The following is a 115,343-nucleotide window of genomic DNA, read 5'->3' as shown; positions in this document are numbered from 1 at the left end:
ACCTGGTCATCTGGGACAACACCGGAATCCTGCACCGCGCCCAGCCATACACGGCCGCGTCCCGCCGCCTGATGCACCGAACCACCCTCGTCGGCGAGGAAGCCGTGGCCTGACAGCTCGGCGCAGCAGTCACCGACACAGGCGTCACCGACTGAAGGGAACCACGCGCAGATGACCGCGGCACCCAGCGACAGCCTGGCCGGCAAGGTCGCCATCGTCACCGGCGGCGGATCGGGCATCGGGCGCGGCTGCGCGCTGCGCCTGGCCGCCGACGGTGCCAAGATCGGCGTCTTCGATCTGGACCCCGGCAACGCCAAGGCGGTCGCCGACGAGATCGCCGCCGCTGGCGGCGAGGCGCACCCCGTCACCGTCGATGTGACCAGCCGCGAGCAGATCGACGCCGGCGTCGCGGAGATCAAGTCGCTGTACGGCCCCGCCACGATCCTGGTGACGTCGGCCGGCCGAGAGGGCTTCCGCCGGTTCCTCGACATCACCGCCGACCAGTGGAACGCGCTGGTGAACGTGAACCTCACCGGCACGTTCCACAGCTGCCAGGCCGTGGTCCCCGACATGATCGAGGCGCACTGGGGCCGGATCGTGACCATCTCGTCGTCCAGCGCCCAGGGCGGCCAGCCGCTCATGACGCACTACTCGGCGTCCAAGGGCGGCGTCATCACCTTCACCAAGTCGCTGGCCCTGGAGCTCGGCGAGTTCGGCATCACCGTGAACACGATCCCGCCCGGCTTCATCATCACCCCGATGACCGAGCGGAACGCCGCCAAGGGTCGCCTCGGTCCCGGTGGCCTCGACGCCGTCGTCGCTCGCACCCCGGTGCGCCGCGGCGGCCAGTCCGAGGACATCGCCGCTGCCTGCTCCTTCCTCTGCCGCGACGAGGCCAGCTACGTCACCGGCCAGATCATCGGCGTCAACGGCGGCCGCAACACCACCTCCACCGTCTTCTAACCCGAGGCCGGCGAAATCGTCCGAAGCCGGCTGCTCGCCTCGGCCGGAGCCGGCTTCGGACGAGGTCTGGAAGGTGTGGATGACGCCGGACGGCGTCCCACCTCGACGCATTCCAGGGTGACCACGCGGCGGCCGCGTTCCGGCCGGACGGCAGAGTCCTCGCGCTGTCCAATGCGCGCCAGGTGGTCCGGCGCCAGCCCGGCTCGCGCCGTTATGCGGCAACGACAATCTTGCCGTTGGCGTGATGTTGCAGCATGTGCGTGACGGCGCTCGCCGCCTGGTCGAGTGGGTAGATCTTGTCGATGACCACCCTGATCTTGCCGGATTCGAGGAGCTGGAGGAGTGCGTCGAGATTTTCGTGATTCACGGCAGGGGTCACCAGTCTTACATTGATGGAACCCAATCCCCGCAGAACTGCCCGCGCCGTCCTGGGCAGGCCAGCGAGCAGGCCGCCGGTGTACCCGATGCTGTTCGGGATGAGAACTCCTCCGGGTGCCAGCAGGCGCGCGAGTGCTTTCGACGGATGGTTCAGCACATTGTCGAGGATGACGTCGAATAGCTGTTGGCTCTGGGTGACGTCCTCGGTCGTGTAGTCGATGAGGTGGTCTGCCCCAAGCGACCGGACCAGTTCGACGTTGCGGGAACCGCATACGCCGGTTACGTTCGCGCCCAACACCTTGGCTATCTGGACCGCCATGGTTCCGACGCCGCCCGAGGCGCCGTTGATCAGAACGCGCGTGCCAGCACCGACCTGTGCCATGTCTCGGATGGCGACCAGGGCGGCGAGCCCGGTCGTGACCGACGCCGCGGCGTCGGTGAACGCGAGTCCGGCTGGTTTCCTGACGAGTTGGGCCGCTGGCGCGACCACATACTCGGCAAAGGCGCCGGCCCGCGCTCTGGTGGAGCCGACCACCTCGTCTCCGGGTGACAGGTCGGTGACTCGCGGGCCGACGGTCTCCACCACGCCAGCGACGTCGCTGCCTCGGATCGGGCGCTTCGGTCGGCGTAGTCCGGCACTCAGGCGGAGGATGTATGGCACTCCAGTGACGGCGGCCCAGTCCGGTGTGTTGACGCTGGTGGCCCGCATCCGTATCAGGACGTCGTCAGCGCCGATCGACGGCACAGGGATCTCCTGGAGCCGCATCACCCGCTCCGGCACCCCATAGCCCTCCTGAACGACGGCGCGCATGGTCGGTGAATCGGCATGCATGGTAGAGCTTCTCCCGCTGGACGGAGCTCGTCGGAAGGCGGTGCTCGCGTCTTGATCCATACCGCGTCCTCCCAGGTCAAGGTGGTGGTAGACTCGCCCGTGCTTACGGCGTAAGGATAGGGCTTACGGTGTAAGGGTAGGGCTTACCGTGCAAGGCAGTCAAGGGGGGTCTCTTGGGGACGCGAGCCAGGGCTGTAGGGGGGAAGGTGACGTGAGGATCTCCGCGCTGGGCGGGACGGGCCCCGAACGCCGCCCTCAGCTGACGAGGGAGCGGGTCATGGCGGCCGCCATCGAGCTCGCCGACAGGGACGGCGTTGACGCCATCAGCATGCGTAAGCTCGCGCAGCATCTGGGCATCGAGGCGATGTCCCTCTACACGCACGTACGCAACAAGAGCGACCTTCTGAGCGGCATGACCGAAGCCGTGATCAGTCAGATTCCTATCAGCATCGATGATGCCGACTGGAAGACCTCGCTGCGCCAGATGGCGCTTGCCGCCCGCAGCATAATTCTGCGTCATCCGTGGGTGCCCACCACGGTGGAGATGCAGGCGGCGCCCGGGCCCGCCATGTTGACATATGCCAACGCGGTGATCGGCATCCTCCGTGAAGGTGGCTTCTCGGTCGCGCAGGCGCATCACGCCCTGCATATCCTTGGTAGTCGCGTTCTCGGGTTCACGAGGGATCTCTTCGACGACTCCGGTGATCTTGATCCTGAGACGGCCGCCGGTCTCGCCAGGGAACTCGGCGCGAGCCACCCCTACGCGGTGGAGATGGCGCTCGCGGTGACCCACGGCGGCGCGCTCGGCCGGTGCGATGACGACGCCGAATTCGAATTCGCGCTCGACTTCATCCTCGACGGCCTTGCCCGACTCCAGAGCTCCTGATGCCGACACCGCTCACAGGCCAGTCGGGTCTCGTCTGGGGACCGCTCCAGGTTGTCCCTCAGCCCGCTGACGCGATCCCGCCTCAGGGTCTGCGTGGAGACGACGTGTGCCTGGTAGCCGTTGATCGCGCGGCCGAGGAGCCGTTGGGGAGCCCGGCGCCGATCGGACTCGGCTTGGAGGGCGTGGTACTGATCGATCCATCCGAACCGCGACGCGAGCTGAGGTGTGGTGACGGTCATCCACGTCGCCTTCGTGGTCTCGGCGAGGTACTCAGCAGCGCGGCGATGCCGACCGGGCGGCGGCCGAGGTGGTTGGACAGCCGGCCGAGCAGCAGTAGCGACAGCGCCGTCATCGCGAAGTAGATGACGGTGGTGAGCGCCAGGCCCGAGTTCGAGATGCCGTCCTCGAGCCGATAGGTGCTGTACAGCGGGATCGGCGTACCCGACGCGAGGAACGTCAGGATCAACGTGGCCGAGCCCACGACGAACGCGGCCTTGGGCGGAAGGCGACGTTGTCCGTACAAGGAGTGGGCAGCCATGGAACCCATCCGAACAGCCCAAACACCCCGCAGGCCCCGCCCACCGCCTGACCTAACACGCGAGCCCCACCCCACACCTCGTTGAACTGCGTCACGCCGGCCGCGACGGTCGCCCGCTCGATGGGTCTCACCGCGGCGTCGCACCGCGGGCGCCGGAGACGTCCCCGATGTGGTCGCGTCGCTGGTCATGGGGTCCTGTGAACGGGTATGACTGGCGCGTGTTCGACTGGGATCGTGAGCAGCTGTGGCGGCTACGCGCGCCCGGCGTCGACGTGGCCGCGGCGCTGGCCGGGCGGCCGATCGCGGCCGTCGCCGAGCACGTCGGGCAGCTGCTGCTCGACGTGATCGCTGGCGCCGGGGCCGGGGCCGGGGCCGCCAGGATCGGCGGCAAGGAGGCCGACGTGCTGGCCGAGCAGGCACGGCGATGCGTGGCCGAGCTGTGGGGGCGGGGCTGGGAGGGCGACGACGTGCTGGCCCGTGAGCTGGCCGACGTGCTCGGGGAGCCTTGGCCGCCGGAGACGGCGGCCGACGCGCCGATGAGCAGCGTCCCGGACCTGCCACGGTGGCCGCTGACACCGATTCCGGTGCATCTGGCGGACCTGGCCGAGTTCCTGGACGGTGACCCACGCCAGGGGCGCGGCGTCATCGACCTGGAAACCGGGTTCATATGGCCGCCTGGAAGCCTGGAGTTCGACCCGCCGCCGGAGCTGAACGAGCTCCGCGACGACTTTGACCCGGAAAGGTGGTTGGCCTTTTCTCCGGAGAGCGGCGAAGGCTACCGGGACATGCTCGACTTCGCCGACACGGTGGACGCGCGCTGGCGGGAGCGGCTACTGCGGGCCCTCGACGGGCGCGGCCCGTTCCGGCGTTTCCGGGACGCGCTCGCGGACGCGCCGAACGGCTACCGGTCACGCTGGGAGGTCTTCGGCACGGAACGCGCACTCGGCCGCGCCCGCGTCTTCCTCGCCGACAACGGCTACCGCGCGACGGGCCACGGCTGGACACCGGCGGTCTGATGCGCGGAGTGTGACCACCTGGCGACCGGACTGGCTCGCCCGACCGGTGACGATGTCGCTCAGCTCGCCGATGTCGACGCCGATCTCTGGCGGGTCGGCGCTGGCAGCCCATGCCGGAACGCGCACCGCAATCTCTCCCGCGAGGTCAGGCGGGCAGGACTGCGAAGCGGACGGGTTCGGACAGGACGGTGGTGGCGGCCGGGAGATCGGACATGCGGCTGGCGAGGGTGGCTTCGGCCAGACGGGGTGGGAGGGCGGTGCTGAACTTCAGGCCGCTGAGCGCTTCGTCGGTGACGAGAGGGAGGCAGATATGGGCGTCGGCATCGGTGGTGGCCGCTCGCCACATGTCGGGGGTGAGGTCGGTGCGTAGCCGCAGGTAGGCGGCGGTGGGGGCCTGGCTGGGGTCGGAGAGGTCGCTGAGGGTGGCTGCGAGGGTGCGGTTCGCGCGTTCACCCGCCCAGGTCCACCAGCGGACGTCGGTGAGGTCCTCCGTTCGGACGATCATCGTTCCGGCGGGGTGGACAACGTCGAGATGGGCGTCGCGGATCGCCGCGAGATGCTCGGTCGCGCGACGGGTCAGCGAGACTGGGGGGTCAGCGCCAAGCAGGACCGCGCGCATTGCCCTGGTCATCGGGAACGACAGGGCCCCGGCCGTTGAGGTGAGCCAGCGGGCACGGCCGCCGCCGTCGGCGGGTTCGACGAAGCAGCGGCGGCGTTTCCAGTCGATGTGGGTGACCCGCCAGCTCCGACCGGCGAGCAGCAGCAGGCGCGGGCCCTCGACCGGGTCGGTGAGCAGGACCGGGTCGGTCCGGCCGATCTCGTCGCGGCCGGAGAGGACCGTGAACTCGGGGGCGGCGGTGAACACGGCGGTCAGCTCGGAGAAGTGCCGATGGCCGAACTTCCGCTCGGCTTCGGGGCCGACGAACAGCATGCCGCCGTCGGAGTCGAGGTAGCCCATCCGGACGAGGTGGCGCACGATCGGCTCGGCGGACCGGTCGAACGGGGCGACGCCGTTCCATTCTTCGGCCCAGAGCTGGTCGCCGACGCGGTTCTCCTGCAGGCAGTAGGCCAGCACCTGCTGGGCGATTATGTGGCGCGGCTCCGGCGGGGGGACGACTGGCTCGACCCAGCCGCGGCCCCAGAGCAGCAGCAGGCCGGCCGCCTGCACCAACGCGGACTCGGACAGCGCGAGGAACAGGCAGTTGCGGATGGTGCCGGCGCGCCGGCCGGTGCGGCCGAGGCGCTGCAGGAACGAGGCGACGGTCGCCGGGGCGTTGATCTGGACGACGCGGTCCAGGTCGCCGACGTCGATGCCGAGCTCGAGCGTGCTCGTCGAGACGATGACGCAGTCGCGCGCCTGAGCGAAGGCTTCCTCGGACCGGCGCCGCTCGTCGACGGACAGCGACGCATGCGAGAGGAACGTCGTCACGCCGAGGGAGCGCAGTGCCTGGCCGAGCTCCTCGACGGTCTTCTTCGAGTCGCAGAAGACCAGCCGCTTCTCGCCTTGGTGCAGCAAAGCGAGCACCTTCGCCGCGTTCGCGACCGACCCGACGTAGTCCAGCTCGATCTCGCCCGGCGGCGGGGCGGGCGGCAGAGCCGGCGAATAGATCATGGGACGGGCGCTACCGGCCACGACCGCCCGTGCGTCATGCGCGGGCAGGCTGGCGTTGATGGCCTTGACGGCGGGCCCAGTCAACTGCCCGGTCGACGACACAGCCGTCGGCGCGGCGGCCAGGTCCGGGGCGACGACCTCCGCGCGGCGGCGGCCGGCGCCGGAGCCCTGCAACCAGTGCAGCAGCTCGGCCGGGTTGCCGACTGTCGCTGACAGGCCGATGACCTGAAGCTCCGGCCCGGCCTGTCCGTGCCCGGCGGGCATCGTCGGTCCGACACCCTCGGGCCGCGCGTCGCCTGCGATGATCTCCGCGTTCCGCGGAACGCGCCGGTCGTCGGCGGACGAGGGAGGGCTGGACGGGAGAGAGCCGGTGGCGTTCGCGGCCTGGTCGCGGGCGATGATGCGGCGCAGGCGTTCCAGGACGGCGAGCAGGTGCCAGCCGCGGTCGTCGCCGGCGAAGGCGTGTACCTCGTCGACGATCACGGTCCGCACGCCCGCGAAGAAGTCCTGATGGTCGGTGCGGACGCTGATGAGCATCGCCTCGAGTGACTCAGGTGTGGTCAGCAGGACGTCGGGCCGTTCTCGGCGGATCCGGTCCCGGCGGCTGGTCGTCACGTCGCCGTGCCAGACGGCGGCGCGCCGACCGAGCCAGCCGGTGTAGGCCTCCAGCCGAGGTGCCAGATTGTTGAGCAGCGCCTTCAGCGGACACAGGTACAGGACCGAGGTTCCCTGCCAGTTCTCCGCCGCCATCCGCGACAGCACGGGGAAGACCGTGGCCTCGGTCTTTCCGCCAGCTGTCGGGGCGAGCAGCAGTGCGTCCGCCCCGGCGAGCAGCGGCTCGACGGCTGCTTGCTGCAACGGCCGCAGCCCTGGCCACTGCAGCGTGTTGACGATGTGGTGCAGCACTACCGGATGCAGCAGCTCCGCCGCATCCGCCGGGCCGCTCTGGCCGGATTCGGGCTCGGGCTCGACGGTCACCTGAGACCCAGATCCAGGCCCGCGACGGGGAGGGTGCAATCTCTCAGGTCCTCGACGATGCCGAAGGCCGTTGGGCAGCCGTGCCGCGGGTCCCGCCGGCGCGTTGAGCTAGCTCCATCGCTCATCCGGACCTCCCCGACGCCAGGTGGACTCGGCCTGTAGGGCACGGTACTGGTCGATCTACCCGAACCGTGATAGTGGGCTTGGTGGTGGCGCCGTCCGGCGGCACGCTCGGACCGGAACACGGGTGTGGGGACCGAGTGCTCCGGGTGCGCGGCGCCTCCGGAGTGCTGGTCGGCACGATTTTGGTGCGCACCTCGTCGGCGTCCCGCCAGACTCACGCCTGCGCCTGCGTCCCATCGGCGATTGAGCAGGTCCCCTTAGCCTTCCAGGTCCTCGTCCTCGCTGAACCGGTCGAAGAACTCCGGGTCGTGTGTGAAGTCCGCGATCTCCACCTCGTCATCGCCGACGAGGGCGCCGTAGAAGTCGATGGGGCCGAAAACGCCGGAATCGGCGAAGCGCGCGATCCGTACGGGGCCTGTGAGAAGTCCGTCTGGGTTTGGCAGGTTGTCCCAGTTCTTCTCGAACTGAAGACGGGCCGCCCGAACCGCCACGGACATGAACTCGCCGAACCTCGGGCCGCCGTAGTCGAATCCCCGGTCCTGGGGGTAGGTCGAGAGCGCCTTGGTGAGGAAGGCGTCACCAAACCTGATCTTGTTGGTCACCGTGCAAGGCGTCCCTCTCGGACGTACTGCTCGGCGATCTCCCGGCCGCGACGGGCCGCCGTGCGGCTGACCTGGCCCGTCGCGCGTGGAAGATAGGCCGATGCGAACGGGATGTCCTCGCCTGGGCCTACCATCTGCCAACCGGGCTCGTCGTGCGAGTAGTCGCTGGCGCTGGCACTGGTATGTGCGGACAGCAGCGCGACCGCGTCATCGACGACACGAAGCTCGGACTCGGTGAACAGCTCAAGCCTCGGCGCGCGCAGCGCCTTCAGCCGATGCATCGTGTAGCCCAGCACGGGTTCCTCGACCAGCTGCACCGCACCCTCACGGACCAGCCTGCCGCGAACGTCCTTGAGGTTGCGTGGGGCGGGCCCGTTGGGTAGCCGACGGTACGGTTCTCCGGTGATCGGCATGCCGGTCTCGCGGACATGGGCGAACTCGGCGTAGTAGAGCACCTTGTTCAGCTTGGTGGCGCCACCGAAGCGGTCGTCGGCCAGCTTTCCAGCAACGAGGACGATGAGCTCACCGAGCTTCTCGGCGTCGGGAGGCAGGGTCGTGAGGTCGCCGGCGGACAGCTGCTCGGCGACCGCTCGTGCTTCGTCATGCGACATCATCGGGCGCTCCCTCCAGGCCGAGGTCCTGTCAACCATAGAGCGCCGCACCGACGAAAACGGGGTGCTGAGCGTACCGGCCGGTGTGGTGGGGTCGGCTGCTCGGATGGCGCATGGCGTACCGGAGCCTGTCGCGACCTCGCTGTGCTCGGCGCCGGTCCTGGATCTGCCATGCGGGCCGGTGGGGCCTGCTACGCATGAGGGGTCAACCATGGAGGGTGCCTCCGGCACCTCGTTCGCTTGTCGACGGCGAGTGGGGCCAGCCAGTCTCTTCGATGATGGTCCGATACTGGCTGACCTGACAGTGTCGTAGCTATCAGTATAGGGGATCAATGGGAAGATCGACATGCGCCGGTCGTAGTTGCGCAATCGGCATGGCCAGCCGTCGTTCACGCAGAAGGGCTCCGGCCGGGCATGGTTACAGCGAGCCGACCTGACCTGAACACTCGAACCGGGCTGCGCCGACCCTCGCCCCCCGCCGGCTGGCGTCGCGCCGGCCGGCACGAGGCTTATCCGAGGTCCAGCGCGATGTCGTCGGCGCGGGTGGCGGCGTTGCGTTCGAGGTCGGTCATCTCGGCGGCCGCGATCGTCAGGGGGTAGTCGCGGCGGGGGTCGAAGTCGTCGAACTGGTCGACGCGGTCGAGGACGTCTCCCACGAGCTTCTTCAGGAACAGGCGGGGCGTGACGCCGACCTTCCCGCCGAGCTTGCCGGCAACCCCGCTGGCCAGCTCACCGAGGTAGGCGTCGTCGACGAGCTTGTTGATCCGTTCGGTCGCCTCCGAGGCCGTGCCGGCCACGTACAGCCCGCGTACCCGGCCGCCGAGCTCCACCAGCGACGCCTCGCTGAAGCCCGCCAACCGGACCTGCACGGACTTGCCCGTGTCCCACCGTGGGTCAAGGCTGAGGTCGGTCGCCAGCCGCTGGGCCAGCGGTGGCAGGCGCTGCACGCCCTGCGGTCCGTCGTAGAAGGCCGGCGTCCCGGTGATGATGAGATACAGGCCGGGGAAACGGCCACCCTGCACCTCGTCGATGAGCTGACGCAGCGCGTTCAACGCCTTGTCGCGGGCGTCGGAGCGGACTCGCTGCAGGGTCTCGACCTCGTCGAGGACGACGAGCAGGCCCCGGTAACCGCTGTCCCGCAGCACCACCAGCAGCCCCTGCAGGAAGCCGAGCGCCCCGAAGTGGTCGAGGTCGCCGCGTACCCCGGCAACCCGGCGGGCGCTCGCGGCGACGTGCGGTTGGCCGCCGAGCCAGGCGAGCACCGCAGCCGCGGTTGCCTGGTCTCCGGCGACCGTCGCGGCCCGGTAGCCGCGCAGCGCGGCGGCGAACGCGGGCGCCGTCCGGGCGACGTCGGCGAGCCGCCGTTCGAGCAACTCCCCGACGGCCTTCTCCAGTGCCGCCGCCTCGGCATCCTCGTCAGCGTCGTCGGTCTCGGAGCCGGTGTCGACGTCGCCGGAGGCGAGCGCGTCCTCCTCCAGGGCATAGAACCAGCCGTCGACGACGGCCCGCATCGCGCTCGGTGGGAAGGTCGCCGTGGTCAGCCGTTCGGTGAGCCTGCGGTAGACGGTCTCCAGCTTGTGTAGCGGCGTCTCGTTCTCCGAGATCTGCACCTCGGCGGTGGCAAGGTTCTGCTTCTTCGCCTGCTCGGCGAGCCACCGGGTGAAGAACGTCTTCCCGGAGCCGTACTCGCCTCGCACCGCCTTGAAGACCGAACCACCCGCAGCGACGGCGGCCAGGTCCTCGGTGACGGCCCGCTCGAACTTTCCCAGCCCGACGGCCAGCAGGTCCAGCCCGGCCGCCGGCACCGCGCCCCGCCGCAACGCGTCCAGCACGTCTCGCCGCCGCGCCGCGCTGACCCCGTCGCCGGCTGCGCCGCTCACGTAGCCCTCCCCGCATCCGACGGTCCTGCGGCCGGCACGGTCACCCGGCCAGCCCGAACTGCTGGCGGAGCAGGGTGCCATTGAGGCGCAGGGTCCGGCCGTCGTCGATCGACTCGACCACAGGGTAGTTGTCGATGTTGAACACGCGCTGCAGGTTGTTGGCGAAGCCGCCCGCTCGATGCGGAAGCTCGCCTGCCCGCTCGGCGACGACCGCGGTCGCGAGCGTCCCGTTCGCCTCCACCAGCGCCCGCACCGCCGCCGCGATCTTCTCGGGGTCGGCCCTGCGAGCCAGGCTCTTGAGCTGCTCCTGGAACAGCTCGGACGCGAGCAGCCCGGCGACGAGCTCGTCCACCGGCGACGGGGGAGTGGGCGAGGCCGCCGCTTCCGCGCCTCCGGCGAGCGAGGCACCGCCGGCCGATGCCGCTGGCTCGGCGGGGAGCTCGAACAGCGCTGGGCCGGCTGGGGCGTCGGTCGGGCGGCGCCTTTTGCGCCCGGCGACGACTGTCTCCGCGCCACCGGCACCGGTGCCGGTGGCGCCGCCACGGCCGAGCAGGACGGTGGCGCCACCGCCGAGGCCGCTGAGGGCCTCGGCCTGGTCGAGTGCCCACCAACCGGGCCGCTGATCAGGCAAGGAGCGCCAGCCAGGTGGCACATCCCGGCCGCTCGACCTCGCCGACGGGCCGAACGGCAGGAAGGCGAGCACCGGGACGGTGACCTCCGCCGGCGCCGCGCCTCCGTGGTAGCCGCCCCTGCGCGCGGTGTACCGCAGCGCCGGGTCCCACAACGCGACGATCTGGCCGCCGGGGGCGAGCACCCGCGGACCGGCCAGGACCACCTCGCCCTCGCCGACCTGGGCCGGGCCATCGGCGGCCCCGGAGCGGTGCCGCGCCGAGAGCGCGTCGTCGGCACGGCGCTGCTCGCCGCCGAGCTCGAGGACGTGGCCGTGGTCGCTTGTGAGGATGACGGCGCGTTCGGCGGTCCTGGCAAGTTCGAGGACGTGGCGCAGCGGGCCGACGTCGGCCACGTTCCAGCCGGCGTCGTAGCGCTCCCGGCCGTTGTCGAGCGTGTCGTCGACGGTGTTGATGACGACGGCGACCAGCGGCGTGTCGGCCGTCAGCTCGCCGGTGAGCTCACGGCCGAGCGGTGCACCCGGTTCGCCGGTCAGGTCGCGGCTGTGGAACAGCCGGGCCCGGCGGCCGCCCCAGCGCGGGTGCCGCTCGAACGCGGCCCGCTCCACGGCCTGGTCACCCTCGACAAGCCGGCCCGCGAGCAGCGACGTCCGCGAGGCCGTCGTCACGGTCGGCAGAACGGCGACGGCCGCCCGTCGCCTCGCCGCCACCGTCCTTACGGCGTCCTCAGCGCCGTCGTTGCCGAGACCCGCAAGCTCGGCGCCGAGCGGGTCGTACTCGGCCCAGCGTGCGCGGCGCAGGTCCTCGCCGAGCTGGGCGGCGACCGCCGCGCTCATGCCGTCGAGGACGACGAGCAGCGCCTTCCCGCCCGGCCTGTGCACAGCCGGCGCGACGACCCGGTCGAGGATCTCCTCGACGAGAAGCGGCTCCCTGGCCGCGCCGTTGCTGCCCGCCTGTCCCGCCCCGCCGGCCGTCGGCGCGTGGCCGGTGACGGTCCAGCGGGCGAGCTCACGCGCGAACGCCGCATCGAGGACGTGGCGGCGCCGGGCGGCGGCCCGGTACAGGGCACCGTAGGCGGCGGCGACCTCGTCCGCCGGATCGCCGGCCCACAGCTGGCCGAGCGCGACGTCGACCCAGGCCCCGTCGGCCAGGTGCGCGTCGAGCCCTCCGGCGAGCGTGGTCGGCGCGGCGCCGATGCCCACGGCCGACGTGCGGCCGGTCGAGGCCGCAGGGCGGGTGGGCTGGGTGGCGAGCCAGCTCGCGACCCGGGCGGCCATGGCGGCGCGTTCGACCCGCTCACGGCGCAGGTCGGCCAGGCGGTGGCGGCGCAGGGTCGCGACGGCGTGGACGACGTCGAGCGCCGCCTGCGCGAGCAGCGAGCGGGCGACGCCGGCGTCGACGGCCGCGGCGAAGTCGCGGACCGCGGTGGCGATCGCGGCCATCCGGTGGTCGAATCCGGCCTGCAGCAGGTCACTCGCCGTTCCCGCGGCCCGGGCGCCGAACTGGTCGAGCAGTCGCTCGGCCGCCTCGAGCAGCGCGGGGATCTCGTCGGCCGGGTGCAGGGTGCTGGCCGGCGCGAGCCCGAACGGCACGATCCCGAGCTGGCTTGCCCCCGGCCGGGCCGAGCGCAGCGTGGTCAGCACCAGTTCGCGGGCGGTGTCGGCGAAGGCCCGCACGGTCATGTCGTCGAGGTGCTGGTCGCCGAAGTACAGATCGACACGGCCCTTCGCGCGCTCGTCCGCCCCGCCGGTCCTGGGAGCCCACAGGGCATCGCAGACGAGGCCGAGGGCGAGGGCCTCGGTGCCATGGCCTGCCTCGACGAGGGCGAACAACGCCCGCCCGACTCGCCTGGTCCGGGACACCAGCCATTCGGTGAGCCCTGCGCGCTCCTCGACGCCGAGCGCGCGGAACGCATCGGTCGCGCCGAAGGTCGCCGACCAGCGCAGCAGGGTGACCGCGTCCAGGTCGGCGGCGCGCAGACCGTACTCGTGCAGGCCGAGCCGGGCGACGGCGAGCTCGCCCAACGCGATCTCCCGGGAGAGCAACGTCCCGGCCAGGCGCGGCCAGCCGCCGGCGGGGCGAGCCTCGAGGAGAGCCTGCGCGGCCCACTTGTCGGCGACGAGCCGCGGGTCCATGCGGGTCGCGCCGAAGTCCTCCTCGACGGCGGTCCACGACTCGATGACGTCGACGCGGTGCCGGTAGACCTGGCTGAGCACGGTGTCGCCGAGCGCGGCTTCGTCGGCGTCGGTGATGAGCGCGAGCACCCCGTCGCCGGGTTCCGCGGCTCGCCGGGTGACCTGCTCGAGGACGGCGAGCGGCGACACGCACGGCACAACCCGCACCACCCGGCCCGCGGCGGTGAACTCCGCCGGCCCGGTCCATTCCGGCTGGCCGCGGAACAACAGCACCGGCGGCCGCGCCGCGCCCTGGGTGCTGTGCGACGGCCGCAGCAGCCGCCGGACCCGTGCCTGCAGCGCCGCGGGCGTCACTCGCGGCGCGCGTGCCCCGCCCGCGACGGCACTCATCGGTGTGCTCACGGCGCCGGCCGCCAGATGATCTCGATTTCGCCGTCCCGGTCGGCCGTGACGGCGCGGATCCGGCCGATCATCTCGTCGAGGTCGGCCGGTGTCCCGGTCCAGTGCTGCTCCTTGTGCCCGGTGCCGGCTGGCCCCGCCTCGGCGCCGCCGGGACGGCCACCGTCGACGAGCGTGCCGGTGCCCGCGCCGGTCAGCTCGCGGGCGTCGGCCCGAGCGTCGGCGGCCCGGCCACCGCTGGACGCGTCGACGCCCGTGTCGGGACGGGTCGGCCCGCCCGCGCCTGGGCCGGCGGGCGGCCTGGACACGGACGTGGACCGCGGCGTCGGAGGTTCGACCGGTGGCGGGATGTAGGCACGCTTGAGGAGGGCGTTCGTCTCGGAACGGGCGTTGATCAGGACTTTGGCCAGGGCGACGGTCAGCTCGTCGGCGGCGCCGGCGGCGCGGACCCGGTCGAGGATCTCTCGCGCCTCGATCTCGTGCGGCTCGGGGAGTCTCGCGACGAGGTCGAAGATGTCCCACGGCGCGGCGCGCACCGCGGCGGCGACGTCGAAGGCTCTGCTGATGCTGACGGCAAGTCGGTCCGCGGGCCCGCCGAGGTCCGCCCGTGCCAGGCGGGTCACGATCTCCGGGCCAGGCTTGGGCACGTCCAACGCCGAGAGCAGGTTGTGCGCCGACCTGGCTGTGCGCAGCCGGCCGACGGCGTCCGGGCCCGTCCCGGCCGGGCCGCCGGTGGCGAGGTCCAGGCCGAGCCGGGCAGCATGCTGCTCCAGCACGCCGACCAGGTCTTTGCTCGCCGACCAGCGTTCCCGCGCCCTGGCCTGCACGTCAGCGACGAACTGGCGCACCAGCCGGCCGCGCAGCAGGGCTGGCGCCTTCACCCCGAATATGACCTCGGCCCGCTGACGGGCCGTCGTCCAGTCCTCCGGCGACGGCAGTTGCTGCGCCCGCAGCACGAGGTCCGTGGTGATGGTGTTCAGCTCGGGCGGCGGGTTGAGCAGGCCACCGTGCCGGTACCAGGCCCGGTCGGTCTGCTCGGCGAACGCGGCGATGATCAGCGCCGCGACGGGCTGGTCGAGCCCGCGCGGGCGAGGCGTGTCGATCCAGCGCAGCAGGTCGGCGACGGCCAGCTCCCCGTCGGGGCGGGCCGGCGGGCCGGCGCCGGCGGCCCTGGCCTGGGCGTCGAGCCGGTTGAACTCCTCCACCCAGGTCCGCTTGAGCTCGAAACGCACCTCGTGCATCTCGCCGAGCCCGAGCGCCGGCGCGATCCGGCGCAGCGCCGCCCGGTCGGTCCTGTCGACCTCGACCGACCCGCCGTCGGCCTCGGCCGCCGCCCGCACGTAGCGGAACACGGTCTTCAGTTCGCCGAGTTTGACGACCTCGCCCCGCCGGTCGGGGTCGAGGTCGGGGTGGCCCGGGTACTGCTCGGCGAGCAGGTCGCCGACGAGGCGGCGCACCGCGTCCTTCATCGCCTCGCCGACGGCGAGCGTCGGGCGCAGCCCCGGCCACAGCGGCAGCAGGTGGTCGTCGTAGCCGACGGTGACGTCGGCCTCGGCCTTCGGCGCGAGGCCGTAGGCCTGCCGCAGCAGGCCGCGGAACCGGGTGAGCAGCGCGTCATAGCGGCTCTTGAGGATGGAGCGGGCCCGCTGCCGGTCGTCGACGCCGAGATGCTGGGCGTGGCTGTCGAACCGCGCCCCGCTGCCGCCGAGCAGCGCGTCCAGGATGACGAGCATCCGCAGGTCCGCGAGCCGCGCCGCGGTCAGGTACGCCGGCACCCAGACGACTGCCTGCCCCCGCATGCCGGAGTCCTTGAGGCGCTGTACCCGCGCCCGGGCGTCGACGGCGCCGAGCCCGTCGTCGTCGAACGGGTAGTCGAGCACGAGGCGCCAGTCGTCGTCGTTCAGCGGCGCGAACTGGTCGTCGCGCAGGTCGGCGGTGTCGCGGACGGAACCGAGGACGATCTCGGCGGTCCTTTTGCTGCCCTTCCAGGCGAGCTCGACCCGGTCGCCGAACACGTCGCCGGACGTGGTGATCCCCAGCTCGTTGAGGAGGAGTCCGCGGACGAGGACGCGGCGGCTGCCGGGGGTGTCGTAGCGGGCGGCGTTCTGCAGGATGCTGTCGACCTCGACGTCGACGAGTTCCAGGCCGACCCCCGGGTTGTCGCCGGGGACGAACTTGATCTCGCCGAACTGGCCGGCCCACTGCTCGACCTTCGCCACGACCCGGGAGACCTCGCGGCCCGGGATCGGGCTCACGATCGAGCCGTGGTTGAGCGCCGAGAGGCGCTGGGCGGTCAGGTTGCGCAGCGCCGGGACGCTGGGCGCGAGCGCGGACAGCAGCAACGTCTTGACCAGCCGGTCGTCGCCGGTGAACGCCCGCACCCGGGCGGCCGTCTCACCCTCCCCGCCGCCGCGTCGGCGGGCGGTGGCGAGACTGTCCTCGTCCAGACCGTGCTGGTCGAGCAGGTAGGGGCGCAGCCGGCGTTCGTAGAGCTTCTGCGCCGCGTCGAACTCGGCCTTCAGCGCGTCGGTGAACGGCTTGTCGGCGCCCCGGGTGATGACGTCCCACAGGTCGCCGAGCGGGACGACCTCGCCGAGGCGAAGGATGTCGCGGTGCTCGATGAGCAGCTGGCGCATCAGCTTCAGCGCGGTCCGGTTGCGCTGCAGCGCGGACGAGACGTGGACGAGGGTGTCCATGAACGCCGGGCTGAACGGGTAGGACAGACGGAACGCGTCCCGGTCGGAACCGGTCGCGGACTCGCCGCCGAGCATGGTGTCCCACACCGCGGCGCGCACGTTCGTCGTCTTCTCGAACGCCCGGGTGATCGCCGCCGCCGCGTCGGCGTCCTTCGGGCGCAGCAGCCGCCGGTTCGCGATCAGCGGCAGGTTGCGGTCTTCCAGCGTGATGGTGTCGAACCGGCCGGAGGCGAGGTTGAGGGTGTCGAGGAAGCCGAGCTGGACGGCGCCGGCGACCGACTCGCCGACGAGCTCGCGCAGGTCGCGCTGGCGGGCGATGAAGCTGACCACCGGGACCGGCCGGGTGCCCTGCCCGCCCTCGACGAAGTTGGTGACCTTCTGGACCTCGCGGGCGACGAACGCGTGGTCGCCCATCGCGTTCGCGAGCCACAGGATCAGCTCGTCGAGGAACAGCACGACCGCGTCGTAGCCGAGGCCCTTCGCGTGCGCGGCGATCTCGGTGAGGCCCGGGTCGAGCGAGATGAACGCGTCGGCGTCCTCGCGCAGGTCCTTCGAGGCACCGGCGAACCAGGTGAACAGCAGGTCGGAGACCAGCCGGCGGCGCAGCGGGTCCGCGGTCGACGTCGCGGCGAACGCGGTGTCCAGGTCCGCGGATGTCCAGGCGCCACCGTCGCCGTCGCCCCACTCGTCCTCGTCGTCTTCTTCGTCGCCGGCGGCGGGCGTGCCCGGGGCGTCGGCGAGGCCCTTGATGAACTCCGCGTCGCCGATGCGGTCACGCAGGTTGCGGGCGTCGTCGAGCACCGACTGGGCGCGGTGGACGGCCGGCACCGGGGCGTCCGGGTGCAGCGTGTGGATGTAGTCGGCGTAGCCGCCGAGGACCCGCTGCTCGATCGACTTCGCACCGATCAGGTGGAACGGGACCAGCAGGAACCTCTTCCCGGCGAGCTGGCCCTCGTGCCTGCCGAGGACGGCGGCGAGCTCGTCGCGGGCCCGGGCGGCCGGCTCGCCGCGCAGCAGCGCGTGCAGCACCGCCATGAAGTGCGACTTGCCGGAGCCGAACGAGCCGTGCAGGTAGACGCCCTTCGACTGGCCGCTCGAGACGGCCTGGGCGATCAAGCCCAGCGCCTCGTCGAAGTTGCCGACGAGGCGGTCGGTCAGGACGTAGTCCCGCAGCGTCGCCGCCGCGTCGGTGACACCCTCGGTCAGCCTGAGGACGAAGTCGCTGTCGGAGCTGCGTTCCGGGATGGTGATGACCTCGCGCAGCAGCGGCGCCGACGTCGTGGACGGGCTGGTCATGCGGTGGCTGCCTTCTTCTTGCGGCCGCGGCCGGCGGCCTGCGGGCGCCAGGCGGAGAGCGCCTCGTCGGTCAGGTGCAGGCGGGCCCGCGCGTCGGAAAGGAACGCGTCGTAGACCTCGGCGGGGGAGCCGTCGTAGAGCGGGTCGATCTCGTTGTGCCACTGGCGGACCCACGGCAGCACCTCGCGCAGGCCGGCGACCAGCGGGGCCAGCCGGTCCGCGCCCCAGCCGTCGGACTCCTCCCGTTCGACGAGCAGCGTCGCCAGCGCCTGCGCCTGCTCCCGGTGGTCCCAGCCGGCCCAGCCGACCAGCAGCGTCGGGTCGTTGTCGCGGCTCGCGTGCGGGTAGGAGATGAACCGCTCCTTCGGGACGTCAAGCTTGCCGCGGGCCCGCCAGTAGCTGGTCTTGCGGAAGTCCTTCGGGGCGTACCTCGGCGGGACGGGGATCGCGTCGCGGATCTTCTTCTTGCGTTCCTCGTCCGGCTCGGCGTCCTCGGCCCGCTGCTGGTCCCAGACGAACTCCCAGTCGGCGCGCTTCTCGAGGCCGGTATCGGCGTAGCGCAGGGCGGCGAGGTACGGGACGTGCTCGACCTCGATCAGCCCGGCGACGACCTTCGACAACTCCTCGCCGGGGCGGTAGATGTCGGCGACGGCGACGAAGTCCGCGTCGGCGGCCAGCTCGTCGGCCAGGCGCGCGGTCGTCCACAGCCGCGGCTGCACCATCCCGTCGACCTCGGCGAACCACAGCTCGCGGGTCTCCAGCCGGTCGAGCAGCCAGTCACGCAGCGCCGCGTCCTGAAGCTTGTCCCAGCCCTCGGTCGCCCAACGGCGCTTGTACTCGGGCCGCTCGATCAGCCCGATGTTCCGGTTCGCCTCGATGACGCCGATCCGCTTCTCCACCAGCGCCCGGTACCCGGCCGGCCAGTGCGCGGGTGGCTCGGTGATGGGATCGTATCGATGGTTGTGATGTGAGAACCATGTTGTTTCTATATCGCCAGCTTCAACAGAGCGAGCGAGAACAATCGCAAAGGCTCGTTCGGCCGGCGCGAGTTCGGGGACATCGGCTGAGGGCGCCGTCAGATCGTCAGTCAAGAGGCCGTATGTGCGGTAGACTTGCCAGTCCAGCTCTTCTTGAAATGCGACCATGCGGCCACGTGTCGATTCCCACTTCGTGCGTGCCTCAGCCAGTGACGAACGTGTTGGGGTCCCCTTGGTGATAAGCGATGCCGGGCTATTCGCGGTCAGACGCTGTGCTAGCCCATCCAGCTCTCGTGCAAGTCCGAGCGGCAGCTCGAAGGGCAACGGAAACTCCTGAATCTTGGTTCCCGTGAATTCGTACCGGTGCTCCCAAGGTTCGTCAGCACCAGCCTGCTCTGCGCCGGGACGACCCTTGTTGTGGCTGACCTGCTTGAGCCAGAAGCACGCCGTCGAGCTGTTCAACACCCCCAACAGTCGCAGATGCTCCTCCTCCGACGCCTCCACCGGAAATTTGATCACCGGAGAAGACTGTTTGAAGACCCTTCCGCTATGTTCGAAAATAAAATGATTATGGGTCCCCACGAAGGCAAAACCGATAGAATTTGGAGAGCAATTGGAGTCCTTGGGTACCTGGTGCCATGAATGCCAGGGGCGCCCCTCGGAAAAGTATGTGCCCTTCGTGAAAGTTGTTCTCGAACCTAGTTCGGTGCGGAATGGCCATAGCCACTCCATGGGCCCGCTAATAGGTTGAAGGACTCCTTGATGGTAGGGGAACCATGCTAGTGACGAAGAAACTGCCGCGTAGTCGCGTATTGCTGTACCGTCGACCAGTGGATACCATTCCGCGCTCCCCCGGCAAGAGTGCGGTACTGAGTGTTTCGGGCGCTCGAGCACGTCATCTGCGTGGCTCATCGCCATGAATCCAATTCTGACAACATGATCGGACAGTCGACTGCTTGCCGCGCTTTCCACCGCGTTTTGAAGGTCGCCCGCGCCGCCGCCGCTGAGGCTCCATGGGAACCTGGAGATCTCAACTCGCGGGTGGTCGGTCACACTTACCCACTTGCTCTCTGATCCTGGGTTGTGCACCTGATCAACGATGGCACGCCAGACCAACCCGGCGCGAGGATCGCTTGGGGCCGCTGGCTCCCCCCGAACGCCAAGAACGGCTCTGACCGATGTCGACCGATTCCATCGATTCCTCTTGCCGATGATGACGACGGTCGGAGTGCCATGGCCCGGAATGTAAGCGCCTGAGGTATCGACGACATGTGTGAGTTCAACTTGTTGTGCGTAGAAATCCGTGACAAGCTTACGGCCAAACTCTCGCTTCATGAATGAGTTGGCCGTGATCTGGCCCGCGCGCCCAGCTCCTTGGCCGCGCTGGTCACCCTGCTTCGCTAGCTCGAAGAAACGCTCGGCAAAAGGAACAGTCAAGGAGTACAGACCTGAGCAAGCGCTGTACAGCTCCCGGTACAACTCGTTGAGCTTCCTGTCCTTGACGGTGATGTACGGCGGGTTACCGACGACCGCGTGGTAGCGGCCCTCCTCCAAGATGCCGGGGTGGTCGGCGAGGTCCTCGGTGGCGTAGGCGAAGTCGGCGAGTTCGTCGCGGTCCTCGCCGAACAGGTCGAGCTGGCGGCTCTTGAGGAGCGAGTCCCCGACGGCGATGTGCAGCGGGAACCGGTAGCGAGCGGCCGCGCCGAGCGTCGCGACTCCGGCGGCGCTCAGAGCCGCGACGACGAGGCGGAAGCGGGCGATCGCGACCGCGTAGGGGTTGATGTCGACACCGTGCACGGCGTCGAGCGCGAGCCGGACCCGCTCGTAGACGTCCCGGCTGGGCGCGTTCTCTTCCCACTCCGCCAGCAGACGCTGAAATGCGCCCAGCAGAAAGTGCCCCGAGCCGCAGGTCGGGTCGATCAGCTTGACCTCGTCGTAGCCGAACTCCTCGATGGCCGGCGTCAGCGTCAGGTCGAGGATGAACTCCTCGACGAACTCCGGGGTCTGGAGCAGGGCGTACTTCTTGCGGACGTCCTCGGAGAGGTCCTGGTAGAGGTCACCCAGAAATCGCGTGTCCCAGGCGGGGTCGGTGAAGTCGTGGACGAGGGAGCCGGCCTCGGCGCGGCGGCGCCAGAAGGCGATCAGGTCCTTGGCGGCGTCGTGGGAGAGGGGGACCTGGTAGAGGGCGTTGTGGCGGCGGTCGAACAGGCCGGCGCCTACCGGTACCTGGGCGATCTCGTCGAAGGCGGTCAGCAGCCAGCCGCGGGCGGTCTCGTGCGGGTTCTCCCGGTAGAACTCCTCGTTCCGCTCCTCGGCCAGCGTCATCCGCTCGCCCGTCGGGCCGGCGAGGAACGGGTCGACGAGCAGGCCGTTGTCCTCGCTGAACCGGACGAACACCGTGCCGAGCACCCAGGCGACCGCCGCTTGGGTGACCCGCTCGCCGAGCCAGGCCGACCAGGTCGCCGCCGTCCGGCCTACCTCGAACGCCCGGTCGTATTCGGCCTTCAGCTTCGCGCCGACCTCGGCGACCGCGTCGACCTGGGCGCGCAGGTCCTTCTCCAGGGCCTTCACCTGCCGCTGGGTGTCCTTGAGCAGGACCTTGCGGTCGATCACGATGCTTTCCCTTTTCCCCCGGCGGGATCCGCCCGGTGCAGGTTGGCGACCCAGGAATCCGGCAGCGGGATCCACTCGCTCTCGGTGTCGAGCTGGACGAGCGCGCCGTCGAGCCGGGGCGGAAGTCCGGGTTCGGTCGCCGGGCACAGCAGCCACGTCGGCCGGCCGCGGTGGCGGGCCCGCGCGGCGAGCTCGCTCAGCAGCTCCAGCCCGTCGTAGCGGCCGAACACTCCGGCGTCGTGCAACAGCAGCGGCGGGGGCGCCCCGCCCAGGCCCGTCCCGCCGGCCGGGGCGTCGACCAGCTCGCGCAGCCGCGGCGCCGCGTGCGCCCAGGCGGCGTCGACGTAGGCACGCAGGTTCCGGCTCGCCTTGCTGCCGGGTTCGGCGGCGTCGGCGCGCAGGATCGTCGCCCAGGTCGGCTTGGGCCGCGGGTCGACCTGGGCGTGCAGCGCGTCCAGGAACAGCGCCGCGACGCTCACCGGTGTGGCGGCGAACCGGTCCGGTCTGGTGAGCTCCGCCCGGGCCGCCAGGTAGCGGCTGCGCCGGACGGTCAGCGCGCGAAACCCGTCGCCCGCCGCCGCGGTGGCGAGGCGCCGTTCGGCGGTGAGCGCGGCGGTCTGGTCGGGGGTGGTGAGCTGACTGACCGGGCGGGCACCGCCGAGGACGGTCCGCCTCCGGCCGATCGTCGTCGGCTCGGAGCCCGTGCCGGTCGACGAGAGCAGGCCACCCTTGGGGGCGTATCCGCGCAGCGCCGCGTCCCAGGTGACGGTGAACCCGGCCCGGGTGAGCAGCTCGTCGAGCGCCGGGTGCTCGGGCAGCGGGGTCTCCAGGTCGGGGAAGCGGGCGTGGACCCGCTCGTGTACCTGTTCGACGGTCAGGACCCGTTCCTGGTCGCCGGCCGCGGCGTCGCGCGGGGACAGGACGCCTGCCTGGGCGAGGCGCAGTGCCCGCTCGGCGTCCAGCTCGCGTGGGTAGATCTCCAGGCGGGCGGTGGCGGCGGCGCCTCGCGACGCGGCGGCGGCGAGACGCACCAGCCGCTGCTCGTCGAGCGGCATCCGGCCGGCGGCGCCAGCCGGCACCTCGGCGCTGTCTGCCTCCTCGGCCATCGCCTCGCCGCCGGAGTCGTCCTCGTCCTCGTTGTTGCCGGCGGCGAACGGGGTGGCGGGCACGGCGGCGAGCTCGCGCAGCACGGTTGCCGGCGCCGGTAGCGACTCGGCCCTGGCGAGCCGGTCCGCGGCGCGGCCGAGCCGGACCGCGTAGTCGAACAGCGCCGGGGCGGCCGGGGTGAACGGGCCGTCGTCCTCGGTCGCCTCCAGGACGACCAGCGTCCGGTCGTTGTGCCGGCGGATCCACAGCCGTGGCTCGTCGGCGAGCATGTCGGTCTCGATCGCCGCCCGCACCGCCGCGGCCGCGAGGGCGCGGCGCAGCGCCGGCACGTCCGCCGCGCAGCCGCGCCGGGCGAGCACCGCCGTGGCCAGCTCGTCGAAGCCCATCACCCGGCCGCCGTCGGCGAGCAGCTCCAGGATCTCGGCGTGCACGCTGCGCACCGCCCGGTCCTTGGCCCAGGCGCGGCGCTGCTTGCCCAGCACCTGGGCGACCCGGCCGGACGTCACCCCGACGCGGGCGGCGACCAGCTGCTGCTGCGGCCAGGCCGGCAGGCCGGGCAGCGTGCCCGCGCGGTCCGGTAGGCCCAGCAGCAGCCGGGTCGCCTCGACCTCGGTGGCGTTCGCGCCCTTCGCTGCCGGCCGGGGCAGCAGCCCGTCGGCGATCCGGTCGACGCCGAAGCGGGCGGGGTCCTCGTCCACGACGGCGGAGGCCGCTGCGGTGGGCGCGACCGGCGACACGGCGCCCTCGTCGGTGGCCTTGCCAGCCGCCGTGGCACCCGCCGCGGTCGGCGCCGGCGGCGCGGCGAGCTGGCGGCGCCACTGGTTGATCCGGTTCTGCAGCTCCCGGCGGGTCTTCTGCCCGGTGCCCGGCAGGCTGATGATCTCCTTGGAGCCGAGCGCGAGCAGCGCCCCGACGGTCGTCGCGTTCAACCGGTGCGCCACGGAGATCGCCCGCGGCGACAGGCCCGCAGCCTCCAGCGCGGTGTCCGCCGTCACCCGCGCGGCCGCCTCGTCGCGGGCCGCCTTGGCCGCCGTCTCGGCATCGTCGGCTGTCGGGCCGTCGGGCACCGCGACGTCGGGTGCGGCGCCCGCGCCGATACCCGCGGGACCGGCCGGCCCGGCTGGTCCCGCGACGTCGGTTCCGTCGGCCGACGCACGCGGGTCAACCGTGGCCGGGTGGTCGCTGCCGACGGGCGGCACCGAGTCGGCGGCGCGGAACACGCCCAGCCACGCGTCGCGCATCTCCTTCAGCGAGCCGAAGCGGGCGACGGCGTCCCGGTCGAGCGCGCGCAGGAAGAAGGAGGCGAGGCCGTCGCGGATCGCCGGGTCGAACGCCTCGGTCGCGAGCGTCGGCGAGCCTTCGGTGAACCGCGGCTCGGTTGATCCGTCACCCCACAGCGGCAGCTCGCCGCTGGCCATCTCGTGCAGGGTGACGGCCAGGGCGTAGCGCTCGGCGGCGTCGTCGTAGACCATCCGAGGCCCGGCGCCGAGAAACGGGTCGAGGTAGCGCGGAGTGCCGGCCTGGATCTCGCGGACCGAGATGCCGGCGAGTGAGAAGTCGATCAGAACAAGCTGGTAGGTGCGGTTCTGTCGCCTGCGGATGACGATGTTGTCGGGTTTGAGGTCGCGGTGCGCGACGCCCTCGCCCTCCAGGTAGTCGACCGCGCCGAACAGGTAGTCGCTGTACGTCTCCAGTCGTCGATCGTCAGCCGGCCTTCGTCGCGCAGCTTGCGGGCGACCGTCCGCTCGCCGGCGTGCTCCAGCACGAGCACCCACCGGTCGGCGATGAGCAGCGGTTCCTGGCGGGCCAGCCGGATCACCCGGGAGTCGCCGAGCCGGCGCAGCACCGACGCCTCGTGCTCCAGCCGGGTCGCCCGGTCGTCGGAGAGCGCGACCTTGAGCACCTCCTGGTGCCCGGTCTTCACGTTGAGCGCGAGGAACGCCCGACTGGTCGAACCGGTGCCCAGACGGCGCTCGATCCGCCATTCGCCGCCGACCAGGTCGGTCGGGCGGGCCTCCAACGGGTCCGGCTCGGGTTCGGGGTCCTGCTCCGCCGCCTGTCCCCGAGCCGGCGGTGTGTCGTTCCCCTCGTCCGCGGCGGCCGGCGGGGCGGTGGCCAGGCGCGGGGCGGTGAGTTCGTCCTCCAGCAGCTCGAGCATTTCCAGCAGCTCCTGGGCGCTGCCGGGACGGTCGGCCGGGACCGGGCGGGTGGCCTGGGCGACGAAGTCGTCGGCTAGCTCGGAGACCGAGTCGACGACCGCGGACGGGTGCAGCCCGCGGGCCTCCTCCAGCCGGGTGAGCAGCTCGCGGCGGCTCTGCGCCGGCGCACCGCCCGTCAGGATCAGGTAGGCGAGCGCCCCGAGGCCGAAGACGTCGAGGCCGATCGGGTCCGGGTAGGGGGCGTCCAGCTCGGGGGCGAGGTAGCCGGCAGCCGAGAGCTCCAGGTGCGGGACGACGCGGCTGGCCGCCTCGGCGTGCACCGAGACCAGCATCGTGCCGGTGAGCGAGCCGGTGCTGGCCGCCGAGTCGCGGGCCGCCGCCTGCCAGTCACTGATCTGCAGCTTCGGCGCGAGCCAGCCCTGCTCGGTCGCGACCGGCGGCTCGGCGTCGTCCGGCATGCCCTTGCCCGCCTTGGCGGCGGCCGGGCGGGCGCGCCGGTAGGACGACGGAAGCCCGAGGATGCCGCGGGCGGCGAGTGCCCGGTGGTAGAGGTGGCGGCCGTGGGCGTAGACCATCGCCTCGACCAACTGGCGGATCATGTCAAGCCGGGTGCCGGCGTCGAGGCGCGCGCCGTAGCGGGCCAGGTAGTGGTCGAGCCGCATCGCCTCCGGCCGGTGCCGGAAGACCAGCGCCGGGCCAGCCTCGTGCTGCTCGAACGCGTCGACCTGGACGATGCCCGGGTGGTTGATCCCGTGCAGCGCGAGCATCTCCCGGCGGGCCGCCGCCTCGATGCTGGCCCGGTCGGCCTGGCTGGCGGAGCGTTCGACCAGGTAGATCCGGATCCGGCGGCGCTCGGCGGGCAGCTGGACATGGCGGGCCAGATGGTCCTGCCAGGTCGGGCCCGACTCGAACGGCGGGATCTCCAGCTCCCAGCTACCGATCCGCTGGTGACGGCGGCTCTTCGCGATCCCGACCGCGGGCAGCAGCTTCGCCAACGCCTTGGAGACGTCGGGCGTGACCAGGTGCCGCACGTCGCGCAGCGGCGCGCCGAGCAGGTCCGTCCAGACCGACGGCAGCACGACCGTCCCGCCGGTGCCTGCCTGCGCGACGCCGGCACCTGTGCCTTGGGCGGCGGCACCGCCATTGCCGCCACTGGCACCGGCGGCGGTGCGCTCCGGGCCGTACACCCAGTGCAGCTGGTGCTCGGGCAGCGCGACCCGTAACGCCGGGTTCGACAGGAAGACCGCCGCCTGGATGAACGGGATGCGCGGCCGCTTGCCGCCGAGCTTGCCCGCGGCGCTGTCCAGCAACGAGCGCAGCTGCTTGGCCTTCAGGTCGGCCAGGTGCAGCGGGTTGTCGAAGACCCGCTCGTTGCCGGAGTCGCGGACCTGGATCCAGTTCGACCCGTTGGAGATCAGCCGGCCGACCAGGCTCTTGATCTCGATCAGATAGAGCCCGTTGCGGGTGGCGACGAGCAGGTCGACCTCGCGGACGTGGCCCGTCGACGCGGTGAAGGTGAAGTTCGACCAGGCACGGTAGGGCTCGGCGTCCGGCAGAAGCCGCTGGACGTGCTCCAGCGCCTCCCGCTCGTGCTGGAACTGGGACGACGTAACCGTCGTCCACCGACCCTCGTGCACCCAGACCCCCGCCTGTCCCGTCGGTCAGCTCGCCCGTCCAGCGCGACTCCGACGGCGCGCCCCCCTTGTGCCCGCCCGCGACGCTAGCTCACGTTCAGGCAGGCAAGTGAGACTAGGTAGAGATCGTTGTACATCGTGACTGTTCGGCCACGTAAGGCACCAGCCGTGCCGATCAGCCTCCACGCCCGAACCGGGCCGCTTTGGCAAGGCCAACCGGGCGAGGCGGTTCACTGTCACTCACTCGGGCTGGGGCTGACGTTGCGCGCCTGCGCCACAGATCACCGGCCTTTTGCCGCGGCTCGCTGTCGTCGATCTTCGACAGGAGGTAGCTCTTGAGTATGTCGGCTGGCGTCAGTTTGAGACCGCGGTCGTTCATGGTCTCGAAGATGCTCCCGGAACAGCTACTCCGCTCGGTCCCTGCCAGATCGCTGGCCCAGAGTGGCTCACGCTGGGCGAATGGCCCCGGTCAGGAACTGGGGCGCGAGCAGATCACGAAGGTCGGTGGTGACCTGGCTGATGCGCTGGTGCGCCGAGATCTTCTCATCGAACGCGTCCAGGACCTGAACGATCGCCCGCTGCGTCGCCAGAGGCGGCACCGGCACGCTGAGCTGCCGGAGGTTACGCGCGGAGACTGAGGGGGCCGCGGTTCCGCTGCCTCGACGAACGAGCAGTTCCTGTACTGCCCGCTGCCGGAGGTAGTGGCTCCCACGGGCCTATCCGCGGCATGGTCCGCGGTTTCTCGACCAGCAGCTTGCGCGACCGGTCTCCGTGCTCCAGGTAGGGCCAGCGGCCCATGTGGCGCAGGTCGACCTCGTCCCCACGCCTGGAGGTCAGGCTGGCGGACCGGGTGCTGGTCCGCTGGCGGGGTGGCTGGTCGACGGGCCGGTGCCGGTTGCCGGTGCGCTGTCGTCGTGCTCGCGGTCCTCGTCGTCCTCGCCGAGGAAGGTGTCGTCGAAGAGGGCGTTCGAGCGGTCGTCGGGCCGGCCTGCCTCGGGGCAAGTGGCCGTCTCGCTGGCGCAGCAGTCGTCGGCGGGCGGGCGCACCGGGTTGTCGCCGGAGCGAGCGTCGCCCGCGCGGGCTGGGGGTTCCCAGATTCCGGCGTAAAGATGGTCGAAGCTGCGGTGTAGGGGATTTCGGCGGGGCTTGCGTTGGGGATCGACGGAGTAGGGCGGGACGAAGTATGGGTGGCCGTCCAACCCGATAGAGACGGCCCATTCTCCGCGATGCACGACCCGGTGGTGGAAACCGCACAGCAGGGCGAGGTTGTCGAGGTTTGTCTCGCCGCCGGAAAGCCAGTGAACGATGTGGTGTGCGTCTGTCCAGGCAGCGTTCTTCTGACAACCAGGAAACGTGCACCCGCCGTCCCGGACGACCAGGGCGCGGCGTAGCGACGGTGGCACAAGACGGCGGGTGCGGCCCAGCTCGAGCGGTATTCCCTCCTGGGAGAGAAGGATATGCGTGAGATGGGCGTCGCAGCAGATTCGTTCCAGGGTGGCGTGGGATAGCGGCAGGCCATGCCCGGTGGTCGCCGGGATGGCGCTGTCCTTGCCGAGTAGCGCGTCGATCGTGGTCGTGACGGTGAGGTGGGGCCGGGTGCCGCGGGAGATCGGTAGGGTGCCGGTGCCCAGGACGCGTTCGGTGATCTCGATGAGGGCGTCGGCGCGCAGCTGTGGGATGGTGCGGTGATCTTCCGGGTTCTCGCCGAGGGGTCTGGGCTTGGCGAGGGGTTCGAGGGCGGCGCGCAGGGCGGCGGCGCCGTCGGCGTCGAGGGTGCCGTGGATGCGGGTGGTGCCGTCGGGTTGGTCGGTCAGGTGTAGCTCGCGGCGTCGTGTCTGGTCGCCGTCGTCGTGGGGGTCCGAGCCGGGCGGGTGTAGCTGGTCCTGTAGGCGGGCGCGGATCGTCTTGCCGAGGGCGGCGAGGTCGCCGGCGTCGAGGGTTTCTGCCTGGGTGAGCAGGAACTGTTCGGCCCAGTCGCGCTGCTCGGATGGGGTGTCCGCCGGGAGTGCTCGCAGCGCTGTGACGATGACGGTGGCCTGGTCGCGGCTGATCGCCGTACTGGCCAGGGCGTGGCCGGTGCGTGGGTAGGTGAGGTCGAGGTCGCGGGCCAGGTCGACGGTGCGCCGGGCGTCGGCGGGGCGGATCTTCAGTTGCCAGCGCAGGAGTTCCGCCGTCGAGGGCAGGTCCTCCTCGCCGAACACACCGCGCAGGTCCCGGCCACCCAGGTCCCGGACCGCCGCGAACAGGACCGAGGCCAGCAGCCGGCCGGCCCGCTCCGCGGCACCCAGGAATTCCAGCGCCTCCGCGTGGGACAGCGCCCACAGGTTCGCTCCGGCCAGCGTCTTCAGCCCGCCGACGACCCCGTCCAGCTCGGCCAGTACATGATGCCGCCCGCCGAACCCGGCACCGTCGCCGCCGTTACCGGCGTCGAAAACACCGCCTTCGGATACCGCCGCGTAGTTCTCGTGCCCATTTTCTGCGACACCATCTTGGTTGGCGTCAGACGGAGCCTGAGGGATTCCGGTGTCCGGCCTGGACCACACCTGGGCGGGCCGGCCATCCGGTTCCTCGGGAACGGGCAGCGCGGGCATGCCTCAACGGAATCATGAATTCGAACGTATGTCCAGTTCTTGTCTTTGGGGGGGTGTGCACCCCCGAATTTTAGGAAGCCGAGAGAAATTGTTGGAGGTGTGACGTGACAATGCTGAAGAATTGGCAGTCGGTGGCACCGTCGCGGCCAATAGCGCCGGAAAGCGGACCGGCTTCCGGCTACATGGGTGATGGACGGCCCCACCTCCGCGATCTGATCGGTTTCGTCGTCGATCAGGACTGGAGCCGGTGGACGGGCGGCGCTCGGACCCGGGTCCTCGGCGGTGCGAACGGCGAGCCCTCCGGAACGGCCCGCTCTTCGGAGAGGCGGTGTCGGCATGGGTGGGCGAGGGCGGGATGATCGGAAGCGTGACTCGGTTGGTGCTGGATTCCGCCATCGTCCGGGATCTTGCCGGTGAGCTGTACTACGACCGCGGGGTCGACTATCACCGGCGGGGTGCCGTCATCAAGATCGTCGTCGATGGGACGTCGGCGGAGGCGACTGTGTTCGGGACCCGCACCTATCGGGTGCGGGCCGAGCTAGGGCGTGACGGCCTGACGGCGGAGTGCTCGTGCCCGCTGGGACGAGATGGCGAGTTCTGCAAGCACGCCGTCGCCACCGTCCTGGAGTGGCTGGAGATGGCCGGCGACGAGCCGCCCGCGGCCGAGGTGGACGTGAAGCCGGCCGCGGGCCTGCCGGACTGGCTGGACCCGGAATCGGACGCGGGCCCGGGCGGCCTCGGCTCCTATCTGGCCGCGGCCGGCCAGCGGCGCGACGCGGATCTCGCGGCCTTCCTCACGGCGCAGCCCAGGGAATGGCTGGTCGAGCGCCTGCTGCTGGTCGCCAGGCGCGATCCGAAACTGCGGGCAGAGTGGGAGGCACTGGCGAGCCGGAGCAGCCCGAGCGGTGTCGACCTGGCCGGGTTCCGCCGCCAGCTGGAAATGACGCTGACGCCGCCCAGGAACTTCGAGTGGGGCGACGCCTGGGACTACGTGACCGGCGCCCAGGAGATCCTCGGGTCGATCGACACGTTCACCGAGGAGGGCATGGCGGCCGCGGCGGTCGAGCTGGCCGAGGAGGCGATGCGGCTGATCGACGAGGCCGTGGAGATCGTTGACCAGGACGGCGAGACCACCGGCCTGCTGGACAGCGCCCAGGAGGTGCACCTCCGGGCCTGCGAGGCCGCGCGCCCCGAACCCGTCGCCTTGGCCGAACGGATGACGCGGCTCGCGATCGACAGCCAGTGGGACGTCTTCACCAACCTGGCGGCGGACTATGCCGAGATCCTCGGGGACGCCGGGCTGCGGCGGCACAAGGAGCTGGTCGAGGCATCCTGGGCGGCACTGCCGGACCTCAGGCCCGGTGACCGGTCCGACTACAGCTCCCGGCGGAGCACCCTGGAACGGCTGCGGCTGGGGTTCACCTTGACGGTCGCCGAGCAGGTCGAGACCCTCTCCAAGGACCTGGCCACCGCCGACCGGTTCCTCCGCATAGCCAACGTTCTCAGCGCCGACGGCCAGTTCGACGAGGCACTGCGCTGGCTGCGCGAGGCCGACAAGGAGTTCCCTGAGAGGTACGACCAGCGGGTCGGCCACGCGACCGCCGAGATCCTGCGCCGCGCGGGGCGGCCCGCCGAGGCGGCCGACGTCGAATGGGAGTGCTTCCGGGCGCGGCCGTCGCTTCCGACCTACCAGCGGTTCGCCGAGCAGTTGCGCCCGCTGCCCGGCTGGGACCAGTGGCGCGCGCGGGCGGTCGAGCTGCTCGAGCGGCCGGCCGCGTCCGGACCGTGGCCCGCTGGCGAGGTCCACGCCGGCCAGGGAAACACCCAGCTCGTCGACGTGCTGCTCTGGGAAGGCGACCCCGAGGCCGCCTGGGCCGCGGCCGAGCGCGGCGGCTGCGACAGGGGCGCCTGGCTGCGCCTGGCCCGGGCCCGCGCGGCCACCCACCCGGTCGCGTCGATCCCTATCCTCGTACGGGAGATCGACCAGGCGCGCTCCGGGGCGAGCGACCGGCGGGCCTACGCGGCGGTCGCGCGCCTGGTCCGGGAGCTGGGGACCTGGCACCAGCGGGCCGGCACCGAGGACGCGTACCGCGCCTACGCGCTGCGGCTCCGCCAGGATCACCGGAACCGGCCCGCCTTCCAGGACGAACTCAACCTCGCCGGCGTCCCGCGCCCCTGAACCTCTCGGGCCTGAGGCCTCGCATCATCGCGTGTCGGGCCGGGGTGGGCGCCAGGCGCGAAGGCGGCGTTCGACCTCGGCGCTCTCCACGACGTGGCTGGTAAGCCAGCTGGCGTGGGCGCCGCGAAGTTTCGCGGTGAGCTTGTCGATGAGCGTGGCCTCGGTCGCTGGGGTCTCGGTGCCGGCGGCGTGGAGCTTGGCATAGCGGACGGTGTCGACGACCGCCGACTTCACTCGCTCGTGAGCGAGGTAGGTGGCGAGGTCTCGGGCCCATTCGGTCGCGGCCTCGGACGGGACGGCGGCGAGCCAGTCGGCCCGGGCGGACTGCTCCTCGTCGGGCAGGTAGGCCATCTTGTGGAGATGGACGGCCAGGTCACAGAGAGGATCCCCCCAGAGAGCGAGTTCCCAGTCGAGGAAGTAGGTTTTGCCGGCGTCCACGATCAGGTTCTTGCGGTGGATGTCGGTGTGGAGCAGTCGGAACGGTCTGGGGGAGAGGCTCTGCCAGCGTTCGAGAACCGCCTCGAGCGGGTCCGCGGGAAAGCCGAGCGCGGTGAACAGGTCGCCGAACTCGTCGAGGAATCTCGCGTGTACGCCGGCGGTGATGTCGGAGAGCCGGTGGGCGAAGGCGGCCGTGTCGCCGTCGGCGGGCCAGCCATCGGGCAGCGGCGGTAGCCGCTCCAACGACACCGTGCCAAGCTGCGCGAACAGTCTCCCGATGTCACCGATCACATGCCCGGGCACCCGAGTGCCTTCCGGCGCGACGTCGTCGAGCAAATCGCCGTCGATCCAGTCCACCAACTGGTAATCGGGATTTGCGCTTGCGTGCAGCAGCCGGGGCACCCGGGCGACTGCCGGCCCGACGGCTCGCAGTACGCCGGCCTCTGGCCAGATCGTCAGGTCCATCCGGTCGGCGTCCGCGATCTGGATCCGCACAACCACCGGCCCGTCTGGCGTCTCCACCCGCACGTTCTGGTGGTAAAACCCGGCCATCCGCTCCGAGCTGGCCACTGCCGCCCGGTACAGCTCGTGCCGATTCACTGACCTGCCACTGGCTCCAGCCGCTGACCTACCACCGGCGCCAGCCGCGAATTCCCGCATCCGACGGCGACGCGGTTCCGGATGGTCGTCTCCCACTGACCCCGCCTCCTTGCTCGGCTGATCGTGTCCGCGTCGGCATGGAACTGCCGCACCTAGCAGTGTCGCAGCCATCAGTGCCCCGCTGGCAACGGGCCGCCGTGAGTTCGGAGGGGCTGTCCGCAGCTGACGCCTAATTGATCGCGTTTTGGGCGGGTGGTGGTGATTGCTGGGACGCTGGGTGCCAACCCTGTCACTCTCGACCGGTCACTCTCGACCGGTCACTCTCGGCCGGTCGCGCGCAGCGGCGCGGCTGTGGGGGCGCAATCGCGACGGGAATGGCCGCCCCGGCCGACCGGCCGCGACCCGCTGAAGGAGGCGCGATGACCGACGCGAACGTGCATGTCCCGGCGCCGTCGACCCTGCCGTCGACCCTGCCGCCGACGGAGCCCGATGCGACCCGGACGAGCCATGCCCGGCGCGGTTGGGAGCCGTCGACGGGTGCCGCCGAGCTGGCGCGCCGTTACCCGGCCCATGTGGGCGCCACCCGGTTATACGGGGAGGAGTTCCACCGCGACCCACATGCTGTTTACCAGCGGCTGCGGGCACGGCATGGCTCGGTCGCCCCGGTGCTGCTGGATGACGACGTCCCGGCCTGGCTGGTGATCGGTTACCGGGAGCTGCACTACGTCGCCGGCCAGCCCGATCTGTTCGGCAAGGACTCGCGGACGTGGAATGCCTGGGACCTGGCGCCGCCGCACTGGCCGCTGCGCCCGCCCGTCGCCTGGACCGACACGATTCTTTCGACGGACGGCGCCGAGCACGGGCGGCATTCCGCCGCGGTCGACGACGCGCTGGGCGCCGTCGACCTGTTCGAGCTGGCGGGGCGTTGCGAGCGGATCGCCGACGGGCTGATCGACGCCTTCGCGGGCGACGGGAAGGCCGACCTGATTGGTCAGTACGCCGCGCGGATCCCGATGGCGGCGGGGGCGACGCTGCTTGCGCTTCCGCCGGCGGATACAGCGGCATTCCTGGCCGATGTGACCGCCATGCTCATGCAGGCCGGCGAGGCGCACGCGGCGGAGGCGCGGCTGCGGGCCATCGTGCGCCCGTACACGACCGCGCGCCGGGCGAACCCGGGAGCGGACACGCTGTCCAGACTCGCCGCCCATCCGGTGGCGCTCACCGACGACGAGGTGTTCGAGGATCTGATCATGCTGCTCCTGATGAGCCAGGCCAAGACGACCGCCTGGATCGGGAACGCGTTGCGGCTGATCCTCACCGATCCCCGGTTCGCGGTGACGATCGCGGGCGGGCGGCGCTCCGTCGCGCAGGCCCTGGCCGAGGTGCTTTGGGAGGACCCGCCGTTCTCCAACGCGTTCGGCCGCTGGGCGACCCGTCCGGTCCATCTGGGGACGCAGCACATTCGGCGCGGCGACCTGCTGGTGCTGTCCGTCGCGGCGGCGAACGCCGACCCGCAGGTGCGCCCGGACCAGTTGGCCGGACCCGGCGGCAGTCAGGCGCACCTGGCGTTCGGCAGCGGGCCGCATCGCTGCCCGTACGCCTCTCAGGACGTAGCCGAGACGGTCGCGCGCACCGCCGTCACCGTGCTGCTCGACCGGATCCCCGACATCACCCCGGCCGTGCCGGCCGGCGCGCTCGCCTGGCAGCCCACCGTGGTCGTACGCAGCCTGATGGCCATGCCCGTCGTTTTCACCTCGTCCTGACGGCAGCCCATTCTTGACGTCACCCCGTCACCCCGTCACCCCGTCACGTCACCTCGTCACGTCACGTCACGTCACCCTTGACGTCACCTCGTCCTGAGGAGGACCACGTCCTGACGGCTCCCCGGCGTTGCCGGAGTGCACCGGCCGCAGCCGGCTCGGGGTATCGAAGTCGGCTGTTCCGCGTCGGTCGGTGGTCAAGGCTTCTGGAAGTCGGGCGCCCGAGGGCTGGGGCGTCGTATCGTCGCAATCTGTTCTAGCGCCGGCTGGCGGGAGTGAATGGGCAGTGAAGATCGAAGCCGGGCAGGTCGCGGTGGTGACCGGGGGCGCGAGCGGGATCGGGTACGCGCTGGCGGGGGCGTTCGCCACCCGCGGGCTGTCAGTCGTGCTCGCCGATGTGCGTCCCGAGCCGCTGGACCGCGCCGTGGAGGCCCTGGCCGACGCCCACGCGAAGGCGCTCGCCGCGGCCGGCGCCGGCGTCGCCGCGGTCACCACCGATGTCAGCGACCCCGACGCCGTCCAGGCCCTCGCCGACACCACCCTCGAACGGTTCGGCCGGGTCGACGTCGTCTGCAACAACGCCGGCGTGGTCGGCAGGCAGGCGCCGATGTGGGAGCAGACGCCGCAGACCTGGCGGTGGCTCATCGACGTCCTGCTGCTCGGCGTCGCCAACGGAGTGCGGTCGTTCGCCCCGTCGATGATCGCCCAGGGCCGCGGCCATTTCCTCAACACCGCGTCCGCCGCCGGGCTGATGCGGCTACCCGGCCTGGGCCCGTACAGCACGGTCAAGCACGCCGTCGTCGGCCTCACCGAGACCCTCGACGCGGAGCTGCGCGCGGCGGCGCCCGAGGTTGGCGCGAGCGCCCTCTGCCCGGGCCTGGTGGATACCTCGCTCGTCGCGACGTCGGCGGCGATCCGCCCCGACGGCGCCGAGACGTCCGAGCCGCCGGCCCCGGACGACGCGGGCTCCCCGCTGCCGATCCCCGGCGAGGTGCTCACCGCCGCCGAGGTCGCCGAGATCTCGATCGCCGGCATCGAGGCCGGCCGGGTACGCATCCTCACCCACACCGACAGCTTCCGGCCCGCGCGCGCCCGCCTCGCGGCCGTGCTCGCCGACGTGGACCAGGCGGCCGCCTCCCGCGGCGGGTCAGCAGGCTGAGCCGGCAGGTCGGGCCGACCACACACGGAGTGACGCGGCCGGGCCCGCCGCCTCCCCGCCGGGTAGCGTGCCGATGGTGTCCTCCGCGAATGACGGCGCGCCGACTGATCGGGCCGACCTGGAGCCGGCCGGTCCAGTGCCATCGGCCGGGACGCCGGCAGGCGCGGCGAAGCCGAGGCTGGAGATCGAGTACTGCACGCGGTGCCGGTGGCTGCCTCGCGCCGCCTGGCTCGCGCAGGAGCTGCTCTCGACGTTCGAGACCGACCTCGGCGCCGTGGCGCTCGTCCCCGGCACCGGCGGGGTGTTCGTCGTCCGGGTCGAGGGCGCCGTGGTCTGGGACCGGCGCGCGCAGGGCTTCCCCGAGCCGACCGCGGTGAAGCGCGCCGTCCGCGACCTCGTCGCCCCCGGACGCTCCCTGGGCCACTCGGATGCCTGAGCCCGACCCCGCCTGAACACTCATCCACAGCCTGGTGACAGCTGTTTGATCTTACTGGCCGTAGCGAGTACTGTCTTACTCGACAGTGACGTAGTCATCAGTCCATAGCGGACAGGGGGAGGCGGACGTGACCCACGCCTTGTCAATGGCAGAGCCGGTCGTGGACGATTCCGACGTGGGCGGGGATTTGTACCCGCGCAGAGTCGGTGTCGCACCGAGGAGGCAGCACATGGCTGACGCCATCATCAGCGTCCCGGTCGAGGTGCGTGACGTGCTCGCTCGGGCCGCGGAGGCCGAGGGCATGTCGTTGCGCACCTATCTCGCCAGGTTCGCCAACTCCCTCCTTACGCCGGAGGAGCATGCCGCCCGGGCGACCGAGGCCCGCGCCATCCTCAAGGCGTGGAACGGCTATGACCCGACCGACGAGGAACTGGCCGAGCATCAGGCAGACCTCGAGCGGCGCATTGCCCGGGCGAAGACGACCCGATGATGGCGCAGCACCATGTTGTCTTTGACGATTCGGCGATGCTTGCTGCTGGGCGCGGCAACATCGTCGCGTCCACGTTGATTCACAACGCGCACAACCTCCCCGGCTGGCACCTATACGCTCCAACCTGCGCGCTGGTGGAGGCGGACAGGGTCCGACGCGGCATCGCCGAGCACATCGCGTCTCTTCGCGACATCGTTATCCTCGACCTGACCTTCTCGGCCGCGCTTGCCGTCGCGCGCGACACCAGCTGGGCAACGGCACACACCCGCCACGCCGCCGGGCCGAGCCCCGAGCGGCCGGTGGGGGCAAAGATCGCCACAGCTGATCCGGCCCGATGGAAGGGCCAGCCGTTCGAGGTCATCGACCTGACAGCAGCCTGACGCCGTTCTGGCGAGCAAAGTGCGCAACCCAGCCACCACTGGTGACGGCGCCTCAGCGCTGGTGCCAACGCGACCACCTCGCCGATCGGGACCCAGCCCGGCCACCACCATATGCCAGGGTCCGGAACCACGCAGGGAGGGCGCCCTAGGCGCCCGACAGACTTCCCATGGGCTCGGATGTCCAGCCACGGCTGGTGACGGCGCATTGGCGCAGTACCTACCCAGCCACCTCGTCAGCCCGGTCCCAGCCATACCACCGTCATATGCCAGGGCCCGGGACCACGCGGGGAGGGCGCTCAGCGCCCGACACGGGGCGAGCGCGCCCAGCGTCTCGCCCCGACAGGCGGCGCCCGGTGTCGGGCGCGAAGCGTCCGGCACGGGACCGCCTCAGGCGTCGTCGTCGGCGACCCAGTTGACGAAGCGGTGCAGGGGGTACATGCCGTCGTGTGGGTTGCCCATCGTGCCGGTCATCGCGCTGCCTAGCCTGACGACCCGTTGCACGCCGGCGGTGGCGAGCAGGTCGCGGATCTCGGCCTTGCGCGCCGGCGGGTAGACGCCGACGGTCTGGGTCGCGACGTTCGCGAAGTGGGTCGCCTCCGTCAGCGAGGCGACGGGGATGACGTTGACGGTCTTATTCGTCGGGTGGAAGTCGACCGGCTCGGGGGAGCGGACGACGAGGCCGGAGCCGTCGTACTCGCCCCAGATCCGGTAGTCGGGTTCGAGGAAGCGCATGCCCTCGACGGCCTCCCGGATGTCGCTCGGCGTGGCCGGTCCGACGGCGCTGGCGAACTCCCGGTCGACGTTCAGCCGCTCGCGCAGCAGCGCGCAGAACCGGTCGAGGCGTTCCAGCTCCTCGTCGTCGTCGGCGTCGCACTCGACGGCGATGTGCCGGGCGGCGAGGCAGGCGTCCTGGTTGAACACCGTCGCGTCGGCCGCCGCGAGCTCGGCGACCTCACGCATGGACTCCTGCGAGGCGAGCGCCTCGCGCCCGACGATCGCCATCGAGACCTTCGGGTCGAAGGCGACCAGGTGGAAACCCGGACCGGTGTACTTGATGATGTTGTTGATCGCGGCCCCGCCGCCCCAGCCGACGATTTTGTCGAAGTACTGGGCCCGGTAGAGGATATTTTCGATCTTTGCGTCGCCGCCGCGCCAGTACACCGCCGACATCGAGCGCAGCACCGGGTGCTCGGGGTCGATGTCGGCCATCGTGCGCAGCACGGCGACGGCGGTGAACGGGTCGGCCGACGGCAGCTTGAACACGTTGATGGCCTTGACCAGTGCCGCGTCGGCGATCGACGTCATCGCGCCGGACGGGGAGTTGCCGGCGAGCATGTGCACGAGCCGCGGCGGGAACGCGCGGATCCGGGTCGTCCGGCCGTGCGGGTCGGTGTGTTCCGCCCAGCCGTCGAGGACCCGCGGGTCGCGGAACGTCTTCTCGAGACGAAACTCGATGGCCTGCCGGGTGAGGAACTGGCCGGGCCGGCGAAAGGTGTTCTCGATCATCCGCCGGGGCATCTGGCTGACCTGCGCCGTGAGCTCCAGCGACTCCTGCAGATAGGGGTTCTTCTCCAGTTCCAGATGCTGGGCGACCTCGACGAGGTAGTCGATGATGTCGGTCAGCGGCACGTCGAACGCCGGGCCCTGTTCCGTGCGCGGCGTGATCAGCTCGTTGAAGTTGATCCGCGGCGTCACGAACGGCACGCCGAAGTCGCGTGACAGGTACTCGACGTCCTCGCCCCAGACGACCCGGCCGCGGATGACGTGCGGGACCTTCAGCTTCTTCGGCTTCGCCGGCTCGGACGGCGCGAGGCCGGGAGAGGGAGAGGGAGACGGGGAGACAGCGGCGGTGTTGACGGCTGTGGCGGTCGCGGCGGTGGATTCGGTGATGGTCATGTGCCGCTCCCTCAGTTGTCGATGAAGCCGCGGACGTAGGCGTCCATGGTGCCGGCGCAGGTGATCTTGTCCCCGTCCGGGAGGTCCTTGTAGCGGGTGATGTCCTCGGCGACGGTCGGCCCTTCCCGGCCGCAGGAGCAGGTGCCGAAATCGGCGATGATCCTGTCTCCGCTGATGGTGGCGCCCCAGCGGCCGTCGACGGAGAAGTCGAAGAAGGCGGCCCGGCCCTCGGCCTGGCCGTCGGAGAGCGGCGCGAGCGCCTCGCCGTTCTTGTCGAGCACGAACAGGGTGAGCCCCGGCGGCACGTGGTAACGGCCGGACAGGCACTTCACGCTGCGCAGGTTGACCTCCTGCATCGCGTAGTAGTGCAGGAAGCGGCTCGGCTGGATGTTGAGCAGCTCGAAGATGCGCTCGCGGTAGTCGGGCGGAAGGGTCATGCCCTTCAACCCGCCTGCCACCTGAAGGCCGTTGGCCCCGGTGACATCGCCGGGCTGGACGCCCTTTTCCCGCAGGATCTCGTTGAGGCGGTAGAGCATCGGGAACATCGAGTTGAAGAAGATGTTCTCGTCCTTGTGGGCGATGACCTGCTCGGCCAGGAACTGGAGACGGTCCTCGACGCCAGCCTGCCTGGCCGCGCCCTCTGCCTCGAACGCGGCGACCTCGTCCGGTGAGGCGGTGGCGTCCGCGATCGCCCGGCGCATCGCGCCGAGACGGGCCATGTACCTGTGGTGGTCGGTGACCGGCTTCGACTCCGGCAGCGGGAGCGCGTCGTCCCGGCGGTAGTTGCTCAGGAAGATGTCGCGGATGTACATCGCCGAGCTGATGCCCGTGTCCGGCCCCACCGGGACGACGTGCCACTCCCTGGCCGGCGGCATGCCGAGCCAGGTCAGGCTGTCGAGCAGGTTCTGGCCGGAGGCCTCGCGGTCGGCCATGGTCTTGTTGAGGAACGACGCCTTGCCCGACGTGCCGGACGAGCTGGACACCAGGTGGCCGTGGTCCTCGAGCCGCGCGATCCAGCCGTCGAGATCCTCGACGCCCGTGACGTCCACGTCCGCGACGCGGTAGGTCGACACCGAGTCGAGCCAGCGGTTCAGCTGCTTCCACCGCCCCTTGGTGACGATCGTCTCCGGGTAGCTCTTGTAGGTCGTGTGCGGGAACAGCAGCGGGACCATGTCCTGCGCGGAGCGGATCTCCTCGACGCCCTCGGCCTTCGCGCGCTGCGCGAGCACCGGCACCTGCTGGAGGCGCTCCTGGAATCGGGCGTCGAGCGCCGCCACGGTGGCCTCGCCGAGCGCGGCCGGCTGGCTGGCCGTCCTGGTTGTCACGGACATGACGCCCCTCTTCTGCGGTCGGTGCCGAGGCCGCGGTCGGTGTTCGTGATCGGTGCGGCGGCCGGTGCCGAGGTCGGTGCCGTTCCCGGCCGGGTTACTACACCGGGCAGTCTAGTTTTAACCAGACTGGTGAGTCTAGTTATCGGCGGGATCCGCCGACGGATCTGCCAGACTGGCGGTCATGACGTCCCCACCGGACGCGCGGCCGACGCCCGCGTCGCGCCGTGGCGGCCGGCCGACCCGCGAGGAGGCCGCCCAGCTCGACCGGGACGTCCGCGAACACGCCCTGCGGCTGTTCCTGGAGAACGGCTACGAGGGCACCTCGATGGAGGCCATCGCGCAGGCCGCCGGGACGACGAAGGCCTCGCTCTACGCCCGGTTCCCGAGCAAGGACGCCGTGTTCACCTCGGTGTTCGGCTGGGCCATGGGCCGGCCCGACTGGCCGCTGCCGGAGCCCGAGCCACCCGACCTCGACGACCTGGCGGGCGCGCTCACCGCGATCGGCCAGGCGGCGTTGCGTCGTGCGCTCGACCCGTCGATGGTCAAGGTCAGCCGGATCGCGATCGCCCAGGCCGACCGGTTCCCCGAGCTTGCCCGCCGGATCCAGGTCGGCGCGGCCGGCGGCTCACCGCGCCAGCGGCTGGTGGCCGACCTGCTGCGCCGGCACGCCGCCACCGGCGCGATCACCCTCACCGACGACGCCGACACGCTGGCCGACCTCTATGTCGGCATGGTCTCCAGCGCGCCCGCCCGGCTCGCCTCGTTCGGCGTCGTGCCCGACCCGGCCGAGGTGGACCGCCGCGTCGAGACCGCCGTCCGCCTCTTCCTGCGCGCCCTGCGTAGCTGAACGGCCGCGCCTACTGTGCGCTGGGCGACCCGATGAATGACTCGATCAGCCCGCGCGCCTCGTCGAAGTAGTTCTGCTCGCAGTCGAGCCAGTGAATCGCCGTGTCCCGCCGGAACCAGACCATCTGCTGTCTGCTGAACCTGTAGATCGCCCTGCGTAGGTTCTCGTACAGCTCGTCCTCTGACTGGTATTCTCCCCTGATCAGGCGGACGATGTGACGGTACTCCAGGCCGAGGGAATCCAGTTCGTCGGCGGAATGTCCCTTGTCGAGAATCGCTCTTACCTCGTCGACCATGCCGGCGGCCAGCCGGTCCTTCAGGCGTTGGTCGACTCTTCTCCTGAGAACCTCGGTGGGCCAGGTGAGGCCGAGCTGCAGGACGTTGTATCGAGGCTCGTTCGGGCGGTCGGGCGGATAGGCGAAACCACTGTCCAGGATCTCGATGGCCCGGATCATTCTTCGGCGGTTGTCCCCGCTCACGCGCTCCAGCGCGGTGTCGTCGAGACCGCTGAGACGTTCGCGCAGCTGTTCGTCGGTGAGGGCTTCCAGCGCGTTCCGCCGATCCCAGTCGGGAGGAACCGAGATCAGCTGGTAGCCCTCGACGACGGACCGCACGTAGAGTCCGGTACCGCCGACGATGAAAGGCAGCCTGCCCCGCTCCGAGATCTCGTCCGTCAGGGCATATGCCATCGCCTGGAAATCCGCGACCGAAAACCTGTCACCGATGTCGGCCACGTCGATCAGATGGTGTGGAACACCTCTCATCTCGTCGGATGTTAGTTTTCCGGTACCGATGTCAAGGTGCCTGTACACCTGCCGGGAGTCCGCGGATATCACTTCGCCGCCGAAGTGCCTCGCCAGCTCCACCCCCAGCATGCTCTTCCCGGACGCGTTGGTCCCCGTGATGACCACCAGTTTTCTTTTCGGTTCGGATGTCACCGGGTTTCCTATCTCTTCCGCGCGCCCAGGTCACGACGACGAGCTGCCCGCCACGATACTCCACAGATTGCCCAGCACAGGGCTGAACCGTGCCACCATCGCCGCGTCCACCGGTCTTCCGCGCCAGGGCCCAATCACCAGTTCCCAAGCGGCGCCTCCGCCAATGCCCGCTAGCTGTCATCCGTGTGGCTGATACCGCGCAGGATGACGGCCACCCGGTCACGGAGCGTCTGGCCCAACCAGGACGCGGAGCGGTCTCCCGCCCCCCAGCGTATGATCGCCTCCATTGTCACGGCGGTCATCATCGCGGCGACCTCTTCCACATCGATCCGCGCGCTCAGCTCGTCGCGTTCCTTGCCGTAGCGGAGGAGGGATTCAAAGGCGACACTCAGGCGAGGGCTCGCCGGGGTCCCCCCGTCCGCCCGCGCCGTGAAGCCGAGGGAGCCCGCCCGCAACGCGGCTGCCTTGGGCGTGCGAACAACGCGCCGAGCCATCGAGGCCATCACCTGCTCGCTCAACGAGCGCAGGGGGACGCCTTGCGCGGCGCCGACCTCGACCTGGTCGATCATCGCCTGGATCGTCGCCGAGCTCATCTCGAGGAGAATCGCCTCTTTGTTGGCGAAATGGAAATAGAAGGTTCCCCTGGTGACCCCGGCGGCCTGGGCGATATCAGCCACGGTGCTCGCTTCGTACGCCACGTCGAAGTCACCCTCGCTCCAAAGGCGAAGGGCGGCGCGGATGAGCGCCAGCCGAGTCTCCCGTGACCTCGTGTTGACAAGCGTCGCCCGCTGGCGGGGCGGGGTACGCGTTCGGTCGGGTTCCATCACGGAAACCATACGCAGAGCGGACCGCCACCGTTTCGATCTTGTGCTGACCGCCGTCCGCCAGTGGTCCAGTGGTCCAGCGGTCCGACGGCCCGGTTCGCCGATGGGCGTCCGCGAGATCTTGCGCCACCTGGCCCGAGCCGCGTGGCCGGCTCTGACCAGGCACGACGCGGCCGGGATCACGCCGGCCCGGAGGCTCGGGCCAGACGGAGCTGGGTCGCCGAGCCCCGCCCGGCCGCTTCGGTCGCGATGCCCGGGGATGGGACTGGTGCTACCTTCCATTTGAACACTGGTCAAATGGAGGGTGGAGGTCGTATCACCATGCAGCGACAGGAGGAGCTGGACCTGACCGGCAAGGTCGTGATCATCACGGGGGCCAGCCGGGGGGTCGGCCGGCAGGCGGCCCAGGCGTTCGCCCGCCGCGGCGCGAACCTGGTCCTGGCCGCGCGAACGGTCGAGCCGGACAGGAAGCTGCCCGGCACCCTGAACGAGACGCTGACGGAAGTCGAGAACATGGGAGCCGGCGCGATCGCCGTGCAGACCGATCTGGCCAGCGAGACGGATCTGGCGCGCCTGGTCGACGCCGCCGTCGAGCGGTTCGGCGGCGTCGACGTGCTCATCAACAACGCCGCGGCCACCACCGGTGACCTCTGGTCCAAGCGATTCCTGGAGCTGACCCGCGAGGACTGGCTGTACCAGTTCGACGTCAACCTCCACGCGCCCTTCACGCTCATGCAGCTGGTGACGCCGATCATGGAGAGCCGTGGCGGCGGGCGCATCGTCAACCTCAGCACCGGCAGCGGCGAGGTCTTCCGCCAGCCGGAGGAGCTCCCCAAGCTCGAAAGCATCGGTAAGTTCAGCCTCGCCGTGCCCGGCTACTACTCCAGCAAGCGAGCGCTCGACCGGCTCGGCAACGTCCTCGCTCCCGAGCTCGCGCGGAAGGGCATCGCTGTGATCGGCATGCATCCGGGCCTGGTGGCCACCGAGCTCGTCGCCATCCGGGTCAAGGAGGCCGGCCTCGACGACAGCGTGGCTGTGCCGATGGACGTCCCCGCCCGCATGCTGACCTATTTCGCCTCGTGCGCCGATCCCATGGAATACACCGGCCGCCTGTTCTGGGCCGAGCGTGAGCTCAAGGAGCTCAAGCTCGACGTGGACGATCGGCCCGCGATCACCACCTGAACCGGAACGGGCCGCCGGCGCTGTCGTCGCCGGTTGGCCGCCGCCAGCCGGCGGGCGAGCGTTGGCGGGGCGGCACTAATGCAGCGACAGGATGGTCCGGTTCGATGCCTCGGCGGGGACGGTCAGGCCGAGGACGACGGCGAGCTCGGGGGCGGCGGCGTCGCGCAGCGGCGCCAGCGGCGCGAACTGGGCGCGCACCGTCGGGCCGCGGGTGGCGCCGCCGGCGAGTACCAGGGCGTTGACCTTCTCCCAGCTCAGGTCGTTGCGGGCCAGCATGGCCGAGCAGCTCTCGACAGCCGGGGCCAGGGCGGGCTCGACGAGGTCCCGTAGCTGCGCGGGCGTGAGGGTGAGCTCCAGCAGGAGGTCGGGCAGGAAGACGTCGGCCGTCCGCGCCTCGGACAGCTCCTCCCGGAGCATGCGGGCGGCGTCGCGCAGGTAGAGGGCGCGGCGCCGCCTGGCCTCGCCGTCGGCGTCCTCGATCTGGTAGCGCTCGCGCAGCCGCGCGACGATCGCCGCGTCGAGGGCTCGGCCGCCCGCCGTGTCGTCGCCCACCTGGTCGAGCACATGGGCCACGCCACGGTCGGCAGAGACGAGAGCGGCGTCGAACGTCCCGCCGCCGATGTCGACCACCACCCAGGTGCCGTCCTCAGGCCGAGGCCCGAGTGCCGCCCGGGCGGCGGCGGCGGCCTCGTCGACGATCGTGACGGCGTCCGGGGCGAAGCCGGCGTTCTCCCCGGCCTCGCGCAGCGCGGCGCGCTGGTCGGCCGAGAAGCAGACAGGCGCCGACAGGACGAGCCGGTCGAACCCGCGCCCGGCCTGGCGGCGGGCCAGCCGGGCGGCATGCAGCACCGGCTGGGTGGCGGCCTCGACGGCGGCGAACGGGTGCCCCCCGAGCAGCCTCGGCTCGTCCCTGCCGAGGTCGCGCTTGACGTCGCTCCAGTACCAGTCGGGGCGGCCGATGCGGCGCGACACGGCCGCGTCCCCGACGAGCCAGCGCCCGTCGGAGGAGCGGGCGACCGCCGTCGGGAACCAGGCCAGCTGCGTGACCGGTACCCGGACGACGACGGGGGCGGTGCCGTCAGGAGTCGTGTAGGCAGCCCGGGTCCAGGTCGTGCCCAGATCCACGGCCAACAGCCATTCACGCGCCATTCCGGCCCGTCCTCTCGCCAGTTCGTCCCCATTGAGGAACGGCATCGAGTCCCGGACAACCCTGTCGGTAGCCCCGCGCATACCTTGCTTGTCCTGGCCGCCGTATGCCCTCGCGATGCCCTCGCGCAGGGCAACTGGGCGGCGTCGTCATGACTACCACAGCGTCCAGGGAAGGTTCGCGTCCGCCATGACCGAACCACCCGGAAGGGACGGCCAGCCCCACCCGGACACCCACGGCGGCCCTCGCGGCTCCCCGGTCCAGAGGGCTCCAGTCCGGGGGTTCTGCGGATATCCCCGTTTCTGCGCCCAGCTGCCCCCAGCTGCCCCCGGGGTCCCTGCCGGATCCGGGGTTCCTGCCGGATCGGCGGAGCTTGCGGAGCCGATCTGGGAGGTCCGGAAGCAGATCTGGGAGGTCCGGGATTGGCTCAGGTCGAGTTGGGCCGGACGTGCTGATGGGCGTGGAGCCCCTACTTAGCCAATCGGTGGGGAAGGAGCCGGGCCCGCAGCTCGTACTTGACGACCTTGCCGGTGGCGTTCAGGGGGAGGGCGTCGACGACCTCGACGCGGCGGGGGACCTTGTAGTTCGCCATGCGGGCGCGGCTCCAGGCGATGACCTCCGCCGGGTCGACGGCCGCGCCGACGCGCGGGACGACGAAGGCCATGCCCACCTCGCCCAGGCGGTCGTCGGGGATGCCGATGACGGCCGCCTGGACGAGGTCGCCGCGTTCCAGCAGGGCCGCCTCGATCTCGGCGGGGTAGGCGTTGAAGCCGCCCACGATGAACATGTCCTTCTTGCGGTCGGTGATCGTGACGTTGCCGGCCGCGTCCTGGATCCCGATGTCGCCGGAGTGCAGCCAGCCGTCGGCGTCGATGACCTCGGCGGTCGCCTCCGGGTTGTCGAAGTAGCCCTTCATGATGTTGTAGCCGCGGATGACGATCTCGCCGGGTGTTCCGGGCGGCAGCGGGGTGCCGCCGTCGTCGACGACGCGGACCTCCACGCCGGGGATCGCCCGGCCGGAGGTGCGCGCGACGACCTCCGGGTCGTCGTCGTGACGGCACATCGTCGACGTGCCGGTGGTCTCGGTCAGGCCGTAGCCGGTGACGACCGTCCGCAGGCCGAGCTCCGAGCGCAGCCGGCGGACCAGCTCGACCGGTACCGCCGCGGCGCCGGTGACGGCGAGCCGCCAGCTCGACAGGTCGTAGCCGGTCAGGTCGCTGCCCAGGATCGTCTGGTAGATCGCCGGCGGGCCGGGCAGCATCGTCACCCGTTCCTCGGTGACCTTCTTCATCACGGACGGCACGTCGAAGACCGGGTGGGGGAGCAGCGTCGCGCCCTTGAGGAGGCAGGCGAGCATCCCGGACTTCAGCCCGGCGGTGTGGAAGAACGGGTAGACGAGCAGGTAGCGGTCGCCGTGGCGCAGGCCGACGACGTCCGACCATGCCGTGTAGACCCGGGTAGAGGCGCCATGGGTCAGCATCGCGCCCTTGGGCGCGCCGGTGGTGCCGGAGGTGAACACGATGTCGGAGACGTCGTCGCCGCCGAGCGCGGCCGTGCTGGCGGCGACGGCGGCGGCGAGTGTGCCGTCCGGGTCGCGCTCGCCACGGGCGAGGAACTCGTCCCACCTGGTGGCGCCCGGCCGGTCAGGTCCGGCCGCGGGCTGTGAGCCGTGCGGAGCATCGTCATCGGCGCTCGGCTCACCGCCCGGGGCCGCGAGCAGCACGATCTCGTCGAGCGCGTCCAGACCCTCGCGATGCTCGGCGAGCATCGCGAGATAGTCGGTGCCGAGGAAGCCGTCGACGAGGAACGCCAACCGCGCGCCCGAGGTGCGCAGCACCCGCGCCGCCTCCTGGCCCTTGAATCGGGAGTTGACCGGCACCAGGACCGCGCCCGCGCGGTAGATGCCGAGAGCGACCTGCACCCACGCCGCGCTGTTCGGCGCCCAGACCGACACCCGGTCGCCGGCCCGCACCCCGCTGGCGACGAGCGCCCGCGCCACGGCGGCCGAGCGGGCGTCGAGGCCGGCGAACGTCAGGCGCTCCTCGCCGTCGACGACGGCCTCGGCCGCGGGCCAGCTGGCCGCCGCCCTGGCGAGTGCGGCCGGGATCGTCGCGGGTATCTGCTCCGCGGCCCGCGCCGCGTCCGTGGGGACGGCCGTGCCGCCCGCGCCGGGGCTCGCCGCCGTGCCGCCGACCGCCTCGTCCATCTGCCGCCCCTTCGCCGTCGAGAGGGCACCCGTCGCGTCGAGAGGGCACCCGTCGTGAGCGCACCGTCGTGAGCGCATCGGCTGCGCCAAGCTCGTAGATTATATAAGGTATGCAATATTGATAGGCAGGTGGATTGATTGGTGGGTGGGACGTGTGTCCCGATGCTTGACCAATCGCTTGCTTGGGACGCGGACCGATGGCGTACTGATCGGTGGTGCGCCGCCGCGACGGCGGCTCAGCCGACGATCCGTCGATGTGATGACCTGCGAGGTGCTTGATGCCGGATGCGACCGCTCCGCTGGCAGGAGTGCGCGTGGTCGACGTGTCGATGCTCGGCCCGGGCGCGCTGACGACCCATCTGGCCGACCTCGGCGCGGACGTCATCAAGGTGGAGCCGCCGGGGGGCGAGTACGTCCGCAAGATGGTCTGGCCGTTCGTCCACGGTGTGTCGCTGCTGCACTGGCACATCTCCCGGGGCAAGCGCTCGATCGAGCTCGACCTGCGTACCGATGCCGGTGTCGAGGTCTTCAGGGAGCTCGTGCGCGACGCCGACGCCGTCGTCGAGGCGATGCGGCCGGGAGCGCTCGACCGGCGCGGGCTCGGTTTCGCCGCGCTGCGAGAGATCAACCCGAAGATCGTCATGTGCTCCATCTCCGGCTACGGCGCCTCCGGCCCGTACCGCGACCTGCCGAGCCACGGCATCGCCTACGACACCTGGGCCGGCGTCGTGAAGCCCGCCATCGACGAGGACGGCTTCACCTACCTGCCGGAGCACGCCTCGATCGGCATCCACGCCGGCCCGCTGTTCGGCGCGTTCGCGCTCGTCGCGGCGGTGCTCGCGGCGCGCGAGACCGGGCAGGGCTCGCACGTCGAGGTCGGTCAGGCCGACGCCGCCGCCGCGATGGACTGGCTGCGCAGCGAGAGCTGGCGCGCCTACGAGCGGCCCGAGGACGAGGTGACCGGCAACCCGGTCGACAACTACGAGCGGCGCACCCCGGGAACCGCCGGAATGGAGGACGGGGTCCGCTACCAGATCTATCCCTCGGCGGACGGCCACATCCTGTTCATGGCCTCCGAGCGCAAGTTCTGGCGGAACTTCTGCGAGGGCGTCGGCCGGCTCGACCTCTACGAGCGCCGCCCCGGCGCCGAGTTCGCCGACCACGCCCGCGGTGACACCGAAACGCGCGTCGAGCTCACCAAGATCTTCGCCACCCGGACGACCGCGGAGTGGATCCTGTTCGCGGGCGAGCACAACACGACGATCGCGCCGGTGAACACGCCAAAGTCGATCATGGAAGACCCGCAGTTCCAGGATCGGCTGCCCTGGCTGCCGGCGTCGAAGTTCGTCATCGACCAGTTGCCCTTCCCGGTCCGCTTCGACGGCCGCAACCCCGAGCCGGAGCGGCCGGCGCCGCCGCCCGGCGAGCACTCCGCCGAGGTGCTCACGGGCGTTCTCGGCTACGACGAGGCGAAGGTGGCGAGCCTGCGCGCGGCGGGCGCCTTCGGCAAGGTGGCCGGCGCCGACAGCGCCGAGGGTGCGGCGGCTGGCGCGGGCGGTGCCGCATGACCGCGTGACCGCGGGCGGGCGAGGTCCGCGGGGCTGTCAACCGCGGGCTGTCACCCGCGGGGCCGCCGGCGTGGCGGCCGTTACGTGACGGCCGTCGTCCACTAATGATATTTTATACAAAATCTTGATCAGCTGACTGGGCTGACCGGACGTAAGGGGCGGGCAATGGGGTTGCTCGACGGCAAGGTCGCGATCGTCACCGGTGCCGGGCACGGTATCGGCCGTGGCCACGCCCTGGAACTGGCCAAGCAGGGCGCGAAGGTCGTCGTCAACGACCTCGGCGGCTCGGTGCGCGGCGAGGGGGCCGGCCGGGCTGCCGACGAGACTGTCGCACTGATCGAGAAGCGCGGCGGCACGGCCGTCGCGGACTACTCCGACGTCGGCGACTTCGAGCAGTGCGGCGATCTCATCCAGCGGGCCGTCACCGCGTTCGGCGAGCTCGACATCCTGGTGAACAACGCCGGCATCGTGCGTGACGCGGCGATCTGGAACATGCCGCCGGAGGACTTCGACGCGGTCATCCGGGTCCACCTGCGTGGCACCTGGGCCACCTCTCACCACGCCGCGAAGTACTGGCGGGCCGCCGCCAAGACCGCTGGCGGCAAGGTGGGCGGCCGGATCATCAACACCACCTCTGGCGCGGGCCTGGGTGGCAACTTCGGCCAGTCGAGCTACGCCCCGGCCAAGGCGGCCATCGTCGGCCTCACCCAGACGCTCGCGCTGGAGCTGCTGCGCACCGGGGTCACCGTGAACGCGGTCGGCCCGGCGGGTCTCACTCGGATCACCGCCACCATGCCGGGCATGGGGGAGGCGTTCGAGCCGGACGAGGTTCCCGATGGCGATTTCCACCCGATGGACCCGTCGAACAGCTCCCCGCTGGTCGCCTGGCTCGCCAGCGACGAGGCCGACCACGTGACCGGCCAGGTCATCCGGGTCATCGACGACCGGATCATCTGGATGCGCGGCTGGACCGAGCGGGCGACCGTCGCCTCGGGCGGCAAGCGCTGGGATGCGGCGAAGCTCGGCGAGGTCCTCGCGCAGGACCTGTTCGAGACCCGCGGCGCCGGCCTGCGCTTCGCCCAGTCCTAGCGCGATGGCCGTCGACCTCGCCGACCTGCTGCGTCCGGCGCACACCGTTCTGCTCACCCAGGAGTGCCAGAAAGGCGTGATCGGCACGCCCAGCTCCCTGCCGGCGCTCGCCGAGGTGGCGCGCGCGTCGGGGATGATCGCCAACGTCGCGCGGCTGGCGGCCGGCGCCCGGGCCGCGGGCGCCGGCGTGCTGCACTGCATCGCCGCGCGCCGGCCCGACGGGCAGGGCGCCAGCACCAACGCCCGGCTGTTCCTCGGCACCGACCGGTCGCCGGCCAAGCAGCTGCTCGGCACGCCGGCGGTCCAGGTGCTCGACGAGATCGGGCAGGAGCCGTCGGACCTGGTCTCGGTCCGGCTGCACGGAGTCTCGCCCTTGGGGGGCACCGACGCCGACGCGCTGCTGACGAACCTCGGCGCGCGGACCGTTGTTATCGTTGGGGTGTCGACCAACGTCGCCATCCCGGCGGGTGTCTTCGACCTGGTGAACCAGGGCTACCAGGTCGTCGTCCCGCGTGACGCGATCGCGGGCTTCCCGGCGGAGTACGGCGACATCCTTATTCGCAACTCACTGTCGCTGTGCGCCACCATAATGACGACCGACGACGTCCTCGCCGTCTGGGAGAAGCACGCCGCCGGCTGAGCGCTGTCACCGTTGATGGGTCTGGCGGCCACCGAATGTAAAGTTGACGTCAGAATCGAAACCCTCTAGCGTGAGATGGCCCACGGGCCGTCAGGCGACCTGCCTGTGGCAACTCTGCCTGTGGTAACTGAGCAACGACTGGAGGGCGAGATGACAGCGCTGAAGGCCGGTGCCCGGCTGCGAGACGACGCGACCGGGACGGAGGCGGTCGTCGTTCGGATCTCGGCGGAATCGAGCCTCGAGCTGCGCCCGGGCGGGCCGGCCGCGCTGGGGAAGCGCTACACGTGCGCCGTGTGCGACGCACAGGTGCTCGTCGCCAAGGCGGGCGCGGCGGAGCCGGTGTGCCACGGCGAGGCGATGTCCCTCGCGCAGGCCAAGCCGCTGCCGTCCTCCGACTGACCCTCCCGCACACTGAAACCCCCCGCGCGGAGCGGGCCGCCGCCGACTATCCGGCGGCGGCCCGGCCGGCTAAGGATCGGTGATCCGCAGCGCGTTCAGGAAAAGCTTTACCAGCTGCTCGAGACCCTCTTCGAACTCATAGTCGAACAGTTTCTGCACGAACCACATCTCGGCGAACCGGTTCATCATCGCGCCGAGCGCCGGCAGCGCCAGCTCCGGGTCCAGCGCCGGGTCGATTTGGCCGCGCTGCTGCAGCTGGCGAATCATGCGCATGACCCGCGGGTTGCTCTCCTGCAGGTGCTCGAAGCGGGAGATGTTCAGCTCCCGGTCGTAGCGGCAGACCAGCTCGATGACGCCGATGATGCGGGCCTCCGCCTGGTAGTTGCGCAGGAACTGGCGGCTGCCCTGGCGGATCCGGTCGGCGGGGGTGGCCGTCGAGGCCGCGTCGAAGATGACGGTGGACAGCGGCGACTGGAGCAGGTCCGCGAGATCCATGGCGACCTCGCGGAAGATCTGCTCCTTGGAGTCGAAGTAATGGTAGAAGGAGCCGTGTGACAGGCTGGCGCGCTCGGCGATGTCGGAGATTCGCGCGTCGAGGAATCCGTCCTCCTCGAACACGGCCTTCGCCGCCTTGACCAGCCGCGCCCTGGTCGCGGCGCCCTTACGGGAGCGCGGCCCCCCGGTCTTCTCCCGGTCGGCCGGCGCTGCCGTGGACACATCATCCGTGGACGTCACGGCTGTCCTCCACGAAATTCCTCCCGCCGACGGTGTGACGTAAGTCTACCGGTGGATTGTCATTGACGTCGACGTTAAAATTAATCTGGGCGTGTCGATCCCGTCAGTACCGGCCGGACCGCCCGGCCGGTACTGGCGCGCGCGCCCACCGGTGTAGCGAGACCGCTGGCCGCCCGGGACCGGACCGGCCGCCGGCCGCGCCGCCTCGCGTGAGCAATGCCAGGTACTTCTAAGTCTCGTCTTAACCACGTGGGCCCCCGCTGTTCGGGCCTCGCGCAAACTGCGTCAGGGAGAGTCGACATGTCACTGTTCGACGCGTTCCGCTACGACGGCAAGCACGTGTTAGTGGTCGGAGGCGCGACCGGCATGGGTGCGGCCGCCGCCGAGCTCGCGCTCGCCGCCGGCGCCGAGGTCACCGTCCTGGACATCGCCGAGATCACTGTGCCCGGCGTCAAGGCCGTCCCCGTCGACCTGCGCGACACGACGTCGATCGACGCGGCGCTGGCCACGCTCGGCGGGCCGGTCCACGCGGTGCTGTGCTGCGCCGGCGTCGCCGACGGCACGCCAGGCATCGAGAAGACCAACTTCCTCGGCCACCGCTACCTGCTCGAGAAGCTGCTCGCCGCGGACAGGCTGCCGCGCGGCTCGGCCATCGGCTTCATCTCGTCGGCCGCCGGGCTCGGCTGGGAGCGGAGCCTCGCCGAGCTGAACGAGTACCTGGCCATCGCCGACATCGAGGCGGCGTCGGCGTGGGCGATCGAGCACAAGCACGCGGACTACATGTGGAGCAAGCAGGCCGTCTGCGCCTACGTCGCCACTCAGGCGCTGCCGCTGCTGCGGCGGGGCATCCGGATCAACGCGATCTGCCCCGGGCCGACCGACACGCCGCTGGCGCGGGCGAACGCCGAGACCTGGCTCGGGTTCGGCGCCGGTTATCGGGCCGAGGCCGGCATCGAGGCGGCCACCCCGCTGGAGCAGGGCTACCCGCTGGTCTTCCTGTGCTCCGACGCGGCCTCCGGGATCAGCGGCATCACGCTGATCACCGATGCCGGCCACTTCGCCGCCGGCAACACCGAGACGTGGCCCGCCGACACCGGGGCGGTCCGGTTCCTGCTGGGCAAGTTTTGAGCCCCGCGCACGACACCGGCACGGCCGAGGAACTCGCCGGCCCGCCGGCGCCGGGCGGCCCGCCCGCGCTGGGGGGCCGGGTCGAGGCCGCCGACGTGCCGGGCATTCCCGGTGCCCGCCACGTGCGGCACGTGGCCCCCCAGGAGCACGTCTTCGCGCCGATCCGGGTGTCGGTGCGCCGCGTCGGCGACGAGCTGCGCGGCTCGGTGCCGGTCATGCCCGAGCTGTATGTGCCGGGGACGACGTGCGTGCGGATGGCGGCGCTGGTGGTCTGGTCGGACTTCCTCGGCGGGCGGATGTCCGTCGGTGTGCTGGCGCCGCGGGTGCCCGTCACGCTCGACCTCAACGTGGAGCTCTACACCCGCTTCTGGGAGACCTCCGAGGTCCGGGTGACCGGCCGGCTGGTCAAGACGGGCCGCTCGGTCGTCGTCAGCGCGGCCGACTTCCGGCACCCCGACGGAACGCCGCTGGCGCTGGCCACGGCGGCGTTCATGACCGCCGGGGACCCGTCCCTGGTCATGCCGCCACTGCGCTGGGCGGACGAGGACGAGGACGACGCGGCGTGGGTCCCGCGCCCGCCGCTGCGCGCCGCGCTCGCCGAGCACGCGGGCTGCGAGGTGCGTGCGCCAGGGGTCGCCGCCGTGGCGCGCACGGCGAACGGGCTCAACGCGTCGGACACCATCAACGGCGGGCTGATCGCGCTCGCGGCGGAGGAGGCGGCGCTGTCGCTCACGCCGGGGGTGCCGCTGGCCTCGATGCTGCTGCGGTACCTCAGCCCGGCGCGGCGTGGGCCCGCCGTGGCGACGGCGCGGGTGTCAGGCGGGCTCGGGGTCGTGGAGGTGCGCGACGCCGGGGCCGAGGACCGGCTCGCGGTCCACGCGGTGACGCGGAGCTTCCCGGACACTGTTGGTATGTGAACGCCCACCCTGGTGCCGGGGCGCACGTCCGCCCCGGCACCAGGGCCAATGCCAACTCCCAGCCAGGCTGATCGACAAACTGCCGCGGTCCTCGCCGTCCTCGTGGTCCTTGCCGGGATGGCTGGCGAGAAACATTCCCGGTGCCTTCCTGAAACATTATGCAGCGGACAAACGAAGAACGATCGGCGTCAGGTACCGTCGCTTGCGGTGATCCGCGATTTCGGTCTTCGGATCCGTGGCGGAACGCCGCCGCAAAGTGGCGGATCGGCAATCATGACGAGCTGAAGGCCCTGATCAGCAGCCGGTTTCGAGTGTACCGCGCAAGCGTAACGATCGCTTTACTGTCCCATGCACCAAGTGGAAATCGTGGTCGCGGAACCTCCCACTATGTCGAGCGGACGAGTTCACCTGGGCCCAGGGCGCAGGTCCACCGCGTCGCGGCGACTGCGCGATCTGCTCCGTGCCGCGATCTGGCGTCGGCAGTTCCCCAACGGTGTCCTGCCAAGCGAAGCGTCGATCATGCTGACCTACTCCGCCAGTCGGGGCGCGGTGCGCGACGCGCTGTCCTACCTGCGCGAAGAGGGGGTGATCGACCGGGTGCAGGGCACCGGTACGTTCGTGATCTCCAACACCATCCAACACCGGTACGACAGCAGCCGGGGGGTCAGGCCGGACCCCCGCGCGGGACCCGCGGGAGATCTCACCTACCATTTCCTGAGCTGCTCGCTGGTGCAGGCACCAGAGCCTGTCGCCACCCAGCTCGGCCTGCCGCCGGGTTCGGCGTGCACGGTCACGGAGTACCTGACAAAAATCGACGGGGCGCCATACGGCGTCAACACCAGCTATCTCGGTCCGGAGTATTCCGAGAAGCTGGAGAGCGCGGATTTCTCGGTGGACTGGTACGGCTTGCTCGAATCGCTTGGAATCCCGGTCGGCGGAAGCCGGCAAACGGTCGAGGCGACGCTCGCCGACGACCTCTACGCGGCCCTTCTTGATATTCAGGTCGGCAGCCCGATCATGTTCTTCGAGAGAATCATCACCGACACCGCGGGCCGAACCGTCGACTACGGGTTCGCCCGTTTCCGCGGCGACCAGCTGACCCTGCGTGTCGAGCTGCCGCGCCGGCACGACCAGCGCGACTAGGGAGTATCGACGTGTTCGGATTCCTGGCCCGACGCGGCCTGCTCATGATTCCGATCCTGCTGGGTGTCTCGATCGTCATCTTCATCACGATCAAGATCATCCCGGGTGACCCGGTGGCGTCATTGCTGGGCCCGACGGGGACACCGGAGGCAAGGGCCGCCCTCGAGGATCGGCTGGGGCTCAACGATCCCTTGCCCGTGCAGTATTTCACCTGGCTCGCCCATACGATCACCGGCGACTTCGGCACCAGCATCGCCCGACAGACGACGGTCTCCCCGATGGTCTTCGACGCGCTCTGGAACACGCTGATCCTGACCGCGGCGGCGGCGGCGCTCGCGCTGGTCCTGGGCGTCGTCATCGGTGCCCTCACCGCACTGCGTCGGGACGGCTTGCTGGCGCGCATCGGGAACGCGTTCGCCCTGGTTTCCATCTCGGTGCCGCAGTACTCGGTCGGCCTCCTGCTCATCATCTATCTCGCCGACGACGCCGGGCTCTTCCCGGTCAGCGGGATGTACTCGCCGAACGGCGGAGGCGGGTTCGGCGACCTGATGAACCACCTGATTCTGCCGGCCGTCACCGCGGCGCTGGTCCCGGCCGGGATCATCGCCCGGATGTTCCGCTCGTCGGTGCTCGACGTGATGGGCATGGACTTCATCGAGGCGCTACGGGCCCGGGGGCTGTCCGAGCGCCGCATCCTCTGGCACGCCTTCCACAACACGACACCCTCGCTGCTGACCGTCGCCGGTCTCCAGATCGGATATCTGCTCGGGGGTGTCGTGTTCGTCGAGGCCGTCTTCTCCTGGCCCGGCATCGGCCAGCTCGTCTACCTCTCCATCTCCCAGCGCGACCTGCCGGTCATCCAGGCCGGTGTGCTCGTCTCGGCGTTCGCGTTCGTCCTGCTCAACCTGATCGTCGACGCGCTGCACGGGCTGATCGACCCGCGCGTGCGCACCCACTGAGACCGCCTCGTCCGCGCCGGCGGCAGATCGGCCTGGTACCGGCCGCGCGAACCACGCACCGCGCGAACCGCCTGGATCCAGCGGCCCCACCCGTCCCCGATCTTCCGCTCCCGCGGGCCGCCACCGGGCCCCACGCGCCTCAGGAGGAACGACAGCCATGACAGCCGTCTCCGACATCGCGCTGGGCGCGACGTCCTCGACAGATCCGCCCACGGGCGCGCGCCCGGCCACCGACGCCACGGTGGCCCGCCGCCGGCGGCGGGTGACCTGGGGCTTCAGGATCTCGGCCGCCACCATCGCCGCGATCGTCCTGGTCACCCTGATCGGTCCTTTCCTGGTCAGTGACCCGAACGTCGGGAGCCTCAGCGAGCGGCTGCTCCCGCTCGGCTCGGCCGGCCACCTGCTCGGAACGGACGGCCAGGGCCGCGATGTGCTCAGCCGGCTGGTGAACGGCGGACGTCCGTCGCTGCTGGCGGGTCTGATACCGGTGGCGGTGTCGTCGTTGGTCGGCACCGCGCTCGGTGTGGCCGCCGGCCTGTCCGGCCGGCTCACGCACGGAGCGATCATGCGGACGCTGGACGTCTTCTACGCCTTTCCGGCCGTCCTGCTGGCCATCGCGATCTCGGCCGCGCTGGGCTCGGGGATCTCGAACTCGATCATCGCGCTCGCGGTGATCCTGATCCCGCCGGTCGCCCGGGTGGCCGAGACCGAGACGAGGAGGCTGATCGACCTTGACTACATGGAGGCAGCCCGGGCCAGCGGCGCGGGCGGGCTGAGCATCGCGGTCCGGCAGGTCCTGCCGAACGTGGCACCGCCGATCATCGTCTACTGCACCGCGCTGATCGGCCTGTCGATCGTGTACGCGGCCGGCCTGAGTTTCCTCGGTCTCGGCGTCTCCCCGCCGACGGCCGAATGGGGACTCATGATCAGCGACTACAAACAGTTCCTCTACTCGTTCCCGGAGCTGACGGCGATCCCGGCGCTCGCGATCCTCGTCGCCTCCGTGGCCTTCAACGTCCTCGGCGACGGGCTGCGTGACCTGCTCGACGTCCGTGGCGAGACGCTGACCTGAGGGGCCCGTGATGAGCACGCCGCACACCTCCACGTCCCGCGCCCCAGGCCCCGCCGCCGCGACCACGGCCGCCCGGCCCGCGCAGCCGAACGTCGTCCTGTCCGTCCACGACCTGAACACCACATTCGCCGCCGGGTCGAGGACGTCGAACGTGGTCCGGGGCGTGAGCTTCGACCTGCGCCGCGGCCAGACGCTGATGCTGCTGGGCGAGAGCGGCAGCGGGAAGTCCGTCACGGCACGGTCGATCATGCGGCTGTACGGCCGCAACGCCACGATCACAGGTAGCGTGCGGCTGTCCGGACAGGAGCTGCTGGACCTCTCCGCCGACCGGATGCGCGGCGTCCGTGGGGCGCGGATCGCGCTGGTGCCCCAGGACCCGACCGGTTCCCTGGACCCGCTGCGCCGGATCGGCGCCCAGATCACCGAGGTGCTGGCCCTCCACAACGTGGAACGGCTGCGCCGGGCCGGCCGCCGCCAGGCCGAGGAGCTGCTGCGGCTGGTCGGCATCAACGACCCGAAGCGGGTGGCCGACAGCTACCCGCACGAGCTGTCGGGCGGGATGCGGCAGCGCGCGGTGATCGCCATCGCGGTCAGCTGCGACCCCGAGGTGCTGATCGCCGACGAGCCCACCACCGCGCTCGACGTGACCGTGCAGAAGCAGATCCTGGAACTGTTCGCCGACCTGCAGGACCGGCTCGGCATGGCGACGCTGATGGTCACCCACGACGTGGGCGTCGCGGCGGAGGCCGGCGACCGAGTCGGGGTGATGTACGCCGGCCGCCTCGTCGAGGAGGGCCCGGCCGCGCAGGTCTTCGCCAGCCCGCGGCATCCCTACACGGCCGGCCTGCTGGCGGCGCTGCCCTCGCCCGGCGTTCCCCGCGGGACGCTGCGCTCGATCCCCGGCTCGCCGCCACCGGCCGGCGCGTTCCCGGCCGGCTGCGCGTTCGCGCCGCGGTGCCCGGTGGCGCGGGACTCCTGCCGCACCGACGACCCGCCGCTGGTCGCCGTGGCGCCGGACCGGTCGGTCGCCTGCCCGGTCGTCAATCCCGCGTCGCCGTCCGCCCCGCCGTCCACACCGACAGCCGGCGCCGTGGACATCCCCAGCCCCGCCGCGCCGCCCGCCGACCAGCCGTCGGCACTGTCCAAGGGAGGCCCCCGATGAGCGCCGCCACCACCAGGACGTCCGACCAGACGACGGCCGGGACGACGGCCACGCGGCGGACCGCCCGGTTCCACCGGCCGGGCTGGGCTCGCCGGCCGGGAGCCGCCGCCGGCCCGGCCGGGACACCGGTCTCGCCCTCCGGGGGTGAGAAGCTGCTGGAGGCCATCGGCCTGGGCAAGACGTTCGGCAACGGCGTCCGCGCCGTCGACGACGTCTCGCTCACCGTGGGCCGCGGCGAGACGGTCGGCATCGTCGGCGAGTCCGGCTCTGGGAAGTCGACGACCGCGAAGATGATCCTTGGCCTGCTGGCACCCGACGAGGGCGACGTCTTCTTCGACGGGGTGCCGTTGCGGGGCCTGCCCCGGGCCCGCATGCGGGCCCTGCGGGCGCGCCTTCAGGTCGTGCCGCAGAACCCGCAGACCTCACTGAACCCGCGGCTGACCGTCCGGTCGTCCATCGAGTTCAACCTGCGCGCCCACGGCGCCGAGCGGGTGGCGCGACGGACGATCGTGCCGGAGATGCTCGAGCGGGTCGGCCTGACCCCGACCCACGCCGAGCGCTTCCCGCACGAGCTCTCCGGCGGCCAGCTCCAGCGGGTGGCCATCGCCCGCGCCCTGGCGACCCGGCCCGACCTGGTCGTCTGCGACGAGGCGGTGTCCGCGCTCGACAAGAGCGTGCAGGCGCAGGTGCTCAACCTGCTCGCCGAGCTCCAGGCCGACCTGGGCGTCTCGTTCCTCTTCATCTCCCATGACCTCGCGGTCGTCGAGCACATCGCCGACCAGGTGACGGTGATGTACCTCGGCCGGGTCGTCGAGCAGGGTCCGGCCGCCCAGCTCTGGACGAGCCCCCGGCACGAGTACACCCGCGCCCTGCTCGCCGCGACGCCGGGCCGGGCGTTGGAGGAGGCCGCGGGCAGGGACCGGCCCATGATCCCGGTCCAGCCCAGCGGCGCCGACGGCGGCGCCGCGGGTAGTGGCACCGCCGCCACCACCGGTCAGGCCGCGGCGAGCCGCCCGCCGGGCTGACCCCCCTGACCCGGGTGGCCCACGGCTGGCCGTGACCGGCGGCCACCGACGCCAGGCCACCGCACCCCCCGCGCGCCACATCGCCGCCGCCCGCGCGGCGGTTCCACACCGAGCACGCGATCGGCCATGCCGACCCGCGCCGATCCCGCCATGCCCGCGACCGCCCGGTCGCCCGTCCCCGGCGTGCCCCTGGCGGGTGGCGCCCACCGGGGAACCGCCGGGAGGCGGCCGGCCGTCGGCGCCATCCGCTCACCACGCACGGAAGGACGCACGATGAGCGCACCACGAGGACGAATCCGCGGCTTCGTCCGCCGGCCCACCCCGGACGAGGTCGTCGCGATCGGCGCGAAGGAACACCTGCACCTCACCCCGGCGGAGGCGGAGCTCTACGCCGCCGCGCTCGATCCGATCCTCGCGTCGATCGACCGGATCGACGAGCTGACCCCGCTGGCCACGCCGTTGCGGCACACCGATCGTGACCCGGGCTCGGTGCCGAGCGTCGAGGCGGACCCGTACCACGCCTTCGTGCGGCGCTGCCTGGTCCGCGGCGCCGCGGACGGCCCGCTGGCCCGGCTGCGGGTCGGGGTGAAGGACAACCTGGCCGTCGCCGGGATCCCGATCACCAACTCGTCCCGGACGCTGAGCCACACGCCGACCTCGGACGCGGTGGTGGTCGAGCGGCTGCTCGACGCCGGCGCCGACATCGTCGGCAAGACCAATCTGGACGACTTCTCCACCTCCGGTACCGGTGAGTCCAGCTGGTACGGACCCGCGCGCAACGCGGTCGACCCGGCCCGCTCCGCCGGTGGCTCCTCCGGCGGCAGCGGCTCGGCGGTGCGCTCCGGCGCGGTGGACATCGCCATCGGGGTGGACGAGGGCGGTTCCGCGCGCATCCCGGCGTCCTTCAACGGGGTCGTCAGCATCAAGGCGACCCACGGCCTGGTGCCCTCGCACGGCCTCACCTACATGGACCACACGATCGACTCGGTCTGCCCGATCGCCGCGACGGTGGAGCTGACGGCCCGGGCGCTCGACGTGATGTCCGGCCACGACGACCGCGACCCGCAGTGGGTGCGCGCGCGCCCGGAACCCACCACCTCGGCCGCGACGCTCGGCGACGGGGTGGCCGGCCTGACGATCGGCGTGGTCCGCCAGAGCATCGCCGAGGGGCTGTGCGAGCCCGGTGTGCTGGCCGCCTTCCACGCCTCCTGCGACGCCCTCGCCGCCGCCGGCGCGACCATCACCGAGGTCGACATCCCGTTGTGGAGCGACGCCTGGGCGATCGAGGTCGCGGCGCTGGTCAGCCTGGCCTGGGCGACGGTCCAGACCGACGGGGTCGGCTACGGGCACCTCGGAGAGGTCGACGTCGACCGGGTGCACGGCTTCGGCCTCGTCCGCCGGCTGGAGGCGGACTCGTTCCCGCCGTTCTTCAAGATCTGGCTGCTGGCCGGGCGCTACCTGAACGAGCGCTACTTCTCGACGTACTTCGCCAAGGGGCTGAACCTGCGCCGGACGCTGCGCGCCCAGATCGACGAGGCGCTCGCTGGCCGTGACCTGCTGCTGACCCCGACCACGCCGCACGTGGCCCCGGTGCTGCTCGACCGGCCGGCGGGCGACGCGGAGCTGCTCGTGCGCGGCACGACCATGGCCGGGAACACCGCTCCGCTCAACCTCAGCGGCCATCCCGCGCTGGCCGTCCCCAGCGGCGCCGACGCGGACGGCATGCCCACCTCGATCCAGATCATCGGCGCCCACTTCGCCGACGCGCTGACGCTGCGGGCAGGTGCCGTGGTGGAGGCCGCGGTCGGTGTCACCCCGGGTGGCGTACCGGCGCACCCCGTTGCGGCGCTCGCGCTGTGACGGCGCACGTCCGGCCGCCCGCCGTGCCTGCCGGCGTGGGTAGCGCCGCGCAGCCGCCGGCAGGCGGACCGGGCGGCACCGGCCCGGGGCCGGCGCGTGCCGACCAGACGGCACCAGAGCAGGCGGCACCGGACGGGACGGGCAGCGACCGGATCCGACTGGCCGGTGCGCGGCGGCGCTTCTACGGGGTCATCCTGGTCTCCGGCGTGGGCTTCGGACTGACCTCGCCCTTCACCTCCCTGTTCGCTCTCCAGCTCGGGGCGAACGACGTCATCGCCGGCTTCATCGTGTCGTCCATCGCGATCTCCCTGCTGCTGGTGGACTTCTTCGGGACCCAGTACGTCCCGAGGCTCGACCCGCGCCGGTCGATCGCGCTGTCGATCGCCGTGTTCGGCGCCGGGTCCTTCGTCTCGGCGGCCGCGCCGTCGTGGGTGATCGTGCTGACCGCCCGGGTCGGCCAGGGCTTTGGCACCGCGCTGTTCCTCGGCAGCGCGCTCCAGCTCGCCGTGCGGCTGGCCGATCCCGGGCGCGCGGGCGAGACGATCGGCGCCTTCAACGCCGTCTGGTTCGTCGGGGTGAGCAGCGGACCGCTCGTCGGCGGCGCCATCGCGAGCTCGCTGGGCGGCGGCACGCCCGGCCTGCGCCTGCTGTTCGCGGTCTGCGGCGCGGCGAACCTGGTCGGCGCCACGGTGGCCTGGATCTACCTGCCGCGGCTGGGGCGGATCGGGGTGCCGCAGTTCGGCCTGCCCCGGGCGGTGGGCGTGCGGGGCGCCCGTGGCGCGGGCGTGCTGTGGCTCGCCGGGCTTGGCCAGGCGATCCGGGCCGGTTTGGCGCTCACGCTGATTCCGCTGCTGGGCGGGCGCGAACTCGGCATGGACACGTTCATGCTGGGCGCGGCCCTGTTCGCGCTGGCGGTCACCGACATCCTGGCGATGACCGGCAGCGGACGCTGGGCCGACCGGGTCGGTCGGCGCCGGCCGCTGGCGCTGGCGCTGGCCTGGGGCGTGGTGGCGACGCTCTTCCTCGCCTCCGCCCAGAGCCACGCGGTGTTCGTCGTCGGCTGCCTCGCCGTCGGCATCACGATCGGCACCATCTGGGTACTGCCGGCGACGATGACCGTCGACATCGCGCAGGACCCGGAGGCCGCGCTCGCCAGCTACCGATTCTGCTCGGACCTCGGCATGCTCGCCGGCGGCCTGCTCGCCGGCGCCGGGATCGGGCTGGCCGGCGAGCGGGGCGCGATGGTCGGCGCCGCCGGCCTGCTCGTCCTGGGACTTCTGATCACCATCGCGGTGGGAGAGACGGCGCACCGGCGCACCCGCGCCGACGCCGCCGATCCCATCGGCTCCGACGATCTACCGGCGCCCGCGGGTCCGGCGGCCACCCCGCCGCTCGCCCCGCCGCTCGCCTCGGCGCTGCTGCCGGTCTGCGCCCCCGTGCCCTTGATGCGACCGGCGCCGGACCAGCTGTGGCCGGCGACCTCAGCCCATCTCACCACGGTGCCGGCCGCCGCGGCGGCGCACCCTCCGACCACGGCACATCGCCCGGCCACCCATACCCAGGAGATCATCGTGCTGCTTCCCAGCCTCGACGACTTCGCCGTGATCGCGGCGAGCCAGGGCATCAGCCTGCGGCCGGAACGCCTGACGCAGGCCCACGCGGCCCAGGCCGCGATGTGGCCGGGGCTGGAGCGGCTGCGCGCGCTGCCGGTGCCGTTCCTCGGCACGGTGCCGGAACCGGCGACCGCGCTGCGTTGGATCGAGAGCGGCGGACGGTCGGCATGACCGAGCTGTGCGAGCTGACCGCGAGTGAACTGCTGGCCGCCTACGCGGCCGGCGAGGCCACCCCGTCGGAGGCTGTGCGGTCGTGCCTTGCCCGTATTGAGGAGGTCGAGCCGCGGATCAACGCCGTCCTGCTCACGCTGGCCGAGTCAGCGCTGGCCGCGGCCGCGGAGTCGGACGCGCGCTGGGCACAGGGACGCGCGCGGCCGCTGGAAGGCGTGCCGTACGGGCTCAAGGACATCGTCGCGACCGCCGGTATCACGACCACCGGGGGCTCCGCCCTCTACCGCGACCACGTACCCGACGAGGACGCGGCCCTGGCGGCCCGGCTGCGGGAGGCCGGCGGCATCCTGCTCGCCAAGCTGGCGACGTTCGAGTTCGCCTGCGGCGGCGCGGTGAACCGCACCTTCGGCGCCACCCGCAACCCCTGGGACACCGACCGCACCGCGGGCGGCTCGTCGTCCGGCTCCGGCGCGGCCGTCGCGGCCCGGGAGATGCCGCTGGCCATTGGCACCGACACCGCGGGCTCTATCCGCATCCCGAGCGCGTTCTGCGGCCTCACCGGGCTGAAGGCCACCTACGGCCGGGTGCCCCGGCACGGCGTGATGGGCCTGTCGTGGACGCTCGATCACGCCGGCCCGATGGCCCGCAGCGCGGTGGACTGCGCGCTGATGCTGGCGGCCATCGCCGGCCCCGACCCACGCGACCCGACGTCGTTCGACGCCGAGCTCGGCGACCTCGTCGGCGCGACCACGGCGCCGGTCGACGGGCTGCGGCTCGGGCGGGTGCGCGGCTATCTGGAGGACCTCTTCCACCCGCCGCTGGCCGCCGCGTACGAGCAGGCGCTCGCCGAGTTCACCGAGCTGGGCGTGACCGTGGTCGACGTCGAGCTGCCGAGCGCCGACCTGATCGAGCCGGCGACCTGGGCGATCGTCTACGCCGAGATGCTCTCGCTGCACGAGGGGCATCTGGCCGGTATCGAGGACCGGGACGAGATGGGCGCGTCACTGCTCGGTGCCGCGCCGTTCGTCTCGGCCGCCGACTACCTGCGCGCGCTGCGGCTGCGGCCGCTGTTCCAGCGCGAGCTGGAGGCGGCCCTCGCCGGCTGCGACGCGCTCGTGCTGCCCGGCCACACGGCGCTGCCGCCGCGGATCGCCGAGGCGATGACCGCGCAGGTCGGCGACGCGACGTTGCCCTGGCTCGACGTCTTCTGCCGCACCCAGGCGCCGTTCAACCTGACCGGCTGCCCCGCGCTCGTCCTGCCCACGGCACTGGTCGAGGGCATGCCGACGAGCGTCCAGCTCGCCGGCCGCCCGTTCGACGAGGCCACCCTCCTGCGTCTCGGTGCCGCCTACCAGCGGGCCACCGAGCACCACACGCCGCGGCCACCGGTGCTGCGCGGCTGACCCTGCCCCCTTCCGCACCACCTGGCATCACCCGGCCCGACACCTCCGTGGGCCGGACAGCCCGCACGTCAGCAGCAGCACGCCAGCGAAGGAAAGGTGCATGTCCATAACTGTCAGGGGGCGCCATGGGCGCCCTACGCGGCGGGGCGTCGCCGTCGCGATAGCACTCGTCACGTCACTCGTGGTCGCGGCGTGTGGCGGTGGCGGCGGCGGTGGCGGATCCACCAGCGCCACCGGCGGGAACGTGCTCGTCATCGGCATGACCGCGTCGAACATTCCGCTGCTGGACACCGGCATGGCGCAGAGCGAGGGCGGCGAGGGCCAGCGGTTCGTCGGCTTCCAGCTCTACGACGCACTCACCAAGTACGACCTGCGCCAGGGCACCTCGGCGCCGAAGCTGGTGCCCGGTCTCGCGGAGTCGTGGGAGCCGAACGCCGACCTCTCCAGCTGGACGTTCAAGCTGCGCCCCGGCGTCACCTTCCACGACGGCACGGCATGGAACGCCGACGCGGCGGTCTTCAACATCGAGCGCTACGCGATCAAGGACAGCCCGAACTTCTACCAGCCGCTGAACGCGCAGGCCGGCCTCTCCGTCTCCGGCATCAAGGCGGTCAGCAAGGTCGACGACATGACGATCCGGATCGACACCAAGGGTCCGTGGTCGTACTTCCCGTACGACGCCGCGCTGATCGTGATGGGCAGCCCGACCGCCATCAAGAAGCTCGGCCCCGAGGGCTTCGCCCAGCACCCGGTTGGCACCGGGCCCTTCAAGTTCGTCTCGGTGACCCGCGGCCAGCGGCTGGAACTGGCGGCCAACGAGAACTACTGGGGCGGCCGGCCGAAGCTCGACAAGCTCATCCTGCGGCCGATCCCGGACACCACGGCACGCGTCGCGGCGCTGCGCTCGGGCGAGGTCAACTGGATCGAGGTGCCGCCGCCGGACGACGTGTCCAGCCTGAAGTCCGAGGGCTTCCAGATCCTGACCAACTCGTACGACCACATCTGGCCATGGGTCTTCAACGTCACCAAGAAGCCCTGGAACGACGTGCGGGTGCGGCAGGCGGCGAACTACGCCATCAACCGCGAGTCGCTGTCAAAGGACATTCTCGCGGACACCGGCGAGCCGGCCAACCAGGTCGTGCCGCGGGCGAACCCCGCGTACAAGGCGGCCGACGACTACTACTCCTATGACCCGGCCAAGGCGAAGCAGCTGCTGGCCGAGGCCGGCTACCCGAACGGGTTCACCACGACCCTGTCCTTCCCGACCAGCGGCTCGGGGAACATGGTGCCGATCCCGATGAACACCGCGCTGCAGGCCGATCTCGCCAAGGTCGGTATCAAGGTCGAGCTGAAGCCCGTCGAGTGGGGTTCGATGCTCACCGACTTCTTCGCCGGCAACATCCCGGGCGGCGCCGACGCGTTGAACATCTCGCTGGCCTTCTTCCAGGAGGGCTTCTGGTACAGCTGGTTCGGCACCGGTTCGACGCTGAACGTCGGCGGGTACTCGAACCCCCGGCTCGACGAGCTGCTCAACCAGGCGAAGACGACGGGTGACATCGACCAGCGTGCCGGGCTCTACGGGGAGATCGGCAAGATCCTCACCACGGACGCGCCCTGGCTCTACGTGGTCAACGACCGGAACCCCCGCGCCCTGGCCGCCGACGTGAAGGGCTTCGTGATGCCGAAGTCCTGGTACATCGACCTGACCACAGTCAGCGTCGGCACCTCCTGATCCGCGCCATCCAGCACCAGTCCCGTCCGCGCCGCTTCTGACGGCCGGACGCCCCGGCGGGCGGCCCGACGCCGCGCCGCCCGCCGGACCCCAGGAGCCGCGGCGTCTTCCGTGCCCTGCCCTGTCCTGTCCCGACGCCGGCCGCGGCCGGCAGCGAAGGAGAGACCGATGTCCGACCTCAGCACCGACGACGCGACCGTCCGGACCCTGCTCGCGATCGCGGGGCTCAAGCCGTCCGAAGAGGAGATCGCCTCGCTGGTCGCCTCTTACCCCGCCGTCCGTGCCTCGATCGACGCCCTCTACGAGGTGGCGGACGTCCGGTACGAGGAGCCGGGGCTGATCTTCCCCGCCGTTCCGACGATGTGACGCCTCGTCCGCCCGCCGGTGGCGCCCGTCCCCCGGGGCGTCGCCGGCGGGCCGCCGGCTCAGCGCGGGCAACCGACCCGGGGCGGGCCGCGGTGCGGGTGGCCAGGGGCCCTCGCTCCCCAGCCCTGAAAGGACGTGTGATGGACGAGTACCTGACGATCACCGAAGCGGCGGCGGCGCTGCGGTCCGGTGCTACCACCAGTGTGGCGCTGACCAGCGCCTGCTTCGCGGCAGCCGACGCCCATGACGGTGCCCTCGGCGTCTACCTGGCCCGGTTCGACGAGCTGGCGCTGGCGGCGGCGGCGAAGGCGGACGAGGAGCTGGCCGCCGGCGTCGACCGCGGCCCGTTGCATGGCATCCCTCTCGGCGTCAAGGACATCATCGCCGCGGAGGGTGGCCCGACCACCGCGCAGAGCCTTATCCTGGACCCCGCCTGGGGCGAGGGGATCGGCGACGCCGTCGTCGTCGCCCGGCTGCGCGCCGCCGGCGCCGTCATCACCGGCAAGAGCAGCACCATGGAGTTCGCCACCGGGATGCCCGACCCCGAGAAGCCGTTCCCGATCCCGCGCAACCCGTGGAACCCTGAGCACTGGGCCGGCGGATCCAGCTCCGGCACCGGCAGCGGGGTAGCCGCCGGGATGTTCCTCGGCGGGCTCGGCACCGACACCGGCGGCTCGATCCGCTGCCCGTCAGCCTTCAACGGGATCACCGGGCTGAAGCAGACGTTCGGCCGGGTCCCGAAGTCCGGCTGCGTGCCGCTGGGCTACAGCTACGACCACATCGGACCGATGGCTCGCAGCGCCCGGGACTGCGCCATCATGCTCGGGGTCCTGGCGGGGCACGACCCGTCCGACGCGACCAGCGTCGACATGCCGGTACCCGACTACACCGCCGGCCTGACCGGTTCGCTCGAGGGCGTGCGCATCGGCGTCGACCTGCTCGAGGACCACGCGCGCAACCCGGCCGACCCGGTGCTCGACGGACGCATCGCCGCCGCGCTGGAGGTGCTGCGGGAGGCCGGCGCCACCCTGATCCCGCTACGCCTGCCGTTCTACCGCGAGGCGCGCGACGCAACGATCATCGGCGCGATGGCGGAGGCGCTGGCCTACCACCGCACGGACCTCGCCGGCCGGTGGGCCGACTACGGCGCCGCCACCCGGGCGATCGTCGCCACCGGAACGTTCGTCACCGGCGCGGACTATGTGCAGGTGCAGCGGTTCCGCCGGCACCTGTGCCGGGAGGTCGCGACGCTGTTCGGCGACGTCGACCTCATCGCGACGCCCACCGCGGCCGCGGGCGCGCCCCGCATCGACGAGCTGGGCGCCGACGCCGTCCTGGGCAACCTGCACACGCAGTACTGGAACAGCACCGGCCATCCCGCGCTCTCCATCCCGATCGGGCTCGGCGCGACCGGGCTTCCGCTGGCGCTCCAGCTCGTCGGCCGGCCCTTCGGCGAGCTCGCCGTGCTGGACGCCGGGCACGCCGTCCAGCGACGCACCGACTGGCACCTGGCCCGTCCACCGCTGGCCGCCCCCGTGGCGGTGGCGTCCTGACACCCGACCGACCCCACCCAGCCTGTTCCGCTCTCATCTCCGGGCACCCGCCCTCCCAGTCCGTCCGTCCTCCGACGCATCCGCATCTCCGACGAAGGAGCCCGTAGCCATGACGAGGTACCTGACCATCGCTGACGCGGCGGCCGCGCTGCGGTCCGGCGCGACCACCAGCGTCGCGTTGACCCAGGCGTGTATCGACGCCGCCGACCGGCTGGACGGAAAGATCGGAACCTACATCGTCCGGTTTGACGAGCTGGCGCTGGCGGCGGCGGCGAAGGCGGACGAGGAGCTGGCCGCCGGCGTCGACCGCGGCCCGTTGCATGGGATCCCTCTGGGCGTCAAGGACATCATCGCCGCGGAGGGTGGCCCGACCACCGCGCAGAGCCTCATCCTGGACCCCGCCTGGGGCGAGGGGATCGGCGACGCCGTCGTCGTCGCCCGGCTGCGCGCCGCCGGCGCCGTCATCACCGGCAAGACGACGACCTTCGAGTTCGCGATCGGTGTGCCCGACGACGAGAAGCCGTTCCCGATCCCGCGCAACCCGTGGGACGTCACCCGCACGCCGGGTGGCTCCAGCTCGGGCACCGGCAACGGCGTCGCGGCCGGGATGTTCCTCGGCGGGCTCGGCACCGACACCGGCGGCTCGATCCGCTGCCCGGCGGCGTTCAACGGCATCACCGGGATGAAGCAGACCTTTGGCCGGGTGCCGAAGTCGGGCTGCACCCCGCTCGGCTACAGCTACGACCACATCGGACCGATGGCCCGCAGCGCCTACGACTGCGCCGTCATGCTCGGGGTCATGGCGGGGCACGACCCGTCCGACGCGACCAGCGTCGACGTACCGGTACCCGACTACGCCGCCGCGCTGACCGGCTCGCTCGAGGGCGTGCGCATCGGCCTGGACATGCTTGACGGCCTTCTCGACATCGAGCCCGACCCGGCGCTGGCCGGGCTGATGCAGGCCGCCGTCGCGGTGCTGACCGCCGCGGGCGCCGAGGTCGTGCCGGTGCGCATCCCCCTCTACCGTGAGCTGTTCACCGCCACCATGACGGGCCTCGGGCACGAGGCGCTGGCCTACCACCGGGGCGACCTCGTCAGCCGCTGGGCCGACTATGGCCGGGGCGCCCGGCTGTCCATCGGCGCCGCGGCGCTTACCAGCGGTGCCGACTATGTCCAGGTCCAGCGGGTGCGCCGGGTCGGGCAGCGCCGGATGGCCGAGCTGTTCACCGACCTCGACCTCGTCCTCACCCCGACCGCGGTGCGCGGTGCGCCGCGGATCGCCGGGACGGGGCTCGACGAGCTGCTGCAGGTGGTGCAGACCGGGGTCTGGAACGCGGTGGGCTACCCCGCCCTCTCGCTGCCGATCGGCTTCGGCGAGGGCGGCCTGCCGCTGTCGCTGCAGCTCGCCGGCCGGCCGTTCGAGGAGGCGGCCGTTTTCAACGCCGGCCACGCCTACCAGCTTGCGACCGACTGGCACCTGAAGGTTCCGCCGATCGTCTCGGCGGCGGAGCCCGCGTTCGCCTGACGTAGTCAGGCGTTCCCAGGCCTACCGTTCCCAGGCCTACCGTTCCCAGGCCTACCGTTCCCAGGCCTACCGTTCCCAGGCCTACCGTTCCCAGGCCTACCGATCCGGCACTGACGCCGTCGATGCGCCACCGCCACCGCCACCGCCACCGCCATCGTCACCGTCCGTTCGGGCGCCGGCCCGAACGGACGGCCGGACGCATCGCGGCGCACCCAGGTCGTCGACGCGCCGGGCCCCGAACGCCGGCGGTGTTCCGTGTTCCGCACCCCTCGTCCCACACCGCCCGCCCAAGGGAGTTCACGACGTCATGACCGACCACCCCAGCACGCTGACGATCAGCGACGCGGCGGCCGCCCTGCGGTCCGGCGCGACCACCAGCGTCGCCCTGACCCAGGCGTCGATCGACGCCGCCGACCGTCACGACGCGGACCTCGGCGTCTACCTGGCCCGGTTTGACGAGCTGGCGCTGGCGGCGGCGGCGAAGGCGGACGAGGAGCTGGCCGCCGGCGTCGACCGCGGCCCGTTGCATGGGATCCCTCTGGGCGTCAAGGACATCATCGCCGCGGAGGGTGGCCCGACCACCGCGCAGAGCCTCATCCTGGACCCCGCCTGGGGCGAGGGGATCGGCGACGCCGTCGTCGTCGCCCGGCTGCGCGCCGCCGGCGCCGTCATCACCGGCAAGACGACGACGTCCGAGTTCGCCACCGGGATGCCCGACCCCGAGAAGCCGTTCCCGATCCCGCGCAACCCGTGGAACCCCGCGGCGAGCCCCGGCGGCTCCAGCGCCGGCACCGGCAACGGGGTGGCGGCCGGCGTGATCCTCGGCGGGCTCGGCACGGACACCGGCGGCTCGGTCCGGCTGCCCGCCGCGTGGTGTGGCATCTCCGGGATGAAGCAGACGTTCGGCCGGGTGCCGAAGTCCGGCTGCGTGCCGCTGGGCTACAGCTACGACCACATCGGACCGATGGCCCGCAGCGCTCACGACTGCGCGCTGCTGCTCCAGGTGATGGCCGGGTTCGACCCGTCCGACGCGACCAGCGTCGACGTGCCGGTACCCGACTACACCGCCGGCCTGACCGGCTCGCTCGAAGGCGTGCGCATCGGCGTCGACCTGCTCGCCGGCGTGGCCGAGACCGACCCGGCCCTGCCGGCGGCGATGGCCGCGGCGCTCGACGAGCTCGCCGCCGCGGGCGCGACGCTCGTCCCCGTCTCGCTGCCGCTCTACCAGGAGCTCACCGACGCGACGATGATCGGCCTCTACGGCGAGGCGCTCGCGTACCACCGCGGGGACCTGGCCGGTCGGTGGGCCGACTACGGGGCCGGCGCGCGGCGGATGCTCGCCGTCGGCACGCTGGTGACCGGGGCCGACTTCGTCACGATCCAGCGGGTGCGCCGGGTCGGGCAGCGCCGGATGGCCGAGCTGTTCACCGACGTCGACCTGGTCGTAACCCCGAGCACCGCGGTCGCCGCGCCGCCGATCGATCTGACCGAGACGGTCCTCAGCATCGCGCCGATCTTCACTCCGATCTGGAACGCGACGGGTCACCCCGCGCTGTGCGTGCCGGCCGGGTTCAGCGCGACGGGGCTGCCGCTGTCGATGCAGATCGTCGGCCGACCGTTCGACGACGCGGCCGTGCTCGCCACCGGCTTCGCCTACCAGCAGCGCACCGACTGGCACCTGCGGGTGCCGCCGCTGGTGACCCGCACTCCGACGGCGGCATCGGCGACCTCCCGGGGGTGACCGCGCGGCGCGGGACCGTCGGGCGGTCTTGGACTCGTCGGTCAGGAGCGCATGGGCGCTGAGCCCCATCCCCGCCTACCCGTCGGCGGGGACCCGCGGAAGGGCCGGGGTGGAGGAGCGGGTGGAAGCGCGACGCGGCTGTCAGAGTCGGTAGAGCTTGCGGGCGTTCTCGCCGAGGATCTTGGCCTTCGCCTCGGGCGAGATCGTGTTCATCTTGTCCTCGACGGCCTCGAGCGGGCCGGGGTAGAGGCAGGTCGGGTGCGGGAAGTCGGTCTCGAACAGGATGCGGTCCTCGCCGACCGCCTCGACGAGCGCCGGCAGCCTGCCCTGGTTCTTCTCGAACCAGAACGTCGCGTAGATGTTGCTCTTGAAGTATTCCGACGGCATTTTCTTCATCCCCGCCAGCTGGCGGGGCGCGTTCTCGCTCATCTCGTAGTCGAGCGTCTCGAGAATGAACGGGATCCAGCCGACACCGCTTTCCACCGACACGGTCTGCAGGCCGGGATGCCGGTCGAAGATGCCGGAGAGAATCAGGTTCGTCACCACCCGGGCATTGCCGATGAACAGCAGCGTGCCGCCGATGGCGAGCTTGGTGTTGGCGTCGTGTGACGGCCACGGGTACTTGCCGTAGAACGTCATGCCGGTGACGCTCGCGCCGATGTGGAAATGCACCGGCAGGTGGAGCTCGGTGCAGACCTCCCAGAAGGGGTCCCAGGCCGGGTCGCCGAGATCGGGGGAGCCGAGGTCCTGCGGGTCCGAGGTCATGTTCACGCCGCGTGCGCCCAGCCCGGCCACCCGGCGCGCCTCGCTGACGCAGGTGTCGATGTCCCAGGCCGGCATCAGCGGGAGCGGGAGCAGCCGGTTGCCGGACTGCTCCTGGATCTCGGCCATCTGGTCGTTGTAGATCTGGATGGTCAGCCTGGTGAGCTCGGCGTCGTCGACCGATCCCAGGTCCTGGCCGCCGAGGCCGATGGTGCTGGGGAAGATGATCTGCGCGTCGATGCCGAGATCGTCGAGGACGCCGATGCGGACCTTGGGGTCGTGCGCGCCCAGGTGGATCTCGTCGAAGGTCCAGTGGAACAGGGCCTTGTCGGCCTCTTCCTTGGAGCCGTCGCGGGCGATGACGCCGCCCGGGCTGAACCGGCCCATGGCGTGGCCGTCCATGACCCAGGTCGGCACCCCGTTCACGTCGCGTGGCTGGGGTACACGGTCTTTGTAGGCGGCTGGCGCGCGGCTGGTGAAAAGATCGGCTCGTTCGGACCAGTGGGAGTCGGCGTCTACGATAAATAAGCCGTCCTTTGACATAGACATCAATGTTAGATTCTCCCCATGGCATACGCAACCGTAGACGGTTTATCGATCTCCTATGAGATCGTCGGCTCGGGCGACGGTCAGGCATGGGCGGTCACGCCCGGTGGCCGTTACAGCAAGGACACGCCCGGTATCCGTGAGCTGGCCACGGCACTCGCCGAGGGCACCGGCGGGCGCGCACTGATCTGGGACCGGCCCAACACCGGAGCCTCGGATGTGTGTTTCACCGGCGAATCCGAGTCCCAGATGCAGGCCGACGCCCTGGGTGGCCTGATCCGTCAGCTCGGGCTCGGGCCGACGGTCATCGCCGGCGGTTCCGGCGGCTCCCGGGTCTCGATGCTGACCGCGGCCCGCCACCGTGACATCGCCGCGGGGCTTGCGATCTGGTGGATCAGCGGCGGTGTCTACGGGCTGATGAGCCTAGGCGTGCACTACTGCTCCGGTTCGTTCGTCGCGGCGTGGAACGGTGGTATGGAGGCTGTTGCCGCGCTGCCCGAGTGGGCTGAGGTCATCGAGGCCAACCCGGGCAACCGTCAGCGCATCCTCGACCAGGACCCGCAGACGTTCATGGCCGCCCTGGAGCGCTGGATGGCGGTCTACTGCCCCGACGACACCGCGCTGGTCCCTGGCCTGTCGGACGAGGAGGCCGCCAAGCTCGACCTGCCCACGCTGGTGCTCCGCAGCGGCGAGAGCGACATCCACCACCGCCGCGAGACGTCCGAGAAGATCGCCGCGGCGCTGCCGAACGCCGTGCTGCGCGAGCCCCCGTGGGGCGACACCGAGTGGGCCGACCGCCACACCCCCGAGGCGGTCAAGGAGGGCCTGTTCGCCCGTTGGCCGCTGCTCGCCCCGCAACTTCTCGACTGGTACCGCGAGACGAAGATCTGAGCGGTTCTCGAACAGGTACCAGGCTCGCCGCCACGGGGCCTCTGGAGACCGGTGCGCACCGGTCTCCAGAGTGGCGGCGTCTTCGGCGTCTTTCGCCGGCGCGAGAGCGACGCCGGGAGAGGAACGGGTGTTGTATGGCGGCGCCGCTGCGGGTGGGATTCCTCGACGATCTGACGGATGCGCCGCCGAGCCCGACGGACATCGAGTACTGGCTGCGGCTCGCGGCCGACGAGTACCGCGCGGCCGGCCGGCTGGACCGGGATGTCGAGATCGTCGGGTCGCACGGGCTCGGGCTCCCGAGCGGGACCGCGGCCGCGGTAGAGCGGGCGTTCGCCCGGCTCGTCGACGCCGACGTGCTGCTCGTCGTCGGCCCGGCGATCGGCGACAACGCGCTCGTGGCCACCCCGCTCGCCGAGCGGCACCGGATCCCGACCATCAACTGGGCCGGCACGGAGCGGGCCCGTGGGGACTGGATGTTCCACCTGCAGGTCGGCTCGCACGAGGACGAGAGCGTCGTGCTCGCCCGGCACCTGGCGGACCTCGGCGCGCGCCGGGTGGGCATCGCCTACGACCGGTCCCCGATCGGGCGGCGCTACCTGCACTACCTGACGGCCGAGGCGGAGATCATCGGGCTCGCCGTGGCCGCGACGGTCGGGCTGGCCCCGCTCACCGAGGACGCGGCCGCGCAGGTCGGCGAGGTGCTCGACGCGAAGGTGGACGGGCTCGTCTACCTCGGGCTCGGCCGGTCGGCGTCGGCGGTGGCCCGGGCGGCGGCGGGCGCCGGCTGGGACGGACCTCGGGTGATGAACTCCGCGGGGATGTTCGGCCGGCAGCCCGAGGTCGGCCGGGCACTCGACGGCTGGGTGTACATCGACATGTACTCCGACGGGAACGCGACGCTGGCCGCGCTGCTCGAACGCCTGGCGGTCCCGCCGGCGCGGGCCGCCGCGGCGGCGAAGGGCTTCGACCTGGCCCGCCTGGCCGTCGAGGGCCTGGCCCGCGCGCCCGAGCTGACCCGGGCCGGCGTCCGCGAGGGCCTGGAACAGATCAAGTGGCTCCCCGCCGCCGAAGGTCAGGACGGCACCCAGCTCTCCTTCGGCCACCACGACCGCGGCGCCCTGCACGGCCGATACCTCGTCCTGCGCCGCTGGTCCGCCGGCGACTCCGTCGAGGTCCGCTGAGGGCGCCCGCGGCCACGGACGCCCCCAGTCTCATCCGAGGGTCCGCCGGTGGCCGCGCCGGTCAGGAGATCATTTCGATCGCCGGTGGATGCCAGGCGTTGGTCAGCGCGGGCTCGGTGGGGATATACGCGCGGATCATCAGGTTGACGGGCCCGTCCGGCGCGGGCAGCCAGTTGGCGGTATGCCCGGCCGGCGGGGTCGCCGAGAGGTAGATGTCGATCGAGCCGTCCGCATTCACGGTGAGATCACTGCGATCCCCGAGGGCATAGCGTCGGAGCGTGTTCGGGACGAGGAACATCTCCTCGTCGTACATCGTCACCGACCAGAACCCGGCGGCGTCGACGGGTGGCAGCTGTCCGGCGCCAAAGCGCATCCGGTAGGTGTGGGCGCCGGTGAGCGGCTCGCCGTCGAGGTCGGGGCCGGACCAGTAGTAGAGCGATTCCTGCGGAACGTTCGCCCCGAGTCCGACGACGGCGACCGCCGAGCGCACCAGGTAGTCGGTGCCGTAGGTGCCGCCGTTGAAGCTTCCCAGCCAGCTGCCGGACGGGACGAGGACGTTCTCGGCCGCGGCCTGGACCTCGGCTTCGCCCGCAGTGACGCCGGCTTCGAGCGCGGCGACGGTCGCGGGGTCCCCTGTCGACGGAGTCGTACCGGGGACGACGCCGATGCTGGCGAGCGCGGCGAGCGCGGGATCGTCCGCGGCCGGCGGCGGATCCGCGGCGAGCACCGCGGCGAGCTCGTCGAAGAACTCCGCGCCGCCGTCGTTCGGGGTCTGCGGGTCAGGCGGGTTCGCGCAGTCCACTGGGGGCAGCGCGGGCGGAACCGGCCCGGACGCGCCGAGGCCGCTCGTCGCCACGGTGTACTGGCGCTGGACGGCACGCGCGGCGGACAGGTCCTCGTCGCCGTTCACCAGGGTGCGGCCCAACGCCCACACATCCCAGCTCGGCGCGGCGACCGCGGTGGTGCCGGCGGGCACGGTGCCGTTCCAGCCGGGCGGAGTGATCAGATAGTTCCCGGGCTGTGACCCGTTCAGCCGGGTGCCGATGTCGGCGAAGACATTGGAGTAGATGTCCAGCAGCTCGAACACCACATAGCGGTCGGTCGTGTCGGGCAGCGTCAGCTGGACCGGCCCCTCGCGCAGGTCCAACCAGGCGACCGAGTAGAGCGTGTCGACGTTCGGTGCCACCACACTCTGGCTCAGCGGAGTGGACAGGACGGGAACGTTGAGGAGCGCGTTCGTGCCGCTGTGACAGACGTGGTCCGCGCGGGTTCGGGCCATCGCCACCGGGCTGTAGCCGTAGACGTAGCCATCCGCGGCGGTCTCCTCGGCCGAGCCGGCTGGCGCTGCCGAGCCGGTCGGAATATTTGTCGCGGTTGCCGCGGCGGATGCGACGGTGGGCGCCGGTGCTGTCGCCGATGACGTCGCCGGCGCCAGGTATCCCAGCGGAGCCGCGTGCGGAGCCGACGCGTCGCCGGCCGCGTGGGTCCGTCCGGCGACGCCCGCCGCCGCCATCGTCAACGCGACCACCCCTGTCGCCGCCAGTCCGACGACGACGGGACCGCGTGTTCGGAGTCTCCGTCGACGGGGTGACGAGGCACCTCCCCGTGCTCGTCCGTGCCCCGATCCGACCTGCCACCGGTCCAGCATCCGCGCTCCCATCCTCGGCGACGCCGTCGCACGAAGCCTTCGCCGCGATCGTGTGAACCGCGTATGGCCGCGGCCGGAAACGCATGTGGCCACAGACAGGAACGACACGACGAGAGAACCGGCCTGGGCGCGGACGGCGGTCGCACCTGCCGCATCACGGCGCCGCGTAGCAGGCCCGGGCCAGCGTCGTCGCGCTGCGTGCCGCCTCGTCGAACGGCTCGAGCGTCCCGGCGGCGCGGCACAGAACATGGGCGCCTTCGAGCAGCATGATGAGCGCCGTAGCGAGGCCGGCCGCCTCATCGCCGCGGTCGGCCAGGCCGGGCGGCTCGCCGACGCCTGACGGCCCGCGAGCCCGGGCCCCTGCCGCCGCGCACGGGGTCCGGGCGAACGGCTCGGTCAGCACCGCCGGCCGGAGCCTCCGGCCGGTCCGCGGGCCGTCGCCGCGGCTCGGGCCCGGTTCACGTCGCGGATGACTACTGGACGGTCCCGGGTCAGGTGCGCGCCGCATGGGCGTTCGTCGTCGTTGCTTGGCTGGTGCGGCGTGCCGGCGTCGAGGGCCGACGTCGCCCCGCTGGAGGACCTGTGGAGCGTCGCACCGAAGACTTCCCCGCCGAGGATCCGACCGCCGAGGACCTGGCCGCGGCGGACCGTCCGGCCGCCGCGCCCCGGCGCGCGATCGGCCGCCGGGGCGTGATCGCGGGCCTGGCCGCCGCGCCCGTCCTCGTCGCCGCGTCCGCCTCGGCCGCCGCCGCGACCGGGTCGGGCCTGGCCGGCGGGCAGGGGGCGCCGGGCCGGCCCGCGACGCTGGTGATCGGGCACCGCGGCGCGTCCGGCTACCGCCCGGAGCACACCCTGGCCTCATACGAGCTGGCCGCCCGGCTGGGCGCCGACTTCGTCGAGCCGGACCTGGTCGTCACGAAGGACGGCCACCTCGTCTGCCGGCACGAGCCCGAGATCGGCGGCACGACCAACGTCGCCGACCACCCGGAGTTCGCCGCCCGCAAGGTGACGAAGACGCTCGACGGTGTTGCCCTGACCGGCTGGTTCACCGAGGACTTCACGCTCGCCGAGCTCAAGACGCTGCGGGCCAAGGAGCGGATCCCGGACGTCCGCCAGCACAACACGCTCTACAACGGCCGCTTCGAGATTCCCACGCTGATGGAGGTGCTCGACCTGCGCAAGCGCCTGTCGGCGGAGCTCGGCCGTCAGATCGGCGTCTACCCGGAGACCAAGCACCCGACCTACTTCCAGAAGGCCGGGCTCGCGCTGGAGAAGCGGCTGCTGGACACGCTGGTCCGCTACGGCCTCAACGACAAGAACGCGCCCGTGTTCGTGCAGTCCTTCGAGACGAAGAACCTGGGCCAGCTGCGCAAGCTCGGCCTGAAGACCCGCGCCGTGCAGCTCCTCAGCGCCGCCGGCGCCCCGTTCGACCTCGTCGACGCCGGCGACCCGCGCACGTACGCCGACCTGATCACCCCTGCCGGCCTGAAGACGATCGCGACGTACGCGAACGGCATCGGGCCGGACAAGAACCTGATCATCCCGCGGGACGCGGGCGGCAACCTCGCCACCCCGACCACGCTCGTCGCCGACGCGCACAAGGCCGGCCTCGTCCTGCACCCGTACACGTTCCGCGCCGAGAACAGCTTCCTGCCCGCCGACTACCGCGTCGGCACGGTGGCCAGCGACTACGGACGGGCCATCGACGAGCAGGTGACCTTCCTCAAGACCGGCATCGACGGCCTGTTCACCGACAACACCGACGTCGGCATCCTCGCCCGCGCCGCGTTCCTGGGCGGCTGACCGCGCGAGCCTTCCAGCACGATGGCGGCCGGCCGGGACCGTCCACCGGATTCCCGGCCGGCGTGCCATCCGTCAGCGCACGCGTGGCCGGACGGAACCGCCGCCTCCCGCTTGGCGGCCGCCGGCATGCGGCTTACCCGACAGGCCGGACGATGATCCGTACCACGACTCGCTGCCGAGAGCAGGGACATGCCGTCTTCGAGAGGCTGGACGCTGACCCCGCGCTGGGCGCGAGCCTCCTTGCGCCGCCGACCAGCGGCGTCCGGGTCGATCCGGGCCACCATCCGGCGCAGCTTGCGCCGCCACTGCGCCGACGACTTCAGGCGGCTGCCGACCAACATCTGGGCTTCAACTGTGGCGCGCTGCTCGTCGGACAGTGCCTGGGTGGTGTCGTGCAGGGCGAGCAGCCGGGGGTAGTCCAACCGGCCAGCGGTGAGCGCGTCGAGTGCGGCGGGTAGCTGGTGGGCGATGTCCCAGGCCCGGGCCAGTCGGTCGGACAACGCACGCGGCGACTGGCCCAGCTCGGCGGCCAGCTCGTCGGCGAGGAACTCCGAGTAGGGCCCGCCGCCCAGCTCGCCGTCGCCCGCCGGGGCCGGCCGTAGCCGGGCAAGCGCGACCTGTGCCTGGATCGTGAGCCCCTGCAGCCGGGCGGCCAGCCGGGCCAGGCCCGCGACCAGGGCAAACGCCGCCTCCTCCGCGCAGTCCGCCAGCTGGGCCACCGCCACGTCGAAGGCAGCCTCTACCACCGCCAACGGCCCCACCAACCCATCGTCGGTCCCGGCAGCTGTGCCCGTGACCTGGGTGTCAGTACCGGAAGGATCTGAACGGGCCGAAGCACCGGGGCCGCTGGGGGCGGCAGGGGCGGCAGGGGCGGTGGTGTTCGGGAAGTCCGGTAGGCCTGAGGCGTCCAGGCCGGCGGCCGAGGTGCCGGAGGCGGTCGGAAATGCGGAGCGTCCTGCCCCGCCACGTCCTGTTCTGACCCGCGCCCGCCGGGCAGACGTTGCACCAGACCTGTCCGACGCGACCGCGGGAGCCGGCACGGCGTCAGTGGCCTGTGGGCAGGCGTACGCCGCCGGACGCGAGGACGACCGATGCGGCGCTGGCGCCGAAGACCGACGCGGTCCGGACCCCGCGGGCCGGGACCCGTGCCCGGAGGCGGCATCCCGCCGCGGCGGCGCCTCGCACACCGCGGCCGCCCGCGGCTCAGGCGACCTCGAAGCAGGCGACCTCGGAGCAGGGCCGCCACAGATATCGAACATGCGTTCACAGTAGCTCGGAACGGAAGAAAGGCAAGCACCTCTGAATGCGGCCCACGTCCGCCTGAAAACGCCGAAGTAGGCAGTCGCGCTGCACCCCCCGAGAAAGACGGAGGGTGCAGCCAGGTAGGGGCCCCAAATGATAGGTGCGCTTTTGCCGAGATTCTCACGTTCATTTCGGCGACAGGAGATGACGGCGGTCGTTGGGCATCGCGACTTTCATCGAGATTGCAACGGGGCGGTGGTGGCGGGCAGCTGACCAGCGAGATTGTCAGCCCGATCGTGTCTTTGCGAGATGGCCAGGAGCTCCAGGGATAGTGGCGTGGCCGAAGCTGAGCCGACCTGCTTCGGCACCACCGGCCGGGTGGGACCGCCACGCTCCCGATCCCACCCGGCCGCCCGGGCAGTACTCGTGTTTCGCCGGCCGTGCCAGTCAGCGGGCCCGGGGCAGGTGGCGAGTGTGGGTGAAGGTGCCCTTGCCGAAGGCGAGGATCTTCGTCGGCCTGACCGCGAAGACGAGCGCTAGGCCGCCGCGCTGCTGGTGGAAGCCGTCGTCGGCGACGTCGAACCGCCAGCTGCCGTTCCACTTGGTTCGCCAGGCGGCGGCGAGCCGCGTGAGGGCCGCCCGGTCGGTGACGCGGACCGCCTCGCCCTCGACCATCACGTCGACTCCCCGGTCCCAGGTGTCGCGGCCGGTGGTCAGCACGACGTTGGGGTTCGTGGCAAGGTTGATCGCCTTCTGCTCTGTCGGGCCGGTGCTGAAGTGGAGTGCTCCGTCGAGCCACACCGCGACCAGTGGCGTGACGTGCGGTCGTCCGTCGGCCCGTACGGTCGATATCCAGGTGATCTGGGCCGTCTCGAGCACCTCACGGGCCGTGGCCCAGGTGGTGGGCTGGGCGTCGGGATCGCTGAACCGCTCGTCGAGCTGGGTCACCAGGTCATCCATCGTCGCTCCCATCGTCCGTCGCTCCCATCGTCAGCCGTTGGTCTGCCCGCGCGAGCCGGCGGAGCCGGGAAACGCGTCGGCCACGATGCGGTCGATCTCGGCCGCGGCGGACAGGTCCGGGCTGAACTGGTTCCGCATGACCGCCACGGCGACGCCCGAGTCGATGTCGGCGTACGCCGCCGAACCGTTCGAGCCGACCATGCCGAAGGCCGATCCGGGCCGCGAGGCGACGCCGCCTGGACGGTAGGGGCTGAACCCGAACGCCCAGGTGGCGGGCATCCCCATCACCTCGTCCGGCCCGTCATGGCTGAGCGCGGCCATGGCCGCGAGGCGCGTCGGCGACACCAGGGCGCCGCCGCCCGCGCCGCCGTCCGCCACGCCGCCGAGCAGAGCCGCGTAGACGCGTGCCGCCCCCCGGGCGGTCATGGTGCCGCTGGAGACGATGTCGGCGGTGAGGACGTCGCGGCGGTTGGCGAGGTCCGCGTCGGGGCGGATGCCTGGCGGGACCGCCCGGTCGGCAGGCGAGCCGGTCTCCGGAGGCTCCGGCGGTGGTCCGGTCGGTCGGTGCTGGTGCGCGACTCGGCCGAGCAGGGGCTCGGGGACGCCGAAGTGCACGTCGTCCTCGATCCCGAGGGGGATCGTGACCGCCTCACGCAGCCACCACGACAGCGGTCGGCCCGAGGCACGGCGGACGGTCTCGCCGAGCAGGAAGCCGAAGGTCTGGGCGTGGTAGCCGAACCGCGTGCCGGGCACCCACCACGGCTCGGAGCCGGCCAGCGCCGCGCACATGTGGTCCCAGTCGCACAGCTGCTCGACGGTCGTGTCGTATGGCGGCGCCGGCACGCCCGCCGTGTGCAGCAGCACGTGCCGCAGCGTCGTGTGCTGCTTGCCGTGGGCGCCGAACTCGGGCCAGACGTCGGCGATCCGCAGGTCGTCGGTGAGCACGCCCCGCTCGACGAGTACGTGCGCTGTCGCCGCGGCCACCCCCTTGGCGGTGGAGGCCGCGTAGAACAGCGTGTCGGGCAGGACCGGATGCCGCCGGCCGGCGTCGCGCGCGCCGGCCACCGCGTCGACGACCAGGTGGCCATGCCGCACGACGGCCACCTGCAGCCCCACCTCCGCGCCGTCCCGCACCATCCGGTCGATCGCGGCCTGCACGCGTGTCTGGATGTCGTTCGCGCTCATGCGCTCGCCCATACCCGTTGGACCGTCGCGGCCCGCGTGACTCATCGGTCGGGCCAGTCGTCGGCGAGGGGAGTGGGATCGGGAGCGGGCGGGGTGGAGCCGCGCTACTGGGGGGTCAGGTCGTCGCGGCGGGCGCGCAGGATCGAGTCATGAGTGGCCGCATGTCCCCCGGGAACCCCGGCGAAAGGACGGGTCTCGGCCGTTTCGATGGTCCAGCCGGGGCCCAGGGAGGCGGCGACGTCTCCGGCGGTCCAGGCGACCTCGGCCGGGTGGGGGTCAGGAACCGTGGCCCGCGGGCCGTCGGCCCCGCCGTGGGCCTCGTGCGCCGGTCCGTCGTGGTCGTGCCCATGCTCGTGGCCGTGTCCATGGGTCTGGCTTTGCCCGTGCGCGCCGTTCCCATTGCCGTGGCCGTGGCCGTGGCCGTGCCCGCTGCCGTGACCGTTCTCATTGCCGTCACCATGCTCGTCGCGGCGGGCGTGTGCGTGGCCGTCGCTGTCGCCGGGCGCGTGGCCGACGAGGAGGAGGGTGCCGCCGGGGGCGACGGCGGCGGCGAGGTGGGCGAACAGCGTGCGCCGCTGCGCCGGCGGCAGGCACAGGTAGTGGGCGGTGACCAGGTCGAAGGTGCCGGGGGCCGGCTCAACGGCGAGGTCCGCGTGGACCCAGGTGATGTCGTGGCCGAGCCGGGTCGCGCGGGCCTCGGCGCGTTCCAGGGCTTCCTTCGACAGGTCGACGGCGGTGACCTTCCAGCCGCCGGCGGCGAGCCAGCAGGCGTCCGCGCCCGTGCCGGCGCCGGCGTCGAGTGCCGTGCCGGGCGGCAGGTCGACGACCGTCGCGGCCAGCGTCGGGCTCGGGTCGTCGCTGTCGGGGTGCGCGGGCCCGCGCGCCCGGTGCCGGTCGCTCCAGGCCTGCTCGCTGAAGACCCGCTGGTAGCGGTGCGCCTCGACGGCTCGGCGGGTGTCCTCGGCGATGAGGTCGGCGTTGAGCGCGGCGGCGGTCATGACGCCCGAGGCGGCCGACGAGATGACCTGTGCCTGGACGTCGGCGACGTTGCCCACCACCCACACCCCGGCGACCGAGGTGGCGCCGGTCGGGCCGGCCTCGATCCGGTCGCCGATGACCAGTTCGCCCATCCGCGCCTCGACCGGCCGCAGACCCAGCGGCGCGAGCAGTCCGGCGCGCGCCGCGAGTCGCGACGCGACCGTCACCGCCTGGCGTGGGACGACCTCGCCGGAGCGCAGGCGGACGCCGACGAGCCGGTCGTCGGCCACCTCGAGCCCGGCGACCTCGCCGTCGACGACGGCGATGCCGCGGGCGGCCAGCTGCTCGGCCTGCTCCTCGGTGAGGTCGGGCGCGGTGTGGCGGAACAGGACCACGTCCGGGCTCCACTGCCGCCACATCAGCGCCTGGTGGACCGCGAGCTCGCTGGTCGCGAGCACGCCGACCGCCTGGTCGCGGACCTCCCAGCCGTGGCAGTACGGGCAGTGCAGCACGTCGCGGCCCCACCGGTCGGCGACACCGGGCACGTCGGGCTGCTCGTCGACGAGGCCCGTCGCGACGAGCAGCCGGCGGGCCCGTACCGTCCGGCCGTCCGCGAGCGTGACCCGGAAACGCGGCCCGACTCCGTCGCCCACGTCGTCGCCGACGCCCTGGGCGTCGTCGAGGCGCTCGGCGGCGGTGACCGTCCCGGTGACGACCTCGCCGCCGTAGCCGGCGACCTCGACGCGGCCGATGGCGAGCAGCTCGGCCGGTGGGGTGCCCTCACGGCCCAGGTAGTTGTGCACGCCGCCGGCGCGAGCGTTGCGCGGCTCGCCCGCGTCGACGACCAGCACCGCGCGCCGCGCCCGCGACAGGGTGAGCGCCGCGGAGAGCCCCGCCGGGCCACCACCCACGACGAGGACGTCGTACGCCCGCTCCTCGGCTGTCACGGCGTCGACCGACGGGTCGTGTCCGGTCTCGATCGTCATGTGCTCCTCCTCGGATCCGCGGCGACGCGGGCGGGCCGGCGTCGCCGGCCGGCGCCGTCGTCGACGCCCTCGGCGCGGACGTCGCGCGTCCGCGGTCGGACTGTGCGGCACCGACGGGGGTTTTGACAAACAACCTTGCCGGGATGGCAAACTCCTGGCATGGCGGACTGCGGGGCACAGGACACGGGGACGGGGAGGGCCGACGCGCCGGGGATGCCGGCCTTCCCGGACGCGTGGGCGCCCGACGACGAGGAGATGGATCTCGACGGGATGCTCGCGGCCGTGGGCCCGCGGCTGCGAGCGTTGCGCCAGGAGCGCGACCTGACGCTGCCGAGGCTGTCGAAGGCCACCGGGATTTCGGTCAGCACGCTGTCGCGGCTGGAGTCCGGCCAGCGCCGGCTGACCCTGGAGCTGCTGCTCCCGCTGGCCCGGGCCTACCGGGTCCCGCTCGACGAGCTGGTCGGCCACCCGCAGACCGCCGACCCGCGCGTCCACCCACGCCCGTTCGTGCGGAACGGGATGACGGTCATCCCGCTGTCCCGCCGGCCCGGCGGGCTACAGGCATTCAAAATGATCATCCCGGCCCGCTGGCCGCCGTACGAGCCGGAGCAGAAGGTCCACGAGGGCTACGACTGGCTCTACGTCCTGTCCGGGCGGCTGCGCCTGCAGCTCGGCGAGCACGATCTCGTCCTCGCCGCCGGCGAGGTGGCGGAGTTCGACACCCGCGTCCCGCACGCCTTCAGCAATCCGACCCCTCACCCCGCCGAGATCCTCAGCCTCGTCGGTCCCCAGGGCGAACGCGTCCACATCCGTGCCCGCTCGGCCGCACGCCCGACGCGCGACGCCTGAGCACGGCACCCGGCCAGACGCCCCGGCTGATGATTACCCGGGGATGTCGGAGGCGGCGGGGAGGCGGCAGGTGAGGGTGAGGATGCCGCCCGCTCGGCGGGTGGGGCCATCGGGGAAGACCGAGCGGAAGAGGGCCAGGGCGGGCGTGTTCTCGGCAAGGACCTCGGCGGTCAGGTGGGTGAGACCGAGCTCGCCGGCGCGCTGGCCGATCGTCGTCAGCAGGAGGCGGCCGATGCCCTGGCGGTGCAGCGCGTCGGCGACCTCGATGGCGACCTCCGCCTCGCGCGGCCCGGTGCGGGCCAGCCGGACGATCCCCGCCGTGCGGGGGCCTTCCGGCGTGCAGACCACGGCCACGAGCGCCAGCCGGTCACGGCCGTCGACGTCGAGAAGGGTCGCGCGGAAACGGCTGGACAGCTGGTGCAGCGGAGCGTGGAAGCGCAGGTAGCGGCTGCGTGGTGACAGGCCGGCGAACACCTCGTCGAGCGCCGCGCCGTCCCGCGGCGTCAGCTCGCGGACCAGCGGGACGGCCCGCCGGATGGCGCGGCGCGAACACGGCGCGGCGGCTCGCCGGCGGGTCTCGCCACGCTGACGGGGTACACCGCCGACCTGGCCGGCGCGGGCCTGCGCCTGGGTACGGTCTGGCGAGCAGAGGGAAACCGTCATGGCCCCAGTCCAGCCCTGGCAACCCGGAGCATCCGTTCATCGTCGCCTCCCGGACGCCTCCCTGGCGCGTCGCGAGGTCGACAGCCGCCCGCGGGAATATCCGGGAGCGGCGTGACAGCCGCTCCCACCGCGTCTAGGACGTGGGGGTGCCGACGCGGGGGCCGGGGCGGAACGTGATGGGGAGGGTGTGCGGGGAGCGGGTGAGGGTGTTGTGGAAGTGGATGTCCGCGCCGTCGGCCAGCCTGATGTCGCCGAGCCGGCTGGTGAGCTCCTCGAGGGCGATCCGCAGGTTCAGGCGGGCGACGTTGGAGCCCAGGCAGCGGTGCGGGCCGGCGCCGAAGGCGACGTGCCGGTTCGGCGAGCGGCCCGGGTCGAACGCGTCGGCGTCGGGGAACTCGGCGGTGTCATGGTTCGCCGACGCCCAGTACAGCAGGACCTTGTCGCCCGCGTGGATCTGCCGGCCGCCGAGCTCGACGTCGCGGGTGGCGGTGCGGGCGATGGCGATGAACGGCGAGTCGAGGCGCAGCAGCTCCTCGACGGCGGTCGGGATGCGTTCCGGGTGCGCGCGCAGCAGCGCGGGGATCTCCGGCTGGCGGGTGAAGCGCAGCATCATCAGCCCCAGGGCGCCGGCCGTCGTCTCCAGGCCGCCGAGGACGAGCAGCTGGACGATGCCGACGGCCTCCGCCTCGGTGAGCGGCCGGCCCTCGTACTCGGCCGCGAGCACGGCGTCGACCACGTCGCCGCGTGGCGCCGCTCCGCGCCGCTCGGCCAGCAGGTTGGTGATCCAGGCCGACAGGCCAGCCCAGGACTCCTGGGCCCGTGGATGGTTGGGCACCGAGGACGCCGACGCCAGCTCGGCGACCTTCGCGATCTCGTCCCGCGGGGCGTGCAGCGCGAAGTCGAAGAACGACGTGCTCGGGAAAGGGCGGGCGAAGTCGTCCATGAACTCGCACGCGCCGCGCTCGACGAAGTCGTCGATCAGCCGGGTGACCAGCGCGCGGGCCGGCGTCTCCCAGTGCGCGATCGCCTTTGGCGTCAGATGCGCGTTGACGAGCCTCTTGTAGACCCGCTGCTCGGGCGGGTCCACCTCGACCGGGATGTTACGTACCGTGCCGCGGTACGGCGGGATGTTCAGCCCCTCTTCCGAGGTGAAGGTCTCCCAGTCCTGGGCGACCCGCAGCACGTCCTCGTACTTCGTCACGACCCAGAAGCCGCCGTGCGCCTCGCTGTGGGCGACGGGGCAGAGCGATCGCATCCGCGCGAGTGTCTCCGGCAGGACCGGGGCTAACGCGGGGGAGACGTGGTTGAACTCCCGCAGGCACCATTCGTCGGGCATCGGCCCGCCGGCCGCCGCCGGGCCGTCCGGTGTCACCGAGGACGTTGGCTGCATTGTTCCTCCAGGACAGGAACGTTCGGAAACCCAGGAAAGCGGACGGGGCCGGGCCGCGGCCCGAAAAGCACGGGGCGCGGCGTGCGGTGTTGTCAGTCGGTCTTGATCCAGACGGATTTCACGTTGAGATAGGAGTCGAGCGCGTGCTCGCCCATCTCGCGGCCGTAGCCGCTCATCTTGTTGTAACTGCCGAACGGCACGGCCGGGTCCATGTCGAGTTGTAACCGCCGAATGGCACGGCCGGGTCCATGTCGAGCATGGTGTTGACCCACACGGTGCCGACCCGCCCCCGCCCCTGCCGCGGCCTCAGGCCCAGCCGCGGCAGGTGAGCGGCGCGGGCCGCGCCGCTCACCTGCCGCCGCGCGTCATGCCTCACGCGGTGACCTCGGTGACCTCGGTGAGGAGCTCGTAGATGTAGGTGACGGGCGGCGGGTTCATCCCCAGCGCGTCGCTCACCTTGCCCCTGTCGGGGCGGGTGCGCATCGCCCGCAGCGCCGCGTCGAGGTCGTCCGCCTCGATCTCGTAGATGGCGAGGTAGCGGGGCGTGCCCTCGGCGGCCCGGACGTGGCCCCCCTCCCGTAGCCGGAAACGGCGAGCGGCGACGAATCCCGGGATGGTGAGGAGGTCGGGGAGGTGGTCCTCGTCGTACCACCTGTTGAACTCGTCCTCGACCTCCGGGCTCGCCGGGCTCGCCTGGACGAGCATGATCCCCTTAGCCATCCCGCTCTCCCTCTTCCCTTCGTGCCTGCCGCTCCGCCGCCACGCCCCGGGCTAAGCGCCGGGGATGAGCGACGGCGGGAGACCGATGCTGCGCTTTTCCAGGAAGCTTTCCAACCCCTCCGGGCCCAGCTCCCGGCCGATGCCCGACTGCTTGAAGCCGCCGAACGGCACCATCGGGAAGGGCGGGTAGCTGCCGTTGACCGCGACGCTGCCGGTGCGCAGCCGGCGTGCGACGCCGAGCGCCCGCGCCGCGTCGCCGCTCCAGACCCCGCCGGACAGGCCGTAGTCCGAGTCGCCCGCGATCCGGACCGCGTCGTCGGCGCCGTCCGAGTCCTCGTAGGGAATGAAGCACAGGACCGGGCCGAAGATCTCCTCGCGGGCGATCCGCATCTCGTTGTGGACGTCGCCGAGGATCGTCGGCGCGACGTACCAGCCCTTCGGCAGGTGCGCGGGCCGCTTGCCGCCGGCGACGACGCGGACGCCATCGGCGACGGCGCCGGCGATGAGGCCCTCGACGCGGGTGCGCTGGCGCTCGGCGACCAGCGGGCCGACGATGACCGCCGGGTCGTGCGGGTCGCCGACCGGCTCCGCGTCGGCCGCCGCGCCCGCGATGGCGAGCGCCTCCTCGTAGCGGGACCGGGGCACCAGCACCCGGGTGTGCGCGCCGCAGACCTGGCCGGACAGGTGCATGCCGCCGTGGACGACGGCCGGGATGACCGTGGCGAGGTCGGCGTCGTCGAGCAGGATCGAGGCGGACTTGCCGCCGAGCTCCAGCGACACCCGTTTGATCTGTTCACCGCACAGGCTCATGATCCGCTTGCCCGCGGCGGTCGAGCCGGTGAAGGCGATCTTGTCGGTGCCGGGGTGGGTGACGAGGTGCTCGCCGACCTCCCGGCCGCCGGGCACGAGGTTGACCAGGCCGGCGGGGACGCCGGCCGCCTCGAGCGCCTCGACGAAGACGTAGGCAGACAGCGGCGATTCGGGCGCGGGCTTGAGCACCACCGGGCACCCGGCGGCGAGCGCCGGCGCGGTCTTCCAGGCGGCCAGCGTGATCGGGGCGTTCCACGGGACGATCGCGCCGACGACGCCGACCGGCTCGGAGGTCACCAGGCCGGCCCGGGGGCCGGCGGTGACGACGCGCTCGAACTCGTAGGACCGGATCAGCTCGGCGTAGTAGTCGAAGACGACGGCGACCAGGCCCGTCTGCGCGGCCTTCGACTGGCTCGCCGCGCAGCCCATCTCGTCGGTGGTGATGCGGGCGATGTCGTCCTCGCGCTTGCGCAGCTCGGCGGCGGCGCGGCTGAGCACCTCGGCGCGCTCGGCCGGGCTGGTGCGGGCCCAGGAGCCCTCGTCGGCCGCGGCCCGGGCCGCGGCGACGGCACGGTCGATGTCCGCGGTCGTGGCCAGGGGGACCGCGCCCGCCGGCTCCTCCGTGGACGGTGAGATCACCTCGAGCACCTCGGTGCTCGACGGCTCCACCCAGGCGCCGTCGATGTAGAACGTGCGCCGGTACATCAGCGGGTCGCTCACGCCGCCTCCCAGGGGTCGTTCGGCCGAACGTAACACTACAGAGCGAGCACTCGCTAGCTTGCGTCACAAGGGGTGACGGGCCGACTATGGCCCGCTAGCGGCCGGGTGGCGGCTCACCTGAGCCTCTTTCCGATCTGCTAACTATGTGAGGGCTCACTTGCGACCGTGTGTGATCGCGGTTACACTACACTCCGCGATCTCCGGCGTGAGGCGTGCCCGTCGTGGCCGGCCCTCGCCGCCCGTCGCCCGTCGGGGCTGGCGCGAGCCACCCCTCCCCGCCGAAACGTGCCTGACCCTCCCACCGGGGCGGGGGCGCAGCCGAGAGGAAAGCCCGTTGTCGCAGCTGTGGCAGTTCGCCCTGATCGGCTTAGCCGGCGGCGGCGCGTATGCGCTCGTCGCGCTCGGCGTGGTCGCGGTCTACCGGGGCTCGGGAATCCTGAACTTCGCCCAGGGTGCCATCGGCATGGTGGGCAGCTACATCTTCTGGGACCTGCACGCCGGCGGGGCGGGCGGCGGTGGGCTCTACTCGGGAACCAGCAGTAGCGGGGGCGCGCACGCGTCGTTACCCGTCGCCCCGGCCATGGCCATCGGGGTGGCGTCCGGCGCCGTGCTGGGCCTGCTGTTCTACCTCGTCGTGGTGCGGTTGCTGCGCAACAGCCCCGACATGGCCAAGGTGGTCGCCACCCTCGGGCTGATGCTGCTGCTGCAGAGCGTGGTCGTGAAGCGTTACGGCACCGAGTCCCACCTTCTTCCGCCGCTGTTCGGGCACGGCAAGATCACCATCTTCAGTGGTGTGATCACGAACGACACGCTCGCCATCCTGATCGTCACGCTCGCGCTCGCGCTCGGCCTGTGGCTGATGTTCGGCAAGACCAAGCTGGGGATGAACGCCACCGCCCTGCGGGAGAACCCCGTCGCCGCCAGCGCCATCGGGATCTCGCCGCACCCGACCGGCCTGATCACCTGGGGCGTCGGCGGGGCGGTCGCCGCCTTCGCCGGCATCCTGCTCATCCCGGTCATCGGCCTCACCCCGGACGCGCTCACCCTGCTGGTCATCCCGGCCATGGCCGCGGCCCTCGTCGGCCGGTTCAACGCCGTGTGGATCACCGTCGTCGTCGGGCTCGCCCTCGGCGTCGCCGAGTCGGTGATGCGCCGCTACGACGTCAACCTCGGCATCGTCTCCTCGCTGCCGTTCGCGGTGATCATCGTCTCCGTCATCCTCGGCGGCGCGGCGCTGCCGGGCCGGGGCGAGGCGCTGACCGGCCGGCTGCCACGAGCCGGAACGGGCCGGTTCAAGCCGGTGACCGCGCTCGTCTGGGTGGTGGCCGCGGTCGCCATCCCGCTGTTCGCCTCGCCATCCTGGTCGGCGGCGACCATCAACAGCACCCTGTTCGGCCTGCTCGCCCTGTCGATCGTCGTCGTCACCGGCTATGCCGGGCAGATCAGCGTGGCCTGCGCCGCGCTCGCCGGCTTCGCCGCGTTCATCGCCGCCCGGATGAGCAACGACCTACACCTGCCGTTCCTGCTCTGCGTGCTGCTCGGGACCGTCGCCGCCGTCGTGCTCGGCGTGGTCTTCGGTGCCCCGGCGGTGCGGGTGCGCGGGGTCAACCTGGCGATCGTCACGCTCGGGCTCTCGCTCGCGGTCGAGAACCTGGTGCTCACCCAGCCGTCGATGACGGGCGGGCTCGACGGCCTGACGGTGCACGACCCGTCACTGTTCGGCCTGAACATCAGCCCGTCCGCGCACCCGAACCGGTTCGCGCTCGTGTGCCTCGCCGCCTTCGTGCTCGCCTCGGTCGCGGTGCTCAACCTGCGCCGCGGTGAGGCCGGGCGGCGCTTCCTCGCGGTGCGGGCGAACGAGCGGGGAGCGGCGTCCGTCGGCGTGTCGGTGCCCGGCGCGAAGCTCGGCGCGTTCGCCATCTCGGCGGGGATCGCCGGGCTTGCCGGGGCGCTGTCGGCGTTCCAGTTCCGGATCGCGGACTTCACCAGTTACGGGGTGTTCCGGTCGATCTCGGCACTGGCGTTCACCGTCGTCGGCGGCGTCGGATACGTCGCCGGGGCGGTCTTCTCGGCGTCCGCGGCCGCGGGCGGCGTGGTAGCCAACGCCGTGTCGGACTGGCTGTCCGTCGGCTCCATCGACGCGTGGCTGCCGATCGCGACGGGTCTGGTCGTCCTCGACGCCATGGTCCGCTCGCCCAGCGGCATCATCCCGGCGCAGGCCGCGATCAAGGACGGCCTGGTCCGCCTCGTCGTCCGGCTCACCCGCCGCCCAGCCGAGCCCGCGGAGCCGGCCGCGGCAGGCGCTACCGCCACGGCCGACGGGATCGGGGCGACAGGCGAGACCGGCTCCGCGGCGGCCGATGAGGCCGCGGTGAGTGGCGGCGCGGCGGCCAACGGCGGCGCGGCGCGGCGGCCATTGGCGTTCCAGCCGAGCTGCCCGGTCCCGGCGGGGGGGACCGTGCTCGTCGCGCGCGACATCGAGGTGCGCTACGGCAACACGGTCGCCGTCGGCGGGGTGTCGTTCGAGCTGACCGCCGGACGGGTCGTGGGTGTGATCGGGCCGAACGGCGCCGGCAAGACCAGCCTCATCGACGCCCTCACCGGCTTCGCCAGGACCGCCGGTGGCACCGTCGAGCTGCTCGGCCGCGACGTCACCGCGCTGCGTGCTCCCGCCCGCGCCCGCCTCGGCCTCGGGCGGACGTTCCAGAACCTGGAGCTGTTCGACGACCTGAGCGTCCGGGAGAACATCCTCACCGCGCTCGACGGCCGCGGCGCGCTCGCCTACATCCGCGACCTGGCCTACCCGCGCCGCGGCAGCCTGTCCGACACCGCCTCGGCCGCGGTGACGATGCTCGGCCTCGACGACGTGCTCGACACCGTCGTCGCCGACCTGCCACAGGGCCGGCGCCGGATGGTGGCGATCGCCCGGCTGGTCGCCCAGCGCCCGGCCGCGGTGCTGCTCGACGAGCCGGCGGCCGGCCTGGGCGGCGCCGAGCGGCGCACCGCGAGCGCGCTGTTCCGCCGGCTCGCGGCCGAGTCAGGCGCGGCGGTGCTGCTGGTCGAGCACAACATCGACGTGGTCGCCTCGACCTGCGACCACGTGGTGGTGCTCGACTTCGGCAGGGTCATCGCCTCCGGCCGGCCCGACGAGGTGCTGCGCGACCCGGCGGTGCGCGCCGCCTACCTCGGCCAGCTGAGCTCCGAGGCCGCCGAGGCCGCCGCGCCCGAACCGGTCGCGGCCGAAGGCGTCTGACCCCAGCGGGGGCCGGTCTGCCGGCCCCCGCTGGGCGCGTCGTGGTTACCGGCGGCGGCGGGTGGGCTCGATGGTGGGGAAGAAGCCCTTGACGGTGCTCTGGGTGACGAGGCTGATCGCGCGGTCGCGGTTGAAGAGGTCGTTGTGCCGGCTCTCCAGGGCGAGCACCAGGGCGATGCCCATGACGGCGCGGGCGGAGATGTCCGGGGACTCGAACTCGAAGCCGTAGCGGTCCTCGACCTCGCGCCAGGCCTCGGCCAGCCGGTCCATGGCGACGGTGAAGTGCTTGCGGTAGAAGCGCCGCGCCACCTTCGGGTCGCCGAAGAGCACCAGGCCCAGCAGCGGCAGGATCTCCTCGAGCGTGGCGATGAGCTGGCGGTACAGGCCGTTGAGGGTTTCCAGCTGCCGCTCGGGCGTCAGCGGCTCGTTGAGATCGACGACCTCGGAGGCGGCCACCAACTCGTCGATCGCCTGGCGCAGTGGCTCGAAGACGGCCTCGTAGAAGAGCTGGTCCTTGCTCTCGAAATGGCGGTAGATCACGCCTTCGCTGATGCCACCACGTTCGGCGATCTGCTTGATAGTGGTGCCATTCATGTCGCCGGTCTCGACGAACGCCTGGCGGGCAGCCTTCAGAATGGAGCTCTTGCGCGCCTCGGCGGTCAGCCGCCGCGGCCGCGGCCTGACCTCGGGCTCCGCCCCGGCAGTCGGAGCCGGGCCGGACTCCGAGACAGTCTGCTCCGCCGTCGAGTCGGCCATCGGTCCTCCCGGTACGGCGCCGCAGCGCCAGGTGAATGAACGTACGCTATCTTACCCGGTCCGATCATGGTGCTCGTGTTATTGGTGCTGTGAGATCGTGTCCCTGATCTCGACGTCGACGTCGGCGACTTGACGCGCGGGTGGCGGCGATCTTAAGTTCAATAGAAAATGAATGCTTACTTACTCCATGATCGCAGGTCGCGGCGTCCGGCGGGAGCGATGCCATGGACGACGAGCCGACACAGTCCGGAGGAACGGTGCCAGAGACAACGCCGCTCGGAGAGACGCTGCCGGGAGAGGGTTTCCGGCTCGACGGCAGGGTGGCGGTGGTGACGGGCGCGTCCTCGGGGCTCGGCGCCGCCGTCGCGAGGGCGCTCGCGGCCGCCGGCGCGCGGGTCGCGATCGTCGCCCGACGGGCGGACCGGCTGGCGGCGCTCGCCAAGGAGATCGACGGGCTCGCCGTCGGCGCCGACCTGCTCGACCCGGCCCAGGTCGACACCGTCGTCCCGCGGGTGGCCGCCGAGCTCGGCGGCCCGGAGATCCTCGTCAACGCGGCGGGCAACATCTTCTCCCGCGACCGGGCGGAGGACGAGTCGGCGGACTCCATCCTGAGCACGCTGGGGCTCAACCTGGTCGCGCCGTTCCGGCTGAGCCAGGCCGCATTCCCGCACATGAAGGCGGCGGGGCGCGGCGCGATCGTGCACGTGTCGTCGGTCAGCGGCATCGTCGGCATCCCGAGCATCCCGCAGGCGTCCTACGCGGCGAGCAAAGCCGGGCTCTCCGGCCTCACGGTGGAGCTCGCGGTGCAGTGGGCGCGGCACCGGATCCGGGTGAACACCGTCGCCCCCGGCTTCTTCCGCAGCGAGATCACCGACGACCTTTACGACACCGAGCGTGGTCAGAACTGGCTGCGGCGCAACACTCCGCTGCCGGACGACGCGAGCCCCGAGGACATCGTCGGCGCGGTGCTGTGGCTGGTCAGCGACGCTGCCCGCTATGTCACCGGCCAGACGATCGCCGTCGACGGCGGCTGGACCGCGCGCTAAGGAGCTCACGCCGGAGCGGCAACGGCCGCGAGTGGGGCGAGTTCGGCTTCCACGAGTACCTGGAGACCAAGGGCATCCTCGGCTACAACCCCGCTGGGGCCGCCTGACCGCCGGAGGCCCCGGGCTGGCGCGGGTGCGGGTCTCCGGTCTCAGACGCGGCTGGAGACCCGCGCGCCGCCAGCCGGGCCGACGGCCTGCCAGGACCGCGTCGACGCGGCGTGCACGTCGCTGTCGAAACGGTCGACGAGCAGCGCCTGCGACGCGGCGAGATGGGCGCGGGAAAGGCGTTCGGCCTCGGCCGCCCGGCCGGCCTCGATCTCGGCGAGGAGGCGCCGGTGCGTGCGCACGACGGCCTGGGCGTCCTGGAGGGCCGGATACTCGCCGCGGCTGGTCAGCAGCTCGGCCCAGCGCACCTCCTGCGCCGACCACAGGGCGACCAGGCTGCTGACGACGAGGCGGACCGTCGCGTTCGGGGTGAACGCGACGATGAGCTCGTGGAAATCCCGCGCCGTCTCGGTGAAGGCGACGCCGGAGTCGACGAGCCCGCTCCCGGCGAGCCCGGACCCGACCAGCTCGGCGGACCTCTCCACGTTGGCGCGTAGCGCCGGCACGACCTGCGCGACGCGGTCGTCGCGGCGGGCGCACTCGGCCGCGCACAGCGGCTCCAGCAACTGCAGGCCGCCGGCGAGGTCGCCGAGCGTGACCCGGCCGGCCTGCAGGACCAGGCCCAGGTGGTAGGCGGCGGACGACGGGTCCGGGCGGTGGACCTCCGCGCCGCCGACGTTGCCGCGCCGGACGGTGACGAGCCCCTCGGTCTCCAGGATCCGGATCGCCTCCCGTACGGAGGGATAGCTCACCCCGAACTCCTCCACGAGCTGCTCCTGTGTGGGCAGGCGGTAGCCGTCGCCGTCGGCGCCGGCCAGGATGCGCTCGCGCAGCGTCGCGGCGATGGCTTCCGCGACGCGAAGCTGGGGGATGGCCCTGCGGCGGCTCGTAGGCACCCATCAATCCTACTATCCTTATAAGTGTTGACCGTGCTGGCGCCCCTGCACTACGGTCTGGCGTCCATGGAGTACGACCTGGGACCGGAGGCGGCCGCGTTACGCGGGCGGCTGCGAGCGCTGGTCCGCGAGCACGTGCCCGCCGACTACCTCGGCGCGTTCACCGCCGACCCGGCGGATCTCGCCGTCGCGCAGGACTTCTGCCGGCTGCTCGCCGACGAGGGCCTGCTGTGCATGGCCTGGCCGGAGGAGTTCGGCGGGCGCGGCGCGTCGCTGTGGGAGCAGACGGTCGTCCGCGAGGAGATGTGGGCGCGCCACGAGCCGCGCGGCGCCCAGTACATGGGCGTCAACTGGGTCGGGCCGACGATCATGCGTCACGGCACGCCCGAGCAGCGCGCCCAGCACCTGCCGCCGATCGCGCGCGGCGAGGTGATCTGGTGCCAGGGCTTCAGCGAGCCCGGCGCGGGCTCTGACCTCGCCTCGCTGCGCACCGCGGCCCGTCCGGACGAGAACGGTGACGGCGCCGACGACCCGCCACCGCGCGACCCGCCACCGCGCGACAATGGCGAAGCCTCGCGTGGCGGCGGGTCCACCAGCCGATATGGCCGCGCCTGGCGGATCCACGGCCAGAAGATCTGGACCTCCTACGCCACCATGGCGCAGTGGTGCTTCCTGCTCGCGCGGACGTCGACGTCCGGGCGCAAGCAGCAGGGCCTGACGATCTTCCTGGTGCCGATGGACGCGCCGGGGATCGAGGTCCGCCCGATCGCCTGCATGATGGGCCCGCACCACCTGAACGAGGTGTTCTTCGACGGCGTGCGGGTCACCGAGCGGGACGTGCTCGGGGAGGTCGACGGCGGCTGGGCCGTCGTGCAGGAGGTGCTCGCCTTCGAGCGGGTCGGCATCGCGCGCTACGCCCGCTGCGAGCGGCTGCTGCAGGAGGCGCCCGAGGCGCTCGGTGACGCCTGGGAGGAGCTGCCGGCGGAACTGCGCGGCCGGTGGGCCCGGATGCTCGTGCATGCCCGGCGCGCCCGGCTGCTGGCCTACCGGGTCGTCTCCCGGCAGGGCACCGGCCAGGTCAGCCCGGTCGACTCGGCGGCCTACCGGATCGCGGTGACCAGACTCGACCAGGAGAGCGCCGACGTGCTCATGGAGATCGTCACGGCGGCCGAGCCGGCCGGCGACGACGGCGCGCGGTTCCGACGCGCGGTCGAGGACCACGCGCGCTACGCGGTCGCGTCGACCGTCTCCTCCGGGAGCATCGAGATGCAGCGCATCCTGTTGTCCCGGGCGCTGCTGGCCGCCTCCGGCGCTCCGTCGTCCGGGCAGCCCAGGGCGGCGGCCCCGGCGAAGGCGGGAGCGGCGTCATGACGACTGTCACCCAGGGCGCCGTGGACGGCCTCGCGGCCGGTGGCGGCGTACTGATGGAGCTGTCGGACGAGGCGGCCGAGTTCGGGCGGACGGCGCTGCGCGCGCTGGAGGCGGCCGGCGGCGACGAGCTCGCCCAGACCGCCGAGCGGGAGCCCGCGCGCCGCGCCGAGCTCGTCGTGCCAGTTCTCGACGAGCTCGGCGCGTGGGACCTCGACCCGCGGGGGAGCGCCGACGAGCTGGAGGCGGCCGCGGCGCTGTGCCGGGCCGCTGGCTGGTGGGCGGTGCCGTACCCCGTGGCCGAGCGGCTGTGCCGGCCCGTGGGCGGCGGCGCGGACGCGCTGGTCGTCGTCGCGCCCGCGGCGCCGGCGGCACCGGTCGCCGGACTCGACCTGCGGCTCGCCGCCGTCGCCCTCGACGGGCGGCGGTACGCGGCGACCGCGCGCGAGCCCGACGGCCCGGCGCGCAAGTCGGCGTTCGTCGTCAGCCTGGACCTCGCGCCGCTCGCCGGCGCCATCGCCGGCGCGCCAGCCGGCGGGGACGCGGGCGACGCGGACGGGGCGGGTGCGGACGGGGCGGGTGACGTCGCGCTCGGGATGGTGCTGGGGTGCTGGACGCTGCTCGGGATGCTGGACCGGGCGATGGTGCTGACCAGGACGTACATCCTGGAGCGCGAGCAGTTCGGGCAGCCGCTCGCCCGTTTCCAGGGCGTGCAGTTCCAGCTGACCGACGCCGAGGTAGAGCGGGCCGGGGTCGCCGAGCTCGCCGGCTACGCGCTGTGGAGCGTCGAGACCGGGCGGCCCGAGGCCGTCGACGACGCGCTGGCGCTGCGGCTGGCCGCCGTCGAGGCGGCTGAGACGGTCTTCCGGGTCACCCACCAGCTGCACGGCGCGATGGGGTTCTGCGACGAGACGACGCTGTCGTGGCTGTCGCGCTACAGCCAGCCGCTGCGCCGGCTGCCTCTCGGCCGTTCGGCCACCCAGGACGCGCTCGCGAGCCGCCTGGGCCGGCGCGGCCTCGCCGGCATCTTCGGCCCGAACGCCGTGATGGGCGCGGGATGAACGCGACACTGGCCGACCTGGCCGAGCTGCGGGCCACGATCCGGGACTGGTGTCGGGCGCACGTGCCGGCCGACTGGCGCCGGGCGCAGACCGGCGTCGGCGACGACGAGTTCGTCGCCTTCCAGCAGGCCTGGTTCCAGGAGCTGCGCCGCGCCGGCTACGCCGTGCCGCACTGGCCCGCCGAGTGGGGCGGCGGCATGTCGGCCGCCGAGCAGATGGTGCTCTACCAGGAGCTGGCCGCGGCCGACGCGCCCCGGCTGGTGCTCGCGTTCGTGTCGATCCACCACGCGGCGGCGACGCTGCTGACCGCGGGGACCGACGAGCAGCGCCGCCGACACCTGCCAGGGATCCTCGACGGCGAGATCTGGGTCCAGGGCTTCTCCGAGCCGGAGGCGGGCTCGGACCTGGCGAGCCTGCGCACCACCGCCCGCCGGGAGAGCCGCGCGGGCGGCGACGTCTTCGTCGTCAACGGCCAGAAGCTGTGGGCGAGCGGCGCGGCGCACGCCGACTGGTGCCTGCTGCTCGCGCGCTCCGACCCGGCCGCGCCGAAGCGGCGCGGCATCTCCTACCTCCTGATGGACATGCGCTCGCCCGGCCTGGACGTGCGGCCGATCCGTAACGCGCTGGGGGACTCGCACTTCTGTGAGATCTTCCTGAACGACGTCGAGATCCCGGCGGAGAACCTCGTCGGGCCGGAGAACTCCGGCTGGCAGGTGGCGCAGGCGACGCTGTCCGCCGAGCGCGGGATGACCATGCTGGAGCTCGCCGAGCGGCTCGGCAACGTCGGTCTGCGCTCGCTCGTCGACACCTGCCGGCGGCCGGACGCGGCCGGGCACCGGCCGATCGACGACACGCTGGTGGCCGACCGGCTGGCCGGCTTCGACACCGAGATCGCGGGCCTGCGGGCGCTGTGCCGCGATCTGGTCGAGCGCCACGAAACCGGCACCGTCGGCCCAGCCGACGCCTCCGTCGTCAAGGTTCACTACAGCGAGCTGCTGCAGCGGATGACCGGTTTCGGCGCCGAGATCGCGGGACTCGGCGCCCTGACCGAGCTCGCCAAGCCCGCGTCCAGCGGCTGGGAGTCGGGCAGGTGGCTGCTCGACTTCGTCGGTTCGTGGGAGTGGACGATCCCCGGCGGCACGAACGAGATCCAGCGCACGATCATCGGGGAGCGGGGCCTCGGCCTGCCCAGGGAGCCGTGAATATGAACGCTCATTCATCCGACCTGGCCGTCGCCGCGTCGACGAGCGCGCCGGGAGCCGCCGCGGCCGACGACGCGGGAGCCGCCGAGGAACTGCGGGCCGAGCTGCGGGCGGTCGCCCGCGACCTGCTCGCGACCGCCGGTGGCAAGGACGGCGGGGACGACGCCGAGGTCGACTGGGCGCTGCTCGCGGAGGCCGGCTGGCTCGGGCTGGAGGTGCCGGACGAGCTCGACGGCGCCGGCGTCACCGTCGCCGAGACCACCGTCGTCTGCCAGGAGCTGGGCCGCGCCGCCGCGCGGGCACCGTACCTGGGGACGGCCGTGCTGGGCGCGGGCGCGCTGCTGGCGCTGGAACCGGCCGACGGCCGCGACGACCTGCTGCGAGCGCTCGCCAGCGACGCGCCGCGGCTCGCGGTCGCGCTTCCCACCGGCGACGCGCCGCTCGGCCCGGCCGGTCTGCCGGCCGCGGTCCCGTTCCGGCTGGCGGGGGCGGGTGGCGCGCGGCGGCTCACCGGGCGCGCGGAGTTCGTGCCCGACGCCGCCGAGGCCGAGACGCTCCTGCTGCTGGCGCTGGACGAGGGCGACGAACCTGTCGTCGTGCGCGTCGCGCCCGGCCAGCAGGGTGTGCTGGTCACGGCCACGCCGGTGCTCGACGTCAGCCGGAGCCTGGGCGAGGTGGCCGCGACGGACGCGCCGGTCGAGGCGGGGTCGGTGTGGCGGTTCGGCGGCGACGGACGGACCGCAGGGCGGCTGCTGCTCGCGCGGGGCGCGCTCGCCGTCGCGTGCGACAGCCTCGGCGCCGCCGAGGCGATGCTCGCGGCCACCGTCGAGTACGCGAGCGTGCGCCACCAGTTCGGCCGGCCGATCGGCTCGTTCCAGGCGGTCAAGCACGGCTGCGCCGACATGCTGGTGTCGGTCTCCGTCGGCCGTGGGCTGGTCACCGAGGCCACCCGCGCGCTGGCCGCCGCGAGCGCCGTCCACGTCGCCGATGGTGCTGACGGCGTCGACGATGCCGCCATGAGCGCCGTCGAGGTCGCGGTGTCGCGGGCCAAGTCGTACATGTGCGCGGCGGCCGTCGACGTCGCGGGCAAGGCGATGCAGCTGCACGGCGGCATCGGCTACACCTGGGAGAGCGGCGTGCACCGATATCTCAAGCGCGCCGCCCTTTCCCGCGCGCTGTTCGGCTCACCGACCGCCCACCGTGCCCGCCTCGCCCGCCATCTCGACGCCGACGGAGCAGGTGGGGCTCGATGAGCCTCGCCGTGCCGTCGGGGCGGTGCGCCGGGACGGGCTGGCAGGCATCTGCCATGTCCTTCGGTCTGGATCTGGCGTCCGTGCGTCCCGCTCGGTAGGATGTGAGCGTTCGCTCTCTTAGAGGGCAGGTCCACCGTATGCCCGAAACCACCGCACGCCCGTAACTCTGTCCGACCTTTCGCCCAGCCGAAGGTGTCCCCGCGATGCCCGGCTGGGCGGACCGCCCGCTGGAGGCCCTGTGTCGTTCAACTGGTTCGTCTCGGTCGACGACCACCTCATCGAGCCGGCCCGGCTGTGGCAGGAGCGGCTGCCCGAGCGCTGGCGGGACACCGGGCCGCGCATCGTCCGGGACGGCGCTTCCGAGTTCTGGGTCTACGAGGACCGCCAGATCGTCACCACGGGCCTGAACGCCGTCGCCGGCAAGACGCGCGAGGAGTTCTCGCCCGAGCCGATCACCTACGAGGACATGCGCCTCGGCTGCTATGACCCGGCCGCCCGCGTCGCGGACATGGACCAGGGCCACGTGCTCTCGTCGATCCTGTTCCCGAGCTTCCCGCGCTACTGCGGCCAGGTCTTCCACGAGGCCAAGGACAAGGAGCTCGGCCTGCTCTGCGTCCAGGCCTGGAACGACTTCATCCTGGAGGAGTTCGCCGGCGACTTCCCCGGCCGCTTCATCCCGATGATGATCATTCCGCTGTGGGACCCGGCGGCGGCGGCGGCCGAGATCGAGCGGACGGCGGCGCGCGGCGGCAAGTCGATCGCGTTCTCGGAGAACCCGACGAAGCTCGGCCTGCCGTCGATCCACACCGACTACTGGGACCCGGTGTTCCAGGCCTGCAACGACACGAACTACGTCATCTCGATGCACGTCGGCTCGTCGTCCAACCTGATCCGTACCTCGGCGGACATGCCGACGCTCGCGTTCATGGCCTATTCGGCGGCGGCGAACCAGGCGGGCACGCTGCTCGACTGGCTGTTCAGCGGGATCTTCCCGAAGTACCCGAACCTGAAGATCGCCCTTTCCGAGGGCTCGATCGGCTGGATTCCGTACTTCCTGGAGCGGGCCGAGCAGGTCATCGACAAGCAGCGTTTCTGGGCGTCACGCTTCGACATCGACATGAATGCCTCCCACGAGCGCGGCGAGGCGAAGGGCGCGGCGTCCTTCGACCTGGACACCGACATCCGCAAGCTGTTCCACGACCACGTCTTCGGCACGTTCATCGAGGACCAGGCCGGCATCCGGCTGCTGGACATCATCGGCGAGGACAACGTGATGCTCGAGTGCGACTACCCGCACTCGGACTCCACCTGGCCGGACACCATCTCGATGGCCAACAAGTGGCTCGGCCACCTGCCCGAGGACGTCCAGTACAAGATCACTGTCGGGAACGCGGCCCGCGTCTACAACTTCACCCCCGCCGACCCGGCGGTCATCTCCTAGCGCTCACCCGGTCGACAGTCATGGCCGGCCGGTCGGCATCTCGGCCGGCCGGCTCCCTTTGTCGCGTTCTACGATACGGAGAAACGAAAATGCCAGCAATTCAGCCGAGCTCGGCTGGAAGACCCCAGGTGCGCTTACCCCGCAAGCAGTTAGTGGCGGCGCTCTTAGGCGTGACGCTCTTCGTCGCGGCCTGCGGCGGCTCGTCGGACTCGGACAAGCCCGACGCCGGCGCCGCCACCGCGCCCAAGCCCACCGGCGCCCCGATCAAGCTGGGGCTCATGACCGGGATCCAGACCGACGCGGTGTCCCAGCCGTGGGTCGCGCAGGCCGCGAAGATCGCGGCGGCGTCGGTCAACGCGAACGGCGGGATCCTGGGCCGGCCGGTCGAGATCGACGTCTGCGACGATCACAACACGCCGCAGGGCGCCTCGGTGTGCGCCCAGAAGCTGTTGGTCGAGGACAAGGTCCTCATGATGGCCGGTGACGACGGCACGATGGAGCCGAGCCTGCTCCCGACGCTGGACACGGCCAACACGATCTCCTGGGCGAGCCTCGGCGCCGCGTCGGCGTCCCTGCAGAACCCGCGGGTCTACGTCATCGAGCCGGTCCTGGTGTCCTTCCGGATCCTGCCGCAGATGCTGCCGGCCAGCACGAAGCGCGTCGCCTACATCTCTGCTGACTCGGCCATCGCGCAGTCGTCGGCGAAGGTCTCCGCCAGCTACTACCCGCCGTCGGTCACGGTCGACCAGATCAAGCTGGGCCTGACGGCCACCGACTTCCAGCCGACCTGCCTGCAGATCAAGCAGAGCGGCGCGGACACCGCGGTCCCCGCGATCAACCCCCGCCAGCTCGCCCCGCTGATCCAGACCTGCAACCAGATCGGCCTCACCAAGCTGACGTGGGCGCTGCCGAGCATCGTGCTCACGCCGCAGGTCGTCGAGACCGTCACGAACCTCAACCAGCCGAACCTGGTCGTCCTGTCCTTCGGTGAGGGCGCCATCAGCGCGTTCAACGACGACGTCCAGAAGTACGCCAAGCAGGTCGGTGGGATCACCAACACCATCGGTGACACCGCGATCAACGCCTGGCTCAGCGTCAAGCTGCTCGCGGACATCATCCCCAAGGTCGGCGTCGTCGACGCCGTGAAGATCCGGGAGTACCTGGACAAGCAGACCGCGCTCGACACGCAGGGCGCGACCGCGCCGATCGACTTCACTTCCCCGGGCGTCCAGGGCATCCCGCGGGTGAAGAACCAGTCGGCGTCGCAAGGCGAGATCAAGGACGGCAAGCTCGTCGTCACTGTCGAGAAGCCGTTCGTTGTGGGTAAGCCGCAGCAGTAGCCGCGAGCTCCGGCACGACGCGCCGGGCCGCGCCGCCGTGACATCACGTCCGGCGGCGCGGTCCGGCACCGCCGTATAGCGGGCCTGCCCCGGGCCTGGGGCCTGGCCGGGGGCACGCGGTCGGGGCGAACCGAACAGGAAGGACTGGCGGTGGACAGGGAAGCACTCGAACGCAGCCTCGCGCGCCGGTTGCTCGATCACATCGACAACCGCACGACGGACATGGCCGATGACGTCATGGAACTGCCGACCGACATTTACTCGGCCGAGCGGCAGGCAGAGGAGAATGAGGCGCTGTTCCTCGACCAGCCTCTCGTGCTCTGCCTTTCGGGCGCGCTGCCGGAGCCGGAGACCTACCGGGCGGTCGACCTGCTCGGCACTCCGGTGTTGCTGACCAGAGACGGCGACGGCCAGGTGCACGCGTTCCTCAACGCCTGCCGCCACCGCGGGGTGCGGCTCGCCGACGGCGCCGGGGAGGCCATCCGGCTGACCTGCCCGTTCCACGCCTGGACGTACGGCCTGGACGGGAAGCTCGGCCGCATGCCGGTGCCCGACGGCTTCACCGGGCTGGACAAGAGCCGCAAGGGGCTGATCCCGCTCGAGGTCACCGAGGGCTACGGGCTCATCGTCGGCCGGCTGCGGCCCGGCCCGCCGGTCGACATCGACGAATACCTCGGCCCGGAGCTGGCCGGCGAGCTGGCCCTGCTCGACTTCGCCGACTGGGAACCCCACAGCGAGCCGCACGTGCACAAGGTGGGCGGCAACTGGAAGGTCACCCTGGACACCTTCCGGGAGAACTACCACTTCAACTACCTGCACAAGACCACGCTCGCCACCTACGCCGTCGGCGGTGTGCTGACGTTCGACCCGTTCGGCCCGCACCTGCGCAACAGCTCCGCGCTGAAGTCGATCGTCGAGCTGCGCGAGCGCCCCGAGGCCGACTGGGGCGACGTCGGCCGGCACTTCAGCTACCAGTACGCGCTGTTCCCCAACGTCAGCCTCACCTTCGACGCCCGGCACGTCGAGCTGTGGCAGATCCTCCCGGTCGACGAGAGCAGCTCCGAGGTCGTGCACACCTCCTACCTGCGTCCCGGCCTGACGGACGAGGAGCGGTCGAAGGCCGTCGACATGGCGCCGTGGATCTGCGAGACCGTCGTCGACGGCGAGGACTTCTGGGTGGCCGGCCGCACCGAGCCGGGCGTGCGCCTCGGCCTGCTCGACACGGTCGTGTTCGGCCGCAACGAGCCGGCCCCGCAGCACCTGCACCGCGGGTTCGAGGCGGCACTCGAGGCCTACCGCGCCCGTCACGCCGCCGGGGCGGGGTCGGCATGAGCCAGACCTCTCCTGCCGGCTCCGCCGATCCCGCCGGCACCCCGTTGCCGACTACCCCGTTGCTGACTGACGAGCCCGAGCCCGAGCCCGAGCGCGTCGATGTGTCCGCGGCGGACGCGGCCACGGTGGTGACCGAGATGGCGCGCCGCTTCCAGTCCGGCGACGTTGAGGGCGCGTTCACGTTGATGTACCCGGAGATCCGGGTCCAGCAGCCGGAATCGCTGCCGCACGGCGGCTGGCACGAAGGCCCGGCCGGCATGGCGGCGATGAACGCCGAGGCGGGCCGCCACTGGGACCGCACGATCACCAACCCGCTGGTCTTCGGCGACGCCACCCGCGCCGTCCAGCTCACGACCCAGACCTGGACGGCGAAGGCGACTGGCCGCTCGGCGACGGTCGACGTCATCGAGGTGTTCACCGTCCTCGGCGGCACCATCCGCGAGATCCGCGTCTTCCAGCAGGACACCCACCTCCTGCTGTCCCTCCTGACGGCGCAGTAGTGGCGGCCCGCTGACGGCGGGTCAGCGCCTCCAGAACGCGGTCCGTGACCTGCGCGTCGGGTCGCCCGTCACCGGGCGGTCGCCGGTGAGCTGGTCGGCGCGTCCGTCGCGGATGGCCTCCAGGGTCGCGCGGGCGTGCTCCCAGAGCCGGGCCGCGTCCGACAGGTCCGGGGACGCGGCGGCGAGCTGGCTGGCGAGCCTCTCCAGCGCCGCGCATGCGGCCTCGTGCTCGCCGGCCCGTCGCCACGCGGGCAGCGCCGCACGGATGCGGCCGGCGAGCGCGGCCAGGTCGGCCGCCCCGGGACGAGGCGAGGGCCCGGCGCTCGTGGACAGCACCGCCAGCTCGGCGGCGACGAACGCGGAGAGCGTGCCGGCATCCGGGTCGACACCGGCGCCAGACGGTCCGGCAGCGGTGGTCAGTTTGGCCTTCTGCCGGCCACGGCCTGTCCCGCGGCCGGGCCGCGGGGCGGCTCGTGGGCCCGAGGTTCCGCCGGTGAGGAAGTCGGGCACGTCGAGGTCGTCCGGGCCCGCCGGGGCGCCCCGCCGCGCTTGGATGGGCGCCGGCCCGGCCGGCGCGGGAGGAACGATCGACGGGGGCATCGGCTGGTACATCGGGGGCGGTGGCCCGGCGGGCGCGGCAAAACTGGCGGCGACGGCGCTGCCGGCGAACAGCGGCGCGCTGGGCGGCCCGCCGACGGCCAGAGCCTCGTCGGACCAGCCACTGGGGAGGTCGACGGGCTGCGTCACCCGGCGGACCGTGCCGCCCTCGTTGACGACGCGCTGGTCGACGGCGACGAACGCGGTGAAGCGGGACAGCACGCGGTAGCGCAGCGACGTCTCGACGATGCGCCTCTCCAGGCCGTCGTGACCGCCTCGGCCCGACGGGCCGGCCACATATGCGTCCTCCAGATCCCGGATGCGCGCCCGTGCCCACAGGGCCGTCAGGGCCGGATTGCCGCTTGCCGTCGCCGTGACCGACGCCCGCCACGGCGCGTCGGTGTCGGCCTGGCCCGTGAAGGCGATCGTGCCCGTCGGCTGGCCGGTGAACCTGCCCCGGATGACCACCGGGGCGCCGGCGAACAGGTCAGGCAGCGGCGTCGGGGTCAGCGAGTCGGTGTCGACGGCCAGGTCCGCCGGCCCCGCCGGGAGCAGCCGCAGGCCGGTGACGACGGGCGCGTCGATGCGGTGGTGGATGTGGCGCATCGCGTCGTCCAGCCGGTCCTCAGACTCGACCAGCTCGCAGCGGCCGGTCGGGCCGGACAGCCGGCGCAGGAACGCCTCGTTCACCGCCCGGTCGATGCCGACGGTGTGGACCCGCGCCCCGGCGAGGCCGGTGGCGAGCTCGCGCAGCAGCTGGTCCTCGTTGCCGACCTGACCGTCGGTGACCAGCACGATGACCCGGTCGCGCTCGGGCGCCTCGGCCCGCGGGCCGAGCAGGGCGGCGGCCTGCCGCAGGGGCTCCAGCATGTCCGTCCCGCCGCGGGCCTCCAGGGTGGCGAGGAACTCGACGGCCCGGAACCGGGCGCGGTCGCTGGCCGGCGCGAGCCCTCGGGGGAGGGCGGGCGGAGTCTCGACCTGGTGGTCGAAGGCGAGAACCGCGAAGCGGTCGCCGCCGCGGAGGGTGTCGACGATCCGGCCGGCGGCACGGCGCGCCGCGATCATCTTCCAGCCGCCCATCGAGCCGGACCGGTCGAGGACGAGCACCAGGTCCCGGTCCCGGGCCCGAGTGGTACCGGCCGGCGGCAGGATCGTGAGCGCGAACGTCCCGCTGGCTGCTTTGCCGCCCGCCTCGTGGTCGGTGGCGGCTTGGCCGCTCGCGGCCGGCTCGTCGGACCGCACCGACAGCGACGTGCTGACCGCCTCGTCCGCGTCGAACGTAAGGCGCAGCAGGAAGTCCCGGTCGGCCCTGTCGCCCGGCTCCAGCCGGACACGGAGGCCGTCCGTACGCCGCTCGGTGATGACCGAGTGCAGGCTGGCGTCGACGGCGGCCAGCGGCAGGCCGGCCGGGTCGACGTCGACGTCCACCGACAGGCGCACCGGGTTCGGGAAGCCCGGCAGCAGCACCGGTGGGCTGATGCGGGACGCGTCCGGTACGGCGTCGGTGTCGGCCGCGACCCCGTCGCCGACCCGTCCGCCCGCGAGCGGAGCGCCGGGGATGTAGCGAGGAGCGACGACCAGGGGGAAGCGAAAGGTCGCGGCGCCGTCCTCATAGGGCAGCTCGCCGGCCAGCGTCAGGCGGACGGTGACGCGCTCGCCGGGCAGGATGTTGCCGACCCGCATGGTGAAGACGCCGGGGCGCTCCTCCTCGGCGATCGACGCGCGCTTGCCCTGGGTGATCGCGATGTCGTAGTCCGCCCGCGCCTGGCCGCGTTCCTTGAGCTCGGCCTCGACCACCCGGCCGTCCGCCTCCATCCGCAGCGCGGTGACGGCGGCCCGCGGCGGCAGCGGGAAGATGTAGGTGGCCTCGAGCGGCTCGTCGTACGGGTTGTGAAAGCCCTGACTGAGGGCGATGGTCGACGCGAGGCCGGTGACCGCGGCCTGGACGTCGATCGCGTCGAGCGGCAGGTTGCCGCGTCCCGTTCGCAGGCAGCCGAGGCCGTCCTCCTCGTTGTCCCGTCGCGGCGCGTCCGCCTGGGCCGGTGGCTCCGGCTCGATCAGGTCGACCATGCCGACGGTGCTGATCCGTTCGAGGTCGGTGCTCACCGTTCCCCTTCCTCTGCCGCCTGTCCTCGCCCGCTCGACCCGTGAGCGGCGTTCCCCGGCGCGCCTCGTCATCTTGACAGTGTCACGATGACACTGTCAAGATGACCGCATGAGGTCGCGCTGGGATTTCGATCAGGGATCATGACTGTGGACCCTGACGCCGAGGCTGCGGGGGAGTACGCGGACGCCGGCCCGTGGACGCTCATGGAGCTCCCCGGTCGGGTGGCGGTGCTGCTCGCGGGTAACTACGCGGGCCAGAGCAGCGGCCGGGTCGGCGAGCTGCCGACCGAGCGGACCGTCCGCTGGTACGCCACGATCGGCCTGGTCGACCGGCCGGTCGCAACCCGTGGCCGCGTCGCCCTCTATGGCCCTCGGCACGTGCTCCAACTCGCCGCGATCAAGAAGCTTCAGTCCGAGGGGCGATCGCTCGCCGAGATCCAGCAGCGGCTGCTCGGCGCGTCCGACCCTCAGCTCGCCGAGCTTGTCGGAGCGCCGCGCCCCGTCCGCGCGTCTATGGCCGTCCCGCCCGTGGCGGCGCCCGCTGAGTTCTGGAAGCGTGGCGCGCCCACGCGCCCGGTCGCGCACCGCCCCGAACCGTCCGCCGTGCCCGCGAAGGATGACGCCGACGCTGGTGCGGGGGCGGCCGAGAGGCTCGGCGCCGATGGCGGGCCTGGCACCGTCGCCAGCCGTGGCGCCGCCGGGAACGGCGACCTCGCCACGGTGGACGACGCGGGGGCCGACCGCGCGAACACCGGCGCCGTGACCGCCGTGACCGCCGTGACCGCCGTGACCGCCGTGACTGCCGTGACCGCCGTGCCGGCCGTGCGGCTGGGTGACAGTGTCACGCTCGTCCTGGGCGCGGCCTCCCGGACGCCGGACGCCGACGAGCTCGCCGCCATCGCCGCGGCGGCGGCTCCCCTGCTCGGCCTACTCGGCCGCCTCGGCCTGGCATCCGAGGCGCGGTCCCCCGCCCCGGGGCCGATGCGAGGTCGATGAAGACCGCGTCGGACCCGGACCGGCGGGCCGCGTCCGGGCGCGAACGGCGGCCGACTCCGCCGCGCGCAGCAGGCGGCGGAAGGTGGAGCATTCCAGGTGGCTCGGCGCGGGACAGGCCGCGGCGTGCCGCAGGCCGTCGCGCATGGCGGTCAGCTCGCGGATCTTCCCGTCCAGCTCGTCCGCCTTGGCCGCGAGCATCCGCCGGTCGATGCGCAGCTGCCCGTCTGGCGCGAACATGAGCGCGATCTCGTCGAGGGAGAAGCCGGCGGCGCGGCCCATCGCGACCAGCGCCAGCCGTTCCAGCACGCCAGGATCGAAGACCCGGCGCTGGCCCCGCCGGCCGACCGAGACGATCAGCCCCTTCTCCTCGTAGAAGCGCAGCGTCGAGGCTGGCAGCCCGGAGCGTCGCGTCACCTCGGCTATGTCCACGTTCACCGCCGTCTTGACCTCAAGTTGACTTGAGCTGGAACGATACGGTTTCGGCAAGGCACGCCAAGGGATGGGGACGGCCATGGAAGTCGCGCCCGGGGGCGATGACGCGCAGAAAGCACTCTGGAACGGCGCCGGTGGACGAGGCTGGACGGCGGCGCAGGACCTGCTCGACGAGATGTACCGGCCGTTCGAGGCTCTGCTCGCCGACGCGGTGGCCACGGGCTCGAGCGTGCTCGACGTCGGCTGCGGTACGGGCGCGACAACGGTCGCCGCCGCGCGGCGGGCGGGCTCGGCGGGACGCTGCGTCGGCGTCGACATCTCCGAGCCGATGGTCGAAGCCGCTCGGGCACGGACCGAACGGGCGGGCGTGTCGGCCAGCTTCATCCACGCCGACGCCGCCACCCACACCTTCGAGCCGGCCAGTTTCGACCTGCTCGTATCTCGCTTCGGCGTGATGTTCTTCGACGACTTCCCCCGGGCCTTCGCGAACCTGCGGCGGGCTGGGACGGACACCGCCCAGGTCCGGTTCATCGTCTGGCGGAGCCCCGACGAGAATCCGTTCATGACGACGGCCGAACGCGCCGCGGCGCCGCTCCTGCCGCACCTGGCGCCCCGCGACCCGGAGGCACCCGGCCAGTTCGCTCTCGCGCGGGCGGACCGGGTCCGCCGCATCCTCGACGAGAGCGGCTGGACGAACATTGATATTCAGCCGATCGACGTGGAATGCGTCCTGCCGGAGACGGAGCTGGTTCGTTACCTCACCCTGCTCGGCCCCGTCGGCCGAGCCCTGCAGGGGGCCGACGAGCGGACCCGCGCCCAGGTCGTCGAGACCGCCCGCGCCGCCTTCGGTCCCTACCAGCGGGGCGCGGAGATCCGGTTCACCGCCGCGTGCTGGATGGTCGGCACGCGCGCATCCGCCGGGCGGCGTCCCGCGGGGTAGAGAACCCTCGGTCTCCGCGGGCCTGAGACTCCTCAGGTTCATCCCACAGCACACCGTCGGCGCCGTCATCCCCCGACCGAGGTGAGTCGGCCCAGCCCCGCCGAACAGCCCGACTCATACAGCGACAGGCGCAGCGGTAACGCTGGCCAAGGCTTGATGAACCCAAGGCTTGATGAACAAGGGGTGAAGTAGGCGAAATCTCGTCGGCATCGGGCTTCGGGCCGCGGTTGCGAAGCCGAGTGGGGCCGGCGAGCATACCTGGATGGTTCGCTGGCTAGGATGGCGCGTGGGAATATCGGCGCCATTCCTTCATCGTCACGATTATCCGGCCGATTTCGGTAAGGATCATTCCCTGGACGGCAGGGTTTCCCGATCTCGCCGGACAGCCGCCCGTGCCGCGCTGGTGTGCTTCGCCGGGGCAGTCGCCGTCGTGCTGGCACGGCTGGCCGACCGGCCGATCGCCTTGCCTGTCTCGGTCGTCGCCGTGTCCGTGACGGCGATGGCGGGCTGGACGGCGCTCGTCGGGCGGGGGCGACGCCGCGTGGCGGCTTCTCTCGTGGCCGCCGTCGCGTTCAGCGGGCTTATTGCTTTCGCTGGGGTGGCTGGCCTTACGAGCATGCTCGTCACCACAGCTCTGCTGTTCGCGTCGGGAGGCGCGGCGCGCGCGGCTTTCGGCCGGCACCGGCCGAAGGGGACGATCGTGGGACCCGCCCAGCGCGGCGTCCTGTTGGTGAATCCGCGGTCCGGTGGTGGCGCCGCCGACCGCCATCATCTCGCGCAGGAGGCGGCCCGGCGCGGAGTCGAGGTCGTCAGCCTCGCCCCGGGCGCGGACCTGCGCGCCCTCGCCGAGCACGCCGCCGACGGTGGCGCCGACGTGGTGGGCATGGCCGGTGGCGACGGTTCGCAGGGTCTGGTCGCCGACGTGGCCCGGCGGCGCGGGATGGCGTTCGTGTGCGTCCCAGCCGGGACTCGTAACCACTTCGCCCTCGATCTAGGCCTTGATCGGAACGATGTGGCGGGCGCGCTCGACGCATTCGACACGGCTGTCGAACGGCGTGTCGATCTTGGTCAGGTCGGCGACCGCGTCTTCGTCAACAACGTCTCGCTCGGTGTCTATGCGGAGATCGTGCGGTCCGACAGCTACCGTGACGCCAAGGCGAGTACGGCCGCCGCCATGCTTCCCGACCTTCTCGGTCCAGATTGCACACCGCCGGATCTTCGTTTCGCCGGCTCGGACGGTCGTGCCGAGTCGAGTGCGGATGTCCTCCTTGTGTCCAACAATCCTTACCAGCTACATAGCCTCGGCGGTCTCGGTACCCGGCCCCGGCTGGACAGCGGCCGGCTTGGTCTGGTGGCGCTGCGGGTCGATCGGGCTCGCGATCTACCCACCCTCGTCGCGCTCGAGTCGGTGGGCGCCATCAGCCGATTCCGCGGCTTTCAGCAGTGGAGCAGCCCCGTGGCGCGGGTCGATTCCGCTCAACCGGTCAGCGTCGGCGTGGACGGAGAAGCGCTTTGTCTCACGCCGCCCCTGCTTTTCCGATCGCTTCCCGGCGCTGTGCGCGTAAGAGTTCCGCGACACGCACCCGGGGTGCCGGTCGCGCGACCGGGTACCTGGGGCACGGTTCCCGCGCTGATCCGCATCGCCGCCGGGAGGCCGGCGGCGATGAGTCGCCGGGTCCGCGGGGGCGACGAGAAAACAGTCCGTCCAGTCGAGCCGTTGACCTCGTTACTTTAGCCGGAGCGCGTTCAGGTCAGGATTCTCGACTTCTCCCGCTGGTACTCCACGTCGGTGATCTCACCTTGCTTGCGGAGGTCGGCCAGCTTCGTCAGCTCATCGGCGACCGCGCGAGTCTGCACCGCGGAAGGCCGGAAACCCTGATACAGGCCCTCGCGTCGCCTCGCCACCTCGGCCGACCGCTCACTCATACCCTCGCCGCGGAAGGCCGCATAGAATAGAACGCCCAGCAGGGGAACGACGATGACACACGCCAGCCATCCAGCCTTACCCCAGCCGGACAGGTCCCGGCTTTGGAATATATCGGCCACCACCACAAACAGGGTATATACCCATATGGCAAACAGGAAGAACCAGAGCATTGTCAAGAAAGCGCCGAGAAACGGGTAACTCATCGACTGTCGCACCTCCCTGGGCCTACGGTCCATCCCAATGATTCCACCTCGCGCCGAGGTTCACACGCGAAACGGTCCACCGCGGCGCGACCGCCCCACCGCGGATCGGCGAACCGGACCTCGACGCGACCGTGGCACATCGTCACAGCCGGACCGATTGCACCTGGCGGTCTGGCGTCACACGGGCGGCGCCGGCACGGTCGAACCGCGGTGAAATACCGCGCGTGTGAATATCGAGGTTAGGTGGCGCGCTCGGAGTCGGGAGCGAGCAGGGCCAGTGGGTTCCGACCGCCCCATCGGCCGCGAGTAGGCACTCCGGGCGGCCGCGATGGCTCAGCCGCCGCCGCTGATGGCGAGGGCACGCAGGGCCAAGTCTGGGGCGCTCTTCGTGGCGTTCTCGGGGGAGGGGGCTCGCCATAGACGAGGACCGGAAGGTCGCGGGCGGCTGGAGCCCACGGACTCCGACACCTAAATGATCATCAGTTGGCCACCGTGCTCTCCGGCTGCCGAGCGCGGGTAGGCCGGCCTGCCCGCGCCGTGCCCGTGTCGTTCGTCGTGGTGGGGTTGCCGGCCCCGTTGACGAGATTCATCATGACGATTAGGGTGACCTGCGTCATAGATACCTGGTCTCCAGGAGGGCTGGTCGGCTATGGCCAACAAGGCAGACGACTCTGTCGAGGGTGTCGAGAAACCCGCGCGTGTCCCCAGCGGATGTCCGGTCGTCCACTTAGACGTCTCCCCAGCCCTCGAAGCGGGCAGCTACTGGCGCAAGGCCGACGAGCTTCGGGAGATGGGCCAGGCCATCTTCAACACCATGGCCCAGGGCTACTGGATGTTCACCCGGTATGACGAGGTCCGGGAGATCTACCAGCGTCCCGAGATCTTCTCCAGCGAGTCGATCACGCCGTGGGAGCCGGAACCGGTGTACCGCTTCGTGCCCACTCAGATCGACCCGCCGGAGCACAGCAAGTACCGCCAGATCCTGAGCCGCTGGTTCGCGCCGGCCGCGATCAACGGGGTCGGCCCGGCGGCAGAGGTGATCTGCCGACGCCTGGTCGCCCAGATCGCGCCGCACGGCGGGTGTGACTTCGTGGCCGAGTTCGCGATGCGGTACCCCACCGAGGTGTTTCTGACCGTTCTCGGTCTGCCAGCCTCCGACGCCGACCTGTTCGTGCCGTGGGTCGAGGACTTCTTCCGCGGGTTCGGTGGCGACCTCGCCCAGCAGGAGGCCATGGCCCAGGCGCTCGGCGCCATGCGTCAGTACTGGATCGACGCGCTGGACGAACGACGCGATGAGCCGGTGCCGCGGGACGGTGACCTCGCCTCGCACCTGCTGCACGCCACGCTGGACGGCGAGCCTCTCGACGAGACCGTGATACTCGACATTCTGACCGTGCTCGTGCTCGCCGGGCTCGACACCACGCGGGGAGAGCTCGGCTACCTGTTCCGGCACCTCGCCACCAATCCGGACGACCGGCACCGGCTCCTCGCCGAGCCCGAGCTCATCCCGTCCGCGGTCGAGGAGACGTTGCGGCTCTACACCATCGTCTTCGGTGACGGACGCAAGGTGACTCGTGACATCGAGTTCCACGGCTGCCCGCTTCGCACGGGCGACATGGTGTATGGGCTTGTCTCCGGCGCCAACCGGGACCCCAGGGTCTACGACCGGGCGGACCAGTTCGTGCTGGGCCGCATGGCCAACAACCATCTCGGCTTCGCGGCCGGACCGCATCGCTGCCTGGGCGCGCATCTGGCCCGCCGGGTGATGCAGATCGCCCTCGAGGAATGGCTGAAGGTCATCCCAGACTTCCGAGTGACGACCGACGCGCCGCTGCTCGAACGCGGTGGGGGTTCCATGATGACCCTGCTCACTCTCCCGCTTGCCTGGGAGGCCACCACATGAAGATCACTGTCCGTGGCGACCGCTGCACCGGTCATGGGCGCTGTTACAGCATCGCGCCGGACTTTCTCGACTACGACGATGAAGGTTACGTCACGATCCGTGATCAGATCGTCGACGTGCCGGTTGATCAGATGGCAGCGTCTCGGGACGCGGCGAGGACCTGCCCCGAACAAGCCATTGAGCTCGTCGAGGACTGAACACCTGTCCTGATAGGCCGCTGAGGCCCTTTCCGACCGGCTGTTTCGATGAGCGCGACTGACGTCGCGCGGCCGAGTTCGACTCCGCAAGATGGCGGATAGTGAGCAGGAGACCAGATTGGACGCGGCACATCCGGGCGGTGCGCTCGAGGACTTCCGGCGGCGTGCACGGAGCTGGCTCGCCGAACACGCCGTGTTACGGGACGATGCCGGCCGACGGGATCCCGGCTCCGGGGACGCCGGCCCTGAGGATGCTGGCTCGGTGCCCTGGGCTGGTGCCGGGCAGGGGTCCGACGACGTCTCGGTCTTCCACAACCTGTCCTTCGCGCAGGAGCTGGCGCTGATCGAGCGGGTGGCGGCCTGGCAGCGGCAGAAGTTCGACGCGGGGTTCGGCGCGCTCGGCTGGCCGCCCGAGCACGGTGGCGCGGGGCTGGGTTCCGAGTTCGTCGAGGCGTTCGCGGCCGAGGAGGAGCGTTACGCGATCCCGGCGGCCCACGAACTGGTGTCCGTGACCGTCAGCCTGATCGCCCCGACGATCCGCCTGGTCGGCACGCCGGAGCAACGCGATCTGCTGATGCGGACCTTCCTGCGTTGCGACAGCCTGTGCTGCCAGCTCTTCTCGGAACCGGGAGCCGGATCCGACCTGGCGGCTCTGGCGACCCGGGCGGTCCGGGACGGCGACGAGTGGGTGGTGGGCGGCCAGAAGGTGTGGAGCTCGGGGGCACAGTTCGCCGAGTGGGGAATGCTGCTGACGAGAACCGATCCGGACGTCCCCAAGCATGCTGGCATCACCGCGTTCCTGCTGCGGCTCGACGCACCTGGTGTGACCGTCCGGCCGCTGCGTCAGATGTCCGGGGGCACGTCGTTCAACGAGGTGTTCCTCGACGACGTGCGCATTCCCGACTCACTTCGGCTGGGCGACGTGGGGGCGGGCTGGAAAGTCGCTCTTACGACGCTCGGCTTCGAGCGGGAGGGCTCCGGCGGGGGACATGCTAGGGTGGGCGGCGGATGGCGGGAACTGGCCCCGCTGGCCCGCGCGCTGGGCCGCCTCGACGACCCCCTCGTCCGCCAGCGGCTGGCCGATGTCTACATCAGCGAACGCCTTGCCGAGGTGGCGGCGCTGCGTGAAGCCCACGACCGGCGAGCCGGCCGGCCGCCCGGGCCGGAGGGCTCGTTCCGCAAGCTGCACTGGGTGAAGGGTATGGCGCTCGTGTCGCGGGCGGCCGAACTGCTGCTCGGGCCGCGTCTGGCGGCAGACACCGGCGAGTGGGGGACCTTCGCCTGGACCAGCCACGTTCTCGGCGCGCCCGGCTACCGGATAGCGGGTGGCTCGGACGAGATCCAGCGCAACATCATTGCCGAACGGATCCTCGGGCTGCCGGGCGACGTGCGGGTCGACCGGGACAGGCCGTGGCGTGAGATCCCCCGCTGAGCTCCGCTCCTCACCGCCCTGGGCAGGGGCATCCGCATAGCTTCGTCCGGGCCGGCGGGCCATTGCCGTTGTCACCGAGAAAAACCTCTGTCGTCGACAAGGACATTTGTCATCGAAGAAGAACGTCTGTTGCCGAGAAGGACGTTCGAGTAACCGTGGGAGGCGAAGCGGCATGGCCTGGGACTTCGAGACGGATCCGGAGTATGCGCGCGAGCTGGAGTGGGCCGAGGAGTTCGTCCGCGAGGAGGTCGAACCGCTCGACTTCGTCATCGAGCACGCCTGGGACGTGCGTGACCCGGTGCGCGCGAAGCTGATCCCGCCGCTGCAGGACCAGGTCCGGGAACGGAAGCTGTGGGCCTGCCATCTCGGCCCGGAGCTGGGTGGCCCGGGCTACGGGCAGGTGAAGCTGGCACTGCTCAACGAGGTCCTCGGGCGTACCCATTCCGGCCCGGTCGTGTTCGGCTGCCATGCGCCGGATTCGGGAAACGCCGAGATCCTCGCGCACTACGGCACTGACGACCTGAAGAAGACCTACCTGGAACCGCTGATCGAGAACCGGATCGTCTCCTGTTTCTCGATGACCGAACCGCAGGGCGGCTCCGATCCGACCGGGTTCACCACCCTGGCCCGCCTCGACGGTGACGAGTGGGTGATCGACGGGGAGAAGTGGTTCTCCTCGCACGCCCGGTTCGCCTCGTTTCTAATCGTGATGGCGGTCACCGACCCGGACGCACCGGCGCACCGGCGGCTGTCGGCGTTCGTCGTCCCGGCGGACACCCCCGGCATCGATATCGTCCGCAATGTGGGGGTGTCCGGGCACGACGAACATGAGGGCATCCACGCCTACATCCGTTACGAGGGCGTACGCGTCCCGGCGGATCATCTGCTCGGCGAGCGGGGCGCCGGCTTCGCCGTGGCGCAGACCCGGCTGGGCGGCGGCCGCATCCACCACGCGATGCGGACCGTCGGGCTGGTCAGGCGCTCGTTCGAAATGATGTGCGAGCGGGCGGTCTCCCGGACTACCAAGGGCGAGATGCTCGGACGCAAGCAGCTCGTCCAGGAGATGATCGCCGACTCCTGGATCCAGATGGAACAGTTCCGGCTGCTCGTCCTGCGCACGGCCTGGCGCATCGACAGGTACAACGACTACGACAAGGTGCGCGCCGATATCGCCGCGGTCAAGGCGGCGATGCCCAAGGTGCTGATGGACGTCGCGTCCCGCGCGCTGCAGGTGCACGGCTCCCTGGGCGTCTCCACGGAGATGCCGTTCGGCCGGTGGGTGCTGGAGTCGTTCCACATGGGCCTGGCCGACGGCCCGACCGAGATTCACAAGGTGAACCTGGCCCGGCAGCTGCTGCGCGGCGTCGCGCCGGCCCCGGGGTTGTTCCCCACCGGCCACCTCCCGTCCCTGGCCGCCGATGCCCGGGCGCGGTACGCCGTCGAGCTCGAGCTCGC

90 protein-coding genes (1 of these 90 running past the window's edge) are annotated in these 115,343 nt (G+C 71.8%); 52 read left to right on the top strand and 38 right to left on the bottom strand.

Annotation, left to right across the window (positions count from 1 at the left end):
* Together QOZ89_RS18050 and QOZ89_RS18045 are read left to right on the top strand one after the other, a co-directional pair.
* On the top strand, window positions 1-113 hold the end of the coding sequence (locus tag QOZ89_RS18050) for a TauD/TfdA dioxygenase family protein (protein ID WP_312624297.1). Its footprint begins 721 nt before the window's first position; 113 of the gene's 834 nt are visible here — the last part of the coding sequence; its start codon lies off the left edge, out of view; the stop codon is at window positions 111-113.
* Between the two features lie 58 nt (window positions 114-171).
* Window positions 172-963 (top strand): SDR family NAD(P)-dependent oxidoreductase, encoded by a 792-nt coding sequence (locus QOZ89_RS18045; RefSeq protein WP_312624296.1) that lies wholly within the window; start codon window positions 172-174, stop codon window positions 961-963.
* 211 nt (window positions 964-1,174) lie between these two features.
* Here the strand turns inward: QOZ89_RS18045 and QOZ89_RS18040 are convergent, their stop codons facing one another.
* On the bottom strand, window positions 1,175-2,107 hold the full coding sequence (locus QOZ89_RS18040; RefSeq protein WP_312624327.1) for an NAD(P)-dependent alcohol dehydrogenase: 933 nt from the start codon (window positions 2,105-2,107) through the stop codon (window positions 1,175-1,177).
* Between the two features lie 343 nt (window positions 2,108-2,450).
* Between QOZ89_RS18040 and QOZ89_RS18035 the strand changes: the two genes are divergently transcribed.
* Window positions 2,451-3,059, top strand: coding sequence for a TetR/AcrR family transcriptional regulator C-terminal domain-containing protein (locus QOZ89_RS18035; RefSeq protein ID WP_312624295.1), 609 nt, complete (start codon window positions 2,451-2,453; stop codon window positions 3,057-3,059).
* A 235-nt stretch (window positions 3,060-3,294) separates the two neighbouring features.
* Here QOZ89_RS18035 and QOZ89_RS18030 read toward each other — a convergent pair whose 3' ends face one another.
* Complete coding sequence (locus tag QOZ89_RS18030) at window positions 3,295-3,597, bottom strand: hypothetical protein (RefSeq protein ID WP_312624294.1); 303 nt, start codon at window positions 3,595-3,597, stop codon at window positions 3,295-3,297.
* 218 nt (window positions 3,598-3,815) lie between these two features.
* Here QOZ89_RS18030 and QOZ89_RS18025 point away from each other — a divergent pair, with 218 nt between their 5' ends.
* Entirely contained in the window at window positions 3,816-4,613 is a 798-nt protein-coding gene (locus QOZ89_RS18025; RefSeq protein ID WP_312624293.1) for a hypothetical protein, read from the top strand.
* 145 nt (window positions 4,614-4,758) lie between these two features.
* On the opposite strand, the gene QOZ89_RS18020 is transcribed toward QOZ89_RS18025, so the two are convergent.
* The 11 genes from QOZ89_RS18020 to QOZ89_RS17970 all read right to left on the bottom strand — a co-directional run bounded on the left by QOZ89_RS18020 (window position 4,759) and on the right by QOZ89_RS17970 (window position 28,655).
* Entirely contained in the window at window positions 4,759-7,203 is a 2,445-nt protein-coding gene (locus QOZ89_RS18020) for a DEAD/DEAH box helicase (protein ID WP_312624292.1), read from the bottom strand.
* Window positions 7,204-7,583: 380 nt separating this feature from the next.
* Window positions 7,584-7,928 carry a hypothetical protein gene (locus tag QOZ89_RS18015; RefSeq protein ID WP_312624291.1) on the bottom strand — a complete coding sequence of 115 codons (345 nt, stop codon included), beginning with the start codon at window positions 7,926-7,928 and terminating at the stop codon, window positions 7,584-7,586.
* On the bottom strand, window positions 7,925-8,542 hold the full coding sequence (locus tag QOZ89_RS18010; RefSeq protein ID WP_312624290.1) for a Panacea domain-containing protein: 618 nt from the start codon (window positions 8,540-8,542) through the stop codon (window positions 7,925-7,927). The genes QOZ89_RS18015 and QOZ89_RS18010 overlap by 4 nt, the downstream gene beginning before the upstream one ends.
* Before the next feature lie 506 nt (window positions 8,543-9,048).
* The gene (gene brxD, locus QOZ89_RS18005) at window positions 9,049-10,419 is read right to left on the bottom strand and encodes a BREX system ATP-binding protein BrxD (RefSeq protein ID WP_312624289.1); all 1,371 of its coding nucleotides are present in this window, start codon (window positions 10,417-10,419) and stop codon (window positions 9,049-9,051) included.
* Window positions 10,420-10,459: 40 nt separating this feature from the next.
* Window positions 10,460-13,573, bottom strand: coding sequence for a BREX-2 system phosphatase PglZ (gene pglZ / locus QOZ89_RS18000; RefSeq protein ID WP_312624288.1), 3,114 nt, complete (start codon window positions 13,571-13,573; stop codon window positions 10,460-10,462).
* 8 nt (window positions 13,574-13,581) lie between these two features.
* Window positions 13,582-17,574: a DUF6079 family protein gene (locus QOZ89_RS17995; protein ID WP_312624287.1), complete on the bottom strand. Its 3,993-nt coding sequence runs from the start codon at window positions 17,572-17,574 to the stop codon at window positions 13,582-13,584.
* A complete protein-coding gene (gene pglX, locus QOZ89_RS17990) occupies window positions 17,571-21,239 on the bottom strand; it encodes a BREX-2 system adenine-specific DNA-methyltransferase PglX (protein WP_312624286.1) in 3,669 nt (1,222 codons plus the stop codon). Before pglX ends, QOZ89_RS17995 begins: the two co-directional genes overlap by 4 nt.
* Window positions 21,161-23,944, bottom strand: a complete 2,784-nt coding sequence (locus tag QOZ89_RS17985; protein ID WP_491723658.1) for a protein kinase domain-containing protein — start codon at window positions 23,942-23,944, stop codon at window positions 21,161-21,163. The genes pglX and QOZ89_RS17985 overlap by 79 nt, the downstream gene beginning before the upstream one ends.
* Window positions 23,833-26,067, bottom strand: coding sequence for an NERD domain-containing protein (locus QOZ89_RS17980; RefSeq protein ID WP_312624285.1), 2,235 nt, complete (start codon window positions 26,065-26,067; stop codon window positions 23,833-23,835). The genes QOZ89_RS17985 and QOZ89_RS17980 overlap by 112 nt, the downstream gene beginning before the upstream one ends.
* 443 nt (window positions 26,068-26,510) lie before the next feature.
* Window positions 26,511-26,738 carry a restriction endonuclease subunit S gene (locus QOZ89_RS17975; RefSeq protein ID WP_312624325.1) on the bottom strand — a complete coding sequence of 76 codons (228 nt, stop codon included), beginning with the start codon at window positions 26,736-26,738 and terminating at the stop codon, window positions 26,511-26,513.
* A 159-nt stretch (window positions 26,739-26,897) separates the two neighbouring features.
* The gene (locus QOZ89_RS17970; protein WP_312624284.1) at window positions 26,898-28,655 is read right to left on the bottom strand and encodes an HNH endonuclease signature motif containing protein; all 1,758 of its coding nucleotides are present in this window, start codon (window positions 28,653-28,655) and stop codon (window positions 26,898-26,900) included.
* A 367-nt stretch (window positions 28,656-29,022) separates the two neighbouring features.
* Between QOZ89_RS17970 and QOZ89_RS17965 the strand changes: the two genes are divergently transcribed.
* The gene (locus QOZ89_RS17965) at window positions 29,023-30,834 is read left to right on the top strand and encodes an SWIM zinc finger family protein (RefSeq protein WP_312624283.1); all 1,812 of its coding nucleotides are present in this window, start codon (window positions 29,023-29,025) and stop codon (window positions 30,832-30,834) included.
* Window positions 30,835-30,858: 24 nt separating this feature from the next.
* On the opposite strand, the gene QOZ89_RS17960 is transcribed toward QOZ89_RS17965, so the two are convergent.
* Window positions 30,859-31,872 carry a phosphotransferase family protein gene (locus QOZ89_RS17960; protein WP_312624282.1) on the bottom strand — a complete coding sequence of 338 codons (1,014 nt, stop codon included), beginning with the start codon at window positions 31,870-31,872 and terminating at the stop codon, window positions 30,859-30,861.
* Between the two features lie 419 nt (window positions 31,873-32,291).
* Between QOZ89_RS17960 and QOZ89_RS17955 the strand changes: the two genes are divergently transcribed.
* The 5 genes from QOZ89_RS17955 (at window position 32,292) to QOZ89_RS17935 (ending at window position 36,097) form a co-directional block, all read left to right on the top strand.
* On the top strand, window positions 32,292-33,635 hold the full coding sequence (locus QOZ89_RS17955) for a cytochrome P450 family protein (protein ID WP_312624281.1): 1,344 nt from the start codon (window positions 32,292-32,294) through the stop codon (window positions 33,633-33,635).
* 283 nt (window positions 33,636-33,918) lie between these two features.
* Window positions 33,919-34,791: an SDR family NAD(P)-dependent oxidoreductase gene (locus QOZ89_RS17950; protein WP_312624280.1), complete on the top strand. Its 873-nt coding sequence runs from the start codon at window positions 33,919-33,921 to the stop codon at window positions 34,789-34,791.
* A 178-nt stretch (window positions 34,792-34,969) separates the two neighbouring features.
* A complete protein-coding gene (locus QOZ89_RS17945) occupies window positions 34,970-35,227 on the top strand; it encodes an Rdx family protein (RefSeq protein WP_491723657.1) in 258 nt (85 codons plus the stop codon).
* Between the two features lie 229 nt (window positions 35,228-35,456).
* Window positions 35,457-35,717, top strand: coding sequence for a hypothetical protein (locus QOZ89_RS17940; RefSeq protein ID WP_071050939.1), 261 nt, complete (start codon window positions 35,457-35,459; stop codon window positions 35,715-35,717).
* Complete coding sequence (locus QOZ89_RS17935; RefSeq protein WP_071050938.1) at window positions 35,714-36,097, top strand: PIN domain-containing protein; 384 nt, start codon at window positions 35,714-35,716, stop codon at window positions 36,095-36,097. Before QOZ89_RS17940 ends, QOZ89_RS17935 begins: the two co-directional genes overlap by 4 nt.
* A gap of 387 nt (window positions 36,098-36,484) precedes the next feature.
* Here QOZ89_RS17935 and QOZ89_RS17930 read toward each other — a convergent pair whose 3' ends face one another.
* Window positions 36,485-37,993, bottom strand: coding sequence for an acyl-CoA reductase (locus QOZ89_RS17930; RefSeq protein WP_312624279.1), 1,509 nt, complete (start codon window positions 37,991-37,993; stop codon window positions 36,485-36,487).
* A gap of 11 nt (window positions 37,994-38,004) precedes the next feature.
* Window positions 38,005-39,324 (bottom strand): hypothetical protein, encoded by a 1,320-nt coding sequence (locus QOZ89_RS17925; protein ID WP_312624278.1) that lies wholly within the window; start codon window positions 39,322-39,324, stop codon window positions 38,005-38,007.
* A 181-nt stretch (window positions 39,325-39,505) separates the two neighbouring features.
* Between QOZ89_RS17925 and QOZ89_RS17920 the strand changes: the two genes are divergently transcribed.
* Window positions 39,506-40,171 carry a TetR/AcrR family transcriptional regulator gene (locus QOZ89_RS17920; protein WP_312624277.1) on the top strand — a complete coding sequence of 222 codons (666 nt, stop codon included), beginning with the start codon at window positions 39,506-39,508 and terminating at the stop codon, window positions 40,169-40,171.
* 10 nt (window positions 40,172-40,181) lie between these two features.
* Here the strand turns inward: QOZ89_RS17920 and miaA are convergent, their stop codons facing one another.
* On the bottom strand, window positions 40,182-41,108 hold the full coding sequence (miaA, locus tag QOZ89_RS17915; RefSeq protein ID WP_312624276.1) for a tRNA (adenosine(37)-N6)-dimethylallyltransferase MiaA: 927 nt from the start codon (window positions 41,106-41,108) through the stop codon (window positions 40,182-40,184).
* 170 nt (window positions 41,109-41,278) lie between these two features.
* Window positions 41,279-41,932, bottom strand: a complete 654-nt coding sequence (locus tag QOZ89_RS17910; RefSeq protein WP_312624275.1) for a TetR family transcriptional regulator — start codon at window positions 41,930-41,932, stop codon at window positions 41,279-41,281.
* A gap of 321 nt (window positions 41,933-42,253) precedes the next feature.
* Between QOZ89_RS17910 and QOZ89_RS17905 the strand changes: the two genes are divergently transcribed.
* Window positions 42,254-43,114 carry an SDR family NAD(P)-dependent oxidoreductase gene (locus QOZ89_RS17905; RefSeq protein WP_312624274.1) on the top strand — a complete coding sequence of 287 codons (861 nt, stop codon included), beginning with the start codon at window positions 42,254-42,256 and terminating at the stop codon, window positions 43,112-43,114.
* A gap of 75 nt (window positions 43,115-43,189) precedes the next feature.
* Here the strand turns inward: QOZ89_RS17905 and QOZ89_RS17900 are convergent, their stop codons facing one another.
* On the bottom strand, window positions 43,190-44,263 hold the full coding sequence (locus tag QOZ89_RS17900) for an Hsp70 family protein (protein WP_071050933.1): 1,074 nt from the start codon (window positions 44,261-44,263) through the stop codon (window positions 43,190-43,192).
* Between the two features lie 467 nt (window positions 44,264-44,730).
* Window positions 44,731-46,467: a FadD3 family acyl-CoA ligase gene (locus tag QOZ89_RS17895; RefSeq protein WP_312624273.1), complete on the bottom strand. Its 1,737-nt coding sequence runs from the start codon at window positions 46,465-46,467 to the stop codon at window positions 44,731-44,733.
* A 278-nt stretch (window positions 46,468-46,745) separates the two neighbouring features.
* On the opposite strand from QOZ89_RS17895, the gene QOZ89_RS17890 reads away from it, so the two are divergent.
* The 4 genes from QOZ89_RS17890 to QOZ89_RS17875 all read left to right on the top strand — a co-directional run bounded on the left by QOZ89_RS17890 (window position 46,746) and on the right by QOZ89_RS17875 (window position 50,163).
* Window positions 46,746-48,035: a CaiB/BaiF CoA transferase family protein gene (locus tag QOZ89_RS17890; RefSeq protein WP_071050932.1), complete on the top strand. Its 1,290-nt coding sequence runs from the start codon at window positions 46,746-46,748 to the stop codon at window positions 48,033-48,035.
* A gap of 165 nt (window positions 48,036-48,200) precedes the next feature.
* Complete coding sequence (locus QOZ89_RS17885) at window positions 48,201-49,124, top strand: SDR family NAD(P)-dependent oxidoreductase (RefSeq protein ID WP_312624272.1); 924 nt, start codon at window positions 48,201-48,203, stop codon at window positions 49,122-49,124.
* Between the two features lie 4 nt (window positions 49,125-49,128).
* The gene (locus tag QOZ89_RS17880) at window positions 49,129-49,764 is read left to right on the top strand and encodes an isochorismatase family protein (protein WP_312624271.1); all 636 of its coding nucleotides are present in this window, start codon (window positions 49,129-49,131) and stop codon (window positions 49,762-49,764) included.
* Window positions 49,765-49,914: 150 nt separating this feature from the next.
* A complete protein-coding gene (locus QOZ89_RS17875; RefSeq protein WP_071050929.1) occupies window positions 49,915-50,163 on the top strand; it encodes a desulfoferrodoxin in 249 nt (82 codons plus the stop codon).
* A gap of 69 nt (window positions 50,164-50,232) precedes the next feature.
* Here the strand turns inward: QOZ89_RS17875 and QOZ89_RS17870 are convergent, their stop codons facing one another.
* Entirely contained in the window at window positions 50,233-50,898 is a 666-nt protein-coding gene (locus QOZ89_RS17870; RefSeq protein ID WP_083419188.1) for a TetR/AcrR family transcriptional regulator, read from the bottom strand.
* Between the two features lie 300 nt (window positions 50,899-51,198).
* Between QOZ89_RS17870 and QOZ89_RS17865 the strand changes: the two genes are divergently transcribed.
* The 15 genes from QOZ89_RS17865 to QOZ89_RS17795 all read left to right on the top strand — a co-directional run bounded on the left by QOZ89_RS17865 (window position 51,199) and on the right by QOZ89_RS17795 (window position 70,268).
* Entirely contained in the window at window positions 51,199-52,026 is an 828-nt protein-coding gene (locus QOZ89_RS17865; protein WP_071050928.1) for an SDR family oxidoreductase, read from the top strand.
* On the top strand, window positions 52,023-52,943 hold the full coding sequence (locus QOZ89_RS17860; RefSeq protein ID WP_083419187.1) for a PaaI family thioesterase: 921 nt from the start codon (window positions 52,023-52,025) through the stop codon (window positions 52,941-52,943). Before QOZ89_RS17865 ends, QOZ89_RS17860 begins: the two co-directional genes overlap by 4 nt.
* A 348-nt stretch (window positions 52,944-53,291) precedes the next feature.
* Complete coding sequence (locus QOZ89_RS17855; protein WP_083419186.1) at window positions 53,292-54,086, top strand: GntR family transcriptional regulator; 795 nt, start codon at window positions 53,292-53,294, stop codon at window positions 54,084-54,086.
* 11 nt (window positions 54,087-54,097) lie between these two features.
* On the top strand, window positions 54,098-55,045 hold the full coding sequence (locus QOZ89_RS17850) for an ABC transporter permease (protein WP_071050926.1): 948 nt from the start codon (window positions 54,098-54,100) through the stop codon (window positions 55,043-55,045).
* Window positions 55,046-55,202: 157 nt separating this feature from the next.
* Window positions 55,203-56,117, top strand: coding sequence for an ABC transporter permease (locus QOZ89_RS17845; protein WP_312624270.1), 915 nt, complete (start codon window positions 55,203-55,205; stop codon window positions 56,115-56,117).
* Between the two features lie 10 nt (window positions 56,118-56,127).
* Window positions 56,128-57,279 (top strand): ABC transporter ATP-binding protein, encoded by a 1,152-nt coding sequence (locus QOZ89_RS17840; RefSeq protein ID WP_083419185.1) that lies wholly within the window; start codon window positions 56,128-56,130, stop codon window positions 57,277-57,279.
* Complete coding sequence (locus QOZ89_RS17835; RefSeq protein ID WP_083419184.1) at window positions 57,276-58,304, top strand: ATP-binding cassette domain-containing protein; 1,029 nt, start codon at window positions 57,276-57,278, stop codon at window positions 58,302-58,304. Before QOZ89_RS17840 ends, QOZ89_RS17835 begins: the two co-directional genes overlap by 4 nt.
* Window positions 58,305-58,577: 273 nt before the next feature.
* Complete coding sequence (locus tag QOZ89_RS17830) at window positions 58,578-60,164, top strand: amidase family protein (protein WP_312624269.1); 1,587 nt, start codon at window positions 58,578-58,580, stop codon at window positions 60,162-60,164.
* Window positions 60,161-61,948 (top strand): MFS transporter, encoded by a 1,788-nt coding sequence (locus QOZ89_RS17825; protein WP_312624268.1) that lies wholly within the window; start codon window positions 60,161-60,163, stop codon window positions 61,946-61,948. The genes QOZ89_RS17830 and QOZ89_RS17825 overlap by 4 nt, the downstream gene beginning before the upstream one ends.
* A complete protein-coding gene (locus QOZ89_RS17820) occupies window positions 61,945-63,351 on the top strand; it encodes an amidase (protein WP_071050922.1) in 1,407 nt (468 codons plus the stop codon). The genes QOZ89_RS17825 and QOZ89_RS17820 overlap by 4 nt, the downstream gene beginning before the upstream one ends.
* Window positions 63,352-63,451: 100 nt before the next feature.
* Window positions 63,452-65,083: an ABC transporter substrate-binding protein gene (locus QOZ89_RS17815; protein WP_312624267.1), complete on the top strand. Its 1,632-nt coding sequence runs from the start codon at window positions 63,452-63,454 to the stop codon at window positions 65,081-65,083.
* A 168-nt stretch (window positions 65,084-65,251) separates the two neighbouring features.
* Entirely contained in the window at window positions 65,252-65,449 is a 198-nt protein-coding gene (locus tag QOZ89_RS17810; protein WP_071050921.1) for a hypothetical protein, read from the top strand.
* 140 nt (window positions 65,450-65,589) lie between these two features.
* A complete protein-coding gene (locus tag QOZ89_RS17805; RefSeq protein ID WP_312624266.1) occupies window positions 65,590-67,002 on the top strand; it encodes an amidase in 1,413 nt (470 codons plus the stop codon).
* Window positions 67,003-67,111: 109 nt separating this feature from the next.
* Entirely contained in the window at window positions 67,112-68,527 is a 1,416-nt protein-coding gene (locus tag QOZ89_RS17800) for an amidase (protein WP_312624265.1), read from the top strand.
* Between the two features lie 307 nt (window positions 68,528-68,834).
* Window positions 68,835-70,268, top strand: a complete 1,434-nt coding sequence (locus tag QOZ89_RS17795; protein ID WP_071050908.1) for an amidase — start codon at window positions 68,835-68,837, stop codon at window positions 70,266-70,268.
* A 141-nt stretch (window positions 70,269-70,409) separates the two neighbouring features.
* Here the strand turns inward: QOZ89_RS17795 and QOZ89_RS17790 are convergent, their stop codons facing one another.
* Window positions 70,410-71,573, bottom strand: a complete 1,164-nt coding sequence (locus QOZ89_RS17790) for an amidohydrolase family protein (protein WP_071050907.1) — start codon at window positions 71,571-71,573, stop codon at window positions 70,410-70,412.
* A gap of 24 nt (window positions 71,574-71,597) precedes the next feature.
* On the opposite strand from QOZ89_RS17790, the gene QOZ89_RS17785 reads away from it, so the two are divergent.
* Window positions 71,598-72,467, top strand: a complete 870-nt coding sequence (locus tag QOZ89_RS17785) for an alpha/beta fold hydrolase (RefSeq protein ID WP_312624264.1) — start codon at window positions 71,598-71,600, stop codon at window positions 72,465-72,467.
* Window positions 72,468-72,601: 134 nt separating this feature from the next.
* Entirely contained in the window at window positions 72,602-73,648 is a 1,047-nt protein-coding gene (locus tag QOZ89_RS17780) for an ABC transporter substrate-binding protein (RefSeq protein ID WP_312624263.1), read from the top strand.
* A gap of 61 nt (window positions 73,649-73,709) precedes the next feature.
* Here the strand turns inward: QOZ89_RS17780 and QOZ89_RS17775 are convergent, their stop codons facing one another.
* Window positions 73,710-75,161 (bottom strand): DUF1254 domain-containing protein, encoded by a 1,452-nt coding sequence (locus QOZ89_RS17775; protein ID WP_312624323.1) that lies wholly within the window; start codon window positions 75,159-75,161, stop codon window positions 73,710-73,712.
* Between the two features lie 289 nt (window positions 75,162-75,450).
* The gene (locus QOZ89_RS17770) at window positions 75,451-75,699 is read right to left on the bottom strand and encodes a hypothetical protein (RefSeq protein WP_071050904.1); all 249 of its coding nucleotides are present in this window, start codon (window positions 75,697-75,699) and stop codon (window positions 75,451-75,453) included.
* A gap of 272 nt (window positions 75,700-75,971) precedes the next feature.
* Here QOZ89_RS17770 and QOZ89_RS17765 point away from each other — a divergent pair, with 272 nt between their 5' ends.
* A complete protein-coding gene (locus QOZ89_RS17765) occupies window positions 75,972-77,099 on the top strand; it encodes a glycerophosphodiester phosphodiesterase (RefSeq protein WP_312624322.1) in 1,128 nt (375 codons plus the stop codon).
* Here QOZ89_RS17765 and QOZ89_RS17760 read toward each other — a convergent pair.
* The 4 genes from QOZ89_RS17760 to QOZ89_RS17745 form a co-directional block, all read right to left on the bottom strand.
* On the bottom strand, window positions 76,985-77,845 hold the full coding sequence (locus tag QOZ89_RS17760; protein ID WP_241841976.1) for a DUF222 domain-containing protein: 861 nt from the start codon (window positions 77,843-77,845) through the stop codon (window positions 76,985-76,987). The two genes, QOZ89_RS17765 and QOZ89_RS17760, sit on opposite strands and share 115 nt — an antisense overlap.
* Before the next feature lie 943 nt (window positions 77,846-78,788).
* Complete coding sequence (locus tag QOZ89_RS17755; RefSeq protein WP_071050903.1) at window positions 78,789-79,301, bottom strand: pyridoxamine 5'-phosphate oxidase family protein; 513 nt, start codon at window positions 79,299-79,301, stop codon at window positions 78,789-78,791.
* Window positions 79,302-79,331: 30 nt separating this feature from the next.
* Window positions 79,332-80,486: a serine hydrolase domain-containing protein gene (locus tag QOZ89_RS17750; RefSeq protein ID WP_312624262.1), complete on the bottom strand. Its 1,155-nt coding sequence runs from the start codon at window positions 80,484-80,486 to the stop codon at window positions 79,332-79,334.
* Between the two features lie 104 nt (window positions 80,487-80,590).
* A complete protein-coding gene (locus tag QOZ89_RS17745) occupies window positions 80,591-82,450 on the bottom strand; it encodes a bifunctional NAD(P)/FAD-dependent oxidoreductase/class I SAM-dependent methyltransferase (protein WP_312624261.1) in 1,860 nt (619 codons plus the stop codon).
* A gap of 213 nt (window positions 82,451-82,663) precedes the next feature.
* On the opposite strand from QOZ89_RS17745, the gene QOZ89_RS17740 reads away from it, so the two are divergent.
* Window positions 82,664-83,299, top strand: a complete 636-nt coding sequence (locus QOZ89_RS17740) for a helix-turn-helix domain-containing protein (RefSeq protein WP_071050901.1) — start codon at window positions 82,664-82,666, stop codon at window positions 83,297-83,299.
* Window positions 83,300-83,332: 33 nt separating this feature from the next.
* On the opposite strand, the gene QOZ89_RS17735 is transcribed toward QOZ89_RS17740, so the two are convergent.
* From QOZ89_RS17735 to QOZ89_RS17720, 4 genes are all read right to left on the bottom strand, one after another.
* The gene (locus tag QOZ89_RS17735) at window positions 83,333-83,962 is read right to left on the bottom strand and encodes a GNAT family N-acetyltransferase (protein WP_312624260.1); all 630 of its coding nucleotides are present in this window, start codon (window positions 83,960-83,962) and stop codon (window positions 83,333-83,335) included.
* 133 nt (window positions 83,963-84,095) lie between these two features.
* Window positions 84,096-85,352, bottom strand: coding sequence for a cytochrome P450 (locus QOZ89_RS17730; RefSeq protein WP_071050900.1), 1,257 nt, complete (start codon window positions 85,350-85,352; stop codon window positions 84,096-84,098).
* Window positions 85,353-85,724: 372 nt separating this feature from the next.
* Window positions 85,725-86,072, bottom strand: coding sequence for a DUF4286 family protein (locus tag QOZ89_RS17725; RefSeq protein ID WP_071050899.1), 348 nt, complete (start codon window positions 86,070-86,072; stop codon window positions 85,725-85,727).
* 51 nt (window positions 86,073-86,123) lie between these two features.
* Complete coding sequence (locus QOZ89_RS17720; RefSeq protein WP_312624259.1) at window positions 86,124-87,602, bottom strand: aldehyde dehydrogenase; 1,479 nt, start codon at window positions 87,600-87,602, stop codon at window positions 86,124-86,126.
* 334 nt (window positions 87,603-87,936) lie between these two features.
* On the opposite strand from QOZ89_RS17720, the gene QOZ89_RS17715 reads away from it, so the two are divergent.
* The gene (locus QOZ89_RS17715; protein ID WP_312624258.1) at window positions 87,937-90,855 is read left to right on the top strand and encodes an ABC transporter permease subunit; all 2,919 of its coding nucleotides are present in this window, start codon (window positions 87,937-87,939) and stop codon (window positions 90,853-90,855) included.
* Between the two features lie 45 nt (window positions 90,856-90,900).
* On the opposite strand, the gene QOZ89_RS17710 is transcribed toward QOZ89_RS17715, so the two are convergent.
* Window positions 90,901-91,611: a TetR/AcrR family transcriptional regulator gene (locus tag QOZ89_RS17710; RefSeq protein WP_071050896.1), complete on the bottom strand. Its 711-nt coding sequence runs from the start codon at window positions 91,609-91,611 to the stop codon at window positions 90,901-90,903.
* A gap of 257 nt (window positions 91,612-91,868) precedes the next feature.
* Between QOZ89_RS17710 and QOZ89_RS17705 the strand changes: the two genes are divergently transcribed.
* Window positions 91,869-92,657 carry an SDR family NAD(P)-dependent oxidoreductase gene (locus QOZ89_RS17705; protein ID WP_241841975.1) on the top strand — a complete coding sequence of 263 codons (789 nt, stop codon included), beginning with the start codon at window positions 91,869-91,871 and terminating at the stop codon, window positions 92,655-92,657.
* 149 nt (window positions 92,658-92,806) lie between these two features.
* Here QOZ89_RS17705 and QOZ89_RS17700 read toward each other — a convergent pair whose 3' ends face one another.
* A complete protein-coding gene (locus QOZ89_RS17700; RefSeq protein WP_312624257.1) occupies window positions 92,807-93,658 on the bottom strand; it encodes a FadR/GntR family transcriptional regulator in 852 nt (283 codons plus the stop codon).
* Between the two features lie 66 nt (window positions 93,659-93,724).
* Between QOZ89_RS17700 and QOZ89_RS17695 the strand changes: the two genes are divergently transcribed.
* The 8 genes from QOZ89_RS17695 to QOZ89_RS17660 all read left to right on the top strand — a co-directional run bounded on the left by QOZ89_RS17695 (window position 93,725) and on the right by QOZ89_RS17660 (window position 103,155).
* Window positions 93,725-95,029: an acyl-CoA dehydrogenase family protein gene (locus QOZ89_RS17695; protein WP_312624321.1), complete on the top strand. Its 1,305-nt coding sequence runs from the start codon at window positions 93,725-93,727 to the stop codon at window positions 95,027-95,029.
* On the top strand, window positions 95,026-96,087 hold the full coding sequence (locus tag QOZ89_RS17690; RefSeq protein WP_312624256.1) for an acyl-CoA dehydrogenase family protein: 1,062 nt from the start codon (window positions 95,026-95,028) through the stop codon (window positions 96,085-96,087). Before QOZ89_RS17695 ends, QOZ89_RS17690 begins: the two co-directional genes overlap by 4 nt.
* A complete protein-coding gene (locus tag QOZ89_RS17685; RefSeq protein WP_312624255.1) occupies window positions 96,084-97,289 on the top strand; it encodes an acyl-CoA dehydrogenase family protein in 1,206 nt (401 codons plus the stop codon). Before QOZ89_RS17690 ends, QOZ89_RS17685 begins: the two co-directional genes overlap by 4 nt.
* A 2-nt stretch (window positions 97,290-97,291) precedes the next feature.
* On the top strand, window positions 97,292-98,542 hold the full coding sequence (locus tag QOZ89_RS17680; protein WP_312624254.1) for an acyl-CoA dehydrogenase family protein: 1,251 nt from the start codon (window positions 97,292-97,294) through the stop codon (window positions 98,540-98,542).
* Between the two features lie 238 nt (window positions 98,543-98,780).
* Window positions 98,781-99,983, top strand: a complete 1,203-nt coding sequence (locus QOZ89_RS17675; RefSeq protein WP_071050893.1) for an amidohydrolase family protein — start codon at window positions 98,781-98,783, stop codon at window positions 99,981-99,983.
* Window positions 99,984-100,111: 128 nt separating this feature from the next.
* Window positions 100,112-101,323: an ABC transporter substrate-binding protein gene (locus QOZ89_RS17670; protein WP_312624253.1), complete on the top strand. Its 1,212-nt coding sequence runs from the start codon at window positions 100,112-100,114 to the stop codon at window positions 101,321-101,323.
* 150 nt (window positions 101,324-101,473) lie between these two features.
* Entirely contained in the window at window positions 101,474-102,655 is a 1,182-nt protein-coding gene (locus tag QOZ89_RS17665) for an aromatic ring-hydroxylating oxygenase subunit alpha (RefSeq protein ID WP_312624252.1), read from the top strand.
* Window positions 102,652-103,155, top strand: a complete 504-nt coding sequence (locus QOZ89_RS17660; RefSeq protein ID WP_083419174.1) for a nuclear transport factor 2 family protein — start codon at window positions 102,652-102,654, stop codon at window positions 103,153-103,155. Before QOZ89_RS17665 ends, QOZ89_RS17660 begins: the two co-directional genes overlap by 4 nt.
* A gap of 21 nt (window positions 103,156-103,176) precedes the next feature.
* Here QOZ89_RS17660 and QOZ89_RS17655 read toward each other — a convergent pair whose 3' ends face one another.
* Complete coding sequence (locus QOZ89_RS17655; RefSeq protein ID WP_312624251.1) at window positions 103,177-105,858, bottom strand: VIT domain-containing protein; 2,682 nt, start codon at window positions 105,856-105,858, stop codon at window positions 103,177-103,179.
* A gap of 141 nt (window positions 105,859-105,999) precedes the next feature.
* Between QOZ89_RS17655 and QOZ89_RS17650 the strand changes: the two genes are divergently transcribed.
* On the top strand, window positions 106,000-106,854 hold the full coding sequence (locus QOZ89_RS17650) for a helix-turn-helix domain-containing protein (RefSeq protein WP_312624250.1): 855 nt from the start codon (window positions 106,000-106,002) through the stop codon (window positions 106,852-106,854).
* On the opposite strand, the gene QOZ89_RS17645 is transcribed toward QOZ89_RS17650, so the two are convergent.
* Complete coding sequence (locus QOZ89_RS17645; protein ID WP_198543385.1) at window positions 106,786-107,289, bottom strand: helix-turn-helix domain-containing protein; 504 nt, start codon at window positions 107,287-107,289, stop codon at window positions 106,786-106,788. The genes QOZ89_RS17650 and QOZ89_RS17645 overlap by 69 nt on opposite strands.
* A 76-nt stretch (window positions 107,290-107,365) precedes the next feature.
* Between QOZ89_RS17645 and QOZ89_RS17640 the strand changes: the two genes are divergently transcribed.
* Both QOZ89_RS17640 and QOZ89_RS17635 read left to right on the top strand, forming a co-directional pair.
* Window positions 107,366-108,226 carry a class I SAM-dependent methyltransferase gene (locus tag QOZ89_RS17640; protein WP_312624249.1) on the top strand — a complete coding sequence of 287 codons (861 nt, stop codon included), beginning with the start codon at window positions 107,366-107,368 and terminating at the stop codon, window positions 108,224-108,226.
* Window positions 108,227-108,656: 430 nt separating this feature from the next.
* A complete protein-coding gene (locus QOZ89_RS17635) occupies window positions 108,657-109,961 on the top strand; it encodes a diacylglycerol/lipid kinase family protein (protein WP_312624248.1) in 1,305 nt (434 codons plus the stop codon).
* Window positions 109,962-109,972: 11 nt separating this feature from the next.
* Here QOZ89_RS17635 and QOZ89_RS17630 read toward each other — a convergent pair whose 3' ends face one another.
* Both QOZ89_RS17630 and QOZ89_RS17625 read right to left on the bottom strand, forming a co-directional pair.
* Entirely contained in the window at window positions 109,973-110,356 is a 384-nt protein-coding gene (locus tag QOZ89_RS17630) for an SHOCT domain-containing protein (protein ID WP_071050910.1), read from the bottom strand.
* Between the two features lie 479 nt (window positions 110,357-110,835).
* Window positions 110,836-110,973 carry a hypothetical protein gene (locus QOZ89_RS17625; protein WP_157910560.1) on the bottom strand — a complete coding sequence of 46 codons (138 nt, stop codon included), beginning with the start codon at window positions 110,971-110,973 and terminating at the stop codon, window positions 110,836-110,838.
* Between the two features lie 32 nt (window positions 110,974-111,005).
* On the opposite strand from QOZ89_RS17625, the gene QOZ89_RS17620 reads away from it, so the two are divergent.
* The 4 genes from QOZ89_RS17620 to QOZ89_RS17605 form a co-directional block, all read left to right on the top strand.
* The gene (locus QOZ89_RS17620) at window positions 111,006-112,259 is read left to right on the top strand and encodes a cytochrome P450 (RefSeq protein WP_071050888.1); all 1,254 of its coding nucleotides are present in this window, start codon (window positions 111,006-111,008) and stop codon (window positions 112,257-112,259) included.
* Window positions 112,256-112,456 (top strand): ferredoxin, encoded by a 201-nt coding sequence (locus tag QOZ89_RS17615; protein WP_071050887.1) that lies wholly within the window; start codon window positions 112,256-112,258, stop codon window positions 112,454-112,456. The genes QOZ89_RS17620 and QOZ89_RS17615 overlap by 4 nt, the downstream gene beginning before the upstream one ends.
* Window positions 112,457-112,574: 118 nt before the next feature.
* Window positions 112,575-113,888 carry an acyl-CoA dehydrogenase family protein gene (locus tag QOZ89_RS17610; RefSeq protein WP_312624246.1) on the top strand — a complete coding sequence of 438 codons (1,314 nt, stop codon included), beginning with the start codon at window positions 112,575-112,577 and terminating at the stop codon, window positions 113,886-113,888.
* Window positions 113,889-114,060: 172 nt separating this feature from the next.
* A partial coding sequence (locus QOZ89_RS17605) for an acyl-CoA dehydrogenase family protein (RefSeq protein ID WP_312623431.1) occupies window positions 114,061-115,343 on the top strand: 1,283 nt, incomplete at its 3' end.

Origin of the sequence: Pseudofrankia coriaricola, assembly GCF_032027725.1 — a bacterium.
GTDB lineage: Bacteria > Actinomycetota > Actinomycetes > Frankiales > Frankiaceae > Pseudofrankia.
The sequence above is the reverse complement of the archived record's forward strand: the minus strand, read 5'-3'. Positions and strand labels throughout refer to the sequence as shown.

What these genes read in the sequence shown, in the direction of transcription:
- QOZ89_RS18045 (WP_312624296.1), top strand. Translation starts at nt 172, where the DNA reads ATGACCGCGGCACCCAGCGACAGCCTGGCCGGCAAGGTCGCCATCGTC.
- QOZ89_RS18040 (WP_312624327.1), bottom strand. Translation starts at nt 2,107, where the DNA reads ATGCGGCTCCAGGAGATCCCTGTGCCGTCGATCGGCGCTGACGACGTC.
- QOZ89_RS18035 (WP_312624295.1), top strand. Translation starts at nt 2,451, where the DNA reads ATGGCGGCCGCCATCGAGCTCGCCGACAGGGACGGCGTTGACGCCATC.
- QOZ89_RS18030 (WP_312624294.1), bottom strand. Translation starts at nt 3,597, where the DNA reads ATGGCTGCCCACTCCTTGTACGGACAACGTCGCCTTCCGCCCAAGGCC.
- QOZ89_RS18010 (WP_312624290.1), bottom strand. Translation starts at nt 8,542, where the DNA reads ATGATGTCGCATGACGAAGCACGAGCGGTCGCCGAGCAGCTGTCCGCC.
- pglZ (WP_312624288.1), bottom strand. Translation starts at nt 13,573, where the DNA reads ATGAGTGCCGTCGCGGGCGGGGCACGCGCGCCGCGAGTGACGCCCGCG.
- QOZ89_RS17995 (WP_312624287.1), bottom strand. Translation starts at nt 17,574, where the DNA reads ATGACCAGCCCGTCCACGACGTCGGCGCCGCTGCTGCGCGAGGTCATC.
- QOZ89_RS17970 (WP_312624284.1), bottom strand. Translation starts at nt 28,655, where the DNA reads ATGCCCGCGCTGCCCGTTCCCGAGGAACCGGATGGCCGGCCCGCCCAG.
- QOZ89_RS17955 (WP_312624281.1), top strand. Translation starts at nt 32,292, where the DNA reads ATGACCGACGCGAACGTGCATGTCCCGGCGCCGTCGACCCTGCCGTCG.
- QOZ89_RS17940 (WP_071050939.1), top strand. Translation starts at nt 35,457, where the DNA reads ATGGCTGACGCCATCATCAGCGTCCCGGTCGAGGTGCGTGACGTGCTC.
- QOZ89_RS17935 (WP_071050938.1), top strand. Translation starts at nt 35,714, where the DNA reads ATGATGGCGCAGCACCATGTTGTCTTTGACGATTCGGCGATGCTTGCT.
- QOZ89_RS17930 (WP_312624279.1), bottom strand. Translation starts at nt 37,993, where the DNA reads ATGACCATCACCGAATCCACCGCCGCGACCGCCACAGCCGTCAACACC.
- QOZ89_RS17925 (WP_312624278.1), bottom strand. Translation starts at nt 39,324, where the DNA reads ATGTCCGTGACAACCAGGACGGCCAGCCAGCCGGCCGCGCTCGGCGAG.
- QOZ89_RS17920 (WP_312624277.1), top strand. Translation starts at nt 39,506, where the DNA reads ATGACGTCCCCACCGGACGCGCGGCCGACGCCCGCGTCGCGCCGTGGC.
- QOZ89_RS17910 (WP_312624275.1), bottom strand. Translation starts at nt 41,932, where the DNA reads ATGGAACCCGACCGAACGCGTACCCCGCCCCGCCAGCGGGCGACGCTT.
- QOZ89_RS17905 (WP_312624274.1), top strand. Translation starts at nt 42,254, where the DNA reads ATGCAGCGACAGGAGGAGCTGGACCTGACCGGCAAGGTCGTGATCATC.
- QOZ89_RS17900 (WP_071050933.1), bottom strand. Translation starts at nt 44,263, where the DNA reads ATGGCGCGTGAATGGCTGTTGGCCGTGGATCTGGGCACGACCTGGACC.
- QOZ89_RS17895 (WP_312624273.1), bottom strand. Translation starts at nt 46,467, where the DNA reads ATGGACGAGGCGGTCGGCGGCACGGCGGCGAGCCCCGGCGCGGGCGGC.
- QOZ89_RS17890 (WP_071050932.1), top strand. Translation starts at nt 46,746, where the DNA reads ATGCCGGATGCGACCGCTCCGCTGGCAGGAGTGCGCGTGGTCGACGTG.
- QOZ89_RS17885 (WP_312624272.1), top strand. Translation starts at nt 48,201, where the DNA reads ATGGGGTTGCTCGACGGCAAGGTCGCGATCGTCACCGGTGCCGGGCAC.
- QOZ89_RS17880 (WP_312624271.1), top strand. Translation starts at nt 49,129, where the DNA reads ATGGCCGTCGACCTCGCCGACCTGCTGCGTCCGGCGCACACCGTTCTG.
- QOZ89_RS17875 (WP_071050929.1), top strand. Translation starts at nt 49,915, where the DNA reads ATGACAGCGCTGAAGGCCGGTGCCCGGCTGCGAGACGACGCGACCGGG.
- QOZ89_RS17865 (WP_071050928.1), top strand. Translation starts at nt 51,199, where the DNA reads ATGTCACTGTTCGACGCGTTCCGCTACGACGGCAAGCACGTGTTAGTG.
- QOZ89_RS17855 (WP_083419186.1), top strand. Translation starts at nt 53,292, where the DNA reads ATGCACCAAGTGGAAATCGTGGTCGCGGAACCTCCCACTATGTCGAGC.
- QOZ89_RS17845 (WP_312624270.1), top strand. Translation starts at nt 55,203, where the DNA reads ATGACAGCCGTCTCCGACATCGCGCTGGGCGCGACGTCCTCGACAGAT.
- QOZ89_RS17840 (WP_083419185.1), top strand. Translation starts at nt 56,128, where the DNA reads ATGAGCACGCCGCACACCTCCACGTCCCGCGCCCCAGGCCCCGCCGCC.
- QOZ89_RS17835 (WP_083419184.1), top strand. Translation starts at nt 57,276, where the DNA reads ATGAGCGCCGCCACCACCAGGACGTCCGACCAGACGACGGCCGGGACG.
- QOZ89_RS17830 (WP_312624269.1), top strand. Translation starts at nt 58,578, where the DNA reads ATGAGCGCACCACGAGGACGAATCCGCGGCTTCGTCCGCCGGCCCACC.
- QOZ89_RS17820 (WP_071050922.1), top strand. Translation starts at nt 61,945, where the DNA reads ATGACCGAGCTGTGCGAGCTGACCGCGAGTGAACTGCTGGCCGCCTAC.
- QOZ89_RS17815 (WP_312624267.1), top strand. Translation starts at nt 63,452, where the DNA reads ATGTCCATAACTGTCAGGGGGCGCCATGGGCGCCCTACGCGGCGGGGC.
- QOZ89_RS17810 (WP_071050921.1), top strand. Translation starts at nt 65,252, where the DNA reads ATGTCCGACCTCAGCACCGACGACGCGACCGTCCGGACCCTGCTCGCG.
- QOZ89_RS17805 (WP_312624266.1), top strand. Translation starts at nt 65,590, where the DNA reads ATGGACGAGTACCTGACGATCACCGAAGCGGCGGCGGCGCTGCGGTCC.
- QOZ89_RS17800 (WP_312624265.1), top strand. Translation starts at nt 67,112, where the DNA reads ATGACGAGGTACCTGACCATCGCTGACGCGGCGGCCGCGCTGCGGTCC.
- QOZ89_RS17795 (WP_071050908.1), top strand. Translation starts at nt 68,835, where the DNA reads ATGACCGACCACCCCAGCACGCTGACGATCAGCGACGCGGCGGCCGCC.
- QOZ89_RS17790 (WP_071050907.1), bottom strand. Translation starts at nt 71,573, where the DNA reads ATGTCAAAGGACGGCTTATTTATCGTAGACGCCGACTCCCACTGGTCC.
- QOZ89_RS17785 (WP_312624264.1), top strand. Translation starts at nt 71,598, where the DNA reads ATGGCATACGCAACCGTAGACGGTTTATCGATCTCCTATGAGATCGTC.
- QOZ89_RS17780 (WP_312624263.1), top strand. Translation starts at nt 72,602, where the DNA reads ATGGCGGCGCCGCTGCGGGTGGGATTCCTCGACGATCTGACGGATGCG.
- QOZ89_RS17775 (WP_312624323.1), bottom strand. Translation starts at nt 75,161, where the DNA reads ATGGCGGCGGCGGGCGTCGCCGGACGGACCCACGCGGCCGGCGACGCG.
- QOZ89_RS17755 (WP_071050903.1), bottom strand. Translation starts at nt 79,301, where the DNA reads ATGGATGACCTGGTGACCCAGCTCGACGAGCGGTTCAGCGATCCCGAC.
- QOZ89_RS17750 (WP_312624262.1), bottom strand. Translation starts at nt 80,486, where the DNA reads ATGAGCGCGAACGACATCCAGACACGCGTGCAGGCCGCGATCGACCGG.
- QOZ89_RS17745 (WP_312624261.1), bottom strand. Translation starts at nt 82,450, where the DNA reads ATGACGATCGAGACCGGACACGACCCGTCGGTCGACGCCGTGACAGCC.
- QOZ89_RS17740 (WP_071050901.1), top strand. Translation starts at nt 82,664, where the DNA reads ATGCCGGCCTTCCCGGACGCGTGGGCGCCCGACGACGAGGAGATGGAT.
- QOZ89_RS17735 (WP_312624260.1), bottom strand. Translation starts at nt 83,962, where the DNA reads ATGACGGTTTCCCTCTGCTCGCCAGACCGTACCCAGGCGCAGGCCCGC.
- QOZ89_RS17730 (WP_071050900.1), bottom strand. Translation starts at nt 85,352, where the DNA reads ATGCAGCCAACGTCCTCGGTGACACCGGACGGCCCGGCGGCGGCCGGC.
- QOZ89_RS17725 (WP_071050899.1), bottom strand. Translation starts at nt 86,072, where the DNA reads ATGGCTAAGGGGATCATGCTCGTCCAGGCGAGCCCGGCGAGCCCGGAG.
- QOZ89_RS17710 (WP_071050896.1), bottom strand. Translation starts at nt 91,611, where the DNA reads ATGGCCGACTCGACGGCGGAGCAGACTGTCTCGGAGTCCGGCCCGGCT.
- QOZ89_RS17695 (WP_312624321.1), top strand. Translation starts at nt 93,725, where the DNA reads ATGGAGTACGACCTGGGACCGGAGGCGGCCGCGTTACGCGGGCGGCTG.
- QOZ89_RS17690 (WP_312624256.1), top strand. Translation starts at nt 95,026, where the DNA reads ATGACGACTGTCACCCAGGGCGCCGTGGACGGCCTCGCGGCCGGTGGC.
- QOZ89_RS17685 (WP_312624255.1), top strand. Translation starts at nt 96,084, where the DNA reads ATGAACGCGACACTGGCCGACCTGGCCGAGCTGCGGGCCACGATCCGG.
- QOZ89_RS17680 (WP_312624254.1), top strand. Translation starts at nt 97,292, where the DNA reads ATGAACGCTCATTCATCCGACCTGGCCGTCGCCGCGTCGACGAGCGCG.
- QOZ89_RS17660 (WP_083419174.1), top strand. Translation starts at nt 102,652, where the DNA reads ATGAGCCAGACCTCTCCTGCCGGCTCCGCCGATCCCGCCGGCACCCCG.
- QOZ89_RS17650 (WP_312624250.1), top strand. Translation starts at nt 106,000, where the DNA reads ATGACTGTGGACCCTGACGCCGAGGCTGCGGGGGAGTACGCGGACGCC.
- QOZ89_RS17640 (WP_312624249.1), top strand. Translation starts at nt 107,366, where the DNA reads ATGGAAGTCGCGCCCGGGGGCGATGACGCGCAGAAAGCACTCTGGAAC.
- QOZ89_RS17630 (WP_071050910.1), bottom strand. Translation starts at nt 110,356, where the DNA reads ATGAGTTACCCGTTTCTCGGCGCTTTCTTGACAATGCTCTGGTTCTTC.
- QOZ89_RS17625 (WP_157910560.1), bottom strand. Translation starts at nt 110,973, where the DNA reads ATGACGCAGGTCACCCTAATCGTCATGATGAATCTCGTCAACGGGGCC.
- QOZ89_RS17620 (WP_071050888.1), top strand. Translation starts at nt 111,006, where the DNA reads ATGGCCAACAAGGCAGACGACTCTGTCGAGGGTGTCGAGAAACCCGCG.
- QOZ89_RS17615 (WP_071050887.1), top strand. Translation starts at nt 112,256, where the DNA reads ATGAAGATCACTGTCCGTGGCGACCGCTGCACCGGTCATGGGCGCTGT.